89 protein-coding genes (1 of these 89 cut by a window edge) are annotated in these 98,846 nt (G+C 71.0%); 42 read left to right on the top strand and 47 right to left on the bottom strand.

Features of this window, described 5'->3' with window-relative positions; genetic code table 11:
- The first annotated feature begins 1,037 nt into the window (after positions 1-1,037).
- A complete protein-coding gene (locus HJC40_RS36960; protein WP_250008149.1) occupies positions 1,038-2,012 on the top strand; it encodes a hypothetical protein in 975 nt (324 codons plus the stop codon).
- 733 nt (positions 2,013-2,745) lie between these two features.
- On the opposite strand, the gene HJC40_RS36955 is transcribed toward HJC40_RS36960, so the two are convergent.
- From HJC40_RS36955 to HJC40_RS36940, 4 genes are all read right to left on the bottom strand, one after another.
- The gene (locus tag HJC40_RS36955) at positions 2,746-3,072 is read right to left on the bottom strand and encodes a hypothetical protein (RefSeq protein WP_250008148.1); all 327 of its coding nucleotides are present in this window, start codon (positions 3,070-3,072) and stop codon (positions 2,746-2,748) included.
- 403 nt (positions 3,073-3,475) lie between these two features.
- Entirely contained in the window at positions 3,476-4,024 is a 549-nt protein-coding gene (locus HJC40_RS36950) for a GNAT family N-acetyltransferase (protein ID WP_250008147.1), read from the bottom strand.
- Between the two features lie 200 nt (positions 4,025-4,224).
- A complete protein-coding gene (locus tag HJC40_RS36945; protein WP_250008146.1) occupies positions 4,225-5,013 on the bottom strand; it encodes a maleylpyruvate isomerase N-terminal domain-containing protein in 789 nt (262 codons plus the stop codon).
- A gap of 9 nt (positions 5,014-5,022) precedes the next feature.
- The gene (locus HJC40_RS36940; protein WP_250008144.1) at positions 5,023-5,421 is read right to left on the bottom strand and encodes a nuclear transport factor 2 family protein; all 399 of its coding nucleotides are present in this window, start codon (positions 5,419-5,421) and stop codon (positions 5,023-5,025) included.
- A 73-nt stretch (positions 5,422-5,494) separates the two neighbouring features.
- On the opposite strand from HJC40_RS36940, the gene HJC40_RS36935 reads away from it, so the two are divergent.
- Positions 5,495-7,162: a toll/interleukin-1 receptor domain-containing protein gene (locus HJC40_RS36935; RefSeq protein ID WP_250008143.1), complete on the top strand. Its 1,668-nt coding sequence runs from the start codon at positions 5,495-5,497 to the stop codon at positions 7,160-7,162.
- A 31-nt stretch (positions 7,163-7,193) separates the two neighbouring features.
- Here the strand turns inward: HJC40_RS36935 and HJC40_RS36930 are convergent, their stop codons facing one another.
- Positions 7,194-10,196 (bottom strand): FtsX-like permease family protein, encoded by a 3,003-nt coding sequence (locus HJC40_RS36930; protein ID WP_250008142.1) that lies wholly within the window; start codon positions 10,194-10,196, stop codon positions 7,194-7,196.
- Complete coding sequence (locus HJC40_RS36925; RefSeq protein WP_250008141.1) at positions 10,193-13,132, bottom strand: FtsX-like permease family protein; 2,940 nt, start codon at positions 13,130-13,132, stop codon at positions 10,193-10,195. Before HJC40_RS36925 ends, HJC40_RS36930 begins: the two co-directional genes overlap by 4 nt.
- Positions 13,133-13,216: 84 nt before the next feature.
- On the opposite strand from HJC40_RS36925, the gene HJC40_RS36920 reads away from it, so the two are divergent.
- Both HJC40_RS36920 and HJC40_RS36915 read left to right on the top strand, forming a co-directional pair.
- Positions 13,217-14,086, top strand: coding sequence for an LLM class F420-dependent oxidoreductase (locus HJC40_RS36920; RefSeq protein WP_250008140.1), 870 nt, complete (start codon positions 13,217-13,219; stop codon positions 14,084-14,086).
- Between the two features lie 74 nt (positions 14,087-14,160).
- Positions 14,161-15,180 carry a zinc-binding dehydrogenase gene (locus HJC40_RS36915; RefSeq protein WP_250008139.1) on the top strand — a complete coding sequence of 340 codons (1,020 nt, stop codon included), beginning with the start codon at positions 14,161-14,163 and terminating at the stop codon, positions 15,178-15,180.
- Positions 15,181-15,192: 12 nt separating this feature from the next.
- Here the strand turns inward: HJC40_RS36915 and HJC40_RS36910 are convergent, their stop codons facing one another.
- The gene (locus tag HJC40_RS36910) at positions 15,193-15,930 is read right to left on the bottom strand and encodes a GntR family transcriptional regulator (RefSeq protein ID WP_250008137.1); all 738 of its coding nucleotides are present in this window, start codon (positions 15,928-15,930) and stop codon (positions 15,193-15,195) included.
- Positions 15,931-16,053: 123 nt separating this feature from the next.
- Between HJC40_RS36910 and HJC40_RS36905 the strand changes: the two genes are divergently transcribed.
- Genes HJC40_RS36905 through HJC40_RS36885 form a run of 5 tightly spaced genes read left to right on the top strand, consistent with a single transcriptional unit; the run spans position 16,054 to position 20,256 of the window.
- The gene (locus tag HJC40_RS36905) at positions 16,054-17,154 is read left to right on the top strand and encodes a TIGR03364 family FAD-dependent oxidoreductase (protein ID WP_250008136.1); all 1,101 of its coding nucleotides are present in this window, start codon (positions 16,054-16,056) and stop codon (positions 17,152-17,154) included.
- A 12-nt stretch (positions 17,155-17,166) separates the two neighbouring features.
- A complete protein-coding gene (locus HJC40_RS36900; RefSeq protein WP_250008135.1) occupies positions 17,167-18,069 on the top strand; it encodes a phosphate/phosphite/phosphonate ABC transporter substrate-binding protein in 903 nt (300 codons plus the stop codon).
- The gene (locus HJC40_RS36895; RefSeq protein WP_250008134.1) at positions 18,069-18,782 is read left to right on the top strand and encodes a phosphonate ABC transporter ATP-binding protein; all 714 of its coding nucleotides are present in this window, start codon (positions 18,069-18,071) and stop codon (positions 18,780-18,782) included. The genes HJC40_RS36900 and HJC40_RS36895 overlap by 1 nt, the downstream gene beginning before the upstream one ends.
- Entirely contained in the window at positions 18,779-19,609 is an 831-nt protein-coding gene (gene phnE, locus HJC40_RS36890; RefSeq protein ID WP_250008133.1) for a phosphonate ABC transporter, permease protein PhnE, read from the top strand. The genes HJC40_RS36895 and phnE overlap by 4 nt, the downstream gene beginning before the upstream one ends.
- The gene (locus tag HJC40_RS36885; RefSeq protein ID WP_250008132.1) at positions 19,606-20,256 is read left to right on the top strand and encodes a phosphonatase-like hydrolase; all 651 of its coding nucleotides are present in this window, start codon (positions 19,606-19,608) and stop codon (positions 20,254-20,256) included. The genes phnE and HJC40_RS36885 overlap by 4 nt, the downstream gene beginning before the upstream one ends.
- Position 20,257: 1 nt before the next feature.
- Here HJC40_RS36885 and HJC40_RS36880 read toward each other — a convergent pair whose 3' ends face one another.
- A complete protein-coding gene (locus HJC40_RS36880) occupies positions 20,258-20,812 on the bottom strand; it encodes a hypothetical protein (RefSeq protein ID WP_250008130.1) in 555 nt (184 codons plus the stop codon).
- Between the two features lie 40 nt (positions 20,813-20,852).
- Positions 20,853-21,836 (bottom strand): PAS domain S-box protein, encoded by a 984-nt coding sequence (locus HJC40_RS36875; RefSeq protein WP_250008129.1) that lies wholly within the window; start codon positions 21,834-21,836, stop codon positions 20,853-20,855.
- A gap of 59 nt (positions 21,837-21,895) precedes the next feature.
- Between HJC40_RS36875 and HJC40_RS36870 the strand changes: the two genes are divergently transcribed.
- Positions 21,896-23,326, top strand: coding sequence for a gamma-aminobutyraldehyde dehydrogenase (locus tag HJC40_RS36870; protein ID WP_250008128.1), 1,431 nt, complete (start codon positions 21,896-21,898; stop codon positions 23,324-23,326).
- Positions 23,327-23,485: 159 nt separating this feature from the next.
- Here the strand turns inward: HJC40_RS36870 and HJC40_RS36865 are convergent, their stop codons facing one another.
- Positions 23,486-24,691, bottom strand: a complete 1,206-nt coding sequence (locus HJC40_RS36865) for a saccharopine dehydrogenase family protein (RefSeq protein WP_250008126.1) — start codon at positions 24,689-24,691, stop codon at positions 23,486-23,488.
- Between the two features lie 221 nt (positions 24,692-24,912).
- Between HJC40_RS36865 and HJC40_RS36860 the strand changes: the two genes are divergently transcribed.
- From HJC40_RS36860 to HJC40_RS36850, 3 genes are all read left to right on the top strand, one after another.
- Positions 24,913-25,371, top strand: coding sequence for an Lrp/AsnC family transcriptional regulator (locus tag HJC40_RS36860; RefSeq protein WP_250008125.1), 459 nt, complete (start codon positions 24,913-24,915; stop codon positions 25,369-25,371).
- On the top strand, positions 25,368-26,642 hold the full coding sequence (locus HJC40_RS36855) for an FAD-binding oxidoreductase (protein ID WP_250008124.1): 1,275 nt from the start codon (positions 25,368-25,370) through the stop codon (positions 26,640-26,642). The genes HJC40_RS36860 and HJC40_RS36855 overlap by 4 nt, the downstream gene beginning before the upstream one ends.
- Before the next feature lie 155 nt (positions 26,643-26,797).
- On the top strand, positions 26,798-28,045 hold the full coding sequence (locus HJC40_RS36850) for an MFS transporter (RefSeq protein ID WP_250008123.1): 1,248 nt from the start codon (positions 26,798-26,800) through the stop codon (positions 28,043-28,045).
- Here the strand turns inward: HJC40_RS36850 and HJC40_RS36845 are convergent.
- Entirely contained in the window at positions 28,017-28,382 is a 366-nt protein-coding gene (locus HJC40_RS36845; protein ID WP_250008122.1) for a VOC family protein, read from the bottom strand. The two genes, HJC40_RS36850 and HJC40_RS36845, sit on opposite strands and share 29 nt — an antisense overlap.
- Positions 28,383-28,564: 182 nt before the next feature.
- Between HJC40_RS36845 and HJC40_RS36840 the strand changes: the two genes are divergently transcribed.
- Positions 28,565-29,518, top strand: coding sequence for an AraC family transcriptional regulator (locus HJC40_RS36840; protein ID WP_250008120.1), 954 nt, complete (start codon positions 28,565-28,567; stop codon positions 29,516-29,518).
- Positions 29,519-29,549: 31 nt separating this feature from the next.
- Here the strand turns inward: HJC40_RS36840 and HJC40_RS45785 are convergent, their stop codons facing one another.
- Both HJC40_RS45785 and HJC40_RS36835 read right to left on the bottom strand, forming a co-directional pair.
- Positions 29,550-29,672 carry a hypothetical protein gene (locus tag HJC40_RS45785; RefSeq protein ID WP_284044228.1) on the bottom strand — a complete coding sequence of 41 codons (123 nt, stop codon included), beginning with the start codon at positions 29,670-29,672 and terminating at the stop codon, positions 29,550-29,552.
- Entirely contained in the window at positions 29,662-29,817 is a 156-nt protein-coding gene (locus HJC40_RS36835; RefSeq protein WP_374273607.1) for a helix-turn-helix domain-containing protein, read from the bottom strand. Before HJC40_RS36835 ends, HJC40_RS45785 begins: the two co-directional genes overlap by 11 nt.
- 23 nt (positions 29,818-29,840) lie before the next feature.
- Between HJC40_RS36835 and HJC40_RS36830 the strand changes: the two genes are divergently transcribed.
- Together HJC40_RS36830 and HJC40_RS36825 are read left to right on the top strand one after the other, a co-directional pair.
- Positions 29,841-30,065: an alcohol dehydrogenase catalytic domain-containing protein gene (locus HJC40_RS36830; RefSeq protein WP_374273618.1), complete on the top strand. Its 225-nt coding sequence runs from the start codon at positions 29,841-29,843 to the stop codon at positions 30,063-30,065.
- Positions 30,062-30,664 carry a zinc-binding dehydrogenase gene (locus HJC40_RS36825; protein ID WP_250008118.1) on the top strand — a complete coding sequence of 201 codons (603 nt, stop codon included), beginning with the start codon at positions 30,062-30,064 and terminating at the stop codon, positions 30,662-30,664. The genes HJC40_RS36830 and HJC40_RS36825 overlap by 4 nt, the downstream gene beginning before the upstream one ends.
- A 36-nt stretch (positions 30,665-30,700) precedes the next feature.
- Here the strand turns inward: HJC40_RS36825 and HJC40_RS36820 are convergent, their stop codons facing one another.
- Positions 30,701-31,885 (bottom strand): low temperature requirement protein A, encoded by a 1,185-nt coding sequence (locus tag HJC40_RS36820; RefSeq protein ID WP_250008117.1) that lies wholly within the window; start codon positions 31,883-31,885, stop codon positions 30,701-30,703.
- A gap of 72 nt (positions 31,886-31,957) precedes the next feature.
- Entirely contained in the window at positions 31,958-32,365 is a 408-nt protein-coding gene (locus HJC40_RS36815) for a hypothetical protein (protein ID WP_250008116.1), read from the bottom strand.
- A 194-nt stretch (positions 32,366-32,559) separates the two neighbouring features.
- Between HJC40_RS36815 and HJC40_RS36810 the strand changes: the two genes are divergently transcribed.
- A complete protein-coding gene (locus HJC40_RS36810) occupies positions 32,560-33,393 on the top strand; it encodes a DUF72 domain-containing protein (RefSeq protein WP_250008115.1) in 834 nt (277 codons plus the stop codon).
- Positions 33,394-33,464: 71 nt separating this feature from the next.
- On the opposite strand, the gene HJC40_RS36805 is transcribed toward HJC40_RS36810, so the two are convergent.
- The 10 genes from HJC40_RS36805 to HJC40_RS36760 all read right to left on the bottom strand — a co-directional run bounded on the left by HJC40_RS36805 (position 33,465) and on the right by HJC40_RS36760 (position 46,302).
- On the bottom strand, positions 33,465-34,847 hold the full coding sequence (locus HJC40_RS36805; protein ID WP_284044227.1) for an aspartate aminotransferase family protein: 1,383 nt from the start codon (positions 34,845-34,847) through the stop codon (positions 33,465-33,467).
- A 17-nt stretch (positions 34,848-34,864) separates the two neighbouring features.
- Positions 34,865-36,154, bottom strand: a complete 1,290-nt coding sequence (gabT, locus tag HJC40_RS36800) for a 4-aminobutyrate--2-oxoglutarate transaminase (RefSeq protein ID WP_250008113.1) — start codon at positions 36,152-36,154, stop codon at positions 34,865-34,867.
- A gap of 101 nt (positions 36,155-36,255) precedes the next feature.
- Positions 36,256-37,620, bottom strand: coding sequence for an FAD-dependent oxidoreductase (locus HJC40_RS36795; protein WP_250008112.1), 1,365 nt, complete (start codon positions 37,618-37,620; stop codon positions 36,256-36,258).
- Between the two features lie 6 nt (positions 37,621-37,626).
- On the bottom strand, positions 37,627-38,484 hold the full coding sequence (locus HJC40_RS36790; protein WP_250008111.1) for an ABC transporter permease: 858 nt from the start codon (positions 38,482-38,484) through the stop codon (positions 37,627-37,629).
- A complete protein-coding gene (locus HJC40_RS36785) occupies positions 38,481-39,344 on the bottom strand; it encodes an ABC transporter permease (RefSeq protein ID WP_250008110.1) in 864 nt (287 codons plus the stop codon). The genes HJC40_RS36790 and HJC40_RS36785 overlap by 4 nt, the downstream gene beginning before the upstream one ends.
- 1 nt (position 39,345) lies before the next feature.
- Entirely contained in the window at positions 39,346-40,599 is a 1,254-nt protein-coding gene (locus tag HJC40_RS36780; RefSeq protein ID WP_250008109.1) for a spermidine/putrescine ABC transporter substrate-binding protein, read from the bottom strand.
- A 1-nt stretch (position 40,600) separates the two neighbouring features.
- On the bottom strand, positions 40,601-41,758 hold the full coding sequence (locus HJC40_RS36775; protein ID WP_250008108.1) for an ABC transporter ATP-binding protein: 1,158 nt from the start codon (positions 41,756-41,758) through the stop codon (positions 40,601-40,603).
- Between the two features lie 38 nt (positions 41,759-41,796).
- On the bottom strand, positions 41,797-43,233 hold the full coding sequence (locus HJC40_RS36770; RefSeq protein ID WP_250008107.1) for a gamma-aminobutyraldehyde dehydrogenase: 1,437 nt from the start codon (positions 43,231-43,233) through the stop codon (positions 41,797-41,799).
- A gap of 157 nt (positions 43,234-43,390) precedes the next feature.
- Entirely contained in the window at positions 43,391-44,764 is a 1,374-nt protein-coding gene (locus HJC40_RS36765) for an aspartate aminotransferase family protein (protein WP_374273601.1), read from the bottom strand.
- Between the two features lie 50 nt (positions 44,765-44,814).
- Positions 44,815-46,302 (bottom strand): CoA-acylating methylmalonate-semialdehyde dehydrogenase, encoded by a 1,488-nt coding sequence (locus HJC40_RS36760; RefSeq protein ID WP_250008104.1) that lies wholly within the window; start codon positions 46,300-46,302, stop codon positions 44,815-44,817.
- Between the two features lie 101 nt (positions 46,303-46,403).
- On the opposite strand from HJC40_RS36760, the gene HJC40_RS36755 reads away from it, so the two are divergent.
- Both HJC40_RS36755 and HJC40_RS36750 read left to right on the top strand, forming a co-directional pair.
- Complete coding sequence (locus tag HJC40_RS36755) at positions 46,404-47,732, top strand: GntR family transcriptional regulator (protein WP_250008103.1); 1,329 nt, start codon at positions 46,404-46,406, stop codon at positions 47,730-47,732.
- 349 nt (positions 47,733-48,081) lie between these two features.
- Positions 48,082-48,648, top strand: coding sequence for a Uma2 family endonuclease (locus HJC40_RS36750; RefSeq protein WP_250008102.1), 567 nt, complete (start codon positions 48,082-48,084; stop codon positions 48,646-48,648).
- 303 nt (positions 48,649-48,951) lie between these two features.
- Here HJC40_RS36750 and HJC40_RS36745 read toward each other — a convergent pair whose 3' ends face one another.
- Both HJC40_RS36745 and HJC40_RS36740 read right to left on the bottom strand, forming a co-directional pair.
- A complete protein-coding gene (locus HJC40_RS36745) occupies positions 48,952-49,476 on the bottom strand; it encodes a hypothetical protein (RefSeq protein ID WP_250008101.1) in 525 nt (174 codons plus the stop codon).
- Between the two features lie 321 nt (positions 49,477-49,797).
- Positions 49,798-52,404 (bottom strand): serine/threonine-protein kinase, encoded by a 2,607-nt coding sequence (locus HJC40_RS36740; protein ID WP_250008100.1) that lies wholly within the window; start codon positions 52,402-52,404, stop codon positions 49,798-49,800.
- 132 nt (positions 52,405-52,536) lie between these two features.
- On the opposite strand from HJC40_RS36740, the gene HJC40_RS36735 reads away from it, so the two are divergent.
- Complete coding sequence (locus HJC40_RS36735) at positions 52,537-53,574, top strand: LacI family DNA-binding transcriptional regulator (protein WP_250008098.1); 1,038 nt, start codon at positions 52,537-52,539, stop codon at positions 53,572-53,574.
- On the opposite strand, the gene HJC40_RS36730 is transcribed toward HJC40_RS36735, so the two are convergent.
- From HJC40_RS36730 to HJC40_RS36720, 3 genes are read right to left on the bottom strand one after another with little or no spacing between them, the layout of a single operon-like run.
- The gene (locus tag HJC40_RS36730) at positions 53,539-54,423 is read right to left on the bottom strand and encodes a carbohydrate ABC transporter permease (RefSeq protein WP_250008097.1); all 885 of its coding nucleotides are present in this window, start codon (positions 54,421-54,423) and stop codon (positions 53,539-53,541) included. The two genes, HJC40_RS36735 and HJC40_RS36730, sit on opposite strands and share 36 nt — an antisense overlap.
- A gap of 11 nt (positions 54,424-54,434) precedes the next feature.
- The gene (locus tag HJC40_RS36725) at positions 54,435-55,358 is read right to left on the bottom strand and encodes a carbohydrate ABC transporter permease (protein WP_250008096.1); all 924 of its coding nucleotides are present in this window, start codon (positions 55,356-55,358) and stop codon (positions 54,435-54,437) included.
- A complete protein-coding gene (locus HJC40_RS36720) occupies positions 55,355-56,701 on the bottom strand; it encodes an extracellular solute-binding protein (protein WP_250008095.1) in 1,347 nt (448 codons plus the stop codon). The genes HJC40_RS36725 and HJC40_RS36720 overlap by 4 nt, the downstream gene beginning before the upstream one ends.
- A 359-nt stretch (positions 56,702-57,060) precedes the next feature.
- Between HJC40_RS36720 and HJC40_RS36715 the strand changes: the two genes are divergently transcribed.
- Positions 57,061-59,412, top strand: a complete 2,352-nt coding sequence (locus tag HJC40_RS36715; protein ID WP_308200987.1) for a glycoside hydrolase family 3 N-terminal domain-containing protein — start codon at positions 57,061-57,063, stop codon at positions 59,410-59,412.
- Positions 59,413-59,418: 6 nt separating this feature from the next.
- Here HJC40_RS36715 and HJC40_RS36710 read toward each other — a convergent pair whose 3' ends face one another.
- Positions 59,419-62,028, bottom strand: a complete 2,610-nt coding sequence (locus HJC40_RS36710) for a LuxR family transcriptional regulator (RefSeq protein ID WP_250008094.1) — start codon at positions 62,026-62,028, stop codon at positions 59,419-59,421.
- Between the two features lie 229 nt (positions 62,029-62,257).
- Between HJC40_RS36710 and HJC40_RS36705 the strand changes: the two genes are divergently transcribed.
- The gene (locus HJC40_RS36705; RefSeq protein WP_250008156.1) at positions 62,258-63,091 is read left to right on the top strand and encodes an alpha/beta hydrolase; all 834 of its coding nucleotides are present in this window, start codon (positions 62,258-62,260) and stop codon (positions 63,089-63,091) included.
- 56 nt (positions 63,092-63,147) lie between these two features.
- Here the strand turns inward: HJC40_RS36705 and HJC40_RS36700 are convergent, their stop codons facing one another.
- From HJC40_RS36700 to HJC40_RS36690, 3 genes are read right to left on the bottom strand one after another with little or no spacing between them, the layout of a single operon-like run.
- The gene (locus HJC40_RS36700; protein WP_250008093.1) at positions 63,148-63,492 is read right to left on the bottom strand and encodes a YnfA family protein; all 345 of its coding nucleotides are present in this window, start codon (positions 63,490-63,492) and stop codon (positions 63,148-63,150) included.
- An 18-nt stretch (positions 63,493-63,510) separates the two neighbouring features.
- The gene (locus HJC40_RS36695) at positions 63,511-64,134 is read right to left on the bottom strand and encodes a class I SAM-dependent methyltransferase (RefSeq protein ID WP_250008092.1); all 624 of its coding nucleotides are present in this window, start codon (positions 64,132-64,134) and stop codon (positions 63,511-63,513) included.
- A gap of 13 nt (positions 64,135-64,147) precedes the next feature.
- Positions 64,148-65,791: a copper resistance protein CopC gene (locus HJC40_RS36690; RefSeq protein ID WP_250008090.1), complete on the bottom strand. Its 1,644-nt coding sequence runs from the start codon at positions 65,789-65,791 to the stop codon at positions 64,148-64,150.
- Positions 65,792-65,875: 84 nt separating this feature from the next.
- Here HJC40_RS36690 and HJC40_RS36685 point away from each other — a divergent pair, with 84 nt between their 5' ends.
- The 7 genes from HJC40_RS36685 to HJC40_RS36655 all read left to right on the top strand — a co-directional run bounded on the left by HJC40_RS36685 (position 65,876) and on the right by HJC40_RS36655 (position 72,373).
- On the top strand, positions 65,876-67,150 hold the full coding sequence (locus tag HJC40_RS36685) for a YibE/F family protein (RefSeq protein ID WP_250008089.1): 1,275 nt from the start codon (positions 65,876-65,878) through the stop codon (positions 67,148-67,150).
- Between the two features lie 54 nt (positions 67,151-67,204).
- Positions 67,205-68,188, top strand: a complete 984-nt coding sequence (locus HJC40_RS36680) for a LacI family DNA-binding transcriptional regulator (protein ID WP_250008155.1) — start codon at positions 67,205-67,207, stop codon at positions 68,186-68,188.
- Positions 68,189-68,198: 10 nt separating this feature from the next.
- Complete coding sequence (locus tag HJC40_RS36675; protein WP_250008088.1) at positions 68,199-69,212, top strand: 5'-3' exonuclease H3TH domain-containing protein; 1,014 nt, start codon at positions 68,199-68,201, stop codon at positions 69,210-69,212.
- Positions 69,213-69,764: 552 nt separating this feature from the next.
- Positions 69,765-70,463, top strand: a complete 699-nt coding sequence (locus HJC40_RS36670) for an energy-coupling factor ABC transporter permease (protein ID WP_250008087.1) — start codon at positions 69,765-69,767, stop codon at positions 70,461-70,463.
- Entirely contained in the window at positions 70,460-70,825 is a 366-nt protein-coding gene (locus tag HJC40_RS36665) for a PDGLE domain-containing protein (RefSeq protein ID WP_250008086.1), read from the top strand. The genes HJC40_RS36670 and HJC40_RS36665 overlap by 4 nt, the downstream gene beginning before the upstream one ends.
- Before the next feature lies 1 nt (position 70,826).
- Positions 70,827-71,591, top strand: coding sequence for a cobalt ECF transporter T component CbiQ (gene cbiQ, locus HJC40_RS36660; protein WP_250008085.1), 765 nt, complete (start codon positions 70,827-70,829; stop codon positions 71,589-71,591).
- A gap of 5 nt (positions 71,592-71,596) precedes the next feature.
- On the top strand, positions 71,597-72,373 hold the full coding sequence (locus tag HJC40_RS36655; RefSeq protein WP_250008083.1) for an energy-coupling factor ABC transporter ATP-binding protein: 777 nt from the start codon (positions 71,597-71,599) through the stop codon (positions 72,371-72,373).
- A gap of 48 nt (positions 72,374-72,421) precedes the next feature.
- On the opposite strand, the gene HJC40_RS36650 is transcribed toward HJC40_RS36655, so the two are convergent.
- A complete protein-coding gene (locus HJC40_RS36650; protein ID WP_250008082.1) occupies positions 72,422-73,303 on the bottom strand; it encodes an SDR family oxidoreductase in 882 nt (293 codons plus the stop codon).
- Between the two features lie 70 nt (positions 73,304-73,373).
- On the opposite strand from HJC40_RS36650, the gene HJC40_RS36645 reads away from it, so the two are divergent.
- From HJC40_RS36645 to HJC40_RS36625, 5 genes are all read left to right on the top strand, one after another.
- Positions 73,374-73,943, top strand: coding sequence for a TetR/AcrR family transcriptional regulator (locus HJC40_RS36645; RefSeq protein ID WP_250008081.1), 570 nt, complete (start codon positions 73,374-73,376; stop codon positions 73,941-73,943).
- A gap of 77 nt (positions 73,944-74,020) precedes the next feature.
- Complete coding sequence (locus tag HJC40_RS36640; protein ID WP_250008080.1) at positions 74,021-74,932, top strand: MBL fold metallo-hydrolase; 912 nt, start codon at positions 74,021-74,023, stop codon at positions 74,930-74,932.
- A gap of 59 nt (positions 74,933-74,991) precedes the next feature.
- Entirely contained in the window at positions 74,992-75,885 is an 894-nt protein-coding gene (locus tag HJC40_RS36635) for an AraC family transcriptional regulator (protein ID WP_250008079.1), read from the top strand.
- Positions 75,886-75,911: 26 nt separating this feature from the next.
- Entirely contained in the window at positions 75,912-76,478 is a 567-nt protein-coding gene (locus HJC40_RS36630) for an HD domain-containing protein (protein ID WP_250008078.1), read from the top strand.
- A gap of 44 nt (positions 76,479-76,522) precedes the next feature.
- On the top strand, positions 76,523-77,122 hold the full coding sequence (locus HJC40_RS36625) for a DUF4291 domain-containing protein (RefSeq protein ID WP_250008076.1): 600 nt from the start codon (positions 76,523-76,525) through the stop codon (positions 77,120-77,122).
- Between the two features lie 22 nt (positions 77,123-77,144).
- Here the strand turns inward: HJC40_RS36625 and HJC40_RS36620 are convergent, their stop codons facing one another.
- From HJC40_RS36620 to HJC40_RS36600, 5 genes are read right to left on the bottom strand one after another with little or no spacing between them, the layout of a single operon-like run.
- On the bottom strand, positions 77,145-77,747 hold the full coding sequence (locus HJC40_RS36620; RefSeq protein ID WP_250008075.1) for a hypothetical protein: 603 nt from the start codon (positions 77,745-77,747) through the stop codon (positions 77,145-77,147).
- A 46-nt stretch (positions 77,748-77,793) separates the two neighbouring features.
- Positions 77,794-77,967, bottom strand: a complete 174-nt coding sequence (locus tag HJC40_RS36615; protein ID WP_250008074.1) for a DUF2461 family protein — start codon at positions 77,965-77,967, stop codon at positions 77,794-77,796.
- 26 nt (positions 77,968-77,993) lie between these two features.
- Entirely contained in the window at positions 77,994-79,217 is a 1,224-nt protein-coding gene (locus HJC40_RS36610) for an SGNH/GDSL hydrolase family protein (RefSeq protein ID WP_250008073.1), read from the bottom strand.
- Positions 79,217-82,186 carry a glycosyl hydrolase 115 family protein gene (locus tag HJC40_RS36605; protein WP_250008072.1) on the bottom strand — a complete coding sequence of 990 codons (2,970 nt, stop codon included), beginning with the start codon at positions 82,184-82,186 and terminating at the stop codon, positions 79,217-79,219. The genes HJC40_RS36610 and HJC40_RS36605 overlap by 1 nt, the downstream gene beginning before the upstream one ends.
- Positions 82,183-83,463, bottom strand: coding sequence for an SGNH/GDSL hydrolase family protein (locus HJC40_RS36600; RefSeq protein ID WP_250008071.1), 1,281 nt, complete (start codon positions 83,461-83,463; stop codon positions 82,183-82,185). The genes HJC40_RS36605 and HJC40_RS36600 overlap by 4 nt, the downstream gene beginning before the upstream one ends.
- 248 nt (positions 83,464-83,711) lie before the next feature.
- Here HJC40_RS36600 and HJC40_RS36595 point away from each other — a divergent pair, with 248 nt between their 5' ends.
- The 3 genes from HJC40_RS36595 to HJC40_RS36585 are packed head-to-tail and all read left to right on the top strand — an operon-like array spanning position 83,712 to position 85,092.
- Positions 83,712-83,855, top strand: coding sequence for a hypothetical protein (locus HJC40_RS36595; RefSeq protein ID WP_250008070.1), 144 nt, complete (start codon positions 83,712-83,714; stop codon positions 83,853-83,855).
- Positions 83,855-84,541, top strand: a complete 687-nt coding sequence (locus HJC40_RS36590) for a DsbA family oxidoreductase (RefSeq protein WP_250008068.1) — start codon at positions 83,855-83,857, stop codon at positions 84,539-84,541. Before HJC40_RS36595 ends, HJC40_RS36590 begins: the two co-directional genes overlap by 1 nt.
- On the top strand, positions 84,538-85,092 hold the full coding sequence (locus HJC40_RS36585; protein ID WP_250008067.1) for a TetR/AcrR family transcriptional regulator: 555 nt from the start codon (positions 84,538-84,540) through the stop codon (positions 85,090-85,092). Before HJC40_RS36590 ends, HJC40_RS36585 begins: the two co-directional genes overlap by 4 nt.
- Positions 85,093-85,122: 30 nt before the next feature.
- Here the strand turns inward: HJC40_RS36585 and HJC40_RS36580 are convergent, their stop codons facing one another.
- The 6 genes from HJC40_RS36580 to HJC40_RS36555 form a co-directional block, all read right to left on the bottom strand.
- Positions 85,123-85,572 (bottom strand): SitI3 family protein, encoded by a 450-nt coding sequence (locus tag HJC40_RS36580; protein WP_250008066.1) that lies wholly within the window; start codon positions 85,570-85,572, stop codon positions 85,123-85,125.
- The gene (locus HJC40_RS36575; RefSeq protein WP_374273585.1) at positions 85,551-86,186 is read right to left on the bottom strand and encodes a hypothetical protein; all 636 of its coding nucleotides are present in this window, start codon (positions 86,184-86,186) and stop codon (positions 85,551-85,553) included. The genes HJC40_RS36580 and HJC40_RS36575 overlap by 22 nt, the downstream gene beginning before the upstream one ends.
- 289 nt (positions 86,187-86,475) lie before the next feature.
- Positions 86,476-87,267, bottom strand: a complete 792-nt coding sequence (locus HJC40_RS36570) for a hypothetical protein (RefSeq protein WP_250008065.1) — start codon at positions 87,265-87,267, stop codon at positions 86,476-86,478.
- Positions 87,268-87,272: 5 nt separating this feature from the next.
- Positions 87,273-88,133: a hypothetical protein gene (locus HJC40_RS36565; protein ID WP_250008064.1), complete on the bottom strand. Its 861-nt coding sequence runs from the start codon at positions 88,131-88,133 to the stop codon at positions 87,273-87,275.
- Positions 88,134-88,243: 110 nt separating this feature from the next.
- Positions 88,244-89,359, bottom strand: coding sequence for a lytic polysaccharide monooxygenase (locus tag HJC40_RS36560; RefSeq protein ID WP_374273583.1), 1,116 nt, complete (start codon positions 89,357-89,359; stop codon positions 88,244-88,246).
- A 12-nt stretch (positions 89,360-89,371) separates the two neighbouring features.
- Positions 89,372-92,299 (bottom strand): glycoside hydrolase family 48 protein, encoded by a 2,928-nt coding sequence (locus HJC40_RS36555; RefSeq protein ID WP_250008063.1) that lies wholly within the window; start codon positions 92,297-92,299, stop codon positions 89,372-89,374.
- A 553-nt stretch (positions 92,300-92,852) separates the two neighbouring features.
- On the opposite strand from HJC40_RS36555, the gene HJC40_RS36550 reads away from it, so the two are divergent.
- The 5 genes from HJC40_RS36550 (at position 92,853) to HJC40_RS36530 (ending at position 98,415) form a co-directional block, all read left to right on the top strand.
- Positions 92,853-94,217, top strand: a complete 1,365-nt coding sequence (locus HJC40_RS36550) for a UDP-glucose/GDP-mannose dehydrogenase family protein (protein WP_250008061.1) — start codon at positions 92,853-92,855, stop codon at positions 94,215-94,217.
- A gap of 326 nt (positions 94,218-94,543) precedes the next feature.
- Positions 94,544-95,911 carry an ABC transporter substrate-binding protein gene (locus HJC40_RS36545; protein WP_250008060.1) on the top strand — a complete coding sequence of 456 codons (1,368 nt, stop codon included), beginning with the start codon at positions 94,544-94,546 and terminating at the stop codon, positions 95,909-95,911.
- 90 nt (positions 95,912-96,001) lie between these two features.
- Positions 96,002-96,985, top strand: coding sequence for a carbohydrate ABC transporter permease (locus HJC40_RS36540; RefSeq protein ID WP_374273580.1), 984 nt, complete (start codon positions 96,002-96,004; stop codon positions 96,983-96,985).
- A complete protein-coding gene (locus HJC40_RS36535; protein WP_250008059.1) occupies positions 96,982-97,896 on the top strand; it encodes a carbohydrate ABC transporter permease in 915 nt (304 codons plus the stop codon). The genes HJC40_RS36540 and HJC40_RS36535 overlap by 4 nt, the downstream gene beginning before the upstream one ends.
- Positions 97,897-98,016: 120 nt before the next feature.
- Complete coding sequence (locus HJC40_RS36530; protein WP_250008058.1) at positions 98,017-98,415, top strand: VOC family protein; 399 nt, start codon at positions 98,017-98,019, stop codon at positions 98,413-98,415.
- 96 nt (positions 98,416-98,511) lie between these two features.
- On the opposite strand, the gene HJC40_RS36525 is transcribed toward HJC40_RS36530, so the two are convergent.
- Positions 98,512-98,846, bottom strand: the 3' portion of a protein-coding gene (locus tag HJC40_RS36525; RefSeq protein ID WP_250008057.1) for an SgcJ/EcaC family oxidoreductase. 76 nt of this gene lie beyond the right edge of the window; 335 of the gene's 411 nt are visible here — the last part of the coding sequence; the start codon falls outside the window, past its right edge; the stop codon is at positions 98,512-98,514.

Raw genomic sequence — 98,846 nt, 5'->3', positions numbered from 1 at the left:
AGCCGCTGGAAAACCTTGCGCCACAGCACGATCAGCCCCCGCAGAATCGGCGACGTCGTCGCCGCAGCGCTACACCTCACCCATTTCGAATACCGGTACCTCAACGAACCTTGCTGAGATCACGTCAATAGCCGATGTCCCTGTGGCGACGTGCGCCGCGAAGCCATCACCGACGCGCTATGACGCGCAGCACCTGCCGAATCTCGTGGACGGCAACTGGACCGGCTCTACGTTTCACAAACTGTGGCGGGCCGCGCTCTTTTGCAGCAGATCGATCCCTGCTTATCCACTCACTCCAACGACAGTCCGGACACATGCTGTCACCTAATTGCGTCTTTCGGCGGCTCACATTGTGGGGCGGCTGTCCGCACAGAAGTGTCGAACAATTGCGCTCTCCCGTATCCGCCTCCTCCCTCCGCGGGAGACGCATCGCACCATTCCCATAGGCAGGTGCTGATAAGTCAGGCCTGGCTCCCGCCCAGGCCTTCCGAGGATTCGCATTACATCGCCGAGCAGACGTAGGGGGCCAGGCTGCAGGAGCCGTCGACTGCTGGTCTCCCGCCGACCCGAGCAACGATCGGCACGTCCGGTTGAACCCGCCGGTCATTCCGCGCAAGACAGCCCTATTGCCGGCGGCCGGCTCCTCAGCAGTGCGCCTGTCAGCCATCAGCTCACCAGCTGTACGAACGTCAGCGACCCGGTGGTCAGCAGACCGAAGGTCAACACTCCACCCACCAGCGGCCCCTCGGCGGCCGACCTCGGCATAAGCGACCCACTCATCAACAACCAGCCAGCCGTTGACCGGAGGGTCACCGACGCCGCCATCGGAGATGATCAGTTTCCGACACCAGCAACCGGCGCCCGGGGTGGCCGCCGCCCTCCGAGAAGCAATGAACTCACCATCGACGAGTGGTTGCTCATGGGGGCGCATGACAACCGCTCGGCGCCCAGCGGCCCGATCAACAACAGGCCGCGAGTCAGTGATCGGAGCGCCAGTAGCCCTCCACCTCATGGCGTGACTCGCGGAGACCCGCCACATGGTCTCCCCGATCAACCGTGACTCTTCGATCAGCCGCTGGAGCAGCCTGAGCACCCTCAGAACCGTGAAGATCGGACGCCGCAACATCAGCGAGCCGCCCGTCTTTGGGTTCGTCATCGATGAGCTGACGGTTGGTGACCAGGTCCTCCGCGACCGGCCCATGAGCGATCCGCACGTCAACGACCCGTCGAAGAACTGCCCCCATGTCAACAGCCCGGCCCACAACGGTCTGCTCCTCTGCGACCCGCAGGCCGGCAGCCCGCTCGTCGACGACCGACGAAACAGTCACCAGACCACCATCACGACGCGCCCCGGCCCACGCTGCCGCAGCCCCCGGCGCGGCAACGGCTCGCCGCGGCGGGACAACGGCTCGCCGCGGCGCGGCAACGCGCTGCGGCGCAACGTCGGCCCGAGACCCAACGTCGGCCCGATTCGCAACGTCGGCCCGAGACGCGACGTCAGTTCGAGACGCAACACCGGCCCGAGACGCGACGTCAGTTCGAGACGCGACGTCAGTTCGAGACGCGACGTCAGTTCGAGACGCGACGTCAGTTCGAGACGCGACGTCAGTTCGAGACGCGACGCCGGCCCGAGACCCGTCGTCAGTTCGAGACGCAACACCGGTCGGAGACGCAACGTCGGCTTCAAACACGACGTCGGTTTCGGACGCGACAGATTGAGGCGCGGCATCGGAATTGGGCGCGGACGGTGCTGGGCGCCGGCGGATGGCGTCCCCCTGATCACCAGACCCGGTTGTTATGGCCGAATCGCGGGAGCGTCGCAATTTCTCGGCGTGCCGTTGAGCCAATCCCCACTTGCGGTGGCGCTCGTGTTCACGGCGAAAGGCGTCACGCTCCGGCGAATAATTGCGGGACGCGGTCCGATCACGCATTGCAGCAACCTCAAGCCTGGTGAACAACTGCATCTGCGCCATAAGCAATTGTCCCGCAGCGCAGCCGCCCTTCGTCAGTAATTGATCATGCCATAATGGAAAGCGCCAGCACGCTTCTCAAGCATCTTGCTCAGCGCCAAGATTGATGATCATCTAGATCGCTGACAGAACGATGTTCGAAAGATTGACGCGACCCCAGCGACGGCATCGGCGCCGGCGCTCGACCAACCAACCCACCGACCGATCTGGAGACTTACAGCATTGTCGCCGGCCGCAAGCCGCTGATAGGTCGGAACGCGAGTGGGCCCCGCCTTATCGATGTCCGGGGTATTCCGGCCTGTCGCGGCCAGCCAGCAGGATGCGAAGAACCACTTCTCGTGGACCGCCGTCCAGGCGGCTTGGCGCTCCTCGATGACGGTCAGACTGGCTACGGGTTACGAGGGACCCAACGAAGCGGCAGGCTACACATATGGGCGTGCAACGGCGTCAAATCTTGACTGGTACAGCGATCGGCCTAGTGGCCGCGTCCCTGTTCTTGTTCACCACGGACTCTCTGTCATCTCGGCAGCGGGTTCTCGTCGCGATGGGTTCAATGGTCGCGGCCGTTGCAGGGCTGGTTGTGGCAGCACTCGTGCTCAACAGGCGCAGATAGGCGCCGGTCCGGCCATCTGGCGACGGTTCGGCACGAGAGCTCCTTCGTGATGATCTTGCAGGTCTCGAAGTCGGCGACACGCCGCCCCACGCTGACCCTGGCCAACGCCACGACGCCGGAAAGGCTCGAACGCAATCAGACCTTGGATCGCGCAGCCCCAGCTCAGTCGTCGAGTTCGACCGGGAGGGACTGCCACAGGTCGCCCGGACGTTGGCGGTCGGCGCGGTGACCGACTTCCAGCCGCGCCACCACGGCGAGCGAAGGATCGTCGTCGACCAGGTGGACCATGGCGTCGATGACACAGGCGCCGTCGAGGTTCGGGTCGTTGACGCCGTCCAGCACGATCCAGGAGTTGTCGGCCGTGTGGACGACGGCGAGCGCGGGCAACTCGCCGTCGGCGACCGTCCGTTGCACCATCGCACCGAGTTGAGGCGGGAAGCTGCTGTCGGGGAAGGGGAACGGCACGTGCTGGAACACTTCGTGGGCCACGATCGCACATCCTCCCATCAACAGCGATCAACACCAGGCGCGCGTACGGGATCCCGGCTACACGGCACCCGGGCGCGGATGGCTCCGGTGCGCTTGACGTTGTGCTCGGTCACCTGCGCCCCGGAGGCGCGGTCGGTACTGCCCATCGTGGATCGTCCGACGGCGCACACACCGGCCGCAGGGTCGTCTCACGGTGGGGTTGTGCTGCCGGCCTCGAGTGGCGCCCGCGGCGGGGCTCGAAAACGGGCAGGTCGCGCGTTACCTCCTGCGCGCATGGAACATGGAAGCGACGCACGAAACAGATGCCCGCAGGCCGTCGTGGGCGACGGATAAGTCGTCCTCAATGAGGCGACCCGACTCGTAACAAGTGTTTTGCGGTCGCCCCGGCCTGATCGTCCGCCTGTTACGGTGCCGGACGATGCGGGGCCGAAGCGATGCCCAAGCCCGGCATCCGTGCGGCTTGCCGCGAGAGCCCGACGACCTGGTGCCCGCCGCGTTCCCGGACCACACGCCATCCCTGGACGTCACGGTAGTAGCGGACCAACTCGGGCACGATGGTGCCTCGACGGACGCACGTCCGGCCGGTGCGCGCGGCGTGGTCGAGCACCCACCACGCCAGACGGCACCCGAGTCGTTGCCCGGCGAATCGGGGATCGGTGACGGTTCCGGTCATGAACAGCGCCGGCTCGGTGCGTTCGGCTTCGGTCCACAGCCACTCGGGGGACTCATCGAGCAGGGTGGTGCAGCCGATGACCTCACCGCCACCGGTGAGTACCCAGACCGGTATGTCCGGGTGGGCGGCCTGGTCGGCGAGGTCGTCGGCGGAATCGTCCCAGTCGGGTCGGCCACGATCACGCATCCAGGCCGAGCGGGCGCGGATGAGCACAGCGATCGCAAGCACGTCATCGCGTCCGGCGGGACGCATCGTCAGGGGAGGTACGGGGCGTGCCACCTGCTCGACCCTAGGCGGGTGAGCCGGCCGCTGCAGCTACCGGCGCTTGGCCGCAGCTGCGCAGGGCGGCCTCCATGGCGAAGATCCTGCGGACCGCGCCTACGACCTGTGGACGCAGGTCGACGCGAGTCACTGCCGGCTCGGTGAACCGTGCGCTCGGATCGCGTACGGGATCGCCCGAGCCGGCCTCGACCCCGCTGTCAGAAGCCGGGGAACGTCGACCGCAGGTCGTCGAGGGTGACGTTGCCGGTGACCTTGACCGTCTCCGGGGTGTGTGGTGGGGTCAGGCGGCCCACCAGGAGCCGCAGCGCCGACTCGAGCGGGCCCTCGAAGGTGGCGGTCGGGGTGGGCGCGTCGGTCGTGAAGCGGGTCTCGTCGGCGAGGACGAGACGGTACGGGGTGTCGCCGATGGCGACGACGGCCGGGTCGGCGACGACGTCGGGCTTGGCGATGAAGCCGAGCAGGAAGCTCAGGCCGTCGCTGAGGTGCTCGGCCAGCAGGTCGGCGGTGTCGGCGGTGAGCCCGGCGGCGGGGTCGGCGGCGACGCGGATGTCCCAGCTGTGGTGGGCCACCTCGCTCAGGCGCAGTCCGGCGAACGAGGCCACCGGGACCGGCTGGGGCAGGAAGCCCGGGTTGATCTGCACCTCCTCGCGCTGCTCGGGGGTCAGGGCCTCCAGGGCCGCCACGAAGACGCCGTCCGACTCGCGCCAGCCGGCCAGTTGCTCCTCGGGGGTGAGGGCGTTCCACCGGTCCCAGACGCCCTGGTTGAAGTCCGGTCCGGGCGTCTCGGCCTCGCCGAGCTCGGCGCGGAAGGCGGCCAGCGCGATCTCGGCGCCGCTGCCCAGGTGGGAGAAGACCTGCGCGACGGTCCATTCCGAGGCGCCGGACGGGCTCGCGAGCTGGTCGGACACGAAGGCGGCGGACACCGACGCGAGAGCATCGTGCTCCGCGCGCAGCGCCGCGATGGTGCGGGCGGCAAGGGTAGTCATCTTCGTAGCCTAGATCGGGTCGGGGTGCTGGATCTCGGTGGCCTGCGACCAGACCGCCCGCCACCGCGTCCCGCCGGCCGTGGCTCGGTAGCAGTCCGTGTGCCAGCACCGCAGCGACCCGGCCGGCTGACCCTGGACGTGGATGTCGATCGCCGACCGGTATCGCAGCACGGCCAGACCGCCGTCCCGGATCACCTCGATCGGCGAGACCGCCTCGAACCGGCGGTAGTCGATCGTGCCGTTCCGGACGCCGCCCAGGTAGGTCGACCGGGACCAGGCGCCGCCGCCGGGGTGGATCAGGACGAACTCGGGCGCGTGCAGGGCTTCCAGGGTGGCCGCGTCGGCGTCGACCAGGGCCCGGAGACGCCTCTTCTCGAGGTCGGCCAGGTCGGCGTTCTCTGTGGACATCGGCCGACGGTACGGCCGGAATGCCACAGCCGGGAGTAGCGTGGGCCGCGGTGCCGACATCCGGGGGGGATCGATGCCTTCGAAGGTCTTCGTCTCGTACAGCTCGCGCGACCGGCTGGCCGCTCTGCGGATCAAGGAGATCGCCGAGGCGGACGGTCACCACGTCTGGCTGGACCAGTTCGACATCCGGCCCGGCGCCGCGCTCACCGGCGAGCTGCGGGACAACGTCATCGCCGCCGACGTGCTGTGCCTTCTGCTCACCCCGGCCGCGGCGGCGTCGCCGTGGGTGCTGGAGGAGATTCGCTTCGCGCTTTCGGCCGAGTCCGGGCCGGTACGGATCCTGCCGGTGCTCCTTCAGGCGACGGAGATCCCGGACGAGCTGGCCGACGTGGTCGCGGTCGACGCCGGTCGCGGCCTGGCCGACGACGCCGTCGTGCTGCGCGTGCGCCGGGCGCTCGGCGGGGACGTGCCGGACGGGGCGATTCTCGACGCCACCCGCCGCGCCGAGCTGGCCGACCGGGCCGCGGCCGACGCCGCCGAGGAGCGCTGGCCGCAGCTGCGGGCCCGGCTGGCCCGGGTGATCGACGACCCGATCCGGGAGCTGCAGGTGACCGTCGACCAGGACACCTGGCCGGATTCCGAGCGCTCGGTCCTGGAGATCGTCCTCGACATCGACATCTTCCTCGGCTCGCTGCACCTGCTGCTCGCGCCGTACGTCGAGGGCCACACCTGGCGGCCGGGGTCCGGGCTGGACGAGCGGCCGCCGGACGACTTCCTGGGCCGGACCGAGCCGCGGGTCGACGGCCGGCTGCTGTGGGCCGGTCGCACGGTCGTCGCCGATCGCACGCTGGACGCCACCGACCTCGGCGAGACCCCTTTGAAACTGCCGTTCCGCCTGGCCGGTGACGAGTACACCGGCGACGAGCGCAGGGCCACGATGGCCCTGCTGGAGCGGTTCGAGCTGCCGAGCCTGCGTCACCTCGTCGACTCCCGGTCGACCGTGACCGTGTGGCGGCATCCGCGGGAGGCCGGCGAACCGGAACGGGTCGACCCCGATCGGAGCGGTCTGCGGCTTCGCCTCGAGGTCCCGTTGCGGGTCGACGACACCGGCCTGTACGGGTTCCGGCTGTGGAGCACCCACGACCGGGACGACACCGTGCTGCTGCGCTCGCCGACGCCGGCCGGGTGCTCCACCGCGGTGGAGCGGGAGGCGCTGTTGTCGCTGCACCGCAACACCGGTTTGCGGGCGGCGCAGAATGCGTTGGAACGCCGTCGCCGCCTCACCGAGGCCGTCGCGCGCACCGCCCCGGTGCCCGAGGAGGACCGCTGGGCCGCTTTCACGCTGGCCGTACGGCGGGCGGACGTCCCCCGGTCCCGCGGCGCCCACCGCCAGGCCGCCGAACTGGTCCAGGACGCTCTCGACTACCTGCCCTCACCGATCGATCCGGCGACGCTTTCCTACAACCGGGCTTTCCTTGTCATCGGCGCCCTGATGGCGCTGGTCGACGACGTGATGACGTTCGGCGGCAACCGGGAGGCGGTGGCCTACTACGGGAACTGGGTGACCGAGCTGGCCCGCGGCCTGTGCGCGGCCCAGCCCGGCGAGCCCGACTTCGCCCGGGTGCTGAGCATGCTCGTCATGGACCGGGACGAGTCGATCGCCATCCTGGACGGGCTGGTCGCCGCCGACCCCCTGCCCTGGCGGTTGGCCGAGGCCCGGCGAGCCCGAGCCGAACCCTGACCGGCGCGCCCGCACGTCGAGCGGCACCGCCTCAGCGGATCCGGCGCAGGGTGCGGCGACCGGCCACGATCGCGGCTCCGGCCAGCAGGGCGGCGGCGGCCACCGCGGTCAGCAGCATCGTGAGCGGGCGGGGCCAGGCGGCCAGCGGCAGGGCCGGGGGGTCGAGGCCGGCCAGGGGCAGGGCCCAGCCGGTCAGCCACCAACCCAGCAGGGCGACGCCCAGGCCGGCCACGACGGCCGCCAGCACCAGCACCGGATAGGTCCACAGGGTCGCCTGGCGCAGGGCCGAGCGGGTCAGGCCCTGGCCGCGCAGGGCCGACAGGTCCTCCACCCGGCGGTCCCGGTCGACCGCGGCCGCCAGCACCAGCGCCCCGGCGGCCAGGGCCGTGGCCAGCCCCGCGACGATCACGTAGAACCACAGGGCGACGGCCGGGCCCTGTTTGTCGAGTCGAGCCCGCACGTCGGCGGCGCGCAGGTCGCCCGTCACCGTGACGCCGTGCGCGGTCAGCCGGTCGACGATGTCGCCCGGGGCGTCACCGGTGAGCCAGACCATGGCGTTGCTGCTGGCCGCGCCGTCCGTGGCCAGGCGGTCGGCGTAGTCCAGGTCGGTCAGCACCGCCGGCGAGCCGGCGCCGGGCACGGCGGGCAACGACAGGCGTACGTCGACCGGCGTCGACCGGGTGTCCAGGCCCTCGACGGCCGGCAGGACCGGGAGGCCGGCCACGGCGACCGGCAGCGGGTAGGGCGCCGACGCCGGGTGCACGAACATCCCGGCCGGCAGGCCGTTGAGCGACGTCACCTCGATCACCAGGCCGCCGGAGGAGGCGTCGATCCGGCCGCCCTCGGAGGCCCGCCACGCCGCGGGGTCGTTGGCCGCGCCGGCCGGGACGCCGTTGATGCTGTGCACGGTGATCAGGCCGGCCACGTCGAGCGTTCCCTGACCGCCGGCGATCCGCAGCGAGTTCAGCGTGCAGCCGCGGGCGCACCCGGGGACGGTCTGCTCGTACGCCTGCCGGCCGTTGCGCAGCACGCCCAGCTCGGCCACCTCGTCGTTGCCGCCGTTGCGCGGTGACAGCACGGCGGTCACCGCGACCGCCCGGCCCGACCGGAACTTCTCGGCCGTGATGTCGAACGAGACCTTCGCGCCGCCGACCTCGACCACAGGCCCGGCGCCGGGATGCAGCCGGCGGGCGGCCTCGGCGGCGGTCGGCCCGGTCGACGGCCACTCGGCCACCGCGGGCAGGCGCGTGGTGTCGACGCCGATGACAGCGGGGGCACCGGGATCCGACGGCAGCTTGACCGCGGCCATGGCGTACGAGCCCCGCGGGTCGACGGCCCGGACGGCGGCCAGCAGGTTCTGCCGTCCGGTCGGGCCGAGCTGCAGCACCCGGGTGGCGCCGGTGCCGAGGCCGGCTTCGGCGGTCCGCCCGCGCGCGGCCACGTCGACCGCCGCGGCCGCATAACCGATCACCGCGACCGCGGCGGTGAGCAGCGCGAACAGCCGCACCGCGCCGGGCCGGCGGGAGAGTTGCAGACCGGCCAGCGCGACGCCCAGCCGGCCCCGGCCCAGGGCGCGGCGGGCCAGCACCGTGACCAGCGGAACCAGCAGCCGGGCGGCGACCAGGGAACCGGCCACCAGCACCAGGGCCGCGGCGGCCGTGCCGACGCCGCGCAGCGTCGAGGACAGCTGCACGACGGCGATCCCGGCCAGGATGACGACGACGAGCTCGGCCGCGACGGCCCGCGCGCTGCTGGGCACGGCCGGAGCGCGGCGCAGCAGGTCGGCGACCGGCGTGGCGATCTGGCGGCGCTCGGCCAGCAGCGCGGTCAGCACCGCGGCGGCGGCCGCGACCGGCGCCCAGCGCAGCGAGCCGAGTCCCGGGTCGGCGCCCACGCCGGGGAAGCGGTAGGCGGCGAACGCGTTGACCAGCAGCTGCCCGGCCAGGCAGCCCAGGATCGCCCCGATCAGGATGGCGACCACGTTCTCGCCGGTCGCCAGCCACCAGCGCTGACCCCAGCGGGCCCCGCGCAGGGCCACGACGGCGAGCTCCGGGCGGCGACCCTCGGTGCCGTAGCCGACGGCCAAGAAGATGGTCAGGCAGGCGAGCAGCACCAGCGCGAGGGCGAGGACGGGCACGATCCGGTGCCCGGCGGCGCGGCCCGAGTCGATCCGGGCCAGCAGGCCGGGCAGTTCGCTGCGCAGCTCGACCCCGCCGCCCAGCGAGGCGAGCCCGGCCTGCACGTCGGCGAGCCCGGACCGTACGGCGGGAAGCCGGTCGACGGCGAGCGCGCCCGCGGACGGGAACGCGTCGAGACCGGCCTCGAGACCGCCGTGGTCCATGCCGCGCAGGGTGGCGCCGGTGACGAAGACCGGGTCCCCGGCCCCGGGCGGCAGGCCGGGAGCGGGCTGGGCGAAGCCCCGGGTTCCCCAGTAGACGTCGTCCGGGTCGGGAACCTGGTAGAAGCCGGCGACCAGGAACCGTTTGGCGGTGCCCTCGGGAACGTAGAAGGCCGGCTCGCCGCGCGGCACGATCCGGACGGCGAAGGTCAGCCCGATCGCATCGCCCGGCGTCAGCTTGAGGCGCTTGCCGGTGGCCTCGGGCAGGACGATGTCGGACTCGCCGATCAGGCAGCGGCCCGACGTCATCCGCACGTGGTCGCAGACGTCCTGCCGGTAGGCGAACCGGGTGGCGTACGAGGCGGAGGGCTCGAGGCCCACGGTCGGATATTCCGCCGAGTAGACGTAGTCGTAGCCGGGCAGCCCGAGCAGGGCCGAGCCGCTGCGTTCCAGGTCGGGACCGACCGGGTCGGCGCCCGGCTCGGCCTCGCGCTGATCGGCCCGGTTGGCGCGGATGTCCAGGGCCAACTCGCGCGGGGTGGCCGTCTCGACCTGGCCGGCCGCCACCGCCCGGTCGGCCGCGCGCAGATAGGCGGGCGCGGCCACGGCGGCGGCCACCCCGAACAGCGCGAGCAGCGCGACCGTGACGGCCTGCCCGCGGCGGGCCCAGACCATCGCCAGGATCAGGGCGGTCACGAGAGCTCCCCGTTCAGCCGCCGCACGGACAGCCACGTGGTCAGTCCGAGCACGACCAGCCCGGCCGCCGCGGCGATCGCCAGCGCGGCCGGACCGAGCGCGCCGGGCGGGGGGATGACGCGCCAGCCGTCCGGGAACGGCGGGGCCGTCACGGCGGCGACCGGGCGGGCGATCAGCGCGGCGACCAGCCCGCCGAGGAGCCCGGTCAGCGCCACCGAGCCCGCGCCGGCGTACGCGGTGGTCAGCGCGGCCCGGCGGGGCAGACCCTGGTGGCGCAGCGCGCGCAGGTGTTCCAGCTGCGGCTCCCGGTCGACGGCGGCGGCCACCGCCAGCAGGGTCGCGGCGATCAGGGCGGCCAGAGCCGCGGCGAACAGGCCGAACGGGGCGGTGACGACCGAGGAGCCGGCGGCCAGCTCGGCGACCCGGCCGGCCGCGGTGCGGTCGGCCAGCACGGGCAGGCCGATCGCGTCGACCACGGAGGCGGGCACGTCCGCGGTCAGCCAGACCTGCGAGGTGCCGCCCTGATCGCTGTCGCCCGCGACCCGGCGCGAGGCGTCCAGGTCGGTCAGCACGGCGTCGGCGCCCAGCACGGGCAGCACCCGGGCGACGGCGGCGACCCGTACCGGGGTGGCCACGTCACCGAAGCGGCCCAGCGTGGCGTCCTCGAAGTCCCAGGTGGCCGGGAACTTCCCGGCCCACACGACCGGCAGCGGCAACGGCGAGTCGACCACCGCGACCTTGGTGGCGCCGGCCGGGACGGTGGCCAGGGTGAGCCCGCCGGGACCGGCCGCGATGCGCAGCGCCGGGGTGCTGAAGTCGCCGCGCCAGTGGGTCACGTCGCCCAGCCCGGCCGCGTCGACCACCGTGCCGGACGGGTTCTGCTGGGTCAGCGACCGGATGGTGACCGACCCGGTGTCCGAGCCCTCCGGGGTGAACAGCTCCCAGCCGACCAGGCGGCAGCCGGGCGCCACGGCGCAGGCCGGCACCCCCACCGACACCGACTGCGGGCCCCGCCGGATGCCTTTGAACTCCACCCGTACGCCCTCGCCGGTGCCCTCGTGCTGCAGGATCGCGCCGAGCAGCGTGGTGGTGCGCCGCTGGCTGGTCACCGCCACGGTCAGCCGGTCGCCGGTGACCGGCGGCAGCAGCGCCGGTGGCCGGGCGGCCAGGGCGCCGACGGGGCCGTACTCGGAACGCCAGGTGGCCACGGTGGCCAGCCGGCTGCTGTCCACGGCGAGGACCGGCGGGGTGCCGCCGGTGTCCACGACGGCGGCCATCGCGTACCGGCCGGCCGGGTCGGCCTGGCGCACGGCCCGCAGCAACTCGGTGCGGGAGGCCGCCGTCACGGTCAGCACCCGGGCCGCGCCCAGCTCGACGTCGGCGCGTTCGACCCGCTCGGTGCGGCCGGCCGCGAAGGTGCCCAGCGTGAGCGCCATCAGCGCCACGGCGACGACGACCACGGCGAAGACCCGGTCGGTGCCGGGCTGACGCGAGACCCGTACGGCGGTCAGGCCCAGCCGCACCCGTCCGGCGCGCAGCGCCACCGCGCCCACCCGGTCGGCCACCCGGCGCAGCACCCGGGCCAGCAGCAGCCCGACGGCCAGCGCGACCAGCGGGGCCGCCACCACGCCGAGGCCGCTGCCACCGGACCGGGCCTGATAGACCGCGCCGCCCGCCAGCGCGACGAGGGCCAGGTCGACGACGCCGGAACGCCAGTCCCGCCGGGCCGACGGCACCCGCCGCAGCAGCACCGCGATCGGGGCGCGCAGCTGCAGCGCGTCGACCGCGAGCAGGACGAACAGGCCGATGCCGAGCACCACGACCACCAGGCCCAGCGACAGCAGCAGGCCGACCCACAGCTCCACGCGTACCGGAAGGCCCCGGGCCAGCGGCCAGGCGACGAGGAAGCCGGCCACCCAGCCCACCAGGCCACCGCCGGCCAGCGGGAGCAGATGCTGGCTGAGGGCCAGGCGCAGGATGCCCCGGGCGGTGCTGCCGCGCAGCTTGAGCAGGCCGGCGTCGGCGCGCCGCTCCCGGCCGGTGAAACGGCCGGCCAGGGCGAGCGCGAACCAGGCCAGGACGGCGACCAGCCCGGCCGCCACGGCCACCCCCTGGGCGACGGCGATGCGTTCGGCCCGCACCCGGTCGACCAGTTTGCCGGTCGGGGCGAGAAGCTCCAGCTGCTGCCCGGCAAAGCGCGGGGCCGCCTGGTTGACGAGCCCGTTCAGGTCGTACGCGCCGTCGCCGCGCAGCAACGGCAGGGGCACCTCGACGTCCCAGGCGTAGACCGGGCGGGTCAGCGTCGGATCGCGGAACGTGTCGAGCGAGGTGAACAGCGGGTCGAGCGAGCCCTGCGCCCGGAACAGCTTGTCGCTCCAGTAGGGACCGTTCGGGTCGGTCGGCTGATAGACGGCGGACACCCGGAACGTCAGCGGGGTCACCGAGGTGGCCGCCCGCACCCGGAACGTGTCGCCGGCCTTCAACCGCAGGCGGGCCGCGGTGTCGGCGCTGATCGCGGCGTCGTCGGCGGCCGCGGGGCAGGCCCCGGCGAGCCGGGCGTGCTCGCAGAACCCGTCGCGGTAGGCGATCGGCAGCCCGGTCGACGCGCCACCCTGACCGGGGTAGACGTACGTGCCGTCGGCGATCGCGCCCAGCACCGGCGTGGCGCCGGGCAGGGGCAGCAGGCCGCGCGCGGTCGAGGCCAGGGCGTCGAGCGCGCCGCGCGGGTCGTCGGTGCCCTCGCCGGCCTGGCGCACGAGGATGACCCGCTCCTCGACCGGCGCCGAGGTCACCTCGTTGCCGGCCGACCGCGACGACACGGTCAGCCCGTACCACGCGGCGCAACTCGCCGCCGTCGCGAGCAGGGCCGCGAGCAGCGCCACCAGCAACGCCGGGCCGGAGCGCCGGCGAACGGCGCCCAAGGCTATGTAGTACATCGGTTCCGATCCCCCGTCGTGCTCGACCCACCGACACTCTGGTACCGCCGATCGCTTTTGCCAAGCGTCGATTAGGTTGAGGCCATGAGCGTACGTTTCGGGGTGTTCGTGCCGCAGGGCTGGAAGATGGACCTGGTCGAGATCGCCGACCCGGTCGAGCAGTACGAGGCGATGACCCAGGTGGCCCGGGTGGCCGACGCCGGTCCGTGGGACGCGGTGTGGCTCTACGACCACTTCCACACCGTGCCCGAGCCGACCGACAACTCGGTCTTCGAGTGCTGGACGGCCACGTCGACGCTGGCCCGGGACACCAGCCGGGTGCGGATCGGGCAGATGGTCGGCTGCAACGGCTACCGGCAGCCGTCGCTCTACGCCAAGATCGCGTCGACCGTGGACGTGGCGTCCAACGGCCGGCTCATCGCCGGTCTGGGTGCCGGCTGGTACGAGCACGAATGGAAGGCGTACGGCTACGAGTGGAAGGACGTGCCCCAGCGGATGGCCGAGTTCCGCGAGGCCGTCGAGATCATCCATAAGATGTGGACCGAGGACCGCCCGACCTTCCAGGGCAAGCACTACTCGATCGACGCGCCGATCAACATGCCGCGCCGCCGGCCGCAGTTCTGGCTGGGCGGCGGCGGCGAGAAGGTGACGCTCAAGCTGGTCGCGCAGTACGCCGACGGCTGCAACGTGGGCGGCGGCGACCCCGAGGTGGTGGCCCACAAGCTGACCGTGCTGCGCGAGCACTGCGACCGGCTGGGCCGCGACTTCGACGCCATCACCAAGTCGACGACGATCGAGCTGGACCTGAACGAGTCGACCGCCGACACGATCGCCCGGGTCGAGAAGGTCGTCGAGGCCGGCGCCGACTACGTCCTGTTCTACATCCCGCGGGTCGCCTACGACCACGCGCCCCTGCTCCGCCTGGCCGAGGACCTGGTCCCCCAGTTCCGCTGAGCGGGCCGGCGCCCCCACCCGCTCATCCTTCGCCCTCTTGAGCCACCCTGTATAGACAAGTTAGGGTCGCGGGCATGGATGAGCTAGCGCGCTACGCGCGATGGGACGGGGCCGGCCGGCCGTTCGCCGTCGTCACCGCCCCCCGGCCGCGGCCCGGCGCCGGCGAACTGCTGGTCAAGATCGATCTGGCCACCGTCTGCGGCAGCGACGTGCACACGGTGGAGGGCAAGCGTCCCGGTCCGGCGCCGGCCGTGCTCGGGCACGAGCAGGTGGGCACGGTCGTCGAGGCCGGGGCGGGCGCGCCGGCCCGGGCGGGTCAGCGCATCGTCTGGTCGGTCACCCGGTCGTGCGGGAAGTGCGACCGCTGTCGCCGTGACCTACCGCAGAAATGCCTTCACCTGCACAAGTACGGGCATGAGCCGCTCGACGAGACCCGACCGCTCACCGGCGGGTTCGCCACCCACTGCCTGCTCGGCCCCGGCACCGCGGTCGCCGAGGTGCCCGCCGAGGTCCCGGACGAGGTGGCCGCCCCGGCCGCCTGCGCCACCGCCACGGTCATGGCGGCGGTGGCGGCCGCCGGCGAGATCGGCCCGGGCGACCGAGCCCTGGTGACCGGAGCCGGGATGCTCGGACTGACCGCGACCGCCGTGCTGGCCGAAAGCGGTGCGCATGTCGTCGCCGCCGATCCCGACCCGGCGCGGCTGGAGATGGCCCACCGGTTCGGGGCGAAGGAAGTCATGACAAGTTCGGCGGCTGTTCGCGACATCGAGGTGGCGATCGAGCTCTCCGGAGCGGCCGCCGCGGTCGGGGACGCGCTGGCCTCGCTGACCATCGGGGGCACCCTGGTGCTGGCCGGCTCGGTCTTCCCCGGCCCGGCGGTCGCCGTCGATCCGGAACGGGTCGTACGCGGACTGCTCACCGTGACCGGTGTGCACAATTACCGGCCGGCCGATCTGCGGGCCGCGGTCGCCTTTCTCGCGGCTCACCATCGGCGCTATCCGTTCGCCGAACTGGTCGCCGGCCGCTATCCGCTGGACCGTCTCGGCGAAGCCTTCCGCGACACCACCGCGCCACGCCGCGGCGTCGCGCCCTGAACCGAGGTCTCCTCAAGCCACCGCGGCCCGCGACAGCCTCGACGCCCGGGTGTTCGTCATGGTCACCGTGGCGATGTCGGGACGGTAGCGGTCGTCCGACCACTCGATCGGCGCGCCGGTCGAGTCGGTGGTCAGACGGCGCTCGCGCAGCAGCGGGGCGCCGACCGGCACGCCCAGCAGGCGTGAGTCGGTCGGGTCGGCGGCGACCGCGTCGAAGGTGTGCCGGGCAGCGTGCACGTCGACGCCGCGGTCGATCAGGTAGGCGTAGATCGATCCGGCGTTGAGGTCGGCGTCGAGCAGCGGCCGGCCCACCGCCTCCACATAGCTCATGCGTTCGAGCATCGCGGGCCGGCCGTCGAGCAGGCGCAGCCGCAGCAGCTGGACGGCCAGCTCGTCCGGCTCGATCTGCAGAGCCGCCGCCACCGTGGGCTCGGGGCGGCGCAGGGCGATCTCCTGCAACTGCTGGCCGGGTTCGTGGCCGGTGATGACCGCGCGCAGCGTGAACGACAGGAACGACTCGAACGGCTGCGACGGCACCGCGTCGAGAACCACCGGCCGCTTGCCCTGACCGCCGCTGATCAAGCCCTCCTCACGAAGGGTGGCCAGCGCCTGCCGGACCGGGCCGCGTGAGGCCGCGAACTCCCGGCACAGCTCGGCTTCGGACGGGAGCGACGCACCGATCGCCAGTTCCCCGCCGCGGATCCGATCCCGCAGTCGCGCCGCCAGTGTCCGGTGCAGTGGTTCCGTCACGGGTTCGGACTATACAAGCAGGCTCAGCCACCCTCAATACGACGGTCAGCACAGGTGAACTCCCGATGACTTGTCAATACAAGTTGTTGACCCTGGACCGCCACGGCTGCCACGGTGACTCCCGTGGATGCCACTTCGGTCGATGTAGCCATCGTCGGCGGCGGAATCGTCGGTCTCGCCCATGCCGTCGAAGCCGTAGCCCGCGGCCTCTCGGTCACCGTCATCGATCGCGACGAGCGCGCGGTCGGCGCTTCGGTGCGCAACTTCGGGCATGCCTGCATCACCGCTCAGACCGGTGAGGCGCTCAGCTTCGCCCTCGCGGCCCGCGACACGTGGCTGCGCCTGGGACGGGAGGCCGGCTTCGGCGTCGCGGAGTGCGGCACGGTCGTCATCGCGCGATCCGCCGAGGAGTCGGCGGCTCTCGAGGAACTGGCCGCCCGACGCGGATCGGACGACGTCGTGCTGCTGACCGCGGCCGAGGTGGCCGCGCTGGTCCCGGCGCCGGCCCGGTCCGGCGCTCTGTTCCCCCTCGATCTGCGCGTCGACCAGCGACGGGCCGCCGGGGCGCTCGCGGACTGGCTGACCGACCGGCCCGGCGTCCGGATGCGCTGGTCCACTCCCGTGCTCGGCGTCGAGCCCGGTGTGGCGCGCACGGCTCGCGGCGACGTGCGCGCCCGGCAGATCGTCGTCTGCGCCGGCCACAACCTCGACCGATTGCTGCCCGAGGTCGCCGACGAGGCCGGGATGCGGCGCTGCGTCCTGCAGATGCTTCAGCTGCGCGCGCCCGGCGTGCGGATCGAGCCCGCCGTGCTCACCGGCAGTTCGATGCTGCGCTATCCGGCGCTGTCGGCGACCGCCGGCGCCGCCGCCCTGCGCGAGCGCTGGGCGCGGGAACGCCCCGATCTGCTCGACGCGGTTGTCAACCACATGCTCACCCAGCTCCCGGGCGGCGACCTCGTCGTCGGCGATACGCACGCCTACGCCCGCACGCCGGAACCCTGGAACGAAGAAGCGCTCGACGACCTCCTGCTCGCCGAGACGCGGGCCCTGCTCGACACCGGTCCGCTCACCGTCGTACGGCGCTGGCGTGGCGTCTATGCCAGCGCCGAGGGCGAATTCCTCCGGGCCCGGGTCGCGCCCGGGGTCACCGCCGTCGCGGTGACCTCGGGGATCGGCATGACCACAGCTTTCGGCCTCGCTCCCGCAGTTCTCGACTCCCTTTAGGAGACCACCGCCATGAAACTTCGCCTTTTCGTCGCCGCCCTGGTGCTGGCCCCGTTCGCCCTCACCGCCTGCGGTGGTGGCGAAGCCGCCGGGAACGCCTCGCCGACCTGCCCCAACGGGGAGATCCGGTTCGGCGTCGAGCCCTTCGAGGATCCCGCCAAGCTCACCCCGGCCGCCGAGGCGCTCGGCGCAGCGCTGGAGAAGAAGCTCAACTGCCCGGTCAAGGTGCAGGTCACCGAGGACTACTCGGCCGAGGTGCTGGCCATGCAGAACGGCAAGCTGGACATCGCCATGTTCGGGCCGCTCGGCTACGTCTTCGCCAGCAAGCGCGCCAAGGCCGAGGCCGTCGCGTCGTTCGCCGACGCGAACGGCAAGCTATCCTCCTACACGGCCGGCATCTGGGTGCCCAAGGACTCCGACATCACCGGCATCGCTCAGCTGCGCGGCCGGTCGCTCGCGCTGTCCTCGATCGGCTCGACCTCGGGCGACGCGCTGCCGCGCAAGGCGCTCAAGGACGCCGGCATCGAGCAGAAGGACCTGAAGCTCAACTACGCCGGCGGCCACCCGGAGGCGCTGCTCGCGCTGATCAAGGGAGCGGTCGACGCGGCCGAGATCAATTCGCAGCAGCTCGCCACCGCGACCGCGTCGGGAACGTTCGACCAGGCGAAGTTCCGTCAGGTCTGGACCTCGGCGCCGATCCCGAACGACCCGATCACCGTGCGCGGCGATCTGGACGCCGCGTTCAAGACCGCGCTGAAGGACGCTCTGCTCAATCTCGAGCCGACCGCGGTCAAGGAGATCGGCGCCCTGCTCGACGTCGACCCGGCCGGCCCGCTGGTCGCCGTCGACCAGTCGACCTACCAGCCGCTGTTCGACCTGGCCGACACCCTCGGTCTGACCGAGAAGGACGTCTGATGCTGCGGCTGACCGGGCTCGCCGTCCGCTACGGCGACCGCGAGATCCTGCGGGGAATCGACATCGAGGTCGCGGCGGGCGAGCTCCTGGCCGTGCTCGGCGCCAACGGATCGGGCAAGTCCACGCTGCTGCGTGCCGCCGCCGGACTGGACCCGGTCTCGCGAGGATCGATCACGGTGGCCGACAGGCAACGCCGGACCATGGACATTGCTCTGGTCTTCCAGAAGATCCACCTGGTCGGCCGCCGGTCCGCGCTGGACAACGTCTGCGCCGGGGCGCTGGGCCGGCTGCCGCTGCGCCGGTCGCTGACCCCGGCGCTGTTCCCCCGCGACGTCCGCGAGGAGGCGATGGCTTGCCTCGACCGAGTTGGTTTGGCCAACCGGGCCCATGACCGGGCCGGCCGCCTCTCCGGCGGTCAGCAGCAGCGGGTGGCTATCGCCCGGGCTCTCTGCCAGCGGGCGCCGGTCGTGCTCGCCGACGAGCCGGTCTCGGCGCTCGACCCAGCCGCCGCCGAGCAGGTGCTGGCGCTGCTGGCCGAGCTCGCGCACGGCGAGGGACTGGCTGTCCTGGCCGTCCTCCACCAACCCGACCTGGCCCGGCGGCACGCCGACCGGATCGTCGGCCTGCGGGACGGCGCCGTGGTGCTGGAGGGCGACCCTCGGCAGCCGGTGGACGGGCTCTACGCCGACCGCGAGCCGGAGGCAGTCCGGTGAGCGTGCTCGAAGCACCGCGGGCCCCGGTCCCGCCCAAGCCGCGCAATCCCCGTACGGTCCTCGCCGGCTGGGTGGCCGGAGCCGTCGTCGTGGCGGTCCATGTCATCGCCTGGCGGGCCACCGACATCTCGATCGCCGACCTGGTCGACGGCTGGCAGGGCATGGCCGACTTCCTCGCCGAGGCGGTGCCGCCCGATCTGTCGCCCGGGCTGCTGCGGGAGAGCGCCGAGGCCTCGCTCGTGACGCTCTGGATCGGCCTGCTCGGCACCACCCTCTCGGTTCCGCTGTCGCTGATGCTGGCCCTGCTCGCGGCGCGTGGCACCAGCCCGGCCGGTTGGATCTACCAGATCACCCGCGGTCTGCTGTCGTTCCTGCGTGCGGTGCCCGACGTGGTGTTCGCGCTCATCTTCGTCACCGCCGTCGGCCTCGGCCCCTTCCCCGGCGTCCTGGCGCTGGTCACCCACAACGTGGGAGTGATGGGCAAGCTGTGGGCCGAGACCCTCGAGGACGCCGACCCGGGCCCGGCCACGGCCCTTCGCTCGGCCGGCGCCGGGCGGATCCAGGTGGCGGCGCACGCCCTGCTGCCCTCGGTGATGCCGCAGATGGTCGGACTGCTGCTCTACCGCTTCGACGTCAACGTGCGGTCTTCCCTGGTCCTCGGGCTGGTCGGTGCGGGTGGCATCGGATTCCTCATCAACCAGTCCATCCAGTTGTTCCAGTTCGACCAGATGCTGACCCACATCCTCGTGGTCCTGGTTCTGATCATCGCCGTCGACCGCTTGTCCGCCGTCGTCCGCCGCCGCCTCGCCCCCGCAGGAGCATCATGATCGCCCTCGCCGCGCTCGACATCGCCGGAACCACCATCGAGGAGGGTGGGACGGTCTACCGGGTCCTGGCCGAGGTCGTCGCCGAGCACGGCGCCCCGGCCTCCGACGACGACCTCCGGCGCTGGATGGGCGCCGACAAACGGGCCGCGCTGGCCGCCCTGACCGGTGACCCGGCCGCGACCGAGCACCTGCACGACCGCTTCGTCACCAGGCTCAACGCCGCCTACGCGGAGGAACCGCCGGTTCCGGTGCCCGGAGTTCCGGAGGCTCTGGCCACGGTCCGGCGCGCCGGGGTACGGGTCGCACTCACCACCGGATTCGACCACGCCGTCACCGACCCGCTGCTGGCCGCCGTCGGCTGGCGGCTGGGCGAGCACCTGGACGCCGTGGTGTGTGCCGACGACGTCCCGGCGGGTCGCCCGCGCCCCGACATGATCCAGCGGGCGATGCGCCTCACCGGGGTCACCGACCCGCTGTCCGTGCTCACCGCCGGTGACACGGCGCTCGACATCCGGGCCGGGCACGCGGCGGGCGCGGGCTTCGTCGTCGGAGTGCTCAGTGGCGCCCAGCTTCGCGCCGAGCTCGACCGCGAGAAGCCGACCCACATCCTCGACAGTCTGCGTGACCTGCCGTCCCTGGCCATCTAGATCAGATCGGGTTGGGGGTCTCCTTGGTCAGCAGGCGGCGGTTCTCGTCGCCCGAGCTGACGGCCAGGGCCCAGCCCTTCACCGACGACACCAGCCGCGCCTTGGTGACGGTCTTGCCGCGGGTGGCGTCGGGGCAGGGCTGGCCGGCGCCGGGTGGCACGGAGGTGCCCGAGACGCCGAAGCGGGGGCCGGTGAGCCAGAAGCCGGCCAGCTTGCCGGCGTAGCCCCGGGCGGCTGCGCGGCCGGTGGCCTGCACGGCCGCGTTGCGCAGCTCGTAGCGCCCGAACTCGCGGTAATGCGTCACCGGGAACGCCTTCTTGCCGCAGGCCACCGAGTACGTGTCGTTGGTCCAGAAGTCGTGGTCGAAGACCAGCCCGGACGCCTTGGCCGCGAGCGCCGCGTCGGTCCAGCCGAAGGCCTTGAGCACGTCGCCCCGGCCGACGTAGCCCTTCATCGTCTGGGGGTCGTAGGTCACCGCGGCCGACGCGGGAGCGGCGGCCCCGACGGTGGCGACGAGCGCCGCGCCGACGGTGGCGAGACGGAGAAGTGCGTTCATGTCTGACTCCTGAGCTGCGGGTTTCCACCAGAACCAACGATCATGGGTACGGAAGGGCGCGGCGTGCCCGCTCCTGCTCGAGCTCGCGCCGCCCGGCCTCCCGGTCGCTGATGTCCCGCAGGAACGCGTGGAAGCCGCCCTCGGTGCGCAGCAGGCTCATCTCGACCGGGACCTCGGCGCCGTGGCGGTTGCGGGCGGTCAGCTCGACCCGGTTGCCGACCAGCGTGGAGACGCCGCCGCTGTGCATGCGGGCGAGCCCGGCGGCGTGCGCGGCCACGAAGCGCTCGGGAATGATCAGGTCGGCGACCGCGCACCCGACAGCCTCGATCGCCGAGTAGCCGAACAGGTGCTCGGCGGCCGGGCTCCAGCCGGTCACCACGCCGTAGGTGTCGACCGCGACGTGCGCGTCGGGCACGTTGTCGAGCAGGTGGCGCAACCCTCGCGTGGTGGCCGCCAGCTCCCGTTCGCTCGTCCGCAGCGCGATCTCGGTCTCGGCCGCGGCGGCCAGGTCCTCGATGAGCAGCAGCTCGCGGGGTTCCCAGTCGCGCGGGCGGTCGTCGAGCACGCCGAACGCCCCGAGCGGATAGCCGTCGGGGCTGCGGACCGGGAATCCGGCGTACGCGATGACGTCCTCGGCCACGGCCGGGTGGCGGGCCACCCGTTCGTCGGCGCGCGCGTCGCAGATCAGCAACGGCGCGTCGGTGTCGACGACGATCAGGCAGAAGGTGCGCTCGGGCAGCGGGCCGGACTGCCCGGCGACCGTACGGCGGTCGGCTCCGACCAGGGACACCACCGCGGAGGACGCCCGCACCTGGTGGGCGGCCGTCCGGGCGAGCCGGTCCAGCGACGGGTACGGGCCCTCGTGCAGCATCCCGGTGGCGCGCAGCCGCAGCAGGCGGACGGCGTCGCTCAGCCGGCCGTCCGCACCGGTCGTGCCCACTGTCGCACCCACTCCCTCCGCTTCGGCCGGAAAGCCGCCGGGCTGAGCGAGGACACGGAACTCGTCGCGCAGCCCTCTTGTCACCTACGGAATCAGTGGGAAGATGGCTGCCAAACAGTGGAGATCCTGCGTCTGGAGATCGCGTGACCGCCAAGAACGTGCTGCACAACTTCATCGGCGGCGCCCCGGCCGCGCCCGCCGAGGGACGCTACGAGGACCTGATCGACCCGGCCACCGGCGAGGTGTTCGCGTCGGCCCCGGTGTCGGGCAAGCCCGACGTCGACAAGGCGATGGAGGCGGCGTCCTCGGCGTTCGAGAGCTGGCGGGAGACCACACCGAGCGAGCGGCAGCAGGCGCTGCTCAAGTTCGCCGACGCGGTCGAGGCGCGGGCCGACGAGCTGGTGCGGGCGGAATCGCAGAACACCGGCAAGCCGCTCGGCCTGACCGCCAGCGAGGAACTGCCGCCGGCGATCGACCAGCTCCGGTTCTTCGCGGGCGCCGCACGGCTGCTCGAGGGCCGTTCCGCCGGTCAGTACATGCGCGGTTTCGAGAGCTATGTGCGGCGCGAGCCGATCGGCGTGTGCGCGCAGGTCACGCCCTGGAACTACCCGCTGATGATGGCGGTCTGGAAGATCGCCCCGGCGCTCGCGGCCGGCAACACGGTCGTGCTCAAGCCGTCCGACACGACGCCGGTCACCACCGTCATGCTGGCCGAGATCGCGGCCGAGTTCCTGCCCGCGGGCGTGTTCAACGTGGTCGTCGGCGACCGCGACACCGGCCGTCAGCTGGTCACCCACAAGACCCCGCAGATGGTGTCGATCACCGGGTCGGTGCGCGCCGGCATGGAGGTCGCCTCGGCCGCGTCGGCCGATCTCAAGCGCACCCACCTCGAGCTGGGCGGCAAGGCGCCGGTCGTGGTCTTCGACGACGCCGACATCGCCGCGGCGGCCGCGTCGATCGCCGAGGCGGGCTATTTCAACGCCGGGCAGGACTGCACCGCCGCCACCCGGGTGCTGGCCTCGCCGCGGATCTACTCGGACTTCGTGGCCGCGCTGAGCGAGGCGGCCAAGAGCACCAGGACCGGCGCCGCCGACGACGAGGACGTGCTCTACGGCCCGCTCAACAACGCCCGCCAGTTCGACCGGGTGTCCGGCTTCGTCGACCGCCTGCCCGACCACGCCTCGCTCGACGCGGGCGGCGCGCGGGTCGGCGAGCGCGGCTACTTCTACTCCCCCACGGTCGTCTCGGGCCTGCGCCAGAGCGACGAGCTCATCCAGGACGAGGTGTTCGGCCCGGTCATCACGGTCCAGCAGTTCACCGACGAGGACGAGGCGGTCGCCTGGGCCAACGGCGTGGAGTACGGCCTGGCCTCCTCGGTGTGGACCAAGGACCACGGCCGCGCGATGCGCATGACCCAGCGTCTCGACTTCGGCTGCGTGTGGGTCAACTGCCACATCCCGCTGGTCGCCGAGATGCCGCACGGCGGCTTCAAGCACTCCGGCCACGGCAAGGACCTCTCCGTATACGGCCTGGAGGACTACACGAGGCTCAAGCACGTCATGCATGCGCTTTAACGGCGTCGCTTCGCTCCGCGTGGCAATCGCCTTGTAACCGGTGAGATGGCACGCGATTTCCCGCCGTCAGCAAAGAGCGCTGCCGTCGGAAAATCGAGTGCCATCTCACCGGCGGCGATTGCCGGTTCTGGTCGTTCCCCAGCGCAAACCCCGGCGCGATCAGCGTTCCTGGAGGTCCCAGGGGCTTCCGTACGCGGTGAGCAGGTCGAGGAACGGGACCGGGTCGAACGCCTCGGGGCCGAGGACGCCGGCGCCCGTCCAGGCGCCGGTGGCGAGCAGTTCGAGGGCCACGATCGGGTTCACGGCGGTCTGCCACACGACGGCCTGGGCGCCGTACTCGCGCATGGACCACTCGTTGTCGACCAGGTGGTAGAGGTAGACCTCACGCGGTCCGCCGTCCTTGCCGGTGCCCTTCACCCACGTACCGGCGCAGGTCTTGCCGGACATCCGGTCGCCCAGCGTGGCCGGGTCGGGCAGCACCGCCGCCACGACGTCGCGGGGTGACACCTCGACGCCCTTGACCCGTACCGGATCGGTCTTGTCGAGGCCCAGTTTGCGCAGCGTCTTGAGGACGTCGATGAACTCGCCGCCCAGCCCGTACTTGAAGGTGACCTTGCCGGCGTCGACCCAGCGCGGGATCAGCAGGACTTCCTCGTGTTCGACGTGGACACACTCGACCGGTCCGATGCCGCCGGGGAAGTCGAACACCTCGGGCTCGGCGAACGGCTCGGTCGTGTACCAGCCGCGCTCCTTCTCGTAGACGACCGGCGGGTTGAGACACTCCTCGATGGTCGTCCACACCGAGAACGACGGAGCGAACTCGTAGCCCTCGACGACCAGGTTGGCCCCGTCCCGGACGCCGATCTCGTCGATCCGGTCGAACAGGTGCTCGGCGGCGTACCGGGCGAAGATGTCGGAGAGTCCGGGCTCGACGCCGATGCCGACCAGGGCGAGCCGTTCCTCCTGCAGCCAGGCCGGCTCGGCCGCGAACTGCTCGTCGCCGAGCTTCACCCCGGTCTGCCGGTACGGGTCGGTCGGGTGCGGGCGGGACAGCGACATGGCCATGTCGAGGTAGTGCGCGCCGGCCTGGAAGGCGCCTTCGAAGACCGGCATGACGAAGCGCGGGTCGACGGCGTTGAAGACATGGGTGATCCCGTGCTCCCGGCAGAGCTCGGCCACGGCGTCCCGGCTCGAGGCGTCGATCTTGGCCGCGACGAAGCGGGCGTCCCCGGTCGCCGCGGCGGCCCGCTGGGCCCGCCCCAGGTCGTAGTCGGCCACCACGAACAGATCGAAGAAGGGGCGGCGGGCCGCGATGACGGCCGCGGCGGATCCGACACCGCCCGCTCCGACGGCGAGGATACGCATGCTGACCATACCTTTCGGACATTTAGGATCGCTGATCACTGAAACCGTGCGTGCAGAGCCTCCGCGCCACGGAAAAGCTTGTCAAGAGCGATCAACTCTGCGATAAACGCAGGGACGCGGCGCGGCTCGGGCCGCCGTCCCGGGAACGGATTCCCTTGATCAGCGGGAACCGGACGAGTGATTCCATTGCCGTCCATCAGCGCGAAAGGCAGAATCGCGGCGTGACGGCGGACCTGGCACTGGATGACATCAACAAGCAGATCATCGAGCATCTGCAACGCGACGGGCGGATGTCCTACGCGACGCTGGCCAAGACCATCGGGCTCTCCGAGGCGGCCGTACGCCAGCGCGTGCAGCGCCTGCTCGACGGCGGCCTGATGCAGATCGTGGCGGTGACCGACCCGCTCACGCTCGGCTTCGCCCGGCAGGCGATGGTCGGGCTCAAGGTGACCGGCGACCTGCGGGCCATCGCCGACGAGATCGCCCAGATCCCCGAGGTCGACTACGTGGTCATCTGCGCGGGCGGTTTCGACCTGCTCGTCGAGCTCGTCTGCACCGACGACGAGCACCTGCTCGACCTGCTCAACGAGAAGGTCCGCGCGGTCAAGGGAGTGCTCGCCTGCGAGACGTTCATGTACCTGAAACTCGCGAAACAGACCTACGCGTGGGGCACCCGATGATGCCGTCCTTCTGGCTGAGCACCCTCGACCCGGTGACGCCGCGGCCGCCGCTGGACGGCGACCGGTCGTACGACGTCGCGATCGCCGGGGGCGGCTACACCGGACTGTGGACGGCGTACTACCTGGCGCGGACCGCGCCGCACCTGTCGATCGTGGTGCTCGAGGCGGAGTACTGCGGGTTCGGCGCCTCCGGCCGCAACGGCGGATGGGCGTCCGGGCTGTTCCCGGTCGGCGAGGCCAAGCTGGCCCGCCGGTACGGGCCGGAACGCGCGCGGGCGATGCACGCGAACCTCGCCGACGCGGTCGACGAGGTCGGCCGGGTCGCGACGGCCGAGGACATCGACTGCCACTACGCCAAGGGCGGCACCATCTCGCTGGCCCGCTCCCCGGCCCAGTTACGCCGGGCCCGGTCGGCGCCCGGGTTCCTCGCGGCGGCCGAGGCCAAGGCCGTCTGCAACGCCACCGACGTGCTCGGCGGCGTCTACAGCCCCGACTGCGCGGCGCTGCATCCGGCCCGGCTCGTCCGCGGGCTGGCCGACGCGGTCGAACGGCTGGGCGTGACGATCCACGAGGGCACCCGCGTCCTCTCCCTCGAGCGCGGTTCCGTGCGGACCGACCACGGCACGGTGACCGCGGGCACCGTGGTGCGCGCCCTCGAGGGCTACACGGCCCAGTTGGCCGGCCACCGCCGCGCGCTGGCCCCGGTCTACTCGCTGATGATCGCCACCGAGCCGCTGCCCGCCTCGACCTGGGAGCGCATCGGCCTGGGTCGCCGGGAGACGTTCACCGACGAACGCCACATGATCATCTATGGCCAGCGCACGGCCGACGACCGCCTGGCCTTCGGCGGCCGCGGCGCGCCCTACCACTTCGGGTCGCGCATCGAGCCGTCGTACGACCAGGTGCCCGAGGTCTTCGACAGCCTGAGCCACACGCTGGCCGAGATGTTCCGCATCCGCCCCGCGATCGCATACCGCTGGGGCGGCCCGCTCGGCATCCCGCGCGACTGGATGCCGTCGGTCGGCCTGCGCGACGGCGTGGCCTGGGCCGGCGGCTACGTCGGCGACGGCGTGGCCGCGGCCAACCTGGCCGGCCGCACCCTGGCCGACCTCATCGCCGGCCACGAGACCGCCCGCACCACGCTGCCGTGGGTCGGCCACCGGTCCCGCCGGTGGGAGCCCGAGCCGCTGCGCTGGCTCGGCATCAACGCCGCCCTGCGCGCGACGACCCTGCGCGACGCCCTCGAGAAGCACCCCGCGCCCGCGCGATAATTCCTGCGCCGCAAGCCCGGTGCCGCATAGGCTGCGCGGCGACACTCGTACCTCGGAGGAGCTGAGAGATGCCCGGTCGCACCCGCACGCGCTGACGCCTGTCATCGCGTGCTGCCTCGAGTCGCGGCACGTTCCCGCCCGACCGAGGGATCCGTGTGCCCACTCTCCGGCGTAACTCCGACTTCCGTTCTCTCTGGGCCGGTCAGACCGCCTCCCAGCTCGGCGAGCACACCAGCCTGGTGATCCTGCCGCTGCTCGCGGTCCTGACGCTGGGCGTCGGTGCCGATCACCTCGGCGTCCTGCGGGCGGTCGGGCAGGCCCCGCATCTGCTGCTCGCCCTGCTCGCCGGCGTCTGGGTGGACCGATGGCGGACCCGTACGGTCATGGTCCTGGCCGATCTGGGCCGGGCCCTCGCGCTGACCGCGGCCGCCGTGGCCGCCCTCCTCGGCGGTCTCGGCCTGCCTTTGCTGCTGGTCGTGGCGTTCGCGGTCGGGGCCCTGTCGGTGCTCTTCGACGTCGCCTATCAGAGTTCCCTCGTACGTCTGGTCACGCGCGACCAGCTGTTGCCGGGCAACAGCGCGATCGAGGGCAGCCGGTCGGCCGCACAGACGGCCGGTCCCGCGCTCGGCGGGGCGATGACGTCGCTGCTGTCGGCCCCGGTCGCGGTGGGGTCCGCCGCCCTCGTCTTCGTCGCGTCGGCCCTGTCCCTGGCCCGGATCCGGCACCCCGAACCCCGCCCGGACCGGGCCGGCGAGACCCGGCGGATCCGGGCCGGCCTGCGTTTCGTGGCCCGGGACCCGCTGTTGCGCGCGATCTGCCTGGCCTCGGCCGCGTTCCAGTTCTCGCTGGCCGCGACGATGACCACGTACCTGGTCTATCTGCCCCGGCACCTGCACCTGTCCGGGGCCGAGGCCGGGCTGGTCCTGGCCGCGACCGGCCCGGGCGCGCTGGCCGGTTCGCTGCTGGCCGCCCGGCTCCCCCGCCGGCTCGGGTACGGCCCGGTGATCGTCGCGGCGGCGCTGCTCGGCGACGGCGTGCTGCTCCTGGTGCCCGCGCTGCCGGCCGGGCCGGGGCTGACGGTCGCCGCCCTGATCGCGATCAACCTGGTGTTCGGCGCGTTCGGCCAGCTGGTCAACGTCACCATCATGGCCGTACGGCAGTCCGTCACGCCGGCCGCGGTGCAGGGCCGGGTCACCGCGACGATCACGTTCGCCGGGATGGGCATGGCGCCGATCGGTTCGCTGGCCGGTGGCCTGCTGGCGAGCCAGTGGGGACTGCGCCCGGCCCTGCTGGCCACCGCCGCCGGGATGCTGCTGTCGCCCGCCCTGCTGGCCCTGTCGCCGCTGGCCCGGCTGGGCCGCGACCTCCCCCGGCTCAGCGAGGAAGTGTCTGCGTCAGGTTGATGACGTTGCCGTCGGGGTCGTGGATGTGCGCCACCCGCTCGCCCCAGGGCATGTCGTTGGGCGGGCCGAGCACTTCGCCGCCGGCCTTCTCCACGCGGTCCAGCAGCGCGTCGACGTCGGCCACGGCGATGCTGACGGCAATGCGGGCCGACGGCGGGTGCTCGGTTTCCGGCTCGTTGACCAGGCCAAGCTCGGAATCGCCGACCGTGTAGGCGACGTAGAAGACGTCTCCGTCGGCCGGGTAGCGGCTCTTCTCGACAGCGCCGAACACCCCCTGATAGAAGGCGCGCTGCCGGTCGAAGAACGGCGTGGCGATGATCGTCTGAATGGTGGGCACGAGGACCTCCAGCGGGTCGATCGGTCGGAGTCACGGGGTAGGACCGGCCGACGGGCCGAAACTCATCGGGCGCCACCTTCGTCGCACACGCTACGTTTCCGGGATGATTGCTTCCGTTCGCGGGCAGTTCTAGCGTTATGTGGCCGGATTCCGAAGGGTCACCATCAGGTTTGACGGAAGGTGTGAACCGGCTCGATTTCGCCACTCAGGACCTCGGCGCGGCGCACGACATTCTGCGGCGGATGTACGTCGGTCACCGGTTCCGGCTCCACCGGGCCGCGCGGCGGTTCAGCTATCAGCACGAGTCGGTCGACGCCGGGCCGGTGCGGGCCGCGCGGGTCCGCTACACGATGGACGTCTCCGTCCAGTTCGAGCCGCAGGACAGCCTGACCTTCGTGGCGCTGGCCGGCGGCAGCGTCGAGACCCGCGACGGGCGCGAGGTGACCCTCACCGGCCCCGGTGACGTCCTGCTGCACCGGCCCGGGCGGCCACTGACCAGTTTCTGCCGGAACTTCGACATCTTCAGCCTCGTCCTCGATCCCGGCCTGGTCGCCGATGTGGCCGCTGCCCGGACCGGCATCGACCGGGCCGACTTCCGGTTCGAAGGGGTGACACCCGTCTCGCCCGGGCTCGGCCGCTACTGGCAGGAGACGATGTCGTACGTGCACCGGTTGCTGGCCGGCGCTCCGGAGCCGCTGCGCAGCCCGCTGGCGATCAGCGCGGCTGCCGAGCTCGCCGCGTCGGCCGCGCTGGTCGCCTTTCCCAACGCGGCGATGACCGCGCCGCACCGGCCGGCTGTCGGGCCGGCGCCACCGGCCTCGGTGCGCCGGGCCGTGTCGTACATCGAGTCGCACGCCGGCGACCCGATCACCGCGGCGTGGATCGCCGAGGCCGCCCGGGTCAGCCCGCGGGCCCTGCAGGCGGCTTTCCGGCGGCACCTGGACACCACGCCGATGGCCTACCTGCGACGGGTCCGGCTGAGCCGGGCCCACCGCGACCTGTTGACGGCCGATCCGACCCGGGGCGACACGGTCGCGGCGATCGCCCGGCGCTGGGGATATCTCAGCCTCGGCCACTTCGCGACCGACTACCGGGCCGCCTACGGCCGCTCGCCCCGCGACACTCTGCGCTACTGAGGTTCGAACGCGGGACGAGAACGGGCCGCACTCAGAGAAGCCGTCCGGCGCGGACCGGGGGCGGCAGGGGGGTGGTCGCGCCGGTGGCCCGGAACGCCTCGAGCGTCAGGGCCGCGAAGCGCCGCGCCGCCGCCCCGCGGGACTCAGGCGGCACGGCCGGCAGGGCCCGGCCGGCCAGGAGCATGAGGCGGGAAGCGGCGGTAGAGCGTGGCCGGCCCGACCTCGGCCCGCCGGGCGATCTCGCGCATGGGCACGCCGAGGCCCCGTTCGGAGAAGAGCTCACGCGCGGCCTCGAGCACGCGGTCGCGGGGTCGACGCGGTCATCCGGCGGGGCACCCTGAGCGGCTTCGGCTTCCGTCCGGGTCTCATCCCGGGCAGCGAGGTGGCCGGGCGCGTCCTCGCGGTCGGCGACGGGGTCGACGCGTCGTGGATCGGGCGTCCGGTCTGGGCGTTCACCGGCGTCGGCGGCGCCTACGCCGAGCGTGCCGTGGTCCGGCTCGAAGACGTGACCGAGCTGCCCGACGGTCTGTCCCGGTCGACGCGGTGACCATCGGCTGCTCCGGGCCGGTCGCCCACTTCGGCCTGGCCCGCGCCCCTTTCCGGTCCGGTGAGTCGGTCCTGGTGCGGGGCGCGGCCGGCAGCATCGGCATCATGGCCGTCCAGTTGGCCGCGCGCGAGGGCGCGAGCACGATCGCCGTGACGACCTCCTCGGCCGAGCGCGGCAAACTGCTCCAGGACCTGGGGGCCACGGTCGTTCTCGACCGGTCCTGCGCCGGGGACTCCGTGGCCGAGTTCGACGTCGTCCTCGACGTGATCGGCGGGCCGGACGTGCCGCTGGTGCTCGACCGGCTGGCCGACAACGGGCGCATGGTGGCGGCCGGGGTCGTCGCCGGCTTCCCGCCGCCCGACTTCGGCCTGGCGCTGGTGCGGTCGTTCCAGCGTTCCCGCTCGTACGCCAGCTTCAGCCTCGACACCGTGCCGGTCGAGGACCGGAACCGCGTCCGGGCCGACCACCTCGCCGCGGCCGCCCGCGGCCAGCTCCGATCGGTCGTGCACGACGTGCTCCCGCTCGACCAGGCGGCCGACGCGCATCGCCGGATGGACGCCGGCGAGGTCTTCGGCCGCATCGTGCTCACCGTGGGGTGAGCCGGCCGGGGTGATGCCGGGGTGATGCCGGGGTGATCAGGCCTCGGCTGTGCGCAGCGCGCCCCGGCGCTGGGCCCGGATGCCGGCCAGGACCGTGGCCACGAGAACGACGGTCACCAGGATGACCGACGCCAGGGGAGCCAGGAACTCGGCGATGCCGAGCAGGGCGACCAGCGGGATGACGGCGACCGGCCACGGCCAGGCCGAGAGCCAGCGGCCGGACGTGCCCATCATGACCATGGCCACGCCGGCCAGGTAGAGCGCCGTGCCACCGTGCAACGCCCAGCGGGCGGTGTCCCCGAGTTCGCCGGCCGGGTGCTCGACGAACTGCTCGATGCCGACCGCGGCGACGGCCAGGCCGATCACCAGGGGCAGGTGACCGTAGATGTAGGCGTCGGCGACCCCGGTCTCCTCGCTGTCGCCCTCCTCGACGAGCTCGCGTTTGCCGGCCGCGCCGCCCAGGTCGAAGTAGATCCACCACAGGGCGGCGATGGCGGTGAAGGCGATCGCGCCGGACACCACCGAGGCGGCGACCCAGTGCTGCTCGTGCACGCCCACCACGATGGACCGCACCGACTCGCCCAGCACCAGGATCACGAACAGCGCGAACCGGTCGGGCAGGTGGTCGAGGTGCAATGGGGTCTTGTCGCCGAGGCGGGTGGCCAGGATGGGCGCCGCGGCCTCGACGAGGATGCCGGCGCCCCAGAGGACGTACCGCGCTGTCCCGTGGACCGGCAGCGACGCGGTCCAGAGCAGGCCGGCGGCCAGCGCTCCGCCGATGTAGATGCCGATCGTGTGACGCGCCTCGGGAACATGGCGCCACGCCCGTACGTAAAGCAGCAGGAGAAGGACGCGGGTGCCCAGGAAGCACAGGGCGAATGCGGTGCCCTCGCTGCCCGTGGCGCCCAGCGCGGCAGCGGCCATGCCGACGACCGCACCCATCGCGGCCAGCTTGGACAGCCGGTAGAGGATGTCGTTGGTGTCGAACCTGTTGGCGTAGAGCGTGATCGTCACCCACGACCACCACGTCACGATCAGAAGCCCGACGAAGGTCGCGGCGCCGCTCAGGTTCAGATGGTCGGCGAAGCCGATGGCCAGCTGGTCGATGACCAGTACGTAGGCCAGATCGAAGAAGAGCTCGAGCCGGGAGGCGCCGCGGTCCTCGCTGGTCCGCAGGCGGGGTGGCCGGATGAGGGGGGCGGGCCGGTCGTCGGTGGTCACGGGCCCGCAGTTCCCCGTCACGCGAAGGGCCACACCCCGCCAAGGGATGTGGCCCGCACGCGGAGCAGGTGACTAGCGACGCACGATGATCGTGCTGTGGCCGCCGCGGTACCAACCGAAGTCGCCGCCGCGGTAGCTGTTGTACCAGCCGCCGTACCAGTTGTCGTTGTCGTAGCCGCCGTTCCAGTCCTCGACCGTCAGGACGTAACCACGACGGCTGTGGCCGAAGCCGACCCGCTCGCAGTCGTAGTCGTCCCAGCGGTCCCGCCACTCGCCGAGGCGGCCGACGCGCTCGCAGGCACCCCGGGAGCGGAAGTAGCCGACAACCTCGTCGTCGTCGTAGCCGTAGTAGGCACCGGCGGTGTTCTGCGTGGTGCCCTGCGGCGCGGCGGGAGCGGCCTGGGCCGGGCCCGCACCGATCGCGACGGCAGCGCCGAGTCCGAGACCGGCAACGGCGAGGAGCCGAGCAACGCGGTTCATCTTGAAAAACCCCTTTCGTCATGACGTCTTGCGGAATGAGTTGATCATCCCGTTCACGTGATGGATGGGGCTTTCGCTTTAGGTAACCCGTTCGTGTCACCGGAAATTCGTGGGCGGTAGGTTCGCCTCGACAGACCGGCATCGGTTCCCGCTGCGGATCGGGCCGGGTGACTGCTGGATGGAAGTGGTGAGGCATGCGGCTGCATGTCGGCTGTGCCATGTGGACACACAAGGCCTGGCAGGGCACGATCGCCGGCCCCGGGCCGGACAGGCTGGCGGCCTACGCGGGCTGGTGCAACGCGGTCGAGGGCAACACGACGTTCTACGCCACGCCCGCCCGCGACACCGTGACCGGCTGGGCCCGGCAGACCCCCGAGGACTTCCGTTTCGTCCTCAAGGTGCCGCGCGTCGTCACCCACGACCGGCGCCTCACCGGCGGCGAGGCGGAACTGCGGGCCTTCCTGGACGCGATCCAGCCGCTCGGCCCCCGGGTCCACGCGCTGTGGATCCAGCTCCCGGCCTCGTTCGGCCCGGCCGATCTGCCGGCTCTGGAAATGTTTCTGCGCCACCGGCCCACGGGCTACCGCTACGCCGTCGAGGTGCGGCATCCGTCCTTCGCCGACGACCCGGCGCCGCTGGAACAGCTGCTCACCGAGGCCGGCGCCGAGCGGGTCCCCTTCGACACGAGCGTCATGTTCGCGACCCCACCCACCAGCGACGCCGAGCGCGACGCGTGGTCCAAGAAACCCCGTCTCCCGGTACGCCCGCGGGCGCTCACGGACCACCCGATCGTCCGCTATCTGGGCCGCGACGACCCGGCCCGCACCGTCGAGGGCTGGCAGCGCTGGCTGCCGGTGGTGGCCGGCTGGCTGCGCGAGGGCCGCTCCCCCACCGTCTTCATCCACACCCCGGACAACAGCGGCGCGCCCGCCCTGGCCCGCCGCTTCCACGCCGAGGTGGCCGCCCTGACCCCCGGCCTGCCCCCACTGCCCGAACCCGAGCCGGTCGGGCCGCTGACGCTGTTCTGAACGACCCGAGCGCCGTACACCGGACAGCCGTGAGCCCGGCACCCCGGGAGGGGGCCGGGCTCAGGAACGGCTCAGAGCTGGTTCGACGCCTCGGTCAGCACCGAGCGCAGGATCTGCTCGATCTCGGCGAACTGGGTCTCGCCCGCGATCAGCGGCGGCGCCAGCTGGATGACCGGGTCGCCCCGGTCGTCGGCCCGGCAGTAGAGCCCGGCCTCGAACAGGGCGCCCGAGAGGAAGCCGCGCAGCAGCCGCTCCGACTCCTCCTCGTTGAACGTCTCCTTCGTGGCCTTGTCCTTGACCAGCTCGATGCCGAAGAAGTAGCCGTCGCCGCGCACGTCGCCGACGATCGGCAGGTCGCTCAGGCGGTCGAGGTAGGACCGGAACAGCTCGCTGTTGTCGCGGACGTGCTGGTTGAGGTTCTCCCGCTCCATGATGTCGAGGTTGGCCAGCGCCACCGCCGAGCCGACCGGGTGGCCGCCGTAGGTGATGCCGTGGGCGAACCAGTTGGTGCCCTCAAGGAACGGCTCGGCCAGGCGGTCGGAGGCAATCATCGCGCCGAGCGGCACGTAGCCGCTGGTCAGACCCTTGGCGACGGTGATGATGTCGGGCGTGTAGCCGTACTTGTTGCCACCGAAGTACTCGCCGAGCCGGCCGAATCCGCAGATGACGTCGTCGGAGACCATCAGCACGTCGTACCGGTCGCAGATCTCGCGGACCCGCTGGAAGTAGCCGGGCGGCGGCGGGAAGCAGCCGCCGGAGTTCTGCACCGGCTCGAGGAAGACCGCGGCGACCGTCTCGGGGCCCTCGAACTCGATGGCCTCGGCGATGCGGTCGGCCGCCCAGATGCCGAACTCCTCGAGCGACTGCGACTCGTCGGGACGGCGGTAGTAGTTGGTGTTGGGCACGCGCAGGGTCGAGGGCACCAGCGGCTCGAAGTCGGCCTTGATGGCCGGGATGCCGGTGATCGACAGGGCGCCCATCGACGTGCCGTGATAGGCGATCGAGCGGGAGATCACCTTGGTCTTGGCCGGCTTGCCGACCCGCTTGAAGTACGAGCGGGCGAGCTTCCAGGCCGACTCGACGGCCTCGGAGCCACCGGTGGTGAAGAAGACCCGGTTGAGGTCGCCGGGGGTCAGGTCGGCGAGCCGGTCGGCCAGCTCGACCGCCTTGGGGTGGGCGTACGACCAGAGCGGGAAGTAGGCCAGCTCGCCGGCCTGCTTGGCGGCGGCCTCGGCCAGCTCCTGGCGGCCATGGCCGGTCTGCACCACGAACAGCGCGGACAGGCCGTCGAGGTAGCGGCGGCCGGTGGAGTCCCAGATGTAGCAGCCGTCGCCGCGCACGATCATCGGGACGTCGGCCTTCTGATAGCTCGACAGCCGGGTGAAGTGCATCCACAGGTGGTCGCGGGCGTCGCCGGCCAGCTTTTCGTAGTCGGGTGACTGGAGGTCGCTCAAGGGGGGCTCCTGATGAATTAAAGAGTCGAGAAGGCTTGCTCGAGGAGGCTGAGGCCGCGATCGAGCTCCTCGTCGGAGATGACCAGCGGCGGCAGCAGCCGGATCACGTTGCCGTAGGTGCCGCAGGTGAGCAGCAGCAGACCCAGCTCGTGCGCCGCCTTGGCCACCGCGGCGGTGGAGGCGGCGTCGGGCGCCGGACCGGCCGCACCGTCCTCGCCGGGTATCACGACCTCGACGGCCAGCATCGCGCCCCGGCCACGGACCTCGGCGATCGCCGGGTGCTTGGCCGCGAGCGCCTCGAGCCGGGGCCGCGCGATCGACTCGATGCGGCGGGCCGCGGCGGCCAGGTCGAGCTCGCGCATCGTCTCGATGGAGGCGAGCGCGGCGGCGCAGGCGATCGGATTCCCGCCGTACGTGCCGCCGAGCCCGCCGGGGTGCACGGCGTCCATGATCTCGGCCCGGCCGGTGACCGCGGCCAGCGGCAGCCCGCCGGCGATGCCCTTGGCCGTGGTGATCAGATCCGGCTCCACGCCCTCGTGCGACGAGGCGAACCACTCGCCGGTGCGGCAGAAGCCGGTCTGGATCTCGTCGGCGATGAACACCGCGCCGGCGGCCTTGCTCCACGCCGCGATCGCCGGCAGGAAGCCCTCGGCGGGCACGACGAAACCGCCCTCGCCCTGGATGGGCTCGATCAGCACCGCGGCGACGTTGGCCGCCCCGACCGTCTTCTCGATCTGACCGATGGCGTACGCCGCCGCGTCCGCCCCACCGCGGCCGTCGCGCAGCGGATAGGACATCGGAACGCGGTAGATCTCGCCCGCGAACGGCCCGAAGCCCTGCTTGTAGGGCATCACCTTGGCGGTCAGGGCCATCGTCAGGTTGGTCCGGCCGTGGTACGCGTGGTCGAACACGACGACCGCCTGGCGGCCGGTGGCGTGCCGGGCGATCTTGACCGCGTTCTCGACCGCCTCGGCGCCCGAGTTGAACAGCGCCGACCGCTTCTCGAAGTCGCCCGGGGTGAGGGCGCCCAGCTCCTCGCACACGGCCACGTACTGCTCGTACGGCGCGATCATGAAGCAGGTGTGGGTGAACCGCTCGACCTGGGCCCGCACCGCCTCGACCACCCGGGGCGCGGCGTTGCCGACGTTGGTGACCGCGATGCCGGCGGCGAAGTCGATCCACTCGCGGCCGTCCACATCGGTCATCGTGCCGCCGCCGGCGGTGCTCACATACGACGGGATCATGCTGCTGACCCCGCGCGCGACGGCCGCGGACCGGCGTTTGTGCAACTCGGCCGACGAGGGCATCACTCAACTCCTTCGGGCTTCAGGACCCGATCATTTCACTGATTCCGTCGCATGCAAGAGTCGCGACAACTATTTCCGTGCTTCGTCACAGGAAGACCGGGTCACGAGTCGAAGCCCAGGCCGACCTTGTAGAGCGTGCGCAGCCACAGGTTGCGACGGCCGTCGTGGCGGTCGGCCCGGGCGATCGACCAGCGGGTCAGCTGGATCACGCCGGAGCGCACCGGTTCGGGCGGGAACGGCACCGGCTTGCGGCGCACCATCGCGAGCGACGTGCGTTCGGTGCGCTCCCCGCTCAGCAGGTCCAGCATCACGTTGGCGCCGAAGCGGGTCGCCCCCACGCCGAGGCCGGTGTAGCCGACCGCATACGCCAGCTTGCCGCCGTGAGCCGTACCGAAGAAGCCGCTGAACCGGCTGCACGTGTCGATCACACCGCCCCACTTGTGCGTGAAGCGAAGGCCCTCCAGCTGCGGGAAGGTCTCGAAGAAGTGCTCGGCCAGCACGGCGAAGGTCGCCTCGCGCTGATCGTGCGCCGGGTTGATCCGGCCGCCGTTGTAGTACACGGCGTCGTAGCCGCCCCAGAGGATCCGGTTGTCGGCGGAGAGCCGGTAGTAGTGGAACTGGTTGCCGGCGTCGCCGATGCCCTGCCGGTGGCGCCAGCCGATCGAGGCCAGTTGCGACGGGGACAGCGGCTCGGTCATCAGCACGTAGTCGTAGACCGGCACGACGAAGTGCCCGAGGCGCCGCAGCAGCTTGCCGTGGGCGCCGGTGGCCAGCGCGACCCGGCCCGCGTCGAGCTGCCCGCGCCGGGTGCGCAGCCGCAGCCCGCCGCCGTGCGCCGCGATCCGCTCGACCGGCGAACGGTCGTAGAACCGCACGCCCAGCGACCGGCACGCCTCGCGCAGACCCCAGACCAGACGGGCCGGGTCGACCATCGCGCAGCCGTCGCGGTCCCAGACGCCGCCGAGGTAGGTGGGCGAGTCGACCTCGGCCCGGATCTGGTCACGGTCGAGGACCTCCCCGCCCCGCAGGCCGGCCAGCTGCCACTGCGCCGTGGCCACCTGCAACTCCCCCGTACGGGAGAAGTCGCAGTCGATGCCGTAGCGCCCGACCGTCGCCTCGATCTCGTCGAGGTTCGCCTGGCCCATTCTCGACAGAACGGGCATCTCCGCGGGAAAGCGACTCATGCCGTTGTCGTAGCCGTGGGTGAGCGAGGCGGCGCAGAACCCGCCGTTGCGGCCCGAAGCCGCCCAGCCGGCCGTGCCCGCCTCGATCACCACCACGTCGCGGGCGGGATCGCGTTCCTTGGCCAGCAGCGCCGTCCACAACCCGCTGTAGCCGGCGCCGACCACCGCGAGATCCGCGGTGTCGGCGCCGTCGAGCGGGGCGGCGGGGGCCGGAGCCCCCACCTGGGACAGCCAGTACGGCTCAGTGGCCGCGTCCTTCAAAGCATCCGAGGAAGATGCCACGAGATATCAAGCCCGCTTACCCTGTCGAGACGATCGGATGTTGGCGATGACGGCGCCCAGGACGCCGACCGCGAAGATGAGCGTGCCCATGACGTTGACCTGCGGCGGGATGCCGACGCGGGTGGCGCCCCAGATCCAGATGGGGAACGTCTTGGTGGTGCCCGCCGTGAAGGCGGTGACGATGAAGTCGTCGATGGAGAGCGCGAACGCCAGCAGGACGCCGGAGAACACGGCCGGCAGGATGATCGGGAAGGTGACCTTCCAGAACGTGACCCAGCCGGTCGCGCCCAGGTCGGACGCGGCCTCCTCGATCGAGCGGTCCAGGGTCATCACCCGGGCCCGCACGACGACGGCGACGAACGAGATCGAGAACATCACGTGCGCGATCGTGATCGTGATCGGACCCAGCCCGGCGCCGGCCGAGACGAACAGGCTGAGCAGCGACGCACCCATGATCAGCTCGGGCGAGGACATCGTCGCGAACATGATCAGGTTGAGCGAGCCCGAACCGGTGAAGCGGTAACGGCCCAGCGCGTAGCCGATGCCGGTGCCCAGCGCGCCGGCCAGCAGGCTCGACACGATCGCGATGACCAGCGACGTGATCAGCGCGCTGGTCAGGTCCGGGTATTCGAACAGCCGCCCGTACCACTTGAAGGTGAAACCGTCCCAGGTCTGGTTGTAGCGGCCCGGGGTGTCGTTGAACCCGAACGCGATCATGACCGCGATCGGCACGACGAGCCAAGCGATGATCACCCAGGTGTACGCGTGGAGCAGTCCCCCGCCGGTGATCCGCCGCTTGGGCCGGATCCGGGCCGCCTCCTCGGTTTTGGGAAGCTGCGGCCTCTCCACAGTCGACGCCGTCATCGTGCGGCCACCTTCATGACGTCCTCCGTGCCCAGGATCCGGGCGTACGTGAAGACGCCGATCAGCAGCACGAACATCAGCACGAAGGAGAGCGCCGAGGCCGTCGGATAGTCGGAGTTGTCGAGGAACTGCGCCTGGATGACCTGGCCGATCATCGTCGTCTCCGAGCTGCCCAGCACCTCGGAGTTGACGAAGTCGGAGCTGGCCGGCACGAACGTCATCAGCACGCCGGCGAACACGCCGGGCAGGGCCAGCGGGAAGATCACCCGCCGGAACGTGGTGGCCGGGTTGGCGTACAGGTCGCGGGCCGCCTCGACCACGCGCGGGTCGATGCGCTCCAGCGCCACATAGATCGGCAGCACCATGAACGGCAGGAAGTTGTACACCAGCCCGGCGATCACCGCGAACGGCGTACCCAGGATGTGGAACGACTGCCCGATCAGACCGGCCTCCCGCAGCGGATGCAGCAGCGGCCCCTCGTCGGTCAGGATCTGCCGCCACGAGATCGTGCGGAGCACGAACGAGACGAAGAACGGCAGCAGGACCAGGAAGAGGTACGTCGGCTTGCGCCGGCCGCCGTAGAAGGCGATCCAGTAGGCGACCGGGAAGGCCAGGACGATCAGCGCGACGGTCGCGATGCCGCCGTAGATCAGCGACCGGTAGATCTGCGTCTGGTACGCCGAGATCGCTTCCGTGTACGTCTGCCAGTGGCCGGTGAAGCGATAGCCGCTCACGATGTCGCCCTCCTGGAGGGAGAGCGACAACATCGCGACCATCGGCACCGCGAAGAAGATCAGCAGCCAGATCCCGCCGGGCAGGACCAGCAGGTAGGGAGCGATCTGTCGTTTGACGCGGCTCATATCATCCCAGCACGATCGGTTCGAAGGTCTTCTGGAACTTCTGCTGCTCGGAGGTGGCCTCGAACGAGACGTAGTAGTGCAGCTTGGCGTACTCGGCGGCGGTCGGGAACACGAGCTTGCTGTTGGCCAGCGCGAGCAGCGCGTCCTTGTCCTCGCCGGTGAGCTTGGCGGCGCGGCTGCGCATGTCGGCCTGGGCCGACGGCACCGGGCACACGTAGCTGATGAACTCGGCCAGCGTCGACGCGTTCGCGGTCTCGTAGAAGAAGTCCATCGCCGTGATTGCGTCGACCGGGTTCTTGGCCGTGATCGGGATCGCGAAGTTGTCGGTCCAGATCGTGCCGCCCTCCTCCGGGATGATGAACTTGAAGTTCGTCCCGTCGGAGATGTTCTTCTGGAAGATGTCGCCCGACCACGCCTGGGTCGCCCACACCTCGCCGCTGCCGAGCGCCTCGACGTAGCTCTGGTCGTAGTAGTTGCGGACCAGGCCGGCGTCCTTCTGCTTCCTCAGCTCACCGGCCGCGCGCTCCCAGTCGTCCGCGGTGGACTTGGCCGGGTCGACGCCGATCTTCAGGAGGCCGAAGTTGGCCAGCTCCTGGATGTCGGAGAACATGCCGACCTTGCCCTTGAGCGCCGGGTTGTCCCACAGGTCGGCGAGCTTGGTGATCTTGCCGGTCTTGTTCTCGTCGTACGCGATGCCGGTCATGCCCGAGGCCCACGGGATGCTGTAGGCGTTGCCCGGGTCGAAGGCTTCCTTCTTGTACGCGGCGGCGACGTTCTTGGCGTAGTTCGGCAGCTTCGAGTGGTCGAGCGGGGCGAGGAAGCCCGAGTCGCGGAACTGCGTGAACTGGAAGCTGTTGGTGATGACCATCAGGTCGTAGCCGATGGACTGCCCGGCCGAGAGCTGCGGCTGCACCTTGGCGAACCAGGGACCCATCTCCTGGATGACTTCCTGGTAGTTCACCTTGATGCCGGTCTTGGCGGTGAACTTCTTGAGCTCGGGCCGCTTCGGGTCCATGTAGAGCGGCCAGTTCGCGAAGTTCAGCGTGCCGTTCTTGACCTTGCCGTTCCAGAACTTGGCGACGGCGTCGGGCTCCGCGCTGGGCGGAGCCTGCGTGCCCTGACCCTGAACACCACAGGCGGCCAGCGCGGCGCCCAGGCCCGCCAGGCCGGAGAGCCGAAGCGCGTCCCGACGGCCGAAGCGGCGCTGGGTCAGACCGCGGAGCAGGGTGGGGTCGGACATATTCGACGCAGACATTTCAGTCTCCGATCAGGTATGAGTGCTGGGGGGCCCAGGTGAGGTACACCCGGTCGCCGCGATCCGCGAGATCATCGGCGTTCGATGCATTTTGATCGAAGACAGTGAAGTCCGCGCCTGCCGCCGTGGCTACGGTGTAATTCGTTGAGGTTCCGTGATAAACGACCTCGGTCACTGTGCCGGAAAGCACACTGCCGCCTGTTGACTGCACGGGCGGCACCCCACGGTGCAGATCGATCTTCTCCGGACGGATGGACACCTCGAGCTTGTCGCCCTGGCGCACCGGCCGGGCCACCGGGACGACGACCCGGTCCTGAGTGGTGTAGCTCAGCAGCGCCAGCCCGCCCTCGACCCGGTCCACGTGACCGTCCACGATGTTCGACGTGCCGATGAAGCCGGCCACGAAACGCGACGCCGGCCGCTCGTAGATCTCGCGCGGCGAGCCCAGCTGCTCGATCACCCCGGCGTTCATCACGGCGATCCGGTCCGACATGGTCAGCGCCTCGCCCTGGTCGTGGGTGACGTAGACGAAGGTGATGCCCACCTCGCGCTGGATGCGCTTGAGCTCGATCTGCATCTGCTGACGCAGCTTGAGGTCGAGCGCGCCCAGCGGCTCGTCCAGCAGCAGCGCCCGCGGGCGGTTGACCAGTGCCCGGGCCAGCGCGACGCGCTGCTGCTGGCCGCCGGACATCTCCTTGGGCGAGCGCTTCTCCATGCCGGTCAGCGACACGATCTCGAGGATCTCGCCGACCCGGCGGGCGATCTCGCTCCTGGAGACCTTCTTGCGCTCGAGGCCGAAGGCGACGTTCTGATGGGTGTTGAGGTGCGGGAAGAGCGCGTACGACTGGAACACCATGTTGACGTCGCGCTTGTTCGCCGAGACGCCGGTGACGTCCTGACCGTCCAGATAGACCTTGCCGGCGGTGGGCTCCTCGAAGCCCGCGATCATCCGCATGGTGGTGGTCTTGCCGCAGCCGGACGGGCCCAGCAGCGAGAAGAACTCCCCCTGCGCGATCGCCAGATCCGTGCGCTTGACGGCGGGCACCGTCTCGCCGTGCGACAGGTAGTTCTTGTTCACGCCGACGAACTCGATCGCCGCCGTGCCGCCGGCCGGCGCCGCTGTCCGGGCGCGTACCGCGCTGTGCTGGGGGGTGGTCATGGCGTTCCTCTTCGCGGTGGGGCTTGCAGGGGGTGGGCTCAGCCGAGGTAGCTCATCACGTGCTTGATCCGGGTGTACTCCTCGAAGCCGTACATCGACAGGTCCTTGCCGTAGCCGGAATGGCCGAACCCGCCGTGCGGCATCTCGGAGACGAACGGCAGATGAGTATTGATCCAGACGGCTCCGAAGTCGAGCCGCCGGGAGACCCGCATCGCGCGGCCGTGGTTCTGGGTCCACACGCTCGCGCTCAGCCCGAACCGGACGTCGTTGGCCCAGCGGACCGCCCGGTCCTCGTCGTCGAACTGCTGAACGGTGATGACCGGGCCGAACACCTCGTCCTGGACCATCTCGTCACGCTGCCGCAGACCGGCCACGACGGTCGGCTCGAGGAAGTAGCCGCGCTCGCCGATGCGCTTGCCGCCGGCGACGATGTCGGCGTGCTCGGGCGTACGGTCGAGGAAGCCCTGGACCCGGGCCAGCTGACCGGCGTTGTTGACCGGGCCGAAGAAGGCCTCCGTGTCGTCCGGCCCGCCGACGCGGGTGGCGCGGGCGGCCTCGGCCAGAGCGTCGGTGAAGTCGGCCGCGATGCGGTCGTGGACCAGCACCCGGGTCGCCGCCGTGCAGTCCTGGCCGGCGTTGAAGTAGCCCGCACCGGCGATGGCCGCGGCCGTGGCGGCGATGTCGGCGTCGTCGAAGACGATGACCGGCGCCTTGCCGCCCAGTTCGAGATGCGCCCGCTTGAGGTCGGCGGCGGCCGCGACGGCCACCTCCATGCCGGCCCGCGTCGAGCCGGTGATCGAGACGAGCTGGGGCGCCGGGTGGGCGACCACGGCCCGGCCGGTGTCCCGGTCGCCGCAGACCACGTTGAGCACGCCCGGCGGCAGGAACTCGGCCGCGATCTCGGCCAGCAGCAGGGTCGACACCGGGGTCGTGTCGGACGGCTTGAGCACCACGGCGTTGCCGGCCGCGATCGCCGGGGCGAACTTCCACACCGCCATGACCATCGGGTAGTTCCACGGGGTGATCTGCGCGCACACGCCGATCGGCTCGCGCCGCACGAAGGAGGTGTGGTCGCGCAGATATTCGCCGGCGGACTTGCCTTCCAGATTGCGCGCCGCGCCCGCGAAGAAGCGCAGCTCGTCCAGCAGCGGCGCCATCTCCTCGGCCCCGGTGGCCGCGACCGGCTTGCCGGTGTTCCGGCACTCGGCCGCGATGATCTCGCCGGCCCGCGCCTCGACCGCATCGGCGATCCGCAGCAGCGCCCGCTGCCGCTCGGCCGGGGTGGCGTCACGCCACACCTCGAAGCCGGCCTCGGCCGCGGCCATCGCCGCGTCCACGTCCCGTCCGGCCGAGATCGGGGCGAGCGCGTACGCCTCCCCGGTGCTGGGGTCGATCACCTCGGAGGTGGCCCCGTCGACCGTGCCGGCGTGGTCACCACCGACGAAATTGCGCAGAACGGGCAACGCGGCGCTCACGAAATAAGACCTCCCGTAGCGGGCTTGTGACAGCTCCCACGAACGACTGCGAGACCTTGACACACGCGAAGGACTGAAGACAAGGGAATCCGAAACTAATTTCCAAAGACGAAACGGAATCGGGGCCCGGCGGGCTTTCGGGCCACGCAATCCTGTGTCAACCCGCGTAATACCTGTCGGCCACCAGCAATGCTTCGTCGAGGATCTGCAGACCGGTACGCACCTCGTCGGCGCTGACCGTGCAGGGCGGCGCCACGTGCACCCGGTTGAAGTGGGTGAACGGCCAGAGGCCCCGCTCCTTGCACGCGGCGGCCACCTCGTTCATCGGCGCGGCGGCCGTACCGGAGGCGTTGAACGGCACCAGGGGCTCACGGGTCCGGCGGTCGCGGACGAGCTCGATCGCCCAGAAGACCCCGAGCCCGCGGACCTCCCCGACGCTGGGGTGCTTCGCGGCCAGCTCGGCCAGCCCCGGCGCGATCACGTCGTCGCCGATCGCGCGGGCGTGCTCCACGATCCCCTCCTCCTTGAAGATCTCGATCGAGGCGACCGCCGAGGCGCAGGCGAGCGGATGACCCGAGTACGTCAGGCCGCCCGGGAACGGCCGTTCCCGGAACGTCTCGGCGATCTCATCCGAAATGATCACGCCGCCGAGCGGGAGGTAGCCGGAGTTGACGCCCTTGGCGAAGGTGATCAGGTCGGGGGCGACGCCCCACCGGTCGACCGCGAACCACTCGCCGCACCGCCCGAAGCCGGCCATCACCTCGTCGGCGATGAAGACCAGACCGAACTCGTCGCAGAGGGCGCGGACGCCGGCCAGATAGCCCGGCGGCGGCACGAGGACGCCGTTGGTGCCGACGACGGTCTCGAGAAGCACCGCGGCGATCGTGCTGGCGCCCTCGAAGACGATCGTGTCGCGCAGGTGCCGCAACGCGCGCTCGGTCTCCTGCTCGGGCGTCTCGGCATAGAAGGGCGACCGGTACGGGTACGGGCCCCAGAAGTGCACCAGGCCGACCGCCGCCGGCTCGTTGGCCCAGCGGCGCGGGTCGCCGGTCGCGGCGATCGCGGTCGACGTCGAGCCGTGATAGCTGCGGTAGGTGGACAGCACCTTGTGCCGGCCGGTGTGCCCGCGGGCCAGGCGGATCGCGTTCTCGTTGGCCTCGGCGCCGCCGTTGGTGAAGAAGACCTTGTTGAGGTGCGCGGGGGCGAGCTCGCTGATCAGGCGGGCCGCCTCGCCGCGCTTGTCGTTGGCGAAGGCGGGCTGGATCGTGCAGAGCTTCGCCGCCTGCTCCTGGATGGCCGCCACCAGTCGGGGATGCTGATGTCCGATGTTGACATTCACCAGCTGCGACGAGAAGTCCAGATATCGGGTGTTCTCGTAGTCCCAGAAGTAGCTGCCGCTCGCGCCGGCGATCGGCAGCGGGTTGATCAGGCCCTGGGCCGACCACGAGTGGAAGACGTGGGCGCGATCGTCCGCCCTGATCAGCTCGGCGGTCATCGGTCGGCTGTCGCTCATCGGTCGGCGGTCGCTCATCGGTCGGCGGTCGCTCATCGATCGGCTGTCGCTCGTCAGTTCGCGGTCGCTCATCGGTTGGTCGGGAAGCCGAGGTCGACGCTGGAGGTGCCGGGATCCGGCCAGCGGGACGTGACGACCTTGGAGCGGGTGAAGAAGTGGATGCCGTCCGGCCCGTACATGTGGGTGTCGCCGAACAGCGAGGCCTTCCAGCCGCCGAACGAGTAGTAGGCGACCGGCACCGGGATAGGCACGTTGACCCCGACCATGCCCGCGTTCACGTCGAACTGGAACTGCCGGGCCGCGCCGCCGTCGCGGGTGAAGATGGCGGTGCCGTTCCCGTACTCGTTGTCGTTGATGAGATCCAGAGCCTCGGCGTACGTCCGAGCGCGCACCACGCAGAGCACCGGCCCGAAGATCTCGTCGGCGTAGACGTCCATGTCCGGGGTGACGTTGTCGAGCAGCGTGACGCCGAGGAAGTAGCCGTTCTCCGGCACCTCGGCCTCCCGGCCGTCGGCGACGACCGTCGCGCCCGCGCCGGCGCCGCGCTCGATGTACCCGGCGACCTTCTCCCGGTGCTGGGCGCTGATCAGCGGGCCCATCTGCGACTCCGGGTCGGCGCCGGCGCCGATCTTGAGCTTGGGCAGGCGGGCCGCGATAGCGTCGACCAGGGGGTCGGCCACGTCACCCACGGCCACCACGACCGAGACGGCCATACAGCGCTCGCCGGCCGAGCCGTAGGCGGCGCTCACCGCGGCGTCGGCGGCCGCGTCGATCTCGGCGTCGGGCAGCACGACCATGTGGTTCTTGGCGCCGCCGAGGGCCTGCACGCGCTTGCCGTGGGCCGTGCCGGTCTCGTAGATGTACTTCGCCACCGGGGTCGAGCCGACGAAGCTGACTGCGGCAATGTCCGGGTGTGTGAGGATCGCGTTGACCGCCTCGACGTCGCCGTTGACGACGGTGAAGACGCCCTCGGGCAGCCCGGCCTCGTGCCACAGCCGGGCCAGGAACTGCGCCGCCGACGGGTCCTTCTCGCTGGGCTTGAGCACGAAGGCGTTGCCGGCCGCGATCGCCGTGGTGCACATCCAGAGCGGCACCATCGCCGGGAAGTTGAACGGCGTGATGCCGGCGACCACCCCGAGCGGCTGGCGGATCGAGTAGACGTCGACGCCGGTGGCCGCCTGCTCCGAGAACGAGCCCTTCATCAGGTGCGGGATGCCGGTGGCGAACTCGGCGTTCTCCAGGCCGCGGGCCACCTCGCCGGCCGCGTCGGAGAGCACCTTGCCGTGCTCGCTGGTGATGATCGCGGCGAGCTCCGGTGACCGCGCGGCGAGCAGCTCCCGGAACCTGAACAGCACCGTGGCCCGCTTGGCCAGCGACGCCGAACGCCACGCCCGGGCCGCCTCCTTGGCCGCGGCGACGACCTGGCCCACCTCCTCGGCCGAGGCCAGGTCGACCTCGGCGGTCTGCTCCCCGGTCGCGGGATTGAAGACGGGGCCGACCCGGCCCGAGACGCCGGCGCGCTCAGAGCCGCCGATCCAGTGCGCGATACGAATCATGAGCGGAGATTACGTAACAGCTCTGGACCGAACAATGCCTTGAACGTACTGTCACAAAGCCGGTGCGGCGCTCCATCCACGTCTCCCGATTGGGTTCTCGCGTGCTCTCCGAAGTCCGCTCCCGCCTCACCGACGTCACCGCGCGCGGCCTGGCCGAGGCCGTGGGACGGGCGGTCGGCGACGGCGCGCTGCCACCGGGCAGCCGGCTCCCTCCGGTCCGCCGGGTCGCCGCCGAGCTGCAGATGTCGCCGACCACGGTCAGCGCCGCCTGGCAGCTGCTACGCCGCTCGGGCACCATCCAGACCGACGGACGTCGCGGCACGGTCGTCGCGTCCTCCCGGGCCGACGGGCCGGGCCGCTACCGCGCGGCTCTGCGGCGGCGCTCCGGTTTCACCCTCGACCTGTCCACCGGTGTACCGGACCCGCGCCTGCTCCCCGCGCTGCCCGCACCGACCGGCCTCCCGGCCGCGCCGACGAGCTATTTGGACGAGCCCGTCCTGCCGGAACTGGCCGCGCTGCTGAGCGACCGGTGGCCGTACGCGTTCGAACGCCTGGCCGTCTTCGACGGCGCGATGGACGCGATCGACCACGTCGCCTCCTCGCTGCTGCGCCTGGGCGACCGAGCGGTGGTGGAGAACCCGTGCTTCCCACCCCTGCTCGACCTGCTGGAGTCGCTGGGCGTCCAGGCCGTCGCGGCCGGCACCGACGAGCACGGCATGATCCCGGATGCCCTCCGGACGGCCCTGGCCTCCCGGCCCACCGCGGTGTTCCTGCAGCCGCGGGCCCTCAACCCCACCGGGGCTTCGTGGTCACCGTCGCGAGCGGCGTCACTGGCCGCGGTGCTCGCGGAGGCTCCGCACGTGCGCGCCGTCGAGGACGACTCGGCCGGCGACGTGTCCTCGGCGCCGCTGCACTCCCTGGGCTCGTACCTGCCCCGGCAGACGATCCACGTCCGCAGCTTCTCCAAGTCGCACGGGCCCGACCTGCGCCTGGCCGCCGTCTCGGGCCCGGCCGCCGTGCTCGACCCGATCCTCGAGCGCCGTCTGCTGGGCCAGGGCTGGACCAGCCGCCTGCTGCAACACCTGCTGCTGATCCTGCTCACCGACCCGGCGTCGGTCACCGCCGTCGCGTCGGCCCGGGACGAGTACGCGCGGCGGCGCCACCTGATCGAAGCCGCACTCGGCGACGCCGGTGTGGCCGTGCCCGCGGGCGACGGGCTGAACCTGTGGCTGCCGGTGGCCGACGAACAGGCCGCCCTGATCGCCCTGGCCAGCAACGGGATCGGGGCCGCGGCCGGGCGGGCGTTCACGATCGGCCCCGGCCGGCCGCACCTGCGGGTCACCGTGGGCCTGATCGCCACCGGCCACGCGACCGTGGCCGCCCACCTGGCCGCAGCCGCCCGCGTCCCCGCCCTCTCCGTCACCCGCTGACCTTCCCCGGCCACGCCCCGCCGCGCCGCCACCGCAGCACCACCGCCGTGCCGCCACCGCCGCGCCACCGCCGTGCCGTCACCGCCCCCGTGCCGTCACCGCCGCGCCAGCCCCATGCCGTCACCGCCGCCGTGCCGTCACCGCCGCCGTGCCGTCACCGCCGACCGGCGCAGGCGACCCCGCGGACCGGCCGATGTCAGCCACCACAACCGACCCACCACACCGGACGGCGACCCCGCGAACGCCCACCACCCGGACCGGCCTCGGAGATCCGGCAGCCTCCCACCCCGCGAAGCTTTCGTTGCCGCGGGCGTTGACATACGACATCTAGTCGTTCGACAATCGTCGGGTGACAAAGGTCGGGCTGCAACGGCTCAGTGAGCCTCGAGAGCGCAAAGACGGCGTGGCTATCGGCGAAACAGACTCGCGACTGGAGACGGTCGACGGGTGGGTCCTGCCGAGTCCTGCGCCGACCGTCCCGCACCAGAGCGTCGCCCATCTGCTGGTGCGCGCGTTGCGAACGTCGGCGCGCAAGGCCGGGCTCGGCGCGCACGGCGCCGTGCTCCTCCGGCTCGGACCGGACCGCCTGCTGGTGCCCGACCTCGTCGTCGCTCGCGCCGACCGGCTGGCCGCCTTCGCCGACGCCACCGACACTGTGCTCGTCGGCGAGATCACCAGGCCCGGCAGCGACTACGCCGGAACGCCGGAACGCATCGAGCACTACGCCGCGGCAGGCATCCCCTGGCTTCTCCTGACGCAGCCCGAATCAGCCGAGCACCGGGCAGTCACCGTCCGGCTGTTCCACCTGCAGGACGAGCGCTACCTCGAACGCGCTTCGGCCGGCCCCGGCGACATCCTCATCAGCAAAGTGCCCTTCCCCCTCCGCATCCGAACCGCAGACCTCGTGGTGTTCTGACCAGCACGGCCGGCCGCCCCGCGACCCCGCGACCCCGCGACCCCGCGACCCCGCGACCCCGCGACCCCGCGACCCCGCGACCCCGCGACCCCGCGACCCCGCGACCCCGCGACCCCGCGACCCCGCGACCCCGCGACCCCGCGACGAGCATGAAACCCCGGCGGTGTTCTGACCAGTACGGCCGGGTGATCCGTGCTCGATGGCTATGCCGAGATGGAGTCGGCCGGACCTGACAGGCGAGGCTCGATCGCCGCGCTGCGCGACCCTGAGGCAAGACCACGAGACGCTCTTCTGTAGCCAGAGTCATCTCCTCTGCACGAGCCGGGACGTGACCAGAGCTATGCCCGCGGGGACCGCGACATTGACCAGCAGGACGACGAGTTCCTCGGCTACCGAATAGCCCTCCACCAGAACCCCGATCAGCAGGTTGACGACTTGGAGAGCCACCCACACCGGGACGAAGACGAACGTGGCGGTGCGAAGGGCAGTCTCTCTGGTGGCCTGCGGGATCAACAATTCGGCGAGCAGAGCGATCGATGCCCAAAGAGCGATGCCCACGATGAGGAACCAGAAGAAGCGGACACCACCGAGCGGCGGCCCATCGGGCCAGGCCCACCAGGCGAGACCCGCGGCGAGCGCCGGAACGCCGAACACCGGAAGCAGGAAACCGGCCTCCTCGCTCGGCTTGTAACCGGCCGAGAAGACGCCGATCCCCGCGTTGATGACCGACACCGCAAGCCAGAGCGGCACGAAGACCCCGAAAGCCACCGCGCCCGGCGCCTCGTGGGCGAACAACTCGGTCAGCAGCAGAACAGTGCCGGCCAGCAAGATGCCGGCCAGGATAAATCGAGGCAACCGCACGGCGAGCCCTTCCGCGAACGACCGATGAGGTGCCGAAGTCTGCCACTCGGAGTTCCGTGCCGGGCAAGCCTGTGGACAACTACGTCATCGCCCCGACGCCGCCTGTGGACAACCGATAACACCCCTCCGAACCGCTGTAACGTCGCTCCCACACCAGGGCCATGGTGGCCGGCACGACTTATCAGAGGGCCCGCCCCAGACGCGAGGGTCGCTCCACGAGGGCGGCGCCTCAGGAAGAAGGCGCACTTATAGACAGCACTCGGTGCACTCAGGGACGGTCGATGCGGCTCAGGTGGCCGGGCGGAAGCTGTCGAAAACCAACTGGAGATCATCGCGGTAGCGGGACCAGTCGGCGTCTCGGGTCTGCCAGTAGAAGCCGTACGCCTGCGTTTTGGAGGTGATGACGCCGCGATTGTTGACGTGCTGGCGGACGCCGCTACGGGAGAAGGTGAACTCCCAGTCGGCGGCCTTCTGGAAGTAGTCGGTCGAGCGGATGTGGATCTCGCGATAGGAGGGGAAGTCGCCGCGGGAGACGCGGTAGTCCGCCTTGCCGCGCCAGTCGGCGACGGGGTTGGGGGCCGGTTTCTTGGTCTGGTCGATGCCCAGGACTCGGCCGGTGCGGCCGTCGCGGAAGTAGACGATCGAGCCTTCCTTGGAGCGGGTCCAGCCTTCGGGGACGTAGACAGCGAAGCCCGTGCTGTCGCGGTAGTCGCGCCAGCCGTTGGGGAGCTCGGGGACGCCCGAGCCGGACCCGGTGCCGCCGTCGGCGCCGGTCGGCGAGGGCTTCGGGGTCGAGGCGGCGGAGGTGGGGGGCGCGCCGGCGGAGGCTGAGGCGCCCGACGGCGACGATGGCGTCGCGGCCGGCGCCTCCGACGCTGTGGACTGCGGGCCGGGGGCCGTGGCGGCCGGATCGCCGGCGCCGGTGTTCGCCTCGCCGTCCGATCCGTTTCTGGTCACGCCCCAGAAGATGGCTCCCACGAGTACGGCCACAACGGCCGAGGCGACCAGGAGCCACCGGCGAGCCGAGGAAGGCCTTGGCTTCCCCTCGACGTCGGCTGGAACCGGCTTCGCCCGGCCACGGTGCGGGTCGGACCCGTTCTGGCCGGGCCTGGGCGAAGCCGGATCGGACGTGGGAGAGGCCTGGCCGGGAGCGAACGCGGCGGCGGGGGGAGGCATGACCGGGCCGGGCGGCGGAGCAGGTTCCGGTGTACCGGGCACGTCGCTGTCGACGGTCGACGGCGACCGCTGCGCCGGCACGCGACCCGCTCCGACACCGGACAGCGCGGACGCTGCGCCGGGAGCAACAGCAGGCGACCCGGACGGTGCACCGGCAGCAGCAGGAGGCTGAGCCACTCCGCCGGTCGCGGGCAGAGACGAATCGACGCCTACTGAGGCTGCGGTGCCAACACCGGCCCGGGCTGAAAAACCATCGGGTGAGACGGCAGCCTCACCCGAGCGGCCGGGCGATGCCCCGCCGCTCTGTTCAGGGGCTGAAGGCTCGGCACCGGTCTGAGCGGCGGCCGGGGCAGCACCATCAGCATGAGCAGCGGCCGGGGCAGCACCATGAGCACGAGCAGCGGCCGGCGCAGCACCATCAGCACGAGCAGCGGCCGGCGCACCTCCATCGGCGTGAGGAGCAACGGCAGCAGCGGAGCTTGCTGAGGAGAGGTCGGCTGCGGACGAGTCAGCACCAGGCGAACCGGCGACGGCCGAGCCGCCGGCAACCGAGCCCGCGCCATTCGAGCCGGCGGCAGACGCGCCGGCGCCAACCGAGCCGGCCGCAATCGGGCCGGGAGCGGACGAGTCGGCAGCGGACGAGTCGGCAGGGGGCTTATCGGCATGCGCGGGGGCCCCGGCGCGGTCATCGGCCGACGCTGAGCCGTCGGTTGCTGCCGGCTCAGCGGGAGCTGACCCCGCAAGAGCCGAACCCGCGGAAGCGGCAGCCGCGGCAGCAGCCGGGGCCGCCGCCGGGTTCTGGCCGTCGGCGGCGGCATCGCGGACGGGCGCGGGGTCTTCGACGTAGGGCGCCGCGGGCAACGCGTCCGTGGTTGCGGTCTCCCCGCGTACGGGAACGAGGGCGTGACCATAGGCCCCCGTCGCCGCCTCGCGGAGCAGGTGTTCGGCGGCGGTCGCGTCGAGGCGTTCGTCCGGGTCGCGGCGCAGCAGGCCTTCCAGCACCGGAATCAGCGGCCCGGCCTGCCGCGGCGCGTCGGGCTCGTCGGTGGCCAGGGCGGTCAGCGTGGCCAGCGCCGACGTCCGGTGGAAGGGTGACCGGCCCTCCACGGCGGCGTACAGCGTGGCTCCCAGGGACCACAGGTCCGACGCCATGCCGGCCGTGCCGTGCCGGGCGCGTTCCGGGGACATGAACTCCGGGGAGCCGATGAGCATGTCGGAGCTGCTGATCTGGCTGTCGCCCTCGATGGTGGCGATGCCGAAGTCGGTGAGCAGCACGCGGCCGTCGTCGGCCAGCAGCACGTTGGCCGGCTTGACGTCGCGGTGGTCCACGCCGGCGTTGTGGGCGGCGCGCAGGGCGGCCAGCAGGGCGAGGCCGATGCGAGCCACGCGTCGCGGTTCCAGCGGGCCGGACTCCTTGAGGACCTCGTGCAGGGAGCGGGACGGCACGTAGGCCATGACGATCCAGGGGCGGCCGTCCACCTCGAACACGTCGAAGACCTGGACCACGTTGGGGTGGCCGAGCCGGGCGGCCGCGCGGGCCTCGCGGAGCGTGCGGCGGTTGACCGTCTCGCGGTCGCGGGCCACGAGGTCGTCGGGGAGGAGCACCTCCTTGATGGCGACGTCGCGCTGCAGGACCTCGTCACGGGCGTGCCAGACCTTGCCCATGCCGCCGATACCCAGGGTTCGGCCCAAGCGGTAACGGCCGGCGATCAGAGGCATGTGAGGCCCCTTACCCGGCTACCGCCGAGATCAGACGTGTGCACGTGCCCTTATCCGTTGGGGAATGTGCAATACTTCCGGAACTCCGAGACGAAAGTTTCGGTACGATCGTGGGGCGGGCGAGGAGAGACAATGGCCGTGACCGGGCGAAGAGTCACTATCGCGACCATTGCCGAGGCTGCCGGGGTTTCTGTTCCTACGGTGTCACGGGTGCTCAACGGGCGTACGGACGTCTCTCCGGAGACGCGCGACCGCATCGAGCATCTGCTGCGCGAGCACGACTACCGGCCTCGTAACTCTCGCCAGCCGCTCCGTGCGGGACTCGTCGACCTGGTTTTTCACGATCTTGACAGTCCGTGGGCCGTGGAGCTGATCCGCGGTGTCGAGGAGGTCACCCACGCGGCCGGGGTCGGCACCGTGGTGTCGGCCGTGCACCGGCGCACCGCGTCGACCCGGCAGTGGCTGCAGAATCTGCGGTCGCGTCAGTCCGACGGGGTCATCCTGGTGATCTCGGACGGGGCCGGCCCGGTCTACACCGAACTCCACCGGTTGAACGTTCCCATGGTGATAATCGATCCGGCCGGCGGTGCTGCCTCGGACGTGCCGACGATAGGCGCGACGAACTGGTCGGGTGGCCGCAGCGCCACCGAGCACCTGATCTCTCTGGGCCACCAGCGCATCGGGCTCATCGAGGGCCCGCGCAGCCTGCTCTGCAGCCGCGCCCGTCTCGACGGCTACCGCGCGGCGCTGGAGTCGGCCGGCATGCGGGTCGACCGGCGGCTGATCGAGCCGGGCGACTTCTCGCACGAGGGTGGCTTCGCGGCGGCCCAGCGGCTCCTCGAGCGCGACGACCCGCCGACTGCGATCTTCGCGTCGAGCGATCAGATGGCCCTGGGCGTCTACGAGGCGGCCCGGCTGAAGGGCATCCGGGTGCCCGACGAGCTGAGCGTGGTCGGGTTCGACGACCTGCCGGAGGCGCGCTGGTCGTCGCCGCCGCTGACGACGGTGCGTCAGCCTCTGGCCGATATGGGCGGGCTCGCCGCACGGACAGTCTTGCGACTGTCGCGCGGCGAGCCCATCGAAACCCCCCGGGTGGAGCTGGCGACCGAGCTCGTCGTCCGGGAGAGCACGAGATTACTTGCTGAAACCCGCCGTCAGTCCACTCAGTAGCTGGCGGCGCCCGATGGCGTAGAGCAGGACGATCGGGACGGTGGTCAGCACCACCGAGGCCGCGATGGCCGGGATGTTCACCCCGAACTGACCCTGGAACGCGGCCAGCGCCAACGGAATGGTCCGCTGCTCAGGACTCTGGGTCAGCACCAGCGGCAACAGGAAACCGTTCCAGATACCCAACCCGTTGTAGATCACCACAGTGACCAGAGCCGGCCGGGTCAACGGGAACGCCAACCGCCACAACGTGCCCCACTCGGTCGCCCCGTCCATCCGCATCGACTCGAACAACTCCTTGGGCACATCCCGGATGAAGTTCGACAACACCAGCACCGACAACGGAATGGCGAACGCGATCGACGGCAGAATGATCGCCAGCAACGTGTCGTACATCTTCAACCGGATGATGATCAGATAAACCGGGATGATCACCGCCTGCAACGGGATCGCCAACCCCAGCAGGAACAACCCGTTGATCCCCCGCAGAATCCGGCTGTGGCTGCCCCGCACGATCGCGTACGCCGCCATGAAACTGATCAGCACAGCCGGGAGCACCGCACCCAGCGTCACCACGGCACTGTTGAGGAAGTACCGGATGAAGTCGTTCTCCACGACCGTCGTGTAGTTCTCGAACGTCAGATCGGTCGGCGGAGCCAGCGGATTGGTGATGAAGTAGTTCGCCTGGGTCTTGAAACTCGTGATGACGATCCAGTACAGCGGGATCATCACGATCAGAAGCCACAGCCAGCTGAAGCCGCCGCCGAGCCAGTTGAACGACATGGCCCGCCTGCGCCGCCGGTGCGAGTCAGAGCTGCCCTGCACGGTCGGCGACGGGTCGTGCCTGGTCATGGTCGCCAACTCTAGGCTCCTTCCAGCTGGCTGTCGTCGGACCGGCCGCCGAGCCGCCGCAGCAGCAGGGACAACCCGAGTCCGACCAGGACCAGGATGACGGCGATCGCGCTGGCCGGGCCCATCAGGTTGGCCTGGAAGCCCTGCTGGTACATGGCCAGAGCCAGGGCCCGGGTGGCGTCACCGGGACCACCGGCGGTCAGCACGTAGATCAGGTCGAAGAACGTCAGCGATCCGACCACCATCAGCGTCGAGGACGTGATGATCGTGTACTTCAGCTGCGGCAGCGTGATCGAGAAGAACTGGCGCACACGGCCGGCCCCGTCGATCTGCGAAGCCTCGTACATGCTCGTGGGGATCTGCCGCACCGCGCCCTGATAGATCAGCGAGTGGAACGGGATGAACTGCCACGACACGATGAAGATCAGAACCGCCATGGCCAGCGTGCTGTTGCCCAGCCAGTCCTGGTTGAGCCAGGAGATGCCCAGACCGTTGCCCAGACCGAAGTTGGGGTCGAGCAACGACTTGTAGGTGATCGCGATGGCGGCCGAGCTGAGCAGCAAGGGGATGAAGAACAGCACCGCGAGGAACTCGCGGTAGCGCTTGCGGGCCGAGATGAAGACTCCGATGAGGATCGACATCGGCGTCTGGACCACCCACGACAACGCCATGATGAGGAAGGTGACCCACAGGGCGTGGGGCAGACCCGGGTCGGACAGCGTGGCCTTCCAGCTGGTCAGGCCGGAGGGCTGGATCGTGCCGAGACCGTTCCAGGTCGTGAAGCTGAGTGCGAGCACACCGAAGAGCGGGACGACGCCGAAGGCCAGGAACCAGATGAAGGCCGGCAGCGCCATCCAGAGGACGGGACCGCTCCGCCCGCCGCTGGACTTGGTGGGCTCCTTCGTCCTGACGACGGGCGGAGCGATCGTCGTCACTTCCCGATGACCCCGTTCATGCTGTCGACCCACTGCTGCGGGCTGACCTGCAGCTGGAACAGCTTCGCGATGTTGTCCAGCAGCGTCTCGGCGGCGGTCGGGCTCAGCGCCTGGTCCCACGACTGGGCGAAGACCTTGGCGCCGTTGGCGATGCCGGCCATGTCCTTGAGGAACTGCGCGTCGCCACCGGTGAACAGGCTCTCGCTGTTCTTCAGCACCGGCACACCGCCGGACTTGACCCAGCCGGCCTTCTCCTCGTCGTCGACCAGGGTGGTGGACATGAACTTCTTCGCCACCTCCTTGGCCTCGGGCGTGGCCTTCGCCGAGATCGAGAGGTACTGGCCCGGGTTACCGACCGTGTTGCTCGGGTCGCCCTTGCCACCCTCGACGGCCGGGAAGTTCATCCAGCCCAGGCCGCCGTCCTTGACGAAGTTGCCACCCTGGGCGGTCTGGATGCCGTACGACCACGAGCCGTGCAGCATCATCGCGGCGCGGCCGGTGTAGAGCAGCGCCTGGTCGGCGTTCGAGTCGGCCGTGGTCGACGAGAAGCCCTTCTGGAAGCCGTTGGCCTTCACCAGATCCTGGATCTTGGTCAGCATGTCCAGCACGGCCGGGTCGCTCCAGGCGTCCTTCTCACCGGCGAAGACGCGGTCGAAGACCTCGGAGCCGGCGGTGCGGTCGAGCAGGAACTCGAGCCACATCATGTTGGTCCAGCGCGACTGACCGGCCAGCGAGAACGGGGCGATCTTCTGCGCGTTGAACTTCGGCACCAGGGCCATGATCTCGCCCCACGACTGCGGGGGCTGGGCGCCGATCTTCTCGAACATCTTCTTGTTGTAGAACAGCACGATCGGCTGCACGGTCTCGATCGGCATCGCGTAGATCTTGCCGTTGACCGTGGCCGCGCCGAACGACGACGGGAGGATCTTGTCCTTGACCGCCGCATTCTCGCCGAACCAGCCGGTCAGGTCCTCGACCAGGTTGGAGTTGACGTACTCCTTGAGGCCGCCACCGCCCCAGCCCCAGATCATCGTCGGGCCCTGGTTGGCGCCGATCGAGGTCTTGATCTTCTGCTTGTAGGCGTCGTTCTGGAAGAAGTTCGTCGTGATCTTGCTGTCGGCGTTCGCCTTGTTGAACCGCTCGATCGCCGCCTTGCGGACGGGCTCTCCGGGCGGGCCGCTGAGCGACCAGTAGCTGGCCGAGCCGCCGCCGCTGCCGCCGCCGGTGTTGCCACCGCCGCTCTCGCTCGGGCCGTCGCTGCCACAGGCGGCGAGCGCCGCGGCGCTCGCCGCGCCCGCGGCCAGGCCAAGGAAGTTCCGCCGGGAAACCGGGTTATTGGTCACGCTGATCTCCGAACTCGAATGCCGCCCCGGAGGCGGCGAGAGGATCGCCGTGGTGCTGTGATGCTCGAGAGTGGTGCTGTGATGCCTCGAGAAACGTCGTCACCCGCAAGTATGGTCACCCGCGTCACAGAGGCTGCAACTTTCGCTCGACACCCGCAAATTAACACGAGGTTTCGTTAACGTAGGGTTTCGCGCTGATCATGTCAAGGGTCTTGCTGTGGTCGCGCTCCCACCGCAAGAGTGGACGCTATCGCCACCTGCGCGGAAGCCCCTGCTTAAGATCCACTGGCACCGAAAGAAGGTGCTGTGCAAACACTGAAAGTTTCGGAACAACTGAGGCACAACTGAGGAGCTGCGCCGTGACCACACAACCGGCACACAAGCCATGGCAGGACTCGGCGCTACCCGTTGCCGAGCGTGTCGACGCCCTGCTCGCCGAGATGACCCTCGAAGAGAAGGTAGGCCAGCTCGGCAGCCGCTGGGTCGGAAACGACATGCAGGACGAGGAGCAGACCGACAGCGAGGAGACCCTCAATGTCGCGCCCATGCAGGACGTTTTCGCCGCATCCGGCACCATACCCCTCGAGGAGGCCAGCAGGCACGGCCTGGGCCACCTGACGCGCGTCTATGGGAGCGTTCCGCTCACCCCCTCTCAGGGCGCCGCCGAGGTGATCCGTCAGCAGCACATCGTCCTCGCCAACTCGCGATTGAGCATTCCCGCGATCGTCCATGAGGAGTGCCTGACCGGCTTCACCGCCTTCGGCGCCACGGTCTACCCGGCCGCGATCGCCTGGGGCGCCACCTTCGACCCCGAGCTGGTCGAGCGGATGGCCGCCGCGATCGGCCGGGACATGGCCGCGGTCGGCGTGCACCAGGGGCTGTCCCCCGTGCTCGACGTCGTCCGCGACTACCGCTGGGGCCGGGTCGAGGAGACGATCGGCGAGGACCCGTACCTGGTCGGACTGCTCGGGGCGGGCTACGTGCGCGGCCTGCAGAGCGCCGGCGTGATCGCCACCCTCAAGCACTTCGCCGGATACTCGGCCTCGCGCGGCGCCCGCAACCACGGCCCGGTGCCGATGGGCCGGCGGGAACTGCTCGACGTCATCCTGCCCACCTTCGAGACCGCGATCCGCGAGGCCGGCGCCGGTTCGGTCATGAACTCGTACTCCGACATCGACGGCCTGCCCGCGGTGGCCGACCCGTGGCTGTTCACCGAGGTGCTGCGCGACCGCTGGGGCTTCACCGGCACGGTCGTCTCCGACTACTGGGCCGTGCCCTTCCTGGCCAGCACCCATCACGTGGCCACCGACATGGTCGACGCGGGCGTCCAGTCGCTGACCGCCGGCATCGACGTCGAGCTGCCCGACACGCTGGGCTTCAACACCGACCTGATCGGGCGGGTGCCGGAGGAGCTGATCGACCGCGCCGTCCGCCGGCTGCTGACGCAGAAGGTCGAGCTCGGGCTGCTCGACCCGGACTGGACGCCGGAGAAGTCGGTCGCCGCCGCCGATGGGACCGACCTCGACTCGGAAGGGAACCGGGCGCTGGCCCGCGAGCTGGCCGAGCGCTCGATCGTCCTGCTCGACGCCGGCTCGGCCCTGCCGCTGGCCGAGGGCCTGGGACGGGTCGCGGTGGTCGGTCCGGCCGCGGCCGACCCGCGCACGTTCATGGGTTGCTACGCCTTCCCCAACCACGTGCTGCCCCGCTATCCCGACGCCGGGCTCGGCATCGAGGTGCCCACCGCCGTCGACGCGCTCGGGTCTGCACTTACGGGCACCGAGATCGTGTACGAACGGGGCTGCGCGGTGATCGGCGACGACAAGTCGGGCTTCGCCGCCGCCGTCGAGGCCGCGCGCGGCGCCGACGTGACCGTCGCGATGGTCGGCGACCTGGCCGGCCTGTTCGGGCACGGCACCTCGGGCGAGGGCTGCGACGCCGAGGACCTGACCCTGCCGGGCGTGCAGGCCGACCTGATCGAGGAGCTGCTGGCCACCGGCAAGCCGGTCGTCGTGGTGGTCGTCTCCGGACGCCCGTACGCCCTGGGCGCGTTCGCCGGCCGGGCGGCCGGCCTGGTGCAGGCGTTCATGCCGGGCGAGGAGGGCGGGGCGGCGATCGCCGGCGTCCTCACCGGCCGGGTCAACCCGGGGGCCAAGCTGCCCGTCCAGATCCCCCGGCACGCCGGCGGCCAGCCCGGCACCTACCTCCAGCCGGCGCTGGGAGCCGAGAACACCGGCGTCAGCAACCTCGACCCGACGCCGCTGTTCCCGTTCGGCCACGGTCGCTCGTACACGTCGTTCGAGGTCGACGACCTGCGGATCAGCGAGACGTCGGTGCCGGTGGACGGCGAGTTCACGGCGACCGTACGGGTCCGCAACACCGGTTCCCGGCCGGGCGACGAGGTCGTGCAGCTCTACCTGAAGGACCTGGTGGCCCAGGTGACCCGGCCGGTCAAGCAGCTGACCGGCTTCGTCCGGGTGCCGCTCGAGCCGGGTGAGGCCAAGGACGTGACGTTCACGGTCCACGCCGACCGCACCGCCTTCACCGGCCGCGACTACTCGCGCGTGGTGGAGCCGGGCGAGCTCGACGTGCTGGTCGGGACGTCCGCCTCGGACCTGCCCTGCACGGGCCGGGTGACCCTGACCGGCGACCTGCGCGTGGTCGCCGACCGGGACCGCCGCCTGATCACCCCGGTCACCGTCCAGAAGGTCTGACGGGTTTCAGGCGAGGAGCCGGGCCAGCTCGGTCCGGCTCCGCACGCCCAGCCGGACGAAGACGTTGCGCAGGTGATGGTCGATCGTGCGGGGGCTCAGGTGCAGCTGCTGAGCCACCTCGCGGTTGGTGGCCCCCTCGGCCACCAGGCCGGCGATCCTCTCCTGCTGGGCGGTGAGGGGAGCACGGTCGACCGGGCCGATCCGCTCCCCCGCCGCCCGGAGCTCCCGGGACGCCTGCTCGGCCCAGGGCCAGGCGTCGAAGCGGTGGAACCGCTCGACGGCCCGGCGCAGGTGCTCGCGGGCCTCGGCCGGGCGGCGACGGCGGCGCAGGTGCCGGCCGAACAGCAGCTCGGTGTGGGCGCGGGCGAACCCGCCGTCCACGTCGTGCCCGTGCCAGTCGAGCGCCTCGTGGAAGTGGTCGTCCGCCCCCTCGGTGTCGCGCAGCGCGCGGCACCGGCTGCGCAGGGCGAGCCACCCGGGCTGACCGGTGTGCGCGGCCCAGCGGTCGAAGACCTCGCCGCCCGCGCCGGTGGCCTCGACCAGATGCGGCACGATCGCCACCCGCAAGGTCATCGAGCCCGTACGGGCGATCCTCGCGAGCCGTTCGGCGGCGGACCCCGGCCGTCCGGCCAGCAGGTCGAGCAGCGCCTCGGCCCAGTCGCCGAGAGCCCCGCCGGCCACGCTCCGCTCGCGGCTCGTGTCCGCGTCGCCCCGGAAAGCGGCCAGCAACCCCAGCAGATCGAGGTGGGCATCGGCCAGATCGGGGCGCCCGGCGGCCCGCGCCACCGCGGCGCCGTCGAGCGCGGCCTCGGTCGCGGCTTCGTGGCGCCCGGCGGCCAGCTCGGCGAAGGCGGCCACCTCGAGGGCTTCGGGCACGACCGGTGCGTTGCCCGCCTCCCGGGCCAGCGTGACAGCCCGCCGGGCCAGCCGGGCCGCGCGCCGGTCCTGGCCGAGCAGGATCCCGGTGCCGGCCGCCCAGGTCAGCGCGGCCGGGTCGGCCGTGTGGTCGGCCAGCCGCAGCACCTCGCGCAGGTGCCGGAACGCCGTTTCCTCGTCGCCGGTCATGAGGTCGGCGACGCCGACGATCTGGTGCAGCGCCAGGTCGGTGGCCGGACGACCGTCGCGGCAGCGGACCGCGGCCTGCCGCGCCAGCCGTGGATAGCGGCCCGGCTCGTTGCTGCGCCCGCAGGCCTCGCCCGCGGCGAGCAGGGCGTCGAGGGCGCCGGCCGGGTCGGCCGCCAGCAGCTCGCCGGCCACGTCGAGCAACACCTCCCGGGCCTCGGCCGGGGCGCCCCGCACCCGCATCTCGGCGATGAGGCCGCGGGCCCGGGCGCGGACGGCGGCGCTCGCCCGCAGCCGGGCCGCGCGGCGCAGGAGCGGCCGGGCTTCGTGCGGCCGTCCCGCGGCCATCGCCGATCGGGCGGCGATCAGCAACGCCCGCCCCTCGGCGACGGGGGTGCCGCACAGGTCGGCGGCGTACCGCTGCGCTTCCAGGGCCGCCGCCGGGGGCGCGTCCTCGGCGGCCAGCAGCAGGTCACGGGCCAGCACGTCGTCGGGACCGTCGGCGACGGCGGCGCGGTGCAGCAGGGCGGGCAGCCGCCTCCCCCGGGCGGCCAGGACCCCGGCCAGCGCCCGGTGGGCGGCCCGGCGGCGGCCGATCGGCTCCTCGTCGTACGCGACCACGCGCAGCACGGCCGGGCGGAAGCGCACCCCACCCTCGTCGGCGACGACCAGTCCCGCGCGCTCGGCCGGTTCCAGATCGGCGAGCCCGGCGCCGGGGCCGGCCGCCGCGAGCAGGACGGACGGCGGGGCGGCGGGGTCGGCGGCGGCCAGCAGGAGCAGGTCGCGCGTCGGCTGGGGCAGCGCAGCCGAAGCCGTCCGGAAGCGAAGCCGTAACGGGCTCTCCGGGGGCAGCGCCGGAGGCAACGGCGCGAGACCGCGCGCCTGCTGAGCGGTCAGCGCACCGGCCAGTTCGGCCAGCGCGGCCGGATGACCACCGGCCAGCGCGACCACGGCGGCCGCCACTTCGGCGGTCGCGGCCGGCGCGTGGTGCCGGAGCAGGGCGTGACCGGCCTGGTCGTCCAGCGGCGTCAGCCGGCACAGCGGGAGCCCGGCCGCGGCGGTGGCCGCCGTGACCGAGGCCAGGATCGCGATCGGCCGGTCGTGCACGCGGTGGGCGAGCCGGCGCAGCTGCTGCCACGAGAGGGGATCGAGCACGTCGGCGTCGTCGAGCAGACACAGCACCGGGCCGTCCGCGGTGGCCTCGCGCAGCAGGCCGTGCAGGCTCAGGGTCAGTTCGAGCGGCGCACATCCCGGCTCCCGGCCGGCGATGACCGAGGCCAGCGGCTCGGTCGAGCACAGCCCGGCCAGGGGGGCGATCAGGCGTTGCAGACCCGCGCCGGGCAGGGCGGACTCGTCGGCGTGGCCGGGGGCGGCCAGCACGGTCCACCCGCTCAGCCCGGCGGCGGTGGCCCGCAGCAGCGTCGTCCGGCCCTCACCCGGGCCACCGGCCAGCACCAGGGCGCCACCGTGACCCGCCCGGGCCGCCTCCACCGTGGCCCGGATCGCCGCTACCGGGCCCGGAAAGACTTCCTGCACTGGCGGTGCAATTACCATGTCGTGAGTCTGTCCGCGCGGCTCCCGGCCCGGAAGGCATCGACGCCGACTTTTCGACTGATGAAATTTCGGGGGTGTTAACGGGTCGTTGCGCAAGGCCGGTGGTTTCACCGATGCGCACGCGCCGGAGTCGAGCAAACACTGACCGCCATCAATTCCCTATCCCCCGGGAGCGTGTCAGGTGCAGCAGGTTCGCAATTCACGCCGGCCCCGCCGGTTCGTCCTCGCGATGGCCGCCGCGGCGGCTCTGGCGGTCGGCCTCGGCGCCGCGCCGGCTCAGGCGGCCGAGAACCCGTACGAGCGGGGCCCGGCCCCGACGGTGGCGGCGCTCGACGCCAGCCGCGGCCCCTTCGCCACGGCCAGCCAGAACGTGTCGTCACTCGTCTCCGGCTTCGGCGGCGGCGTCATCTACTACCCGACGACCACGACCCAGGGCACCTTCGGCGCGGTCGCCATCTCGCCCGGCTTCACCGCCTCGTGGTCGACCCTGTCCTGGCTGGGCCCGCGCATCGCCTCCCACGGTTTCGTCGTGATCGGCATCGAGACCAACTCGCTCCTGGACCAGCCGTCCTCCCGCGGCTCCCAGCTGCTGGCCGCGCTCGACTACCTGACCCGGTCGAGCTCGGTCCGGTCGCGCATCGACGCCTCCCGCCTGTCGGTGGCCGGCCACTCGATGGGCGGCGGGGGCAGCCTCGAAGCCGCCCGCACCCGCCCGTCGCTGCAGGCCGCCGTGCCCCTGGCCCCCTGGAACACCACCAAGAGCTGGTCGAGCCTGCGCGTGCCGACGCTGATCGTCGGCGGCGAGAGCGACACGGTGGCCCCGGTCTCGTCGCACTCGATCCCGTTCTACACCACCATCCCGTCGGCCACGGAGAAGGCGTACCTCGAGCTGAACAACGCCAGCCACTTCTTCCCGCAGACCACCAACACCTACACCGCGCGCCTCGCGGTGGCCTGGCTGAAGCGCTTCGTCGACAACGACACCCGCTACGACCAGTTCATCTGCCCGGGACCGTCCAGCGTCTCGGTCTCCGACTATCGCAACACCTGCCCGCTCGCGTAGGGGCGAACCGGCGGCCGGCCGGCGGGCAGACTCCCGCCGGCCGGCGCTGCCGCACGTCAGGAACCGGTCGCGGCGCGGGGGCCGTACATGATCAGGGCGACCCCGACGAGGCAGACCGACGCGCCGATGACGTCCCAGCGGTCGGGCCGGAAGTGGTCGACGACCATGGCCCAGGCCAGCGAGCCGGCCACGAAGACGCCGCCGTAGGCGGCCAGGATCCGGCCGAAGTTCGCGTCCGGCTGGAGGGTGGCGACGAAGCCGTACGCCCCCAGGGCGACAATGCCGGCGCCGATCCACAACAGGCCCCGGTGCTCACGGACGCCCTGCCAGATCAGCCAGGCCCCACCGATCTCGGCGACGGCGGCGACCACGAACAGCAGGACGGACCGGATGATCAGCATGTCTTCATGGGAGCACACTCAGCCGGCGCCGGGCCGGCGGGCGTGGACCCGCTCGATGCTGCCCGCCTTGAGGCGCTCGCTCTCCACGATCGCGAAACCGGCGGCGACGACCGCGGGCCGCTGACGGCGGGTGAAGTGCTCGCCGGCGGTCGCGATGGTGACGCGTTCCAGCAACCACTGAGCGGCGTAGATCGGGGGCCAGGTGCTGCGGACGTGATCGACGAGCAGCAGCCGGCCGCCCGGGACGAGCACCCGATACATCTCTCGCACCGCCGCTTGGGGGTCGGGAATGGCGCACAGCGACAGCGCGCAGACGACCGTGTCGAAACTGCCGTCGGCGTACGGGAGGCGCTCGGCGTCGCCCTCGCGCAGGTCGGCCGGGCGGCCCAGCTCGGCCGCGCGGCGCCGGGCGACGGCCAGCATGGCCGGGCTCAGCTCGATGCCGCTGATCGTGACCGCGGCCGGATAGTGCGGCAGGTTGCGCCCGGTGCCGACGGCCACCTCGAGCACCCGGCCCCGGGCGCGGGCGCCGAGCCACTCGCGGCCACCGGTGAACCAGATGCGTTCGAGCAGCTCGATCTGCCGGTCGTACGAGGGGGCGCTCCGATCCCAGACCCGGCGCGCCTTGTCGGTCGGATCCATGCGACCGAGCGTATTACCCGACCGGGATCGTGGTGGTGACCGTGGCCTGGTCGATCTCGGACGTCCGCAGCGTCATGGACAGCTGCCACTCGCCGGGGAACGGGAACGTCAGGTTGCCCAGCCCCTGGTTCTCCAGGATGGAGGCCACCGGATTGTCGATCGCCTCGACGCCCTTCTCAGGCAGCGCGAGCGTCACCTTCCACTCCTCGACGCGCAGGGGCTTGCCCTCCGGCGTGTAGACGAAGGCGTGCAGCGTGTTGTACTCCCCCACCGCGGCCGGGAACACCTCGAACTGCACCGAGTACAGCTTGCTGGTGAGCGTCGTCACGAACCCGCGGGCCCGGGCGGCCGCCACCGCCTCGACGTCGACCGTGCGGCCCGGGTTGGTCTGCACCAGGACGGCGGTGGCCGCCAGCACCAGCACGGTGATGCCCACCTCGGCCGCCGTCGCCCGCCGCAACCGGCCGGGGCTCGCGGCGGCCGTCCCGCGCTGCACCAGACGGCGCGACCAGGCGGCTACACCGAGCACCAGAACGAGCAGACCTGTCTTGATCAGCAGCAGGCGGCCGTAGTCGGAGTCGACCAGGGCCTTCCACGTGCCGACCTGGACGATCGCCTGCAGCACCCCGGCCGCCACCAGCCAGTAGACGGCCAGGGCGGCCCACCGCGACCAGGACGGCAGGATCAGCCGCAGCCGGCGGATGTCCGCCCGCCGCAGCACGACGGCCGTCAGGGTCACCAGGCCGCCCAGCCACACCGCCATTCCGGCGAGGTGGGCCGTGTCGGCCGCGACCAGCACCCACGCCAGCGGCGCGGCCACGGCATGGCCGGTCAGCGGCCAGGTCACCAGGATCGCGGCCACCAGGGCCACCAGCACGGCGGCCGGACCCCGGCCGGGCCGCCGTCGGATGCGGGTGACCAGCACCGCGGCGACGGCCAGCAGAACCAGGCGGGCCAGCATGGTCAGGCCGAACGAGCTGGTCAGGACCTGACCCAGCTCACCGGCCGACACGTCGAACGGGCCGGCCCCGGAGGACGCCGGCGCCTGCAGCCAGATCGCGGCCAGCGTGCTGAGGGCGACCAGGGCCAGGCCGGCGCGGGCCATCGTGACCAGCGCCCGGCCGCGGAACCACAGGGCCAGGAAGAGCACCGGGCCGACGGCGAGCGTCAGACCGCCGTACCCGACGAACTTGAACCCGGCGGTGGCCGCCTGCACCGCCGGGGCGACGCCCTCGTCGGGCGCGGACGGGGCACTCGCGGACGGGGCGCCGACCGAGAAGGTGAAGGCGCCCGAGATGGGGTGGCTGTCGGCCGAGACGATGCGGTAACTGACCAGGTAGGTGCCGAGCGGCCGCTCGGCCGGGCGCAGCTTGATCGTCATGCCGTTCTGCTGCGGCGCGGGATCGCCGACGTTGACCCGCTTGCCGTCCGGGCCGATCACCTGGGTGCGGCCGGGGATTACCTGGACCGCCTCGTTGAAGCGCAGCACCACCAGGTCGGGCGCCACCTTGACGATCGCCCCCTGCTGCGGGACGGCCTGGGTGAGGATGGCGTGGGCGCTCGCCGGGCGCACCGGCCCGCACAACACCGACACGACCACGGCCAGGCCGGTCGCGAGCAGCCAGGCCGCGAGCCGGCGATGCCAGACGTTCCCCACGGACACCCCTACGGAAACTGACGACCGCCGGTTCAACCGTTACTCCGTTCCGAGCCGCCCGACCGCTGCCCTACCCTGGTCGCCATGACTGCGCCCGGGTCAGGCGGCCACCATCACCATCACCACGGGCCGGCGCCGCGCGGTCCGGCCGGCCTGCGCCGGCTGACGCTGCTGTTCCTCGTCCCGGCGGCGTTGCTGACCGCGCTCGGGATGTTGCTGCTCTGGCCGAGCTCGCCGCCGGCCGCCGCCCCACCGGCCGAGGGGCTGACCCGCTATCTGGGCGAGGTCCGCGCGGTCACGCCGGGGCCCTGCGCAGAGACCCCCGACCCGTCCGCGGCCCCGGGCCCATCCGCCGATCTGATCTGCGGGACCGTCACCGTACGGCTCTCCGACGGCTCACAGGTCACCGCCGACATCCCGAACGGGCCGGGAGCCGTCGAGGTGAAGCCGGGTGACGACATCGTGCTGCTGCGGCTGCTGGACGGCGAGGGCGGGGTCAGCGAGAGCTATTCGATCATCGACCACCAGCGGGGCCAGCAGCTGTGGGTGCTGGGAGCGGCGTTCGCGCTGGCGGTCATCGCGTTCGGCCGGTGGCGGGGCGTCACCGCGCTGGCCGGGCTCGGGCTGACCTTCGCCGTGCTGCTGCTGTTCGTGGTGCCGGCCATCCTCGACGGCCGGTCGCCGGTGCTGGTCGCCGTGGTCGGCGCCGCGGCGATCATGCTGACCGTGCTCTACCTGACGCACGGGTTCACGGTCACCACCTCGGTCGCCGTCGCCGGCACCCTGGTCAGCCTGACCATCACGGCGCTGCTCTCGGCGGCGGCGACCGCGGGCATCCACCTCTCCGGCGTCGTGGACGACGCGGCGAACTACCTCAGCATCACCGAGGGGCAGATCAACATGCGCGGGCTGCTGCTGGCCGGCATCGTGATCGGGTCGCTGGGGGTGCTCGACGACGTGACGGTCACCCAGTCGGCCACGGTCGCCGAGCTGTCCCAGGCCAATCCCTCCTACGGGTTCCGGCAGCTCTACAGCGCGGCGACCCGGGTCGGCCGGGCCCACATCGCGTCGGTCATCAACACGATCGTGCTCGCCTACGCGGGCGCCTCATTGCCGCTGATGCTGCTCTTCGCCACGGGCGGGACACCGGTGAGCGAGCTCCTGACCGGGCAGCTGGTCGCCCAGGAGCTGGTGCGCAGCGCGGTCGGCACGATCGGCCTGATCACCGCCGTGCCGATCACCACGGCCCTGGCCGCGTACGCCGCCACCCGCGCCACCCGGCCGGCGCCCGAGGAGCCCGCCCGCCCGGCGCCGCCGCCCGACGACCCGTGGGCCGCCTTCGCCGACCGTCACGCGTAGGCGCAGCCGTTTATGCTGCCGCGGATGAGCGTGAAGCGAGGGCGGCCGCCCGGCATGATGGACGTCGCCCGGCTGGCGGGGGTGTCCCACCAGACCGTGTCGCGGGTGCTCAACGAGCATCCCAACGTCAGCGAGCCGACCCGCCTCAAGGTCCGCGCGGCCATCGCCGAGCTCGGCTACCGGCCCGACCGGGCCGCCCGCGCCCTGGTCACCGGCACCTCCAAGGTGATCGGGGTCGTCGCCCAGAACTCCTCGCTGTACGGGCCGGCGTCGATGCTCACCGCGTTCGAGGAGGCCGCGCAGGCCACCGGCTTCGCGGTCAACGTGGGCAGCGTGCGCGACCTGGACGAGCGGTCGATCGCCGAGGCCGTGGAACGGCACCTCGACCAGCGCGTGGCCGGGCTCGTGGTGATCGCGCCGGTCGCCTCGGCCGGGCCGGCCCTGGCCAAGCTGCCCGGCGACGTGCCCCTGGTGACCATCGACGGCGACCCGGACCGCTTGTCCACGCTGGTCACGGTCGACCAGGTGGCCGGGGCCAGAGCCGCGACCGAGCACCTCCTGCGGTGGGGCCACCGGTCGGTCTGGCACCTCTCCGGGCCGGCCGACTGGTTCGACGCGGCCGGGCGGGTCCGGGGCTGGGAGGCCGCGCTGCGCGAGGCCGGCCGCGAGATCCCGCCCCTGCTCACCGGGGACTGGAGCGCCGCGTCGGGCTATCGCAACGGGCAGCTGCTGGCCCGGCTGCCCGACGCCACGGCGATCTTCGCCGCCAACGACCACATCGCCCTCGGGCTGCTGCGGGCGCTCAACGAGCACGGGCGCCGGGTGCCGGCCGACGTGAGCGTCGTGGGCTTCGACGACGTGCCCGAGGCGGCCTTCTACACCCCGCCGCTGACCACGGTCCGCCCCGACTTCGACGCCGCGGCCACCGCCAGCCTGGAACTGCTGCTGGCCCAGATCGAGTCGGGCACGACCGACGGCGCCCGGCGCATCATCGCGCCGGCCCTCGTGGAACGGGAAAGCGTCGGACCTCCGGCGTAGTCTCTGTCCCGTGCCGCGCCCCGACCCCCTCCTGCTCGTCCTCGACGGCAACAGCCTGCTGCACCGGGCCTACCACGCCGGCGCGGGCGACGGCTGGGTCGACGACGACGGCAACCCGATCTGGGCGTTGCGCGGCTTCTTCGGCTACCTGGCCCGAGCCGCCGCCCACCTGCGCCCCGACGCGGTCGTGGTCGGCTTCGACTGTCCCGTCGAGTCGGCCCGCCGCACCGACTTCCCGCCCTACAAGGCCCACCGGCCCGACAAGGCCGACGATCTGACCGCCCAGCTGCTGGCCGCGCCCGAGCTGCTGCGCGACGCCGGGGTGTGCGTCGTGGTGCCGCCCGCCTACGAGGCCGACGACGTGCTGGCCAGCGCCGCGGCCACGGCCCGGGCGGCCGGCTGGCGCTCGGTGCTGATGACCAGCGACCGCGACGCGTTCGCCCTGATCGACGAGTCGACCACGGTGCTGCGGGTGCGCAACGGCGGCTTCGACGAGGCCGTGCTGATCGACGCGGCCGGCCTGCCCGCCCTGTACGGCGTGCACCCCTGGCAATACCGTGACTTCGCCGCGCTGCGGGGCGACCCTTCGGACAACCTCCATGGCGTACGCCGCTTCGGCGCGACCACCGCGGCCAAGCTGCTGACCGCGTTCGGCACGCTCGAGGCCGCGTGGGAGGCGGGGGCCGACCGGGTCCGCGAGGCCGTGGGGGCGCACGCGGCCACGTGTTTCACGGCCGCCGAGGCCCGCGAGACGGTCGAGCGCAACCGCCGGCTGATGAGCATGCGGCACGACCTGCCCATCCCCGACCTGAGCGGGGCGCGGCTGCCGCTGAGCATGGCCGTGATGCGGCGGGCCCTGCGGGCGCGGGGCATCAACCTGGGGCCGTCGTTGTGGGCCCTGACCGGCGGCGAGCCCCCGTCCGCGCCGGACGCCGACCCGACGCCCGAGTTCCGCCCGTGGGTGTTCCGCGGCAGCCTGGCCGTCCGCCGCGAGCCCACACCGGGGCAGCTGGCCCTCTTCTAGACGGCGGGGCGGCTCCGGTGCCGACGCTCTCCGGCAATCGGTACTCCCCGTGCCGCCACTCCAGCTGACCGACGGCCGAGCCGGGACGCCAGGCCGGCCACGTCGTGGCCGCTGTTCTACCGCCGCTCGCCGTGCTGCGTGGCCGGAATGGGTGCCGAGCCCATGCCGTCGTGGTCGTCCTCGTGCCGCACTTGCGGGGGTTCGGGGTTGAGCGCAACCGCTCACGCAGGTCGCCCGGGTGGGGTGAGCGTTCTGGGCGCGCCAGCGGCCAGCTCGCCCCGGCCGGGCCCTCGGCGTGAGCAGCGATCCGGACCACCCACCCCGCTACGACATCCCGCCCTTGAACTGCTCTTCGCATCCCATCCGCAGGTCCTGTCGCGTGCCCGGATCGGTCACGACCCTCGAACTGCCTCTCATCATCGACCTTCCATGTCGGCAGCTCGCGCGTCGGCTCAGAGTGATGCGGCGTACTCCTTGTTGCCATCTGAACTTTAATTGCCAAGACTTCGCAATAGCGGTAGGAATCTCTTGATCGCTCAAACGGGAGGCGTCATGGAGACGACGGCGATGCACATCGCCAACGGGATCGTGGATGGGCCGGTGTCGGCTGCCTTCGCGGTCCTCGCGGTCGCCGCGCTGGCTTTCTGCGTGCGGAAGGCCCGCAACGACCTCGATGAACGCCTGGCCCCGATGGCCGGACTGGTCGCGGCGTTCATCTTCGCGGTGCAGATGCTGAACTTCCAGGTCCTGCCGGGCGTCTCGGGTCACCTGCTGGGCGGCACGCTCGCCGTCATCCTGGTCGGGCCGTGGGTGGGCGCGCTGTGCGTGTCGACCGTCCTGATCGTGCAGTGCCTGCTCTTCGCCGACGGGGGCCTGACCGCGCTCGGCCTGAACATCACCAACATGGCACTGCTCGGCACCGCCGCCGGCTATCTGCTGGTCGCCGGCCTGCTGCGCATCCTGCCCAAGACCGCGTCCGGCCTGGCCGCGACCGCTTTCGTCGCCTCCGTCATCTCGGTGGTCGTGGCGTCGCAGGGCTTCGTGCTCGAGTACGCGCTGGGCGGCACCACCGAGCTGTCGCTGCCCTGGGTGTCGGGCACGATGGCCGGCGTCCACGTGCTGATCGGCATCGGTGAGGGCCTGATCGCCGCCACCACGGTCGCGACCGTCGCCAAGGTCCGGCCCGACCTCGTGTACGCCCTGCGCCGGTTCCGCCGGCCCGCCTTCGCCAAGGTCGGAGTGAACGCGTGAGCAAGCGTCTGGGCTGGTTCCTGGCCGGCGGGCTGCTCGTGGCCCTGCTGCTGGCCGGTGTGGTGAGCAACTTCGCGTCGTCGAGCCCGGACGGGCTGGACGCGACGGCCCGCGAGGGCTGCACGTTCAACGCCGCCGGCGAGATCACCGGCGGTACGTGCATCGCCCAGCAGGAGGGGGAGCACCAGCTCGGCGACAGCCCGCTGGCCGACTACGGCATCCGCGGCGTCGGCAACAGCTTCCTGTCCACGGCGCTCGCCGGCGCGGCCGGGGTGCTGATCACCTTCGGCGCCGGGGCGGGTCTGTTCTGGGTGGCGCGGCGTCGCCGGCCGGCCGACGACCGTTCCGGCACGGGCGTCTGAGGTGGGCGCCGGGCACGCGCACCCGTTGCATCTCGACCGGGTGAGCCCGGTGCATCGCCTCGCCCCCGAGGTGAAGATCGCCGCCGTGGTGCTCTTCACGATCATCGTGGTGGTCACGCCCCGGACGGAGTTCTGGGCTTTCGGCGGGTACGCCGTGCTGCTCGTCGTCGTGGCGGCGATGGCCCGCGTCCCGGCCCCGTGGCTGGCCAAGCGGGCCACCATCGAGCTGCCCTTCGTGCTGCTGGCGGTCGCGCTGCCGTTCGCCGGTCACGGTGAGCGCGTCGACTGGCTGGGGATGTCGTTGTCGGTCGACGGCCTGCACGGCGCGTGGAACATCTTCGCCAAGGGCACGCTCGGGGTCGTCGCGTCGCTGCTGCTGGCCGCGACCACGACGATGCGCGACCTGATCCTCGGGCTCGACCGGCTGCGCTGCCCGACGGTGTTCACCCAGATCGCGACGTTCATGCTGCGCTACCTCGACGTGCTGGCCGACGACGCCCGCCGCATGCGCATCGCCCGCCTGGCCCGCGGCTACGACCCGCGGTTCCTGTGGCAGGTCAAGGCGTTCGCGGTGAGCGTCGGGGCACTGTTCCTGCGCGCCTACGAGCGCGGCGAGCGGGTCTACCTGGCCATGGTGTCGCGCGGGTACGCCGGCCGGCTCCCCCAGTCGTCGTCGGGCCGGGCCCCGGCCGGGCAGTGGATGGCGGCGGCTGTCCTGCCGGTCGCGACGGCGAGCATCGCGCTGGCTGCCGCCCTGGGATCATGATGACCATGAGTGGCCCCGAGACACCGGCCCTGCGCGTCGCCGGCCTGCACTTCGCCTATCCCGACGGCACCCCGGTGCTGCACGGCGTCGACCTCACCCTGGACCGCGGCGAGCGCGTCGCCCTGCTGGGCCCGAACGGCGCCGGCAAGACCACCCTGGTGCTGCACCTCAACGGCATCCTGAACGGCGGCCCGGGCACCATCGACATCGCCGGCGCCCGCGTCGACCCGGCCGACCGCGCCGGGCTGGCCGAGATCCGCCGCCGGGTCGGCATCGTCTTCCAGGATCCCGACGACCAGCTCTTCATGCCCACGGTGGCCGAGGACGTCGCCTTCGGGCCGCAGAACCTGGGCCTGCGCGACGACGAGCTGACGACCCGCGTCGACGAGGCGCTGGCCGCGGTCGGCATGAGCGAGCACCGCCACCAGGTTCCGCACCACCTGTCGTTCGGCCAGCGCCGCCGGGTCGCCGTGGCCACGGTGCTGGCGATGCGGCCCGAGGTGCTGGTGCTCGACGAGCCGTCCTCCAACCTCGACCCGGCCAGCCGCCGGGAGCTGGCCGAGATCCTCGAGCCGTTGCCGGTCACCGTCCTGATGGTGACCCACGATCTCCCGTACGCCCTGCAGCTGTGCCCCCGTGCGGTGATCCTCGACGGCGGCCGCATCGTCGCCGACGCCCCCACCGCCGACGTGCTCGCCGACGAGTCCCTCCTGCACGCGCACCGCCTGGAGCTGCCGTTCGGCTTCGACCCGGTCGCCGCGGCAGCCCGTATCGGGCGATGACGTCGATCCACCGCATCGCCATACCTGGACGGCCTCAGCGAGGCGGCCTCAGGCGGCCGACGTGGCCGGCTGCCCCTTCGGGAAGTGCGGGCGCAGGTCGGCGGCCAGCAGGCGGTCGAGCAGCCGGTCGGGGAGGATCCGCGACAGCCGGGTGAGCACGGCCGCGTCCCGCCCGATGGTGTATCGGGTGCGGGGCCGGCGCACCGTGGCGGCGTCGGCGATGACGCGGCCGGCCGCCTCGGCGGGCAGCCCCGAGGCGGTGAACGCGGTCGCGTGGCTGACGATCGCCCGCATCAGCCCGCCGTACCGTCCGCGCTCGGCCGGCGACAGGCCGGCGAGGGTGTCGTTGAGCCGCGCGATGCCGTGGCCGGTCATCTCGGTGCGGACGCCGCCGGGCTCGACGACCACCACCTGCACGCCGTGCGGCGCGAGCTCCCGCCGCAGGGCATCGCTCATCGCCTCCAGAGCGAACTTCGCGCCGCCGTACGCCCCGTAGGTCGGCATCGCCACCTTGCCGCCGATGGAGCTGATGTTCACCACCCGGCCCGAGCTGGCGTGCAACGCGGGCAGGACGGCCTGGGTGACCGCGACGTGCCCGAAGAAGTTCACCTCGAACTGGTGCCGCCACTCCGCCATCGACAGCAGCTCGACCGGCGCGTTGACGGCGATCCCGGCGTTGTTGATCACCGCCCGCAGGGGCCGCCCGGCCGGGTCGGCGGCGATGCGCCGGGCCACCGCCTCGATGTGCTCCGGGTCGGTGATGTCGAGAATCACCGGCTCGATCCCCGAGGCGCGCACCGCGTCGGCGTCGGCCTCGCGCCGGACGCCGGCGAGCACGTGGTAGCCGCGGCGGGCCAGCTCACGGGCGGTGGCGGCGCCCATCCCGGTGGAGGCTCCGCTGATCAGGACCAGTTCATCTGACGTTGTCATACGAACCACCGTAACAGTTCAGCTGACAACGTCAAGCAAGTGGGATGACATTGTCAGATAGATTGTCGGCATGACGAGCAGGGTGGAGAGCGCGGCGGCGACCCGGCGCGCGCTGATCGAGGCGGCGGCCGAGCTGCTCGACGAGGGCGGCCCCGACGCTGTGACGCTGCGCGCGGTGGGGGCCCGCGCCGGAGTGTCCCGCGGAGCGCCCTATGGTCACTTCCCGGACAAGGAGCACCTGCTCGCCGCCGTGGCCACCAAGAGCTGGGAGGCGATCGGCGAGCAGCTCGACACGCTGGTCGCCGACGAGCACCGGCCACCGGCCGAACGGCTGGAGCAGGCCTTGCGCGGGCTCATGGCGGTCGGCCGGGGACACCCGCACGCGTACGGTCTGATGTTCACCGCGCCGACCGGCGAGCACCCCGACGCGGTCGCCGCGGTGTCGCGCACCCACGACCGGTTCCTGCAACTCGTCACCGACGTGGTCGGCGATGCGGAGCGGGCCCGGCCGATCGGCGCGCTGCTGATGACGAGCGTGCACGGCATCATCGCCATGGAGAACAACGGCCATCTCACCGTCGAGAAGTGGAACACCACCGGCGACGGGCTGATCCGAGCGCTGATCGACCGCATCGCCTGACGACCGCGAGACGCTGGATTAAACAGCCGAGACAGTCGATCATTTTCTGTCTCACGAACCGTACCTACGGTTGGTTGGTGCCTGAATTCACTCTCGGTAATGTCGACGTCTCCCGGGTGATCGAGTGGCAGGGCCCCTTCGCCCCGGTCGGCGTCCTCTTCCCGTCGATGCCCGACGAGCTGTGGCGGCAGCACGAGTCCTGGCTGGCGCCGGAGCACTGGGACGCCACCACGGGGAACTACCCGGCCACCTTCCAGACCTGGATCCTGCGCAGCGAGGGCCGTACCGTCCTGGTCGACACCGGCCTCGGCAACGACAAGCCCCGCGACCACGCCCTGCTGGACCGGCGCGACGGTGACTTCCTCGCCCGGCTGGCGGCCCTGGGCGTACGGCCCGAGGACGTGGACCTGGTCGTCAACACCCACCTCCACGGCGATCACATCGGGTGGAACACGAGCCTGGTCGACGGGCAGTGGGTCCCGACCTTCCCGAACGCGCAATACCTGATCAGCAAGACCGACTTCGACTACTGGAACCCCGCGAACGGCCACGGCCAGCGATCCACGTTCGCTTCGGTGGCCGACAACAAGGCCTCGTTCGCGGACAGCGTGCTGCCGATCCAGCAGGCCGGTCAGGCGGTGCTGTGGACCGGTGACAGCTACCGCATCGACAAGGACCTTTCGCTCGACCTGGCGCCCGGACACACCCCGGGATCGGCCGTGCTGCGCCTGGAATCCGGCACGGATCGGGCGTTGTTCGTCGGCGACGTCGTGCACACCCCGCTCCAGATGCTGCACCCCGATCACGACACCTGCCTGAGTGAGGACCAGGCCGAGGGGGCCCGGTCCCGGCGACGCATCCTTGAGCAGGCGGTCACGACGAACAGCCTGATCGTGCCCGCACACTTCGGCACGCCGGCTGCGGCCGAGGTGACGCGCACGAACGGGACATACTCGATCAAACGGTGGGTGCCCGCAGGACCGGCCTGACCCCCGGGCGGTACGACGGATCAGCCGCACGGAATCGGCGGCGAGGAGGGATGTTCGGCATGGACGTGCTCAGCGACGCGATCGCCGCCATGCGGGCCGGCCGGCCCTACTCGACGCTGACCGCGGCCGACCGACCCTGGGCGATGCCTTTCCCGGCCTTCGGGGGCGCCCGATTCCATGTGGTCGTCGCGGGCCGGTACCGCCTCACCGGTCTGGAGGAGCCGGCCGTCCTTCTGGGCCCGGGCGACGCCGTCCTCTTCCCCCACGGCACGGCGCACACGCTCGAGACGGCGACCGACGGCCCGACCGAGATCCTGTGCGGCGCCTACCAGCTCGACCAGGCCCGCCCGCACCCGCTCATCCAGGACCTTCCCGACGTGGTGAGCCTGCCGGCCCGGGCCGACCGCTATCCGGCGCTCCAGGCCTCGATCGACCTCCTGCGGCACGAGCTCGCCGAGCAGTCGCCCGGCCAGGACGCGGTCCTGCCGGCGTTGCTCGACGTGCTCCTCGTGCAGCTGATCCGCGCCTGGTTCACCGCCCGGGCGGGGCTGCAGGACACCGGCTGGTGCGTCGCCCTGGGCGACAAGGCGATCGCCCGGTCGCTGCGCGCGATGCACGAGGATCCCGCCCACCCCTGGACCGTGGAGTCGCTGGGCGCGCGGGCCGACCTGTCCCGCGCGGCCTTCGCCCGCCGGTTCACCACCCTGGTCGGCCTGCCCCCGCTCACCTATCTGACCTGGTGGCGGCTCACCACGGCGGCCCATCTGCTGCAGACGACCGACGCACCCCTGTCGGCCGTCGCCCAGCGCAGCGGCTACGGCTCCGCGTACGCCTTCGCCAACGCCTTCAAACGCGAGTACGGCGTGTCCGCGGGCCGATACCGGCACCAACGCCGCACCGACCACCAGCACATCACCGAGTGGGTGCCCGGCGAAGCGGAGGTCGAGGTGTGATCGGCGCCGGGAAGTAGCCTGCCGTGATGGACCTGCCGACCGATGACGAGATTCGTGCCCTGCATGAGCGGTACGCCCCTGACCAGGCCGCGTTCAGCCTGGTCTGGACGCACTGCCGGATCGTCGGTGAGCTGGCTGAGGGGCTGCTGACCGGCGAGGACCGCGAGCTCGTCCGGGCCGGGGCCCTGCTGCACGACATCGGCGTCTACCGGCTGGCGCCCGACGAGGCGTACATCAGGCACGGCGTTCTGGGCCACGAGCTGCTGCGCACGCTGGATCTGCCCGAGCCGCTGGCCCGCATCTGCTCCCATCACACCGGCGTCGGCCTCAGCCGTGACGACGTCCTCCGGCAGGGCCTTCCGCTGCCGCCCGACGACTACCTGGCCGAGACCCCCGAGGAAACCCTGGTCATGTACGCCGACAAGTTCCACAGCAAGACGTCACCGCCTCGCTTCAACACCGCGCGCTCCTACGCCGCGACGGTGAGCCGTTTCGGGCCGGGGCCGGTCGCCCGCTTCGAGGCGCTGGTCAGCCGGTTCGGCCGGCCCGACCTGAGCGACCTGGCGCACCGCTACGGTCACGAGGTGCGCTGAAAATCGCTGTCGCGGGCGAGCCGGGATCGATCACCATGAACAGCATGAATGTCCCTTACCGGCAGATCCGGGCCGCGTACGACGACGACACCGTCACCGTCTACCAGGCCTACCCGCCGGAGATCGCCCGGCCGGCCGTCGCCGCCGGCCGGTTCGTGCCGCCGTTCAAGCGCTCCCGGATGACCTGGATCAAGCCGTCGTTCCGGTGGATGATGTACCGCTGCGGCTGGGCGACCAAGCCCGGCCAGGAACGCGTGCTGGCCGTCTCGATCCGCCGCGACGGCTTCGAGTGGGCTCTCGGCCACGCCTGCCTGAGCCACTACGACCCCGAGCTGCAGGCCGACCGGGCCGAGTGGGTCCGCGCCACCAGGGCCAACCCGGTGCGCGTGCAGTGGGATCCCGAGCGTTCGCTGCGCCTCGAGCCGCTGGCGTACCGGTCCTTGCAGGTCGGTCTGGGCGGTGAGGCGGCGGACCGCTACGTCGACGAGTGGGTCACCGGCCTCGAGGACGTGACCGACCGGGCCAAGGCCATCCACGCGCGCCTGCTCGCCGGTGACGAGGACGGCGGGGCGGAACTCCTGCCGCTCGAGAAGCCGTACCCGTTGGGGCCGCCGGTGGCCGACCGGATCGGCGCCACCCGCTGAATGACCGCGGGACGGGCACGGCTCAGGGCCGGCGCCCGCCGATGGAAGCCACGAGGGCGTCCACGACCAGGGAGGCGTCGGCCGCGGCGACGTCGTCCGGGTACGGCGGCAGCAGATCGTCCCAGACCGGCAGCCAGGAGCCGTAGAGCTGGGACTGGCCCTCGGGCCGCGCGAAGAACCAGATGTGCAGGTGGGCCGCGCCGTCCCCGATGCGATGGACGTGGGCGCGGGAGATGTGCGGCAGCGCCTGGATGTGCCGGGCGAGGTGCTTGGTCAGCACGCCGAGCTCGGCCGCGAGGTCGTCGGGCAGGTCGGCCAGGTCGTGGTGGTCGCGCGGGTGCAGCATGAGGATCAACGGCAGACCCACCCCGGCGATCCGGGTCAGCCGCCAGTCGTCGTTCAGCCAGAGGCCCTCGTCGCGGTGGTCGCAGGAGCGGCAGTCGGCCGGGTCCTCGCCGTGCCGGGGCGGCTCGGGCAGCACCGGTTCCCGCAAGGCCGACACCCGCAGGCCCTCCGGCACGAACGGGCTGACGTCCCACCCGGTCATCCGCGCCAGCGGAAGCCGCCGCTCGTCGTCCGCCGCTTCGAGCGCGTGAGCGTAGAACTCGTCCGGTCGCAAGGCCATGCCCGGCAGCCTAGGTCAGGCTCCACAGTGCTCGCAGCCGTGGCCGTCAGATCTTGCCCGCGCCGAATTCCGGTTCCAGGTCGGCCAGCAACTCCCGCATCGGACCGCGCGCCTGCTCCTCGTAGAAGCTCTGGTGCGCGGTCCAATACGTCTTCGAGTTGTCGGCGTCGAGCCTTTCGTAGAACTCGAGCGCCTCGCTCGGCCAGCCACGGAACGTCACGGGCCGATTCTGGCACGGCCCTGCCGTCAGTCGAGCCAGCGCAGCGGTACGGCGTACGCGATGGCCCGGTATCCGGCCGGGTTGAGGTGCAGGTGATCACCGGTGTCGTAGGCCGGCAGCAACTGGCGGGGAGCGGCCGGATCCCGGACGGCGGCGTCGAAGTCGGCCACCCCGTCGAACAGGCCACGCCGGCGGATCGCCGCGTTCACCGCCGTCCGCGTGGCCTCCCGCAGGCCCTCGGGGTCGTCGTAGCCGGTGTTGCCGCCGAACGGGGTGATCGTGGCGCCGTACGCCTTCAGGTCGACGGCGTGCGCGCGCAGCACGATCTGCTCATAGGCGACCAGCAGATCGTCCAGCACCGCCTTCTGGCCGTCCACCGTCGCCGGCGCGGTGCCGATGTCGTTGACGCCCTCGAAGAGCAGCATCCGGTCGACCCCGCTGGTCGCCAGCACGTCCCGGTCGAGCCGCGCGAGCACGTTCGGCCCCAGCCCGTCGTTGAGCACCCGGTTGCCGCCGGCCGCCTGGTTGAGCACGGCCGCGCGCGGGCCCCGGGCGAACAACTGGTCGGGCCAGCGGTCGTTCCCGTCGGTCGTCGAGCCCCGCCCGTCGGTGAGCGAGTCGCCCACGACGGCGAGGGCGGGCACGTCCGACTCCACCTCGACACCGCTGATCAGATACCAGTGCGCGACGCCCACGGCCCCCGGCAGGTCCGCCTCGGCGTGATGGTCACCCCGGATGAGGTACGAGGTGGTGCGCGAACCCGGGTGCGAGGTGAGGTCGAGCGTGTCCTGCCCCGAAGCCAGGTACACGCTGATGGTCAGGTTCGCGCCCCGCCCGGCCGGCAGCGACACCGGATCGGACACGACCTGCGCGCCGACCGGGACCGTGATCGAGCGCCGCCCGCCGAAGGTCAGCGGGCGGCCCGACCCGCGCACGATCGCGGAGACACCGGCCCGGCCGTCGAGCGGCTGGGCGATCGCCGCCGCCGTCAAAGGCAGCGCCGCGCCGCCGAAGGCGTTGGAGAACCGCACCCGTACGCGGGAGCCGCCGGCCGTCACGTGCACCGTCTGCCGCAGCGTGGTGTCGACCAGCACCGAGCTCGGGCCCGTGAAGGGCGCCGGGGGCAGGTTGCCCGGCTCGGTCAGCTGCGGCATCGCCGTCCAGGTGTGGACCCACCGCTTCCGGCGGGTGAGGGCCGGCCCGGGCAGCATCGCCACGCCGCCCAGGCTCAGCACCGTTCTGCGCCGCATCAGGACCTCCGGCTCTCGGGCGGTCCGAGATAGCTGTACTTGACGCCGCCGGTGTCCACGACCAGCCGCTGCACGATCACCGTCGGGTCGACCGCCCAGAACTTCAGCGTGTGCCGGCCGGCGCCCTCGATCGTGTGCGTGGTCGTCGTGCGGTTGATGTTGTCGGAGGTGTTGCGGGCCCACTGCCGGTTCATCGTCGTGTCGTTGGCCCCGGTCGCCTTGGTCACGTTGACCACCTGCGGTGTCTGCCCGTCGATCGACACGGCGTACTTGAGCCCGTCGCCCGGCAACACGTTGTTACGCGGTGACAGGTACGCCGTGACCTTCACCGGTCCGCTGCTGGTGAGGGTCATCTTGTACTCGAGGCGGGAGTCGGCGCCGCCGAGCGGCGTGAGCCCGTTGCCGGTCTTGCCGATGCCGGGCAGCAGCTGCCACGGCCCGACCTTGCCGGTGTGGTGGTCGGCTTCCATGGCCACGTACCCGTTGGCCTCGAGGAATCCGGCCGGCTTGATCGTCGGGTTCTCGATCGGCGCCTGCACGACGGTGGTCGAGCCGGCCCCGCTGACGGTGATCGGCACCGTGGTGACGCCCTTGGGGGCGCGGCGCCAGTCCACCTTGACGGTGGCCCGGACCTCGTCGCCGACCACGCCCGAGGCCGGCGCCACGTGCACCCACGACGCGCCCGTGGTGATCCGGTACCGGAACGGCGTGGTGCCCTTGTTGTAGACGTCGATGTACTGCGGGCGTTGCGACTGCCACGGGCTGAAGGTCGGCAGTTTCACCGGGTCGCCGCCGTCGAGCCCGACGCCCAGGGCGGATTCCGGGGGCACGGTGATCCGTTTGAGGTGCGGGTAGATCTCGTCGGGCAGGGCGACGTTGTTCAGTTCCGGCTGCTGCCAGGGCGCGTTCGGGCCGTAGCGCTCGACGTTCCCGTACCCGATCTTGGGTTGCAGCTGCCAGCCCTTCCACTTCCCGCCGGCCAGCGTGTTGTTGTAGTAGTCGCTCATCGCCTGGTCCTCGGCGAACAGCCGTTCCGCGGTGTCGGCCAGCTTGTTGGTCGCGGCCCGGCCCTGAGCCGCGTAGGCGATGTTGGTGAATTGCGCGCGCCGCAGTTCGTAGATCAGGGCCGTGTCTTTGATCTGGTAATAGACCAGCTGATAGAAGGCGTCCTGCCAGGCCGCCGGCACCCGTTCCTTCAATCGCGCGGCTCGGCGGGCCAGATCGATCCAGACCTCGGTCACGCGGTCCATCTCGCCGTAGTCGGTGAGACTGAACGGCGTGGCCTGATCGTCGTAGACCACCGCGGTCGGATCGGTGGCGAGGTCCTTGGCCGGATCGACGGTGATGCGCCGGTTCAGCAGTTCGGGCTTGCGACGCGACTGCAGGAAGCTGTACTCGTCGAGAAGTTCCCCGATCGCCGGGGCCAGCCGGTCGCCGAAGTTCTCGGCCGCGAACGACGAGGTCCACTCGTCGATCCGCTGCAGCGGCAGGGCGTCGGGATTCCACGCGTAGTCGAGGAAGAACTGGGTCGGCACCTCCTCGTTCTTGAGGTCACCCACGTTCACGACCCAGAGCCGGTCGACCCCCTTGCGGTACGCGAGGTTGAGCTGCTCCCACGTATTGGTGAGATTGACGGTGTCGGCCCACTTGTAATTGCGGCCGTCCCCGACATAGTCGAAGTGGTAGTACATGCCGTAGCCCCCGCTGCGGGCCGGCAGCGACGGGTCGGGCAGTTTCCGCATGTTGCCCCAGTTGTCGTCGCAGAACACGACCGTGACGTCGTCCGGTGGCCGATAGCCCTCGTCCCAGTAGCGCTGCACCTCCTTGTAGAGGGTCTGCACCTGCGGCCGGTCGATCAGCCCGGTCTCCCGCAGGATCTGCCGCTGACTGTCGATGATCGAGGACATCAGGTCGATGCCGTCGCCGTCGGGCAGCGACACGTCGCCGTTTCCGCGCATGCCCAGGGTGATGACGCCTTCGATGTTCTGGTCGCGCATGCGTTCGGCGCCGTCTCTCCAGTACGCCTTGATGGCGTCCGGGTTGCGGCGGAAGCTCCATTCCCCCGTACCGGTGGGGTGCCGGTTCCATTCCTCGATGCCGCGCATCATCGGCGCCTCGTGCGAGGTGCCCATGACGACGCCGTAGAAACTGGCGGTCGCGTGATTGAGCGGGTCGTCCTCGGCGAAAGCGCGACCCCACACGGCCGGCCACAAATAGTTCGCCTTCAACCGCAGCATGGTCTCGAAGACCTTGGCGTAATAGTCGCTGTTGAGGCCGCCGGGATAACCGGGCGCCTTGCCCGGCCCGAAATAGCCGGGCGCCCAGGTGCCGGTGGCCGGGTTCTCGTCGTTGATGAAGAAGCCGCGGTATTTCACCTTGGGCGTGCCCTGGGTGTGCCGGCCGGGCAGCACGTGCAGCTCGGCCTTCTGCTGGACGGGCACGTCGTCCCAGAAATACCAGGGCGAGACCCCGATGGTCCGCGACAGGTCATAAGCGCCGTAGATGCTGCCGCGCTGATCGCTTCCGGCGATGACAAAGGCCCGGCGTACGCCCGGAAGCGGATTGTCGACGACCTGTTCGACCGTGGTCTCCCACTTGCCCTTCACGCCGCGCACATCAAGCTTGCCGCGCGCGATGATGCCGTCGATCAGCGGGCTCTTGCCGATGGTGCCGACGATGACCGGGTCGCGGCCGTCCGGGATCGTGTCGTGCCCGACGGCCGGCTTGACGCCGGTGACCTTCTCGATGTCGGCCTGCAGGTCGTCGACGACCCGGATCACGCCGGCGTGGTCGGCCTTGCTGACCACGATGGGCGCCGCCCGGCCGGCCGCGACCAGGGGGAACCGGCCGGGACCGCTCTGCGTGGAGACGTACGACCGGGTCTGCTCCTGACCCCGGCCGGCGGAGGCCGGGACGGGGGCGGTGATCAGCAGCGCCGCCGCCGCGACGGAGGCGATCGCGGCCCTCATCGGAACATCCGGAGCGACGCGGCCTCGGCCATCACGGCCATGCCGGCGTCGTTGGGGTGCAGGCCGTCGCCGCTGTCGTAGGCGGGGTCGAGCCGCAACGGGTCGGCCGGATCGCGCATGGCCCGGTCGAAGTCGATCACAGCGTCGTACTCGCCGCCCGAGCGGATCCAGCGGTTGAGCACGTCGCGTTTACGCTCGTTGGCCTCGGTGTAGAAGCCCAAGGTGTCCCCCTTGAACGGCAGAATGGTGCCGCCGATCGCGACCAGCCCGGCCGTGTGGGCGCGGGCGATCAGCTGGCGGTGCCCGGCGATCAGGTCGTCGGCGGTGACCACCTCGGATTCCGGCGCGACCGTCCCCGGATGGCCCAGGTCGTTGACGCCGAGCAGCACGACCAGGAAGCGGGCGCCGGGCTGGGCCACCACGTCCCGGTCGAAGCGGCGCAGGCCGCTGTGCCCGAAGTACGCCGCGAAAGCCTCGGCGTCGCTGCCCGCCGCCGGGTTCGGGTCGTGCAGCAGGCGGTTGCCCGAGATGCCGACGTTGGCCACGCCCCGGCTCAGACCGGCCTTCCGCAGGCGCGCGGCCAGCAGGTCGGGCCAGCGGTGGTTGAGGTTGTTCTGCGTGTTGGCGCCGTTGGTGATCGAGTCGCCCAGCGTGACGATGGCCGGATCGCCGCTGCGCACGGCCACCCCGGAAAGAAACAGATACTGGCCGACGGTGGCGACCGGGGTCACCGTGCGTGCGGCGGTGACGTCGCCGTCCGCGATGACGTTGTCCTGGAAGGCGAACGCGGCCAGGGTGGTCACCGGCGTGCGGGCCGGCAGGTAGAGGCTGACGGCCAGGTCGGCTCCGGGCGGGACCCGCAGGCGTACGGGGTCGCTGACCAGCGGCGAGCCGGCCGGGATGGTCAGGGCGGCGCGGTTGCTGAAGGTCACCCGGCGGTCGGTGCCCGGGACGATGGCGGTGCTGGCGCCTTCGCCGGCCCGCAGGGCGACGCGGACGGCCCCGATGCGCAGGGGCCCGTTGCCGAACTCGTTGGTCACGCGGATGCGGATCTCGTCGCCGCCGGCGCTGCAGTGGACGATCTGCCGAACCGTCTGGTTGGCCAGGACGGTGGTCGCGGTCGGTGGGTTGGGCGGGATCGTGGTCGGGGCGGCCGCCCAGGTGGCGGTCCAGCCGTCCGCCCCGGCCGGGGCGGCCTGGGCCGATGCGGGAAGCCCGGCGGCGGCGGTGACGGCCGCGCCGGAGGTGAGAGCGAGTAATTCGCGTCGGGTGGGCATGCGGGAGCTCCTTCACGGCCGCCGGGGTCAGCCTGCATCGAAACTCCCGCGGTGGCCGGAAGTTTCGGAAACACATCGGACGGACTCCCGTAACGTAAAGGCGGCCATCTATGTCGTCAAGAACACAGCGCCGGATCATGGCGTTTTCCGGGACGTTAACGCTCCCGGAATACGTCGGAACTTTCGGTTGATCGTGAGCAAAGCCTCTATCTTGGCGGAGGCGTCAAGTTAGGTGTAGCTTCTTGACCATGCAGTCAACGACAGAAGAGCAGGTCGTCGAGCGCGACGACCACGTCGAGGCAGGGGCGGCCGAGCCGGCGCCCGCACCGCTGATCATGCTGGAGCCGATGGACGACTCCGGCGTCTGTGCTGTCGACGGGTGGTGCGACTGATGAGCGCGAGCGCCTTCGGCCCCGCCGCCGAGCCGATCGTCATCGACGTCTGGAGCGACGTCGTCTGCCCGTTCTGCTACCTCGGCAACGCCGTCCTCAAGGAGGCCGTCGAGCAGTTCCCGCACGGTTCGTCGGTGCAGGTCCGCTATCACAGCTTCCAGCTCAACCCCGGCTTCCCGGCCGGTGAGGCCATCCCGGCCGACGACTACGTCGCCCAGCACCACGGCTTCCCCAAGGCGCAGCTCGACGCCTCGCACGCCCAGCTGGCCGCCCGCGGCGCCCAGTCCGGCCTCGACTACCGCTTCCCGTCGGCGCTGATGGTCAACACCCTGGACGCGCACCGGATGATCCACCTGGCCAAGACCCACGGTCAGGAGCTGCCCATGGTCGAGCGCCTCTTCAAGGCCGAGTTCACCGACGGTCTCAACCTGGCCGACCACGCGGTGCTGGCCGACCTGGCCGCCGAACTCGGCCTCGACCGCGCCGCGGCGATGAAGGCGCTCGAGACCCAGGCGTACGAGGACGACATCCGCGCCGACCTGGCCCAGGCCCGCCAGCTGGGCATCAGCGGCGTCCCGTTCTTCGTCTTCGACAACAAGCGGGCCGTCTCCGGCGCCCAGCCGATCGAGATGTTCCGCCGCGCCCTCGACATCACCTGGCAGGACAGGGCAGTCTCCCCCGCATGAGAGCCGACGCCCGGCGCAACGTCGAAGGCATCCGTCAGGCCGCCCTCGACGTGTTCCGCACCGGCGGCCTGACCACCCCGCTCGACGAGGTGGCCCGGGCCGCCGGCGTCAGCAAGGGCACCATCTACCACCGCTTCGGCAGCCGCACCGGCCTGATCGACGCGGTGGTAGAGGACCTCGTGGCCGCCCGCATCGACACCATCATCGAGACCGTCGACGCCCTCGACGGCCCCCTGCCCCGCTTCGAGGAATACCTGCGACGCACCTGGCTGCTGCAGTTCGACGAGCCGGCCGCCAACGACGTCCTGATGCGCGTACTCCCCGACTCCGAGCCGCTGACCACCCTGTTCGAGCGCGCCTGCCACTTCGGCCGCCGCCTCCTGCACGAGGCCCAGTCCGCCGGCGTCGTCCGCGACGACATCACCCCCGACGACCTGGTCACCCTGATCCTCGAGCGAGGCGTCATCGTACGAGCCTGCGACCAGCAGACCCGCGACGACTACCGCCGCCGCCTCGACTTCATCCTCCGAGGCCTCCGAACCCATCGGTGAGCGCCGGGCCACGCCCGTGCGAGTCGCTCTTCAGCCCGGGATCAGCTGATTCCCGGACGCATAGCGCTCCCACCACGTGTCCCGGCGGTGCTTGGTGAGTTCGCCGGCTCGCCGGGCCAGAAGCAGGATGTCCCCGTTGAAGTCGAAGGTCGCATCCTCTCTCCCGGTGTCGAGCACACGGCGCACCACCGTGAGCATGTTGGTCACCGCCCACCGGGCATCGGCGAACTTGCCCAGACGAAAAGTGATCCGGACGTAGGAATCGGGCTCCCACTCCCACGATCCCTGATCGGTCTCGAGGTCGAGGTACCCGCCGTGTCCGGCCGAGATCGTGACATCGAAGCCGTACTCGGCCTGGTGATCGGCCGAGAGCCGCGGTGCGACACCTGTCGGGCGCTCGCTCATCACCGGAAAGGCGCGCTCGGCCATCCCCTCAGCCGAACACTCCCCGGCCAACGTCAGTCGGTATTCGAGAGCCACGGGTACACCTCCATCGGTCGGTGCGGCGGGAGGTCGATCTGCACGACGTCGCCGTCGCGAGTGATGGCCTTGACCTCCTTGAGACCCGGGATCGGCCAATCCGCGAACTGCTTCTCGAGGGCTGACAGGTCTCCTCGCCAATCTTCCAGGTTCACCACCACCCTCTGCGTCTGGCCTTCCTCGACCTTCTCCTGAGCTTGTTTCCAGATGCCTCGCACGGCTTTGTGCGGCTTGATCGGTGAGTAGCAGTCGAACACCCGTCCCTCGAGAAGGTAATCAGGATCCTTGCGGGGATCACCCACATCACCGGTATCGAGCCTCGCCTGCGCGACCTCGGCCTTCGTCGGGTTCTGCCGGAGGTGATATCCCTGAGCGGCGAGCGTGGCGGCCCCCGCGTTCTCCAGGGTCAAGGAGCGGCGAACGTCGGCGTCCTCGTCCGGCTCGATGCGCGTCACACGCCCCAGCGGCGTGCCGCCGGGACGGCCGGACCGCTCGGTCAGAAGGTCGTCGAGTTGCCGATGCGGTGTGGCCGGCCCGCCGGGCCCAGCCCCGCCGTTCCGGGTCGAGCGCCCCGTCCGCCCCTTCTGCGCGACGGTCTCTTGTTCCAGCCGCACACTGTCGGAGCTCCCTCCATCGCCGGCATGCGGCCGCGGTGGTGTCTCGCCGTCAGGCTCATCGCCCGTCTCGCCGTGCCCCTTGCTTCTGGAAGGCATCCGCTCGGCCGCCTATCGCTGGTCCGCTGCCGGAGAACCGATGCCGGGCATCGTAGGACCGGCACGCCAGGAGCGGCGGCGCCGACGAAGCTCACCCGGACCTGCGATCCGGCGATCGCCTTCTGTCGATCCGGCGTCGACCTCCTCTTGCCGCAGTCTGAGCGGATGGCCCGTAACCGCAGAGGTCCGGTCAGAATGTCTGCCAGGTCTTGGTGAGTTCCGACCACTGAAAAATGGGACCGTCACCCTGCCGGAAATTGGCCTGATAGATCCAGAAGGGGTTTGCGGCATCGGTGAGGGTCCGGTGGTGGGAGACCCCGTTCACGGTGAGATCCACCGTCACCTGGAAGCCCGTCCGGAAGCTGGGACCGCCCGACGTCAGCAGATAGACCGGGATCGTGCCGACTGAGCCGCGCCGGAAGTCGAATGTCATCTCGTCGATCGGGGTCGGGCCGGACGAAGGAACGGTCACAGCGGGTGCGGTCCCGGTGAATTGGTCGGCCAGCCGGATCACAGGTGTGAAATACGAGTCGGGGCCGAAGTCGAACTGCTCGTTGAAGTCGGGGTCGCCCGGATGGACCACCGGGGGTACGGCGTCGATGCAGCCGGCCACGCTCGCCAGCTGTCGGCTCTCGCGCCGGACCGTTTCGACGGTGATCTCGTCGATCCTGAGCTGAACGGGCCGGGTTGCCCGGAAGGTGACCTCCAGGCGGCCGAACAGGGCCGGAACGCCACCCAGGGCCTGCATCGCGGCCATGGCCGAGTCACACGTCGCCGCCGGCGCGGCCGAGCGGTCGGCCGGCTCCGGAAAGACGACGTTCCGGTACGGCGCCAGCCGCGCGGTCACCTCGACCGCTTCGGTGGCGGCCGGCGGGGAAACGTCTGGCTTCGTGGTGCCCTGGGAGCGATGGAGCACCACGCCGACCGTCACGGAGGGGACGAGGAGGATCGCGGCCACCAACGCCACACGCGACAGTCTCATCGAAGTCACCCCGGCGTTCCGGGCACGATGCGGCGGCAGTCGACGGGACAGAGCTCCTTGATCGGCTCCCGGGTCAGGCCAGAGGAGTCCCAGGTGTAGGCCTCGCCGTACGAGAGACTGGCCCCCGTCACCTTCAGGGACCGGCCCTCGGGCTGCAGGTCGAGGGTGCGGGTCTCACCGCCGACCAGATATCTGACCTGCACCACCCAATCGATCCTCGCGGTGGTCGTGTGACCGATCAGGTTGAAGCGCAGCTTCTCGCCGGACTCCACCGTCAGGCCCTGCTCGTCGAGGTATTCGCCGGCCAACCGGCCTTTGTCGGTCTTCCGGGCGTCCAGATCGACGGAGTCGAGGTCGAAGTGAAGCTCGACCGGTCCCTCGCCGGGACCACCCTGTCCGCCCACCACGACCAGGGCGGCGGACGGCACACTCGCGCGCTCCCGCACCTTGGCCTTGATCGAGGTGATGACCGCCGTTTCCTTACGCCTGTTCTCGATCGTCACGCCGGCCCCGGCCTGGCCGATCTGGACTGCGCCCGCACGAAGCAGCCGGTCCGATACAGCGTCCGAATTCGAGGGCCCTTTCACAGCGGTGGCCGGCAGGGCGCGGTCGAAGGCGAAGGCCGCCCCGGTCAGCGCGTCGATGTCGTCCTCATCGGGATAGACCACGAGCGGGCTGGAGCCGACCAGATCGGCGGCGCCGTCGGTGATCGGGTCGACGGAGCGGGTGATCACCAGCCCGGTGACGGTGGCCAGCAGACCGCTGGCGCCCACCAGCGCGGCCAGCCCGGAGAGCAGGCGGCGCCGTGACGGCTTCTCGGGTTGCTCCGGCCGGGGCCGGCGCCGCTTCTGCGGTCGTTTGGCCATGCCACATTATGGACGGTGGCGGTCGTCCCGGCAGTCCCGTCCGGCCCGGGCAGGGGCCGGCGGCGGCGCGATGGGGTCGCGCCGCCGCCGGCCTTTCGGAGCGGGTCAGGTCACGTGGTGGCGCAGGCCAGGTTGTTGACCGTCGGTGGGGCTGTGCCGGAGCCGATCAACCCGAAGGTCACGTACTTGCCGGCGGCCACCGTGCCGTTCCAGTTGACGTTCTTCACCGACACCAGCGAGCCACTGCTGCTGGCGGTGCCGCTCCAGGCCTGGGCCAGGGTCTGCGAGCCCGGCCAGGTCCAGGACACCGTCCAGTTGCTGATCGCCGCGGTGTTCGCGTGGACCATCACCTCGGCCTGGAAACCGCCGTTCCAGGTGCCCGTGATGTTGTACATCGCGGAGCAGTCGCCGGTGCCCGCGGGCGGCGGGGTCGTCGGCGGCGGGGTGGACGGCGGAGGTGTCGAAGGCGGCGGGGTGGTCGGCGGGGGCGTCGACGGCGGCGGGGGCGTGCCGCCGCCACCGATTCCGGTGACCTCGCCGTTGCCGCCGTCGAAGACGACGTCCGAGCAGCCGTAGAACGTCTCGTTGCTGTCCGAGCGCTGCCACACCGAGTAGATGATGTGGCGGCCGCTCTTGCCCGACGGCAGCGTCGCGTTCCAGTAGTAGTGGCCGTCGTCGGTGCCCGGGCCGCCGTTGGCCGGCGGGTTGGTCACCGTGTCGAAGGGCGCCGACTCGAGGTCGTTCCAGGCCAGGGCCCGGGTCGGGCTCCAGCTGTCCTTGGTGACGTAGAGCCGGAACGTGCCGGGGTGCTTGGCCCAGTTGTTGTACTTGACGCCCAGCGACGCGCCCGAGGTCAGGTGCGTCACCGGGAAGTCGTTACGGGGCAGGTTGAAACCGGTGAAGTTGTACGGGCCGCCGGTGCCGCCGGAGCAGAGCTGCCCGTCGGGGATGTAGCCGGCCATCCGGCCCGCGCCGTCGGAGCGCAGCACCGCGAACCAGTTGTAGAGCGAGGTCGTCCCGCTCTGGGCCACCGCGGCGGCACAGGCGGCGTTCCTCGGCTCGATCGCGCCGGTGTTGGGGTTGCGGCCGTCCTTGTAGCAGAGCCACGTACGGCTGCCCGGCACCATGATCGCGCCGTGCGCCTGGGCGGCGCCGGGGGTGATCACGGCGCCCACCCCGGCGGCGAGTAACCCCGCCATGGCGTACATCAGGAATCTTTTTCTCATGGACGACCTCCTTTAACCGTTGGGGAACAGGCGCGCGAAGTCGGCGTAGCCCGTTGCCACATCGACCTGCGCCCAGAAGCGGTGGTAGTTGAACGTGGGCGCCGGACCGCCCTTGAGATAGGCGTCGAGCTTCGGGTAGTCCGGGTCGTTCTTGTAGAAGGAACGGATGTCCAGGAACGACACGCCCGGCTTGATCTCGTCGCCGTTCGGCATCTTGCCGCTCCAGCCCGGCGGGATGTAGACGCCCTGACCGGTCGACGCGTTGTAGGTGTCGTCCATCCGGTTGTAGTCGGCCCGGGTCTCGGCGACCGAGACACCCTTCGCGTCCTTCTTGGTCCAGATGGCGTCGAGCAGGTTCTTCGCCGCCGTCTTGGCCTCGGCGCTGCCGGACTTGGCCGCGTAGTAGGTGAGCAACTTGGCGAACGAGCCCGCCACCCCGAGGTCCTGGCCGTGGCTGGTCACCTCGACGTGCAGGTTGGTGTTCGGCTGCGGGCTGGCCGCGTTCCAGGTGGCCGGCGCGCCGGTCCACTCCATGTCGGACGGGATGGAGAAGTTGGTGGCGCTGATCGTGCTGTTCTCCAGCGCCCACGGCACCCACTTGTCGAGCACCGTCTTGGCCTTGGTGTCACCGGTCAGGTAGTAGTACTCGGCCAGCCGCTCCAGCGACCAGGTCTGCATGCCGAACCAGCGGTTCGACGGCGGGTCCTCGTAGACCGGGGCCTCGACGTACGCGAGACCGTAGAACGTCGGCGTGCCGGCCGGCCGCGCCTGGTAGCTGCCGTTCCAGCTGTTCGTCGCGCCGCCGGCGATGGCGCCCTCGGACGACTGCAGCCACTGGTAGAACTCGAGCTGCCGGTTGAGGCTGGCCTGCCAGTCCGCCTTGGCGGTCGGGGACTTCGGGGCGAAGGCGCCGACGTTGGACAGGACGTACGCGGCCATCGGGTTCTGGTAGCCGAAGTGGCTCGTGCTCGAGCCGATCCGCCACGCCCAGCCGGCGTTGGTGTCGGTCGCGCCGCCCCAGGCGTAGTACCAGGACATCAGGTTGCTGGAGGAGTTCTTGCCGTTGCCCGCCGCACACGAGGTGGAGGCGCAGCCCGGCTGCTTGAAGTACTTGTCGTAGAAGGAGTAGCGCAGGTAGTCGCCCATCTTGGCCGCGTTGGCCACGGCCGCGGTCAGCTGCGACTGCTTGCCCTGCTCGGTGGCCCAGGTCAACGCCCAGTACGCCGCCTGCACCGCGCGCGAGTCCGCGTCCGGGGCGTTGGTGTACTTCCACTGCCTGGCGTAGCTGGAGTCCTTGGTGAACAGGTCGAGGAAGCCGTTCGGGCCGCCGTGCTTGAACGTGTCGCAGGCGGGCTGGGGCACGGTCTCGAACGTCGACTCCTGGGGACCCCGCTGGAAGGTGTTGATGTAGACGTTGCGGGTGGTGCCGTCGCCGCAGCGGCCGAAGCCGTACGTGTTGTCGACGTCCAGCAGCCAGTGCATGCCGTAGATGTCGGAGGTGCCGTACGAGCTCCTCAGCTCCGACGCCAGCGGGTCGTTGCCCACCGAGACGCTCGGGTCGAGCTGCGACGGGTACTGCGACGGCAGCGGGTACTCGGCCGCGTAGGTCGCCGGCTTGGACGCGTCGTACTTGTCGTTGGTCGGCTGGTCGGCGTGCGACGGGATGATGTACTTCTCCATCGTCGCCCAGGCGCTGTTGAACGGCGCCCAGTCACCCGACGCGTGCCCGTGCTCGGCCTCGAGCCACAGCCAGTAGCTGAACGCCTCGGAGGTCGTCTCGTGGCCGTGGTCGGGCGCCTCGTCGATCAGGGTCTCGATCGAGTGGTAGGGCACGCCGTCGGGGCTGAAGTAGCCGTTGGCCGGGTTCTTGATGTCGTTGTAGAGCTGGGTGAACCGCGCGTCGGCGGCACCCTCGCGGACGACCGTCGCGTTGATCGTGGCGGCGGTGTGCCCGCTCGCCGTGGCCGTGAACGCGGCGGTCGCGCCGACGGCGGCCGCGTCGGTGGCCGCGATCGTCACGGTCTGGCCGGTGCTCCAGTTCGCCGGGGTGAAGGTGAGCGCGGCCGGGGTGGCCGACACCGCGGTGGAGCCGGTCGTGCGGGCCACCGCCACGCTCACGTTCGCGGCAGGCGCCTTCGACAGCGCGATCTTGAAGGTGGCGGAGGCCCCGGGCGAGACGCTGACCGAGGTGGCGTCGGCCACGACCGCCGGGGTGGTGGCCGCGTCGACGAAGACCGGCACGTCGGCGGTGTTGCTCTTGTTACCGGCCGTGTCGTAGGCGATGGCCTGCAGGTGATAGGCCGCGCTCTGGGTCGGCACGCCGGTCCAGGTGTACGAGTACGGCGCGGTCGTGTCGGTCGTGAGCAGCAGCCCGTCGTGGTAGAACTCGACCTTGCCGACCGATCCGCCCGACGGCACGGTGGGCACCGCCGTGATCGGGATCGACGCCGGCGCGGTGAACCGGGTGTTGGCGGCCGGGCTGCTGATCTCGACGGTGGGCGCCTGCGCGAGGCCGTTGCAGCGGGTTCCGTTGAGCGAGAAGGCGGTCGGCACCGGGTTGGCCGAGCCGAAGGTCCCGTTGAAGCCGGTGCTGACCGAGCCATTGGTGCCCAGGTTGCCGTTCCAGGCCGCGTTGCTGACCGTGACGCGCTGGCCGCTCTGGGCGTAGACGCCGCTCCAGCCCTGAGTGACCTTCTGCGCGGCGTCCGGGAAGTCGTACTCGAGTTTCCAGCTCGACACCGGGTCGCCGGTGTTGGTGATGGCGATGTCGCCGGTGAAGCCGCCGGACCACTGGCTCTGGACCTTGTAGACGACGGTGCAGCCGGCCGCGGCCAGGGCCGGGGCGCCGGCCGCGAGGGCCGCGCCGGCGCCGAGGACGGCGGCGCCGGAGACGGCCAGCCCGCGGCGCAGGCGCTGTCTCGTCGGGGGTCTTACTTGCACGGGGTGTTCCCTTCTGTGGGGAGGCGCTACGCCGGGGCGCAGGTGACCGGGAGGGGACGGGACCGGCCTGCCGCTGGGGCCGGGGAAGCCGAAGGTGGTGCTCGCGCCGCGGCCGGGCGCCTGGCAGGGGCGTCGCGCAGGCCGACCGTGGGGCCGGTCGGGCCTTCCATCGACGAGCTTCCACATGGGAGCGCTCCCAGCAGCGTCGTGTGCCGGACATATGTCTGTCAAGCCCTGGAAACCCGGAGTTGACAATCGCGCATAACTTGGACAGGTCCCTGTCGCGCGCGCCCCGGCCCCCACAGGATTGACCGCCGGCCCGCCGGGGTACGCCACGGTGCCGCCTCGCGGCGATCATGTCCGGGGCATAGATGAACGACGGCCAGCATTGAACGATATGAATAGCGGAAAGCGTCGTAGCAACTCTAAGGAATGAACCGATAACGGTACGTCAAGGATTTGCGCGACGTTTTTCTACGCTGTGTATCATCTGGCCGTGATTACGGGAGCGGACCCGCGTCCCCCAGCGGAGGCCGCAGCGGAGGAGCGTTTGATGAAGGTTTGCGTCGTCGGCACGGGCTACGTCGGTCTGACCACCGGAGTGAGCCTCGCCTTCCTGGGCCACCAGGTGACCTGCGTCGACCTGGACCAGGAAAAGGTCGACATGCTTCGTGCCGGGCGCTGCCCGATCTACGAACCCGGCATGGAGGAGCTGCTGGCCGAAGCCGCACCCAACCTGACCTTCACCACCAACTACGCCGAGGGCGTGCCGGGCGCGGACGTCGTCTTCGTAGCGGTGCAGACCCCGTCGGCGCCCGACGGCAGCCCCGACCTGCGCTATCTGCGCTCGGCCGCCGAGAGCGTGGCGCAGAACCTCGACCACGACTTCACTGTGGTGGTCAACAAGTCCACCGTGCCGATCGGCAGCGGCAACTGGGTCGACGCGATCCTGCGCGACTCGTTCGCCCAGCGCACCGATCGCGCGGACAAGTGCGACTTCTCGGTCGCCTCGAACCCCGAGTTCCTGCGCGAGGGCAATGCGATCCACGACACGCTCTTCCCCGACCGGATCGTGATCGGCTCGGACAACCCGCGTGCCCTCGAGGTGCTCAACCACCTCTACCGGCCGCTGATCAACCAGACCTTCACCCCGCCGAGCTTCCAGCCGCGGCCGGACGACACCACCGCCGTCCCGCTGGTGTCGACCGACCTCGCCTCGGCCGAACTGATCAAGTACGCGGCCAACGCGTTCCTGGCGCTCAAGATCAGCTATGTGAACGAGATCGGCCAGCTGGCCGGCAAGGTGGGCGCCGACATCACCGAGGTGGCCCGGGGCATCGGCCTCGACCAGCGCATCGGATCGCGCTTCCTGGAGCCCGGGGTCGGCTGGGGCGGCTCCTGCTTCGGCAAGGACACCAAGGCGCTGATCGCCACCGCGTCGGAATACAACTACGAGATGCCGATCGTGAAAGCCGCACGCGATGTGAATCAGCGTCAGCGGGAAATCGCGGTCGAGCGCCTGCAGAATGAATTGCGCATTCTCAAGGGCCGCAAGATCGGGCTTCTCGGGGTCGCGTTCAAGCCGAACACCGACGACCTGCGCGACTCGCCGGCTCTCGACATCGCGGGCCTGCTGATCGCCCGGGGCGCCCGGGTCAAGCTGCACGACCCGATCGCCGGTGAGCGATTCCGTCGCGAATACCCGGAAATGGCCCCGCACCTGAGCGACACCCTCGACGGGGTCTTCGACGACTGCGACGCCGTCGTGCTGGTGACCAAGTGGGCGCAGTACCTCGAGCTCGACTGGGGCAAGTTCGTCGGCCTCATGCGGACGCCGATCGTCCTCGACGGCCGCAACGTGCTCGACCAGGACCGGATGGAGCGGCTCGGGTACCGCTACCTCTCGATGGCCGGCTAGCTTCACTCGGCTGGGCTTCAGAGGGTTCGGCTCGGCGGTACGCCGCCATCGACCGATCAGGCCACCCCGCCTCGGATGTTCGACGATATCCGGGGCGGGGTGGCCTGTCTGACGCTAGGGTCCAGATGAGGCGCTTTTCGCCGCCTGACCAGGAGCTCGACCTTAACCGGTTAAGGTCGACGGAGCAGCGACGCCGTATCGTTACCGACCCGATCAAGCGGAAATCATTGCGCAACGTGCCGGTTACCTCTTGACTGTGATCCAAGTAGCGCTTCGGACGGCGACGTCTCCGGACGTCGGAAGCGCGATTTGACATAGGGAGCGGTATGTTCGGTCAACCTACGAGCCCGCGCATTCGGGCCGCGTTCGCCGGTACGCTGAGCGCGGGGCTGATCTTCGGCCTCGCGGCTTGCGGCGGCGACGATTCCGACAGCGCCGCCGACACGAACGCGTCGGCGAGCGCCATCGACTGTGCGCCATACACCAAGTTCGGTGACATCAAGGGCAAGACGGTCACCATCTACACGGGCATCGTGACGCCTGAGGACAAGCCTCACATCGACTCGTACAAGCCCTTCGAGAGCTGCACGGGCGCCACCATCAAGTACGAGGGCGACAAGTCCTTCGAGACGCAGATCCTCGTGCGCGCCCGCGCCGGCAACCCGCCGGACCTCGCGATCGTGCCCCAGCCCGGCCTGGTGAAGCAGCTGGTCACCACCGGCAAGGCCGTCGCGGCGCCGCAGGAGGTCTCGGACAACGTCGACAAGTTCTGGGACAAGGCCTGGAAGGGCTACACGACGATCGACGGCAAGTTCTACGGAGCCCCGCTCGGCGCCAGCGTGAAGTCCCTGGTGTGGTATTCGCCGTCCGAGTTCAAGGACAGCGGCTACACCGTGCCGACCACGCTCGCCGAGCTCCAGGCGCTGTCGGACAAGATGGTGGCCGACGGCAAGAAGCCGTGGTGCGCCGGCATCGCCAGTGGTGACGCGACCGGCTGGCCGGTCACCGACTGGATGGAAGACATGATGCTGCGGACCGCCGGTCCGGAGAAGTACGACGACTGGGTCGGTCACAAGATCCCGTTCAACGGTCCCGAGGCGACGGCCGCGCTGGACGCCGTCGGCGGTTACCTGAAGAACGACAAGTACGTCAACGGCGGCCTGGGCGACGTCAAGAGCATCGCGACGACCACGTTCCAGGACGCGGGCCTGCAGATCATCGAAGGCGCCTGCTCGCTGCACCGCCAGGCCAGCTTCTACGCGGCCAACTTCGACAAGGACACCAAGGTGGCCGAGGACGGCGACGTCTTCGCGTTCTACCTGCCGGGCCCGGACGCCAACACCAAGCCGGTTCTCGGCGCCGGTGAGTTCGTCGTGGCCTTCGCCGACCGTCCCGAGGTCAAGGCGTTCCAGACCTACCTGTCCTCGGACGTGTGGGCCAACACCAAGGCGAAGCTGTCGTCGGGCTGGGTCACGGCCAACAAGGGTCTCGACCCCAACAACCTGACCAACCCGATCGACAAGCTGGCGGGCACGATCCTGCTCGACCCGAAGGCGACGTTCCGCTTCGACGGCTCCGACCAGATGCCGGCGGCCGTGGGCTCGGACGCCTTCTGGAAGCAGTCGACCGCCTGGATCACCGGTCAGGACACGGCGACCACGCTGAACAACATCGAAAAGGCTTGGCCCAAGTAGTCTCCCAGCACCAACCGGGGCCGGTCGGAAACCTTTCCGACCGGCCCCGAACCTCTCTCCTTTCCAGCGCACAAAGGAGGTCCGGGTCGCGTGTTCAACACCGCCTCCACCACCCCCGAGAAAATCCTGCAGATGCTTTCGGCTCTGCTGCTGTTCGCGGCCGTCATGGGCGTCATCCTCTTCATCGCCGGCCGGTTCGGCGGCAAGAAGGGCGATCGGATCGTCGCCTATCTGTACCTGCTGCCCGTCCTGCTCCTGCTGGCGGTCGGCCTCGTATATCCCGGCCTCCGTACCATCTACCAGTCGTTCTTCGATGCCGCGGGCGACGCGTTCATCGGATTCGACAACTACGGCACGATCTTCTCCGACGCCGACCAGCTCACCGTGCTGCGGAACACGGTGTTCTGGGTGGTGCTCACCCCGTTCGTGGCCACCGCGATCGGCCTGGTCTACGCGATCCTGGTCGACAAGTCGCGGTTCGAGTCCTTCGCCAAGACCCTGATCTTCCTGCCCATGTCGATCTCCTTCGTGGCGGCCGGCGTGATCTGGAAGTTCATGTACGAGTACCGCCCCGACCAGGGCAACGTGAAGCAGATCGGCCTGATCAACCAGGTCATCGTGTGGCTCGGCGGCAAGCCGGTGCAGCTGCTCATCGAGTCGCCGCTCAACTCGTTCCTGCTCATCGTCGTGATGATCTGGATCCAGGCCGGCTTCGCGATGACCATCCTGTCGGCGGCGATCAAGGCCATCCCGGACGACATCATCGAGGCCGCCCGGCTCGACGGCGTGAACGCGTGGAGCATGTTCCGCAAGATCACGCTGCCCAGCGTGCAGCCCACCGTGGTGGTCGTGCTGACCACGATCGGCATCGGCACCCTGAAGGTCTTCGACATCGTGCGGACGATGACCGGCGGCAACTTCGAGACGAGCGTCGTCGCGAACGAGTTCTACCGGCAGACGTTCAACGCGGACAACCAGGGCCTGGGCGCCGCGCTCGCGACGCTCCTGTTCGTCCTGGTCATCCCCATCGTCTGGTACAACATCCGCTCGCTGCGTCAATCGGAGGAACGATGACCGCCGCCACTCCGCTGACGACCACTCCCCCGCTCGTCGCCGACCAGCCCACCGCGGCCAAGATCGCCAAGAAGCGCCTGAGCTCGCCCTGGGCGTCGCTGGCCGCGATCGTGCTGGCCGTGCTGTGGACGCTGCCGACCTTCGGCCTGCTGGTCTCGTCGTTCCGCCCCGAGCGGGCGATCAAGACGACCGGCTGGTGGACGTTCTTCAGCAATCCGACACTCACGCTGGAGAACTACCGCGGCGTCTTCGGCGGGGACGGCAGCGTCAACCTCGCCTCGTTCTTCGTGAACTCGCTGATCATCTGCATCCCGTCGGTGCTCATCCCGGTGTCGCTGGCCGCCCTGGCCGCGTACGCGTTCGCCTGGATGAACTTCCCCGGCAAGAACGTGCTGTTCCTGGTCATCTTCGCCCTGCAGATCGTCCCGCTGCAGGTTACGCTGATCCCGCTGCTCGAGATCTTCGTGAACGTCAAGCTGACCGGCACGTTCTGGACCCTGTGGCTGTCGCACTCCACCTTCGCGCTGCCCCTGGCCATCTACCTGCTGCACAACTTCATGCGCGAGATTCCCTCGGGCCTGATCGAGGCCGCCCGCGTCGACGGCGCCGGCCACGTCTCGATCTTCTTCAAGGTCCTGCTGCCGCTGCTCACCCCGGCTCTGGCCGCGTTCGGCATCTTCCAGTTCCTCTGGGTCTGGAACGACCTGCTGGTCGCCCTGGTCTTCGCCGGCGGCGGCGACGAGGTCGCGCCGATCACGCTGCAACTGGCCAACCTCAGCGGTACGAGAGGCACGGCATGGCAGCTGCTGTCGGCCGGCGCCTTCGTCTCGATCATCGTGCCGGTGACGGTGTTCCTGCTGCTCCAGCGTTACTTCGTCCGAGGCCTGCTGGCGGGCAGCGTCAAGGGCTGAGCACCCGCTCTCACCCGAGGGGTCGCGTCCACGTCCGGGCGCGGCCCCTCACCCTTTTTCCCCGTTACGCCTGAGGCTCCGGTCAGGCCGGGCGACGACGGTGGCCGAGGCCCCTCACGAGTGGGCTTTCCGCAGGCCGACTGCCGTCCCGGCCAGCCTCGCGTCAACGCCGAACAGCGTTCACCGGCGCTGATGGCGGCACGGCCGGCCATAGCCAGTCGAGCGCGATCGTGCTCGGCGACGACGTTCTGGAGCCAGGCGTTGGGCTACCAGCCGGCGGCGAACCCGGACTTCCTTGTGCCGAATGAGGCCGGCGCGCCGAGGTTGCACCTCGATGAGACCGACCGCACACACCTCGACCTCTGGGCTGACGATGAGCACGAGCAGGTTGCCGAGGTCGAGCGCCTGCTCGCGCTCGGTGCCTCACGAGTCGAGTGGAACTATCCCGAGGGCGGCGATTTCGTGGTCCTGGCCGACCCGGACGCCAACCTGTTCTGCGTGATCAACGCCAACGCCTGACGGCGCTTGGCGGTCGAACCCTCCGAGGGAGGCCGTACCCCGATCATCGGCAGCTGTGCGCACGCTCGGCGGCTTGACAGAGAATCCAGATCTTCGTCAGTGCGCGACTGGAGTGTTCTGCCCCAGGACGATCCGCCACCCCGCCTCGGTCCGCCGCAACACGACGAGGAATACGGCCTCCATGGGATCGTTCTGTCGATCGTGAGCCCCGCGATCCGGACGCTGGGACTGCTGACGTGAGTGCACTGCGGCAATGTCAGAGGCGAGATATGTAACCCTCTCCACGGTATAGCTGACATCGATGTCCGCCAGCGGTCCGCCCTCGGAAAAAACGGCCTGTTGGGCTTTCAGCAGAACACCCTTGTCCAGCACCATGTGTCCCGCAAAGTTGACGAACACCGGATCCGTGGCGAACAGCTCGTTCATCGCGT

It is taken from the genome of Actinoplanes sp. M2I2 (assembly GCF_023544445.1).
Lineage (GTDB): Bacteria > Actinomycetota > Actinomycetes > Mycobacteriales > Micromonosporaceae > Actinoplanes.
The sequence above is the reverse complement of the archived record's forward strand: the minus strand, read 5'-3'. Positions and strand labels throughout refer to the sequence as shown.

Coding starts and splice junctions, on each gene's coding strand:
- HJC40_RS36960 (WP_250008149.1), top strand. CDS start 1,038: ATGGTCTCCCCGATCAACCGTGACTCTTCGATCAGCCGCTGGAGCAGC.
- HJC40_RS36945 (WP_250008146.1), bottom strand. CDS start 5,013: ATGACTACCCTTGCCGCCCGCACCATCGCGGCGCTGCGCGCGGAGCAC.
- HJC40_RS36940 (WP_250008144.1), bottom strand. CDS start 5,421: ATGTCCACAGAGAACGCCGACCTGGCCGACCTCGAGAAGAGGCGTCTC.
- HJC40_RS36935 (WP_250008143.1), top strand. CDS start 5,495: ATGCCTTCGAAGGTCTTCGTCTCGTACAGCTCGCGCGACCGGCTGGCC.
- HJC40_RS36925 (WP_250008141.1), bottom strand. CDS start 13,132: ATGTACTACATAGCCTTGGGCGCCGTTCGCCGGCGCTCCGGCCCGGCG.
- HJC40_RS36920 (WP_250008140.1), top strand. CDS start 13,217: ATGAGCGTACGTTTCGGGGTGTTCGTGCCGCAGGGCTGGAAGATGGAC.
- HJC40_RS36915 (WP_250008139.1), top strand. CDS start 14,161: ATGGATGAGCTAGCGCGCTACGCGCGATGGGACGGGGCCGGCCGGCCG.
- HJC40_RS36900 (WP_250008135.1), top strand. CDS start 17,167: ATGAAACTTCGCCTTTTCGTCGCCGCCCTGGTGCTGGCCCCGTTCGCC.
- HJC40_RS36895 (WP_250008134.1), top strand. CDS start 18,069: ATGCTGCGGCTGACCGGGCTCGCCGTCCGCTACGGCGACCGCGAGATC.
- HJC40_RS36885 (WP_250008132.1), top strand. CDS start 19,606: ATGATCGCCCTCGCCGCGCTCGACATCGCCGGAACCACCATCGAGGAG.
- HJC40_RS36880 (WP_250008130.1), bottom strand. CDS start 20,812: ATGAACGCACTTCTCCGTCTCGCCACCGTCGGCGCGGCGCTCGTCGCC.
- HJC40_RS36865 (WP_250008126.1), bottom strand. CDS start 24,691: ATGCGTATCCTCGCCGTCGGAGCGGGCGGTGTCGGATCCGCCGCGGCC.
- HJC40_RS36855 (WP_250008124.1), top strand. CDS start 25,368: ATGATGCCGTCCTTCTGGCTGAGCACCCTCGACCCGGTGACGCCGCGG.
- HJC40_RS36815 (WP_250008116.1), bottom strand. CDS start 32,365: ATGAACCGCGTTGCTCGGCTCCTCGCCGTTGCCGGTCTCGGACTCGGC.
- HJC40_RS36810 (WP_250008115.1), top strand. CDS start 32,560: ATGCGGCTGCATGTCGGCTGTGCCATGTGGACACACAAGGCCTGGCAG.
- gabT (WP_250008113.1), bottom strand. CDS start 36,154: ATGCCCTCGTCGGCCGAGTTGCACAAACGCCGGTCCGCGGCCGTCGCG.
- HJC40_RS36790 (WP_250008111.1), bottom strand. CDS start 38,484: ATGACGGCGTCGACTGTGGAGAGGCCGCAGCTTCCCAAAACCGAGGAG.
- HJC40_RS36785 (WP_250008110.1), bottom strand. CDS start 39,344: ATGAGCCGCGTCAAACGACAGATCGCTCCCTACCTGCTGGTCCTGCCC.
- HJC40_RS36780 (WP_250008109.1), bottom strand. CDS start 40,599: ATGTCTGCGTCGAATATGTCCGACCCCACCCTGCTCCGCGGTCTGACC.
- HJC40_RS36775 (WP_250008108.1), bottom strand. CDS start 41,758: ATGACCACCCCCCAGCACAGCGCGGTACGCGCCCGGACAGCGGCGCCG.
- HJC40_RS36765 (WP_374273601.1), bottom strand. CDS start 44,764: ATGAGCGACCGCCGACCGATGAGCGACAGCCGACCGATGACCGCCGAG.
- HJC40_RS36760 (WP_250008104.1), bottom strand. CDS start 46,302: ATGATTCGTATCGCGCACTGGATCGGCGGCTCTGAGCGCGCCGGCGTC.
- HJC40_RS36740 (WP_250008100.1), bottom strand. CDS start 52,404: ATGCCTCTGATCGCCGGCCGTTACCGCTTGGGCCGAACCCTGGGTATC.
- HJC40_RS36735 (WP_250008098.1), top strand. CDS start 52,537: ATGGCCGTGACCGGGCGAAGAGTCACTATCGCGACCATTGCCGAGGCT.
- HJC40_RS36730 (WP_250008097.1), bottom strand. CDS start 54,423: ATGACCAGGCACGACCCGTCGCCGACCGTGCAGGGCAGCTCTGACTCG.
- HJC40_RS36710 (WP_250008094.1), bottom strand. CDS start 62,028: ATGGTAATTGCACCGCCAGTGCAGGAAGTCTTTCCGGGCCCGGTAGCG.
- HJC40_RS36705 (WP_250008156.1), top strand. CDS start 62,258: ATGGCCGCCGCGGCGGCTCTGGCGGTCGGCCTCGGCGCCGCGCCGGCT.
- HJC40_RS36700 (WP_250008093.1), bottom strand. CDS start 63,492: ATGCTGATCATCCGGTCCGTCCTGCTGTTCGTGGTCGCCGCCGTCGCC.
- HJC40_RS36695 (WP_250008092.1), bottom strand. CDS start 64,134: ATGGATCCGACCGACAAGGCGCGCCGGGTCTGGGATCGGAGCGCCCCC.
- HJC40_RS36685 (WP_250008089.1), top strand. CDS start 65,876: ATGACTGCGCCCGGGTCAGGCGGCCACCATCACCATCACCACGGGCCG.
- HJC40_RS36680 (WP_250008155.1), top strand. CDS start 67,205: ATGATGGACGTCGCCCGGCTGGCGGGGGTGTCCCACCAGACCGTGTCG.
- HJC40_RS36670 (WP_250008087.1), top strand. CDS start 69,765: ATGGAGACGACGGCGATGCACATCGCCAACGGGATCGTGGATGGGCCG.
- HJC40_RS36655 (WP_250008083.1), top strand. CDS start 71,597: ATGAGTGGCCCCGAGACACCGGCCCTGCGCGTCGCCGGCCTGCACTTC.
- HJC40_RS36650 (WP_250008082.1), bottom strand. CDS start 73,303: ATGACAACGTCAGATGAACTGGTCCTGATCAGCGGAGCCTCCACCGGG.
- HJC40_RS36645 (WP_250008081.1), top strand. CDS start 73,374: ATGACGAGCAGGGTGGAGAGCGCGGCGGCGACCCGGCGCGCGCTGATC.
- HJC40_RS36635 (WP_250008079.1), top strand. CDS start 74,992: ATGGACGTGCTCAGCGACGCGATCGCCGCCATGCGGGCCGGCCGGCCC.
- HJC40_RS36630 (WP_250008078.1), top strand. CDS start 75,912: ATGGACCTGCCGACCGATGACGAGATTCGTGCCCTGCATGAGCGGTAC.
- HJC40_RS36625 (WP_250008076.1), top strand. CDS start 76,523: ATGAATGTCCCTTACCGGCAGATCCGGGCCGCGTACGACGACGACACC.
- HJC40_RS36620 (WP_250008075.1), bottom strand. CDS start 77,747: ATGGCCTTGCGACCGGACGAGTTCTACGCTCACGCGCTCGAAGCGGCG.
- HJC40_RS36610 (WP_250008073.1), bottom strand. CDS start 79,217: ATGCGGCGCAGAACGGTGCTGAGCCTGGGCGGCGTGGCGATGCTGCCC.
- HJC40_RS36605 (WP_250008072.1), bottom strand. CDS start 82,186: ATGAGGGCCGCGATCGCCTCCGTCGCGGCGGCGGCGCTGCTGATCACC.
- HJC40_RS36600 (WP_250008071.1), bottom strand. CDS start 83,463: ATGCCCACCCGACGCGAATTACTCGCTCTCACCTCCGGCGCGGCCGTC.
- HJC40_RS36595 (WP_250008070.1), top strand. CDS start 83,712: ATGCAGTCAACGACAGAAGAGCAGGTCGTCGAGCGCGACGACCACGTC.
- HJC40_RS36590 (WP_250008068.1), top strand. CDS start 83,855: ATGAGCGCGAGCGCCTTCGGCCCCGCCGCCGAGCCGATCGTCATCGAC.
- HJC40_RS36585 (WP_250008067.1), top strand. CDS start 84,538: ATGAGAGCCGACGCCCGGCGCAACGTCGAAGGCATCCGTCAGGCCGCC.
- HJC40_RS36570 (WP_250008065.1), bottom strand. CDS start 87,267: ATGAGACTGTCGCGTGTGGCGTTGGTGGCCGCGATCCTCCTCGTCCCC.
- HJC40_RS36565 (WP_250008064.1), bottom strand. CDS start 88,133: ATGGCCAAACGACCGCAGAAGCGGCGCCGGCCCCGGCCGGAGCAACCC.
- HJC40_RS36560 (WP_374273583.1), bottom strand. CDS start 89,359: ATGAGAAAAAGATTCCTGATGTACGCCATGGCGGGGTTACTCGCCGCC.
- HJC40_RS36550 (WP_250008061.1), top strand. CDS start 92,853: ATGAAGGTTTGCGTCGTCGGCACGGGCTACGTCGGTCTGACCACCGGA.
- HJC40_RS36545 (WP_250008060.1), top strand. CDS start 94,544: ATGTTCGGTCAACCTACGAGCCCGCGCATTCGGGCCGCGTTCGCCGGT.
- HJC40_RS36535 (WP_250008059.1), top strand. CDS start 96,982: ATGACCGCCGCCACTCCGCTGACGACCACTCCCCCGCTCGTCGCCGAC.